The 80,780-nt window shown below is 73.5% G+C and carries 79 protein-coding genes and 1 riboswitch (1 of these 80 running past the window's edge); of the genes, 29 read left to right on the top strand and 50 right to left on the bottom strand.

All coding sequences use genetic code 11. From position 1 onward, the window contains the following. Window positions 1-101: 101 nt before the first annotated feature. The 3 genes from AC4H2S_RS18480 to AC4H2S_RS18470 form a co-directional block, all read right to left on the bottom strand. The gene (locus tag AC4H2S_RS18480) at window positions 102-1,049 is read right to left on the bottom strand and encodes a glycine betaine ABC transporter substrate-binding protein (RefSeq protein WP_491498439.1); all 948 of its coding nucleotides are present in this window, start codon (window positions 1,047-1,049) and stop codon (window positions 102-104) included. A gap of 65 nt (window positions 1,050-1,114) precedes the next feature. Continuing rightward, window positions 1,115-1,894, bottom strand: a complete 780-nt coding sequence (locus tag AC4H2S_RS18475; protein WP_491498438.1) for an ABC transporter permease — start codon at window positions 1,892-1,894, stop codon at window positions 1,115-1,117. After that, window positions 1,873-2,571 carry an ABC transporter permease gene (locus AC4H2S_RS18470; RefSeq protein ID WP_491498437.1) on the bottom strand — a complete coding sequence of 233 codons (699 nt, stop codon included), beginning with the start codon at window positions 2,569-2,571 and terminating at the stop codon, window positions 1,873-1,875. The genes AC4H2S_RS18475 and AC4H2S_RS18470 overlap by 22 nt, the downstream gene beginning before the upstream one ends. Window positions 2,572-2,574: 3 nt before the next feature. Here AC4H2S_RS18470 and AC4H2S_RS18465 point away from each other — a divergent pair, with 3 nt between their 5' ends. After that, on the top strand, window positions 2,575-3,558 hold the full coding sequence (locus tag AC4H2S_RS18465; RefSeq protein WP_491498436.1) for an ABC transporter ATP-binding protein: 984 nt from the start codon (window positions 2,575-2,577) through the stop codon (window positions 3,556-3,558). Between the two features lie 7 nt (window positions 3,559-3,565). Here the strand turns inward: AC4H2S_RS18465 and AC4H2S_RS18460 are convergent, their stop codons facing one another. From AC4H2S_RS18460 to dacB, 12 genes are all read right to left on the bottom strand, one after another. After that, complete coding sequence (locus tag AC4H2S_RS18460) at window positions 3,566-4,672, bottom strand: GNAT family N-acetyltransferase (protein WP_491498435.1); 1,107 nt, start codon at window positions 4,670-4,672, stop codon at window positions 3,566-3,568. 44 nt (window positions 4,673-4,716) lie between these two features. Further along, a complete protein-coding gene (locus AC4H2S_RS18455) occupies window positions 4,717-5,334 on the bottom strand; it encodes a hypothetical protein (protein WP_491498434.1) in 618 nt (205 codons plus the stop codon). Between the two features lie 9 nt (window positions 5,335-5,343). After that, complete coding sequence (locus AC4H2S_RS18450) at window positions 5,344-5,883, bottom strand: DUF3180 domain-containing protein (protein ID WP_491498433.1); 540 nt, start codon at window positions 5,881-5,883, stop codon at window positions 5,344-5,346. 61 nt (window positions 5,884-5,944) lie between these two features. Then, entirely contained in the window at window positions 5,945-6,514 is a 570-nt protein-coding gene (folK, locus tag AC4H2S_RS18445) for a 2-amino-4-hydroxy-6-hydroxymethyldihydropteridine diphosphokinase (protein ID WP_491498432.1), read from the bottom strand. Continuing rightward, a complete protein-coding gene (folB, locus tag AC4H2S_RS18440; RefSeq protein WP_491498431.1) occupies window positions 6,507-6,881 on the bottom strand; it encodes a dihydroneopterin aldolase in 375 nt (124 codons plus the stop codon). Before folB ends, folK begins: the two co-directional genes overlap by 8 nt. After that, window positions 6,871-7,677, bottom strand: a complete 807-nt coding sequence (gene folP / locus AC4H2S_RS18435) for a dihydropteroate synthase (protein WP_491498445.1) — start codon at window positions 7,675-7,677, stop codon at window positions 6,871-6,873. The genes folB and folP overlap by 11 nt, the downstream gene beginning before the upstream one ends. A 38-nt stretch (window positions 7,678-7,715) precedes the next feature. Next, window positions 7,716-8,336: a GTP cyclohydrolase I FolE gene (gene folE, locus AC4H2S_RS18430; RefSeq protein ID WP_491498430.1), complete on the bottom strand. Its 621-nt coding sequence runs from the start codon at window positions 8,334-8,336 to the stop codon at window positions 7,716-7,718. Then, a complete protein-coding gene (gene ftsH / locus AC4H2S_RS18425) occupies window positions 8,333-10,390 on the bottom strand; it encodes an ATP-dependent zinc metalloprotease FtsH (protein WP_491498429.1) in 2,058 nt (685 codons plus the stop codon). The genes folE and ftsH overlap by 4 nt, the downstream gene beginning before the upstream one ends. A gap of 102 nt (window positions 10,391-10,492) precedes the next feature. Continuing rightward, window positions 10,493-11,044: a hypoxanthine phosphoribosyltransferase gene (gene hpt, locus AC4H2S_RS18420; RefSeq protein WP_491498428.1), complete on the bottom strand. Its 552-nt coding sequence runs from the start codon at window positions 11,042-11,044 to the stop codon at window positions 10,493-10,495. 4 nt (window positions 11,045-11,048) lie between these two features. Next, entirely contained in the window at window positions 11,049-12,032 is a 984-nt protein-coding gene (gene tilS, locus AC4H2S_RS18415; RefSeq protein ID WP_491498427.1) for a tRNA lysidine(34) synthetase TilS, read from the bottom strand. Further along, window positions 12,029-13,045, bottom strand: a complete 1,017-nt coding sequence (locus AC4H2S_RS18410) for a zinc-dependent metalloprotease (RefSeq protein WP_491498426.1) — start codon at window positions 13,043-13,045, stop codon at window positions 12,029-12,031. Before AC4H2S_RS18410 ends, tilS begins: the two co-directional genes overlap by 4 nt. A gap of 178 nt (window positions 13,046-13,223) precedes the next feature. Further along, window positions 13,224-14,687: a D-alanyl-D-alanine carboxypeptidase/D-alanyl-D-alanine endopeptidase gene (gene dacB, locus AC4H2S_RS18405; protein WP_491498425.1), complete on the bottom strand. Its 1,464-nt coding sequence runs from the start codon at window positions 14,685-14,687 to the stop codon at window positions 13,224-13,226. 130 nt (window positions 14,688-14,817) lie between these two features. On the opposite strand from dacB, the gene AC4H2S_RS18400 reads away from it, so the two are divergent. Continuing rightward, window positions 14,818-15,354, top strand: a complete 537-nt coding sequence (locus AC4H2S_RS18400) for an inorganic diphosphatase (protein WP_491498444.1) — start codon at window positions 14,818-14,820, stop codon at window positions 15,352-15,354. 95 nt (window positions 15,355-15,449) lie between these two features. Here the strand turns inward: AC4H2S_RS18400 and lon are convergent, their stop codons facing one another. The 6 genes from lon to AC4H2S_RS18370 form a co-directional block, all read right to left on the bottom strand. Continuing rightward, window positions 15,450-17,813 carry an endopeptidase La gene (lon, locus tag AC4H2S_RS18395; protein WP_491498424.1) on the bottom strand — a complete coding sequence of 788 codons (2,364 nt, stop codon included), beginning with the start codon at window positions 17,811-17,813 and terminating at the stop codon, window positions 15,450-15,452. Window positions 17,814-17,879: 66 nt separating this feature from the next. Then, window positions 17,880-18,686, bottom strand: a complete 807-nt coding sequence (sigJ, locus tag AC4H2S_RS18390) for an RNA polymerase sigma factor SigJ (RefSeq protein WP_491498443.1) — start codon at window positions 18,684-18,686, stop codon at window positions 17,880-17,882. 53 nt (window positions 18,687-18,739) lie between these two features. After that, complete coding sequence (locus AC4H2S_RS18385) at window positions 18,740-19,333, bottom strand: carboxymuconolactone decarboxylase family protein (RefSeq protein ID WP_491498423.1); 594 nt, start codon at window positions 19,331-19,333, stop codon at window positions 18,740-18,742. Window positions 19,334-19,393: 60 nt separating this feature from the next. Then, entirely contained in the window at window positions 19,394-19,981 is a 588-nt protein-coding gene (locus tag AC4H2S_RS18380) for a hypothetical protein (protein WP_491498422.1), read from the bottom strand. Continuing rightward, entirely contained in the window at window positions 19,978-20,649 is a 672-nt protein-coding gene (locus tag AC4H2S_RS18375; RefSeq protein ID WP_491498421.1) for a class I SAM-dependent methyltransferase, read from the bottom strand. Before AC4H2S_RS18375 ends, AC4H2S_RS18380 begins: the two co-directional genes overlap by 4 nt. Window position 20,650: 1 nt before the next feature. Beyond that, a complete protein-coding gene (locus AC4H2S_RS18370) occupies window positions 20,651-22,720 on the bottom strand; it encodes an acyl-CoA dehydrogenase family protein (RefSeq protein ID WP_491498420.1) in 2,070 nt (689 codons plus the stop codon). 35 nt (window positions 22,721-22,755) lie between these two features. Here AC4H2S_RS18370 and AC4H2S_RS18365 point away from each other — a divergent pair, with 35 nt between their 5' ends. After that, complete coding sequence (locus tag AC4H2S_RS18365; RefSeq protein ID WP_491498419.1) at window positions 22,756-23,631, top strand: sulfotransferase domain-containing protein; 876 nt, start codon at window positions 22,756-22,758, stop codon at window positions 23,629-23,631. Between the two features lie 48 nt (window positions 23,632-23,679). Here AC4H2S_RS18365 and AC4H2S_RS18360 read toward each other — a convergent pair whose 3' ends face one another. The 5 genes from AC4H2S_RS18360 to AC4H2S_RS18340 form a co-directional block, all read right to left on the bottom strand. Then, window positions 23,680-25,083, bottom strand: a complete 1,404-nt coding sequence (locus AC4H2S_RS18360; RefSeq protein ID WP_491498418.1) for a C40 family peptidase — start codon at window positions 25,081-25,083, stop codon at window positions 23,680-23,682. Window positions 25,084-25,283: 200 nt separating this feature from the next. Then, the gene (locus AC4H2S_RS18355) at window positions 25,284-26,330 is read right to left on the bottom strand and encodes a phosphatase PAP2 family protein (RefSeq protein WP_491498417.1); all 1,047 of its coding nucleotides are present in this window, start codon (window positions 26,328-26,330) and stop codon (window positions 25,284-25,286) included. Between the two features lie 21 nt (window positions 26,331-26,351). Continuing rightward, the gene (locus tag AC4H2S_RS18350; protein WP_491498416.1) at window positions 26,352-27,353 is read right to left on the bottom strand and encodes an ABC transporter ATP-binding protein; all 1,002 of its coding nucleotides are present in this window, start codon (window positions 27,351-27,353) and stop codon (window positions 26,352-26,354) included. A gap of 2 nt (window positions 27,354-27,355) precedes the next feature. Next, the gene (locus AC4H2S_RS18345) at window positions 27,356-28,990 is read right to left on the bottom strand and encodes an ABC transporter permease (RefSeq protein ID WP_491498415.1); all 1,635 of its coding nucleotides are present in this window, start codon (window positions 28,988-28,990) and stop codon (window positions 27,356-27,358) included. Continuing rightward, on the bottom strand, window positions 28,987-30,069 hold the full coding sequence (locus tag AC4H2S_RS18340; RefSeq protein ID WP_491498414.1) for a thiamine ABC transporter substrate-binding protein: 1,083 nt from the start codon (window positions 30,067-30,069) through the stop codon (window positions 28,987-28,989). Before AC4H2S_RS18340 ends, AC4H2S_RS18345 begins: the two co-directional genes overlap by 4 nt. After that, window positions 30,059-30,168: riboswitch (TPP riboswitch) on the bottom strand. It overlaps the preceding gene by 11 nt. A 58-nt stretch (window positions 30,169-30,226) precedes the next feature. Between AC4H2S_RS18340 and AC4H2S_RS18335 the strand changes: the two genes are divergently transcribed. Further along, entirely contained in the window at window positions 30,227-31,126 is a 900-nt protein-coding gene (locus AC4H2S_RS18335) for an alpha/beta hydrolase (RefSeq protein ID WP_491498413.1), read from the top strand. Then, window positions 31,123-31,566 (top strand): GNAT family N-acetyltransferase, encoded by a 444-nt coding sequence (locus AC4H2S_RS18330; RefSeq protein ID WP_491498412.1) that lies wholly within the window; start codon window positions 31,123-31,125, stop codon window positions 31,564-31,566. The genes AC4H2S_RS18335 and AC4H2S_RS18330 overlap by 4 nt, the downstream gene beginning before the upstream one ends. Here AC4H2S_RS18330 and AC4H2S_RS18325 read toward each other — a convergent pair. Beyond that, window positions 31,523-32,668 carry an aldehyde dehydrogenase family protein gene (locus AC4H2S_RS18325; protein ID WP_491498411.1) on the bottom strand — a complete coding sequence of 382 codons (1,146 nt, stop codon included), beginning with the start codon at window positions 32,666-32,668 and terminating at the stop codon, window positions 31,523-31,525. The two genes, AC4H2S_RS18330 and AC4H2S_RS18325, sit on opposite strands and share 44 nt — an antisense overlap. Before the next feature lie 84 nt (window positions 32,669-32,752). Here AC4H2S_RS18325 and AC4H2S_RS18320 point away from each other — a divergent pair, with 84 nt between their 5' ends. From AC4H2S_RS18320 to icmF, 3 genes are read left to right on the top strand one after another with little or no spacing between them, the layout of a single operon-like run. Beyond that, window positions 32,753-33,496, top strand: a complete 744-nt coding sequence (locus AC4H2S_RS18320) for a helical backbone metal receptor (RefSeq protein ID WP_491498410.1) — start codon at window positions 32,753-32,755, stop codon at window positions 33,494-33,496. Then, window positions 33,493-33,981, top strand: coding sequence for a MarR family winged helix-turn-helix transcriptional regulator (locus AC4H2S_RS18315; RefSeq protein ID WP_491498409.1), 489 nt, complete (start codon window positions 33,493-33,495; stop codon window positions 33,979-33,981). Before AC4H2S_RS18320 ends, AC4H2S_RS18315 begins: the two co-directional genes overlap by 4 nt. Before the next feature lie 56 nt (window positions 33,982-34,037). After that, entirely contained in the window at window positions 34,038-37,262 is a 3,225-nt protein-coding gene (icmF, locus tag AC4H2S_RS18310; RefSeq protein WP_491498408.1) for a fused isobutyryl-CoA mutase/GTPase IcmF, read from the top strand. Between the two features lie 106 nt (window positions 37,263-37,368). On the opposite strand, the gene AC4H2S_RS18305 is transcribed toward icmF, so the two are convergent. Further along, the gene (locus AC4H2S_RS18305) at window positions 37,369-39,333 is read right to left on the bottom strand and encodes a sensor histidine kinase (RefSeq protein ID WP_491498407.1); all 1,965 of its coding nucleotides are present in this window, start codon (window positions 39,331-39,333) and stop codon (window positions 37,369-37,371) included. Between the two features lie 83 nt (window positions 39,334-39,416). Between AC4H2S_RS18305 and AC4H2S_RS18300 the strand changes: the two genes are divergently transcribed. Further along, on the top strand, window positions 39,417-39,770 hold the full coding sequence (locus AC4H2S_RS18300) for a response regulator (RefSeq protein WP_491498406.1): 354 nt from the start codon (window positions 39,417-39,419) through the stop codon (window positions 39,768-39,770). Window positions 39,771-39,778: 8 nt separating this feature from the next. Here the strand turns inward: AC4H2S_RS18300 and AC4H2S_RS18295 are convergent, their stop codons facing one another. From AC4H2S_RS18295 to AC4H2S_RS18265, 7 genes are all read right to left on the bottom strand, one after another. Then, window positions 39,779-40,846, bottom strand: coding sequence for an ABC transporter ATP-binding protein (locus AC4H2S_RS18295; RefSeq protein WP_491498405.1), 1,068 nt, complete (start codon window positions 40,844-40,846; stop codon window positions 39,779-39,781). Window positions 40,847-40,854: 8 nt separating this feature from the next. After that, the gene (locus tag AC4H2S_RS18290; RefSeq protein WP_491498404.1) at window positions 40,855-41,922 is read right to left on the bottom strand and encodes an ABC transporter ATP-binding protein; all 1,068 of its coding nucleotides are present in this window, start codon (window positions 41,920-41,922) and stop codon (window positions 40,855-40,857) included. Further along, a complete protein-coding gene (locus AC4H2S_RS18285; protein WP_491498403.1) occupies window positions 41,922-42,830 on the bottom strand; it encodes a carbohydrate ABC transporter permease in 909 nt (302 codons plus the stop codon). Before AC4H2S_RS18285 ends, AC4H2S_RS18290 begins: the two co-directional genes overlap by 1 nt. After that, on the bottom strand, window positions 42,830-43,768 hold the full coding sequence (locus AC4H2S_RS18280) for a carbohydrate ABC transporter permease (protein WP_491498402.1): 939 nt from the start codon (window positions 43,766-43,768) through the stop codon (window positions 42,830-42,832). The genes AC4H2S_RS18285 and AC4H2S_RS18280 overlap by 1 nt, the downstream gene beginning before the upstream one ends. 9 nt (window positions 43,769-43,777) lie before the next feature. Continuing rightward, window positions 43,778-45,133 carry an extracellular solute-binding protein gene (locus AC4H2S_RS18275; RefSeq protein WP_491498401.1) on the bottom strand — a complete coding sequence of 452 codons (1,356 nt, stop codon included), beginning with the start codon at window positions 45,131-45,133 and terminating at the stop codon, window positions 43,778-43,780. 210 nt (window positions 45,134-45,343) lie between these two features. Beyond that, complete coding sequence (locus AC4H2S_RS18270) at window positions 45,344-46,819, bottom strand: NAD-dependent succinate-semialdehyde dehydrogenase (RefSeq protein WP_491498400.1); 1,476 nt, start codon at window positions 46,817-46,819, stop codon at window positions 45,344-45,346. Further along, a complete protein-coding gene (locus AC4H2S_RS18265; protein ID WP_491498399.1) occupies window positions 46,816-48,084 on the bottom strand; it encodes an iron-containing alcohol dehydrogenase in 1,269 nt (422 codons plus the stop codon). The genes AC4H2S_RS18270 and AC4H2S_RS18265 overlap by 4 nt, the downstream gene beginning before the upstream one ends. A gap of 240 nt (window positions 48,085-48,324) precedes the next feature. On the opposite strand from AC4H2S_RS18265, the gene AC4H2S_RS18260 reads away from it, so the two are divergent. From AC4H2S_RS18260 to AC4H2S_RS18250, 3 genes are all read left to right on the top strand, one after another. Beyond that, complete coding sequence (locus tag AC4H2S_RS18260) at window positions 48,325-49,101, top strand: GntR family transcriptional regulator (RefSeq protein WP_491498398.1); 777 nt, start codon at window positions 48,325-48,327, stop codon at window positions 49,099-49,101. Window positions 49,102-49,191: 90 nt separating this feature from the next. Then, window positions 49,192-49,761 (top strand): DJ-1/PfpI family protein, encoded by a 570-nt coding sequence (locus AC4H2S_RS18255; protein ID WP_491498397.1) that lies wholly within the window; start codon window positions 49,192-49,194, stop codon window positions 49,759-49,761. Further along, complete coding sequence (locus tag AC4H2S_RS18250) at window positions 49,758-50,603, top strand: alpha/beta fold hydrolase (protein WP_491498396.1); 846 nt, start codon at window positions 49,758-49,760, stop codon at window positions 50,601-50,603. The genes AC4H2S_RS18255 and AC4H2S_RS18250 overlap by 4 nt, the downstream gene beginning before the upstream one ends. A 21-nt stretch (window positions 50,604-50,624) precedes the next feature. Here AC4H2S_RS18250 and AC4H2S_RS18245 read toward each other — a convergent pair whose 3' ends face one another. Genes AC4H2S_RS18245 through AC4H2S_RS18225 form a run of 5 tightly spaced genes read right to left on the bottom strand, consistent with a single transcriptional unit; the run spans window position 50,625 to window position 55,394 of the window. Next, window positions 50,625-51,416 (bottom strand): SurA N-terminal domain-containing protein, encoded by a 792-nt coding sequence (locus tag AC4H2S_RS18245; protein ID WP_491498395.1) that lies wholly within the window; start codon window positions 51,414-51,416, stop codon window positions 50,625-50,627. Window positions 51,417-51,476: 60 nt separating this feature from the next. Then, window positions 51,477-51,875, bottom strand: a complete 399-nt coding sequence (locus AC4H2S_RS18240; RefSeq protein WP_491498394.1) for a hypothetical protein — start codon at window positions 51,873-51,875, stop codon at window positions 51,477-51,479. 53 nt (window positions 51,876-51,928) lie between these two features. Continuing rightward, window positions 51,929-53,371, bottom strand: a complete 1,443-nt coding sequence (locus AC4H2S_RS18235; RefSeq protein ID WP_491498393.1) for a gamma-aminobutyraldehyde dehydrogenase — start codon at window positions 53,369-53,371, stop codon at window positions 51,929-51,931. 18 nt (window positions 53,372-53,389) lie between these two features. Next, window positions 53,390-53,728 carry a cupin domain-containing protein gene (locus AC4H2S_RS18230; protein WP_491498392.1) on the bottom strand — a complete coding sequence of 113 codons (339 nt, stop codon included), beginning with the start codon at window positions 53,726-53,728 and terminating at the stop codon, window positions 53,390-53,392. Between the two features lie 49 nt (window positions 53,729-53,777). Further along, a complete protein-coding gene (locus tag AC4H2S_RS18225; RefSeq protein WP_491498391.1) occupies window positions 53,778-55,394 on the bottom strand; it encodes a PucR family transcriptional regulator in 1,617 nt (538 codons plus the stop codon). Window positions 55,395-55,498: 104 nt separating this feature from the next. Here AC4H2S_RS18225 and AC4H2S_RS18220 point away from each other — a divergent pair, with 104 nt between their 5' ends. The 3 genes from AC4H2S_RS18220 to AC4H2S_RS18210 are packed head-to-tail and all read left to right on the top strand — an operon-like array spanning window position 55,499 to window position 59,842. Next, window positions 55,499-57,040 (top strand): CoA-acylating methylmalonate-semialdehyde dehydrogenase, encoded by a 1,542-nt coding sequence (locus AC4H2S_RS18220; protein WP_491498390.1) that lies wholly within the window; start codon window positions 55,499-55,501, stop codon window positions 57,038-57,040. Between the two features lie 22 nt (window positions 57,041-57,062). Then, window positions 57,063-58,418 (top strand): aspartate aminotransferase family protein, encoded by a 1,356-nt coding sequence (locus AC4H2S_RS18215; RefSeq protein WP_491498389.1) that lies wholly within the window; start codon window positions 57,063-57,065, stop codon window positions 58,416-58,418. 8 nt (window positions 58,419-58,426) lie between these two features. Then, window positions 58,427-59,842, top strand: coding sequence for an NAD(P)/FAD-dependent oxidoreductase (locus AC4H2S_RS18210; protein WP_491498388.1), 1,416 nt, complete (start codon window positions 58,427-58,429; stop codon window positions 59,840-59,842). A gap of 14 nt (window positions 59,843-59,856) precedes the next feature. Here the strand turns inward: AC4H2S_RS18210 and AC4H2S_RS18205 are convergent, their stop codons facing one another. Beyond that, the gene (locus AC4H2S_RS18205) at window positions 59,857-60,111 is read right to left on the bottom strand and encodes a hypothetical protein (protein ID WP_491498387.1); all 255 of its coding nucleotides are present in this window, start codon (window positions 60,109-60,111) and stop codon (window positions 59,857-59,859) included. 210 nt (window positions 60,112-60,321) lie between these two features. Here AC4H2S_RS18205 and AC4H2S_RS18200 point away from each other — a divergent pair, with 210 nt between their 5' ends. Both AC4H2S_RS18200 and AC4H2S_RS18195 read left to right on the top strand, forming a co-directional pair. Then, the gene (locus tag AC4H2S_RS18200) at window positions 60,322-60,933 is read left to right on the top strand and encodes an RNA polymerase sigma factor (protein ID WP_491498386.1); all 612 of its coding nucleotides are present in this window, start codon (window positions 60,322-60,324) and stop codon (window positions 60,931-60,933) included. Beyond that, the gene (locus AC4H2S_RS18195; RefSeq protein WP_491498385.1) at window positions 60,930-61,913 is read left to right on the top strand and encodes a CU044_5270 family protein; all 984 of its coding nucleotides are present in this window, start codon (window positions 60,930-60,932) and stop codon (window positions 61,911-61,913) included. The genes AC4H2S_RS18200 and AC4H2S_RS18195 overlap by 4 nt, the downstream gene beginning before the upstream one ends. 259 nt (window positions 61,914-62,172) lie before the next feature. Here the strand turns inward: AC4H2S_RS18195 and fgd are convergent, their stop codons facing one another. The 3 genes from fgd to AC4H2S_RS18180 all read right to left on the bottom strand — a co-directional run bounded on the left by fgd (window position 62,173) and on the right by AC4H2S_RS18180 (window position 65,329). After that, window positions 62,173-63,180, bottom strand: a complete 1,008-nt coding sequence (gene fgd / locus AC4H2S_RS18190) for a glucose-6-phosphate dehydrogenase (coenzyme-F420) (protein WP_491498442.1) — start codon at window positions 63,178-63,180, stop codon at window positions 62,173-62,175. Window positions 63,181-63,405: 225 nt separating this feature from the next. Continuing rightward, the gene (locus tag AC4H2S_RS18185; protein ID WP_491498384.1) at window positions 63,406-64,236 is read right to left on the bottom strand and encodes a SigB/SigF/SigG family RNA polymerase sigma factor; all 831 of its coding nucleotides are present in this window, start codon (window positions 64,234-64,236) and stop codon (window positions 63,406-63,408) included. A 124-nt stretch (window positions 64,237-64,360) separates the two neighbouring features. Next, window positions 64,361-65,329, bottom strand: a complete 969-nt coding sequence (locus AC4H2S_RS18180; RefSeq protein ID WP_491498383.1) for a helix-turn-helix transcriptional regulator — start codon at window positions 65,327-65,329, stop codon at window positions 64,361-64,363. 175 nt (window positions 65,330-65,504) lie between these two features. On the opposite strand from AC4H2S_RS18180, the gene AC4H2S_RS18175 reads away from it, so the two are divergent. From AC4H2S_RS18175 to AC4H2S_RS18140, 8 genes are all read left to right on the top strand, one after another. Beyond that, window positions 65,505-65,840 (top strand): ANTAR domain-containing protein, encoded by a 336-nt coding sequence (locus tag AC4H2S_RS18175; RefSeq protein ID WP_491498382.1) that lies wholly within the window; start codon window positions 65,505-65,507, stop codon window positions 65,838-65,840. A gap of 9 nt (window positions 65,841-65,849) precedes the next feature. Then, window positions 65,850-66,560 (top strand): GAF and ANTAR domain-containing protein, encoded by a 711-nt coding sequence (locus AC4H2S_RS18170; RefSeq protein WP_491498381.1) that lies wholly within the window; start codon window positions 65,850-65,852, stop codon window positions 66,558-66,560. A gap of 109 nt (window positions 66,561-66,669) precedes the next feature. Further along, a complete protein-coding gene (locus tag AC4H2S_RS18165; protein ID WP_491498380.1) occupies window positions 66,670-67,818 on the top strand; it encodes a glycosyltransferase in 1,149 nt (382 codons plus the stop codon). Beyond that, a complete protein-coding gene (locus AC4H2S_RS18160) occupies window positions 67,815-68,882 on the top strand; it encodes a glycosyltransferase (RefSeq protein ID WP_491498379.1) in 1,068 nt (355 codons plus the stop codon). Before AC4H2S_RS18165 ends, AC4H2S_RS18160 begins: the two co-directional genes overlap by 4 nt. Beyond that, on the top strand, window positions 68,879-69,919 hold the full coding sequence (locus AC4H2S_RS18155) for a glycosyltransferase (RefSeq protein ID WP_491498378.1): 1,041 nt from the start codon (window positions 68,879-68,881) through the stop codon (window positions 69,917-69,919). The genes AC4H2S_RS18160 and AC4H2S_RS18155 overlap by 4 nt, the downstream gene beginning before the upstream one ends. Then, the gene (locus tag AC4H2S_RS18150; protein ID WP_491498377.1) at window positions 69,916-71,241 is read left to right on the top strand and encodes an SRPBCC family protein; all 1,326 of its coding nucleotides are present in this window, start codon (window positions 69,916-69,918) and stop codon (window positions 71,239-71,241) included. The genes AC4H2S_RS18155 and AC4H2S_RS18150 overlap by 4 nt, the downstream gene beginning before the upstream one ends. After that, entirely contained in the window at window positions 71,238-72,878 is a 1,641-nt protein-coding gene (locus AC4H2S_RS18145; protein WP_491498376.1) for a phytoene desaturase family protein, read from the top strand. Before AC4H2S_RS18150 ends, AC4H2S_RS18145 begins: the two co-directional genes overlap by 4 nt. An 8-nt stretch (window positions 72,879-72,886) precedes the next feature. After that, a complete protein-coding gene (locus AC4H2S_RS18140; protein ID WP_491498375.1) occupies window positions 72,887-73,492 on the top strand; it encodes a methyltransferase in 606 nt (201 codons plus the stop codon). A 36-nt stretch (window positions 73,493-73,528) separates the two neighbouring features. On the opposite strand, the gene AC4H2S_RS18135 is transcribed toward AC4H2S_RS18140, so the two are convergent. From AC4H2S_RS18135 to AC4H2S_RS18125, 3 genes are read right to left on the bottom strand one after another with little or no spacing between them, the layout of a single operon-like run. After that, window positions 73,529-73,729, bottom strand: a complete 201-nt coding sequence (locus AC4H2S_RS18135; RefSeq protein ID WP_241005298.1) for a CDGSH iron-sulfur domain-containing protein — start codon at window positions 73,727-73,729, stop codon at window positions 73,529-73,531. Beyond that, window positions 73,726-74,682, bottom strand: a complete 957-nt coding sequence (locus AC4H2S_RS18130) for an iron-containing redox enzyme family protein (protein ID WP_491498374.1) — start codon at window positions 74,680-74,682, stop codon at window positions 73,726-73,728. The genes AC4H2S_RS18135 and AC4H2S_RS18130 overlap by 4 nt, the downstream gene beginning before the upstream one ends. Continuing rightward, on the bottom strand, window positions 74,679-75,860 hold the full coding sequence (locus AC4H2S_RS18125; protein WP_491498373.1) for an alcohol dehydrogenase catalytic domain-containing protein: 1,182 nt from the start codon (window positions 75,858-75,860) through the stop codon (window positions 74,679-74,681). The genes AC4H2S_RS18130 and AC4H2S_RS18125 overlap by 4 nt, the downstream gene beginning before the upstream one ends. A gap of 181 nt (window positions 75,861-76,041) precedes the next feature. On the opposite strand from AC4H2S_RS18125, the gene AC4H2S_RS18120 reads away from it, so the two are divergent. Further along, entirely contained in the window at window positions 76,042-76,560 is a 519-nt protein-coding gene (locus AC4H2S_RS18120; RefSeq protein WP_491498372.1) for a CinA family protein, read from the top strand. Between the two features lie 53 nt (window positions 76,561-76,613). Further along, on the top strand, window positions 76,614-77,075 hold the full coding sequence (locus AC4H2S_RS18115; protein ID WP_491498371.1) for a hypothetical protein: 462 nt from the start codon (window positions 76,614-76,616) through the stop codon (window positions 77,073-77,075). Between the two features lie 177 nt (window positions 77,076-77,252). Here AC4H2S_RS18115 and AC4H2S_RS18110 read toward each other — a convergent pair whose 3' ends face one another. The 3 genes from AC4H2S_RS18110 to AC4H2S_RS18100 are packed head-to-tail and all read right to left on the bottom strand — an operon-like array spanning window position 77,253 to window position 79,603. Continuing rightward, window positions 77,253-78,218, bottom strand: coding sequence for a TIGR03557 family F420-dependent LLM class oxidoreductase (locus tag AC4H2S_RS18110; RefSeq protein ID WP_491498370.1), 966 nt, complete (start codon window positions 78,216-78,218; stop codon window positions 77,253-77,255). Then, window positions 78,215-78,880 (bottom strand): helix-turn-helix transcriptional regulator, encoded by a 666-nt coding sequence (locus AC4H2S_RS18105; RefSeq protein ID WP_491498369.1) that lies wholly within the window; start codon window positions 78,878-78,880, stop codon window positions 78,215-78,217. The genes AC4H2S_RS18110 and AC4H2S_RS18105 overlap by 4 nt, the downstream gene beginning before the upstream one ends. 57 nt (window positions 78,881-78,937) lie before the next feature. Next, window positions 78,938-79,603 carry a hypothetical protein gene (locus AC4H2S_RS18100; RefSeq protein WP_491498368.1) on the bottom strand — a complete coding sequence of 222 codons (666 nt, stop codon included), beginning with the start codon at window positions 79,601-79,603 and terminating at the stop codon, window positions 78,938-78,940. 122 nt (window positions 79,604-79,725) lie between these two features. Between AC4H2S_RS18100 and AC4H2S_RS18095 the strand changes: the two genes are divergently transcribed. Together AC4H2S_RS18095 and AC4H2S_RS18090 are read left to right on the top strand one after the other, a co-directional pair. Further along, a complete protein-coding gene (locus AC4H2S_RS18095) occupies window positions 79,726-80,403 on the top strand; it encodes an HAD family hydrolase (protein ID WP_491498367.1) in 678 nt (225 codons plus the stop codon). Window positions 80,404-80,708: 305 nt separating this feature from the next. Beyond that, on the top strand, window positions 80,709-80,780 hold the 5' end (the start) of the coding sequence (locus tag AC4H2S_RS18090) for a hypothetical protein (protein ID WP_491498366.1). It continues 108 nt past the right edge of the window; the window shows 72 of its 180 coding nt (coding positions 1-72); the start codon lies at window positions 80,709-80,711; its stop codon lies beyond the right edge, outside the window.

Here is an 80,780-nt window from a genome sequence, read left to right as displayed (position 1 = left end):
AGCCACACCCCACTCGGGGGTTCTCTTCACGTCAACGGCCTGAGCCTGCAACCAAGGTCATGGCCGGGTACATCTAGTCGGTCCCACAATCAGCAGACGGATCAGATCAGGCCCTCGGACTCGAGGAACTCCGTGGCGACGTCGTCCGGCTGCTCGCGGTCGACCTGGACGCTGACCAGCAGCTCGCCGAGGGTGTCGTTGTCGAGCGCGGCCATCAGGTCGTTGAGCGCGCCCTCGACCTCGGGGTTGTCGGCCAGGAACTGCGTCGAGACGGCCGGAACGAGGTTCTGCGCGGGCTGGATGCCCAAGTCGTCCTCGAGCAGCAGCAGGCCCTGCTCCTCCAGGGTGCCGTCGAGCGTGCTGGTCTGGCCGAGCTGCGCCTCCCCGTCGAGCACCGCCTGGAACGTCTCGGTGGAGGCGTAGCCGAGCGGCTCGAGGGTGATGTCGATGCCGTAGGTGTCGACGAGGCCCTTCTCGCAGTCGGTGCGGCCCTTGCAGTCGGGGGCGGCAGCCAGGGTCACCGCCTCGCCCTCGAGGTCGGAGAGCTTGGTGACGCCCTGGTCGTCGGAGAGCTCCTGGCTGGTGAAGTAGCCGTTGGCCGAGAACGCCTCCGACGGCTCGAGCAGGGTGATGCCCTTCTCCTCGAGCAACGAGGCGCCCGCGTCGATCGTCTCCTGGGCGTCGCTGGTCGACAGCGGCTTCGCGTCGGGGCCGTTGGCGTCGGTGTTGAGCTGGTCGACGATGCCGGCGACGTACTCCGGGGCGATCTGGACCGAGTCGGGCATCTCGTTGAGGTAGATCGGGCGGGTGTCGACCAGGCGGGTCTCGACGTCGTAGCCCTGCGCCTCGAGGACCTGCTGGTACATCGCGGTGACGAGCGCGGCCTCGTCGAAGCTCTGGCTGCCGATCACGACGGAGGTGTCCTTGTCGCCGCCGGAGCCCGAGGTGGGCTCGTCGTCCTCCGCGGCGAGGTCGTCGCCGGCGCACCCGGCGAGGAGAGCGGTCAGGGCGAGAGCGGTCACCGCCAGCAGCGGACGTCGTACGTGCATGTCATTCTACCTTCTGTGTCCCGTGGCCGAGAGCCACGCGTGTCCGGTGATGCGAGCGGGTCCGCTCAGCTCCCGGCGGGAGCCTCTGCCACCGTAGTCGAGGGCACCGACGGGGCGTCGTCACGATTCGATGACGAGGCGCGCGACATCGGGTCGGCGGCACGCTGGACCCGGGCCGCGGCCAGCTCGAGCAGGAGGGCGACCACTGCGACCACGACCGCGGCCGCCATGCCCTGGGCGTAGTCGTTGCGCGCGAACCCCTCGGTGATGATGCGTCCCAGCCCGGGCCCGGCGACCAGCGCCGCGATCGTCGCGGTGGCCCACACCTGGACGAGCGCGAGCCGCACGCCGGAGGCCACCACCGGCAGCGCCAGCGGCAGCTCGACGCGCCAGAAGCGCTGCAGCTGCGACATCCCCATGCCGTCGGCGGCCTCCTTCACGTCGGAGGGCACCTCGCGCATCCCGACGTAGCCGTTGGTGATGAGGGGCGGGAGGGCGAAGAGCACGAGCGCGATGAGGGTGGCGAGCCCGGCCCGGCCGTAGGGGCCGAAGTCGGCGGAGCCGGGCCAGTCGGCCGCGACCAGGAGGGCCAGGAGCGCGAACGTCGGCACGGCGCGTCCGACGTTGGAGATGTTGACGGCCAGGAAGCCGCCCCTGCCGAGGTGGCCGAGCCACAGGGCGAGGGGCAGCCCGAGCAGGATGGCGGCGACCAGGGCCGTGGCGGTGAGCAGCAGCTGCTCCAGCAGCCGGGCGACCAGGCCGCCGGAGCCCGTCCAGCTGGCGGGGTCCAGGAGGTAGTGCCAGGTGTCGGCGAAGAGGTCCATCAGCGCGCCCCCGCCGTCCACGGCGTCAGCACGCGCTGCAGCACGACGATCACGGCGTCGAGCACGACGGCCAGCACGACGCACAGCACCGCGGCGGTCAGCAGCTCGGCGCGGAAGTCGCGCTGCACGCCGTGGGAGATCAGGTCGCCGAGCCCGCCGTAGGCGACCAGCGTGCCGACCGTGGTGAGCGCGACCGTCGACACGGCCGCCACCCGCAGGCCGGCCATCACCACGGGCAGGGCGAGGGGCATCTCGATGCGGGTGAGCATCCGCGCCCGTCCGTAGCCCAGTCCCGTGGCCGCCTCCCGCACGTCGTCGGGCACCGAGCGCAGCCCGTCGAGGAGCGCCCGGACCAGGATGGTCAGGGCGTAGAGACCGAGCCCGATCACGACCGTGGCGGCCGAGAGCCCGGTGAACGGCACCAGGAGCGGCAGCAGGGCCAGCGACGGCACGGTGTAGATGCCGGTGCTGACGCCGAGCACCAGCGACTCCAGGCGCGGCAGCCGCCGCGCGAGCAGCGCCAGCGGCAGGGCGATGACGATGCCGAGCGCGAGGGCGGCGAGCGTGATGGCGATGTGCTCGACCAGCGCGTCGGTGATCTGCGTGTGACGGTCCTCGACGTACTGCCAGCAGAACCACTCGTTGACGAAGCGGCTGTAACAGCTCGGCCCGGAATCGGCCGCGGCCAGTATGGTCACCGCATGGACGCTACACGGGGCGGCGAGTCGATGATCCGGCTCGAAGGCGTGGGCAAGACCTACCCCGACGGGACCGTGGCCGTCCACGAGCTCGACCTCGACGTGGCCCGCGGCGAGATGGTCTGCCTGGTCGGGCCGTCGGGCTGCGGCAAGTCGACGACGCTCAAGATGATCAACCGGCTCATCGAGCCGACCACCGGCCGCATCTGGCTCGACGGGCGCGACGTCACCGACGTCGACCCGGTCCAGCTGCGCCGCGGCATCGGCTACGTCATCCAGCAGATCGGCCTGTTCCCCCACCAGCGCATCGAGCAGAACGTCATGACGGTGCCGCTGCTCTACGGCGAGTCCAAGGCCACCGCCCGCGAGCGGGCCCACGAGCTGCTCGCGACCGTCGGCCTCGAGCCGGAGCAGTACGCGCGTCGCTATCCCCACGAGCTGTCCGGCGGCCAGCGCCAGCGCGTCGGCGTCGCCCGCGCGCTCGCCGCCAACCCGCCCGTGCTGCTGATGGACGAGCCGTTCGGCGCCGTCGACCCGGTGGTGCGCGGCCGCCTGCAGGACGAGTTCCGGCGGCTCCAGGCCGAGCTGGGCAAGACGGTCGTGCTGGTGACCCACGACATCGACGAGGCGATCCGGATGGGCGACCGGGTGGCCGTCTTCGCCGCGGGCGGCCGGCTCGCCCAGTACGCCACCCCCGGCGAGCTGCTGGCCCACCCGGCCGACGAGCAGGTCGCCGACTTCGTGGGCGCCGGCGGCATCCGCACCCTCACCGTCACCCGGCTCACCGTGGAGCACCTCGAGCCGATCGACGGGGTCTCGACCGGCGACCTCGGCTCGGCCATCGACATCGACTCCTCGCTCGAGGAGGCGCTCGCCGCGATGCTGCGCGACGACAAGCCGATGATCGGCGTGCGGCGCGGCGCGACGTTCGTCGGCGTGCTCACCCCGGCCGGGGTGCACCGGGCGCTGCGCCGGTCGATGCGCTGAGCGGCGCTCAGCCGGCCGTCGTGGTCGTGACGCTCCGGTGCCACGACTCCGTGACGTAGGACGTGGCCCAGCCCATCGACGTGTAGAGGCCGTCGGCGCCGGTCGGCGAGTCGGCGTCGACCTCCAGGCCGACGCGGTCGCGTCCGCGCGAGGCGGCGTCGGCGATGATCGTGCGGAGCAGGCCGGTGGCCACGCCGCGCCCGCGTGCCGACTCGAGCACGCCGAGGTAGGCGACGTAGGACCCGTCGGGGCCGGTGTCGGACTCGCTCACCGAGCCCACCAGGGCGCCGGCGGCCTCGGTGCCGCCCGCCTCGTCGGTGATCTCGGCCAGCCACCAGTGGTCCCAGCGGTGGCCCGGGTCCTCGCGGAGGCGGTGGATGAACTCGTCGAACGTCTCCTCCGTCGAGTTGAAGTGGTCGGTGAAGGCACCCTCCAGCACGTCGTGCACCGCCCGCAGGTCGGCCTCGTCGGGCATCCCGCCGGACTCCGGGCCGCCCTGGCGCTCGACGAGGCGGAAGACCACGCCCTTTCGCTCCCAGCGCGCCGGGTCGGGCACCAGCTCGGCCTCCGACGGCTCCACCGGGCGGCTCATCTGCCACCAGGTGCGGACGCGCTCGAAGCCGGCCGCGGCGAGCCAGGCGTGCTGCCGCTCGTCGTCGGCGAAGGCGCCCGTGTCGATCTGCTGCACGGGCACGCCGCGGGCCGCGCCGACCGCCTCCGCCTGGGTCTGCGCCCACGCGAACAGCACGTCGCTGCAGCGCGCGGCGACGCGCTCGTCGAGGTCGCGGGCGACGATGTGCACGAAGAGCATCCGCCCCGAGGCGCGGTCGTGGACGCTCCCCCACGACTGGATCCGGCCGTCGGGGTCGCGCAGCACGACGTTCTCCCGCATCGCCAGGCCGCGGTCGGAGACCTCGACCCGCACGGCGTTCTCGCCGGAGCTCGCCCACCCGCGACCGGCGCGCTCGTGCTCACGCAGCAGCTCGACGAGCCGCTCGATCGTGGCCGGGTCGTCGCCGTCGGGAGTCTCGGCCTGCCAGCCCGCCGGGAGCCCCGGGTCGTCGGGCAGCGCGTCGGTGGGGTCGCTCTCGAACCGGTTGTCCTCGGGGATCACGACGACCCATTCTTCCGTACGCCGTCGCGGCGGGCTCGGCTGGCTCAGGCGCTGCGGTGGTCGCGGCGCGCCGCGGCGGCGCGGAGCACGTCGAGCTCGGCGCGGAGCACGTCGATCTCGGCCTCGAGCTCGGCGACCAGCACGATCGCCTCGGCAGCGCGGCCCTCGGCGTCGTCGCGGCCCCGCTCGGCCTCGTCGCGACCGCGCTCGGCGGCGTCGGCGCGACGGGCCTCCTGGCCGCGCTTGAGCGTCTGCTCGGCGGCGTTCTTCTGCGCGCTCGACAGGGCGCGCTCGAGCACGTCGATCGCCTCCTCGCGCTCGTCGATCTTGCGGCGCATGTCCGCGGCGAACGCGGCGGACTCGGCCGTGCGGCGCTCAGTGAGCTCGCGGTACTGCTGGGCCTGCACCGCGCTGTCGCGGGCGGCGTCACGCCGGGCCTGCATCAGCTCGGTGTGCGTGATGCGGGTGGCGGCCGCGCCGGCGAGCACGGCCACGACGGCAGCGACAGCGGTCAGCGTCGCCGAGGAGGACGCGAGCGCCCCGACCACGAGGGCCGCGCCGGCGACGAGGAGGGCGACGGCCACGACGAGGCGGGTGCTGCGCTGACGGCGGCGAGCAGGCGTCCGCGACACCTGGGACTGCTGGGGCTGCTGGGAAGGCATGGCGCCACCCTAGGGCTGCGACGGGCCCCCGTCCGCGCGACACGCACGCTCGAGTGCCAGCGAGGCCACACTCACCCCCGTCGCTCCGGCAGCCGCGACCAGGGCGCGCAGCATCCAGCGGTCGGCGTACTGCGACTCGTCGCCCAGCCAGCCGACGGCGTAGCCGACGTAGCCGGCAGCCACGAGCGTGCCGGCAAGCGCGCACGCACGGGCCAGCACGAGCCGGTTGACGGCCTGCTGCGGCTCGAGCCGCTCCCCCCGCACGTGCACCGTCTGCCACGTGTGCCAGGCCAGGAACGTCATGATCGCGGCGACCATGACGAGCACCAGCGCCTGGGCCCACGACACCAGCGGCGGCCGTCCGGTCAGCGCCTCGACCAGCGGGTGCATGCCCCACCCGAGCACGAGGCCGACGACGGCGCACGCCGTCAGGGCGCCGGCGGAGGTGGGGCGCAGCGTCCCGCGCGGCTCCGGCGGGTCCCCGTCCGGGCCGTCGGGCCCGTCGGAGCCGTCGGGCCCGTCGGAGCCGTCGGGGCCGGGGGTGGTCACTCGGGGTCCCTGCGGCGTCGCGAGGGGGAGCGGAGCGGCGGAGCGGGACGCCGTGGGGTGATCACTCGACCTCGAGGGTGAGGTCCTCGCGCCTCTTCACGCCCGAGGAGTCGGAGGCGTCGAGCAGCTCGGCGATCGGGCCCCGGTCCGGGAAGACCGCGTCGGGCTCGAGGTCGTACCACGGCTGCAGCACGAAGGCGCGCTCGTGGGCGCGGGGGTGCGGCAGCCGGAGGAAGTCCTCGTTGGAGCGGCGGTCGCCGACGACGATGAGGTCGACGTCGAGGGTGCGCGCGGCGTTGGGGACGTCGCCGCGCTCGCGGCCGAACGCGTCCTCGATCGCCAGCGCCCGCTCCATCAGCCGCGCGGCCGGGAGCGTGGTGTCGGCGAGCAGGACGGCGTTGAGGAAGGGGCGCGAGCCCTCGGGGGCGTCGATCGGCTCGGTCTCGTAGACCGGCGAGACGCCCGTGACGAAGAAGTCGGGGGTGTCGGCCAGGGCGTTGACCGCGCCCTGGAGGGAGGCCAGGCGCTCTCCGAGGTTGGATCCCAGCGCAACCACCACGCGACGGATCGGGTGCATCTCGCCGGTGAGGGCGTCGGTGTCCACGATGTTGGGGTTGGGGGTCTCAGTCATGAGCGTTGCCTCGCGTTCTGGTGATCGTCAGCGCGACGTCCGAGTACGTCGCGTCGATGGGCGCATCAGGTTTGTGCAGCGTGACTCGCGCCCATTCAACACGAGAGTCCGTCAGGCACACATCGGCGATGCGTTGGGCGACGGTTTCTATCAGGTCGACCGGGTCGCGCTCGACGGCAGCCTTGACGTCGGCGGTCAGCGAGCCGTAGTCGACGGTGTCGGCGAGGGCGTCGGAGGAGGCCGCGGGGCGGGTGTCGATGCCCAGCACGAGGTCGACGACGAAGACCTGGCCCTCGCGCCTCTCGAAGTCGAAGACGCCGTGGTGGGCGAAGCACTCGATGCCCCGGACCGACAGCTCATCCGTCATGTGCGACCTCCATCGCCTCGACCACCGCGAGCGCGTCGCGGGTGGCTCGTACGTCGTGCACGCGCAGGCACTCGACCCCGCGGGCGGCCAGCAGGGCGACCAGCGCGACGTGGGCGTGCTCGCGCTCGTCGACCGGTCGCAGGCGGCCGTCCTCGGCCAGCAGCGAGCCGAGGAACGACTTGCGGCTGGCGCCGACCAGCAGCGGGCAGCCGAGCTCGTGCAGGCGCTCCAGGGCGGCCAGCAGCTCCCAGTTGTGGCGCGGCTCCTTGGCGAAGCCGAGGCCGGGGTCGAGCAGCACGCGTGAGCGGGCGATGCCGGCGGTCTCGACCGCCTCGAGCCGCTCGGCGAGCTCGCGGCGCACCGACGCCACGACCCCGTCGGGCGAGTAGTCGGTGAAGTCGCGCATCCGGTCGGAGTGGGCGCGCCAGTGCATCGCGACGTAGGAGGCGTCGCTCGCGGCGACGACCTCGAGGATCCGCGGGTCGGCCAGGCCGCCGGACACGTCGTTGACGATCCGGGCACCGGCGTCGAGGGCGGCCTCGGCGACCTCGGCGCGCATGGTGTCGACCGAGAGCAGGGCCCCGGCGTCGGCGAGCTCGCGGATCACGGGCACGACCCGGTCGAGCTCCTCGGCGACCAGCGGCCGGGTGGCGCCCGGCCGGGTCGACTCCCCGCCGATGTCGAGCAGGTCGGCCCCCTGCTCCAGCAGGAGCCGTCCGTGGGCGACCGCTGCCTCGGTGGTCGCCCACCGACCGCCGTCGGAGAAGGAGTCGGGCGTGACGTTGACGATCCCCATCACCCGGGGGACCCGGGCGGCAGGGGGTGCGCCCTGGCTCACCTGGACCCGGAGCTGATGAGCGCCATCGCCTCGGCGCGGGTGGCCTGGTGGGTCAGGAACGCGCCGCGGACCGCGGAGGTGATGGTGCGCGCACCGGCCTTCTTCACCCCACGCATGGTCATGCACAGGTGCTCGGCCTCGATCACCACGATCACGCCACGGGCCTCGAGGATCTCCATCAGCGAGTCGGCCACCTGAGTGGTCAGCCGCTCCTGCACCTGCGGGCGCTTGGCGTAGACGTCGACGAGCCGGGCGAGCTTGGACAGGCCGGTGATCTTGCCGGTCTCGGCCGGGATGTAGCCGACGTGGGCGACCCCGGTGAACGGCACGAGGTGGTGCTCGCACATCGACCACAGCTCGATGTCGCGGACCAGCACCATCTCCTCGTGGCCGATGTCGAAGGTGGTGGTCAGGACGTCGCGGGCGCTCTGGCGCAGGCCCTGCGTGAGCTCGGCGTAGGCACGCGCCACCCGCGCCGGGGTCTCGCGCAGCCCCTCACGCGCGGGGTCCTCGCCGATGGCGTGGAGCAGCTCGCGCACGGCCGCCTCGGCGCGCGCCTGGTCGAACTCGGGGACCTCCCCCGGCGCGCGCTCCTGCCCGGAGATCGGGTCGGTCACGGCGCGTCCGGGCGCGGGGGCGTGGGGGTGTCGGGGTGGATCTCAGGGATGCCGTGCACGTCGCCGCCGGCGCCGGGGGGCGTGAGGATCGCGCCGCCCTCGTCGTTCTGGGCGGCCGCGTCGGCGTGCACCCGGTCGCGGATCGCCTGCGGGATGTCGACCGGCGGGATCGACGACGGCACCCGCTCGGGCGACCCGGTCCAGGCCGGCCGGTTGGGCCGCTTGGTGAGCGCCTCGAAGATCGTGGCGATCTCGGCCTTGTCGAGGGTCTCCTTGTCGAGCAGCGCGAGCACCAGGGAGTCGAGCACGTCGCGGTTGGTCTCGAGGATCTCGAACGCCTCCTGGTGGGCGTGGTTGAGGAGGGTCTTGACCTCCTCGTCGACCGCGGCGGCCGTCTCCTCGGAGTAGTTGCGCGTGTGGCCCATGTCGCGGCCCAGGAACGGCTCGGAGTTGCTGTCGCCCAGCTTGACCGCGCCGAGACGCTCGGTCATGCCGTACTGGGTCACCATCGCGCGGGCCAGGTTGGTGGCCTTCTCGATGTCGTTGCCGGCACCGGAGGTGACGTCGTGGAAGATCAGCGCCTCCGCGGCCATGCCGCCGAGCATGTAGGCCAGCGAGTCGAGCATCTCGCTGCGCGTCTGGGAGTACTTGTCGCGGTCGGGCAGCACCATCGTGTAGCCCAGCGCGCGACCGCGCGGCAGGATCGTGACCTTGTGCACCGGGTCGGTGCCGGGGAGCGCGGCGGCGACGAGCGCGTGTCCGCCCTCGTGGTAGGCGGTGATGAGCTTCTCGCGCTCGCTCATCAGTCGCGTACGACGCTGCGGCCCGGCGATCACGCGGTCGATCGCCTCGTCGAGCGCCTCGTCGGTGATCATCTTGGCGTTGCTGCGCGCGGTGAGCAGCGCGGCCTCGTTGAGCACGTTGGCCAGGTCGGCACCGGTGAAGCCGGGCGTGCGGCGCGCCACGCTCAGCAGGTCGATGTCCTGCGCGATCGGCTTGCCGCGCGAGTGGACCTTGAGGATCTGGTGACGGCCGTTGAGGTCGGGGGCGTCGACCTGGATCTGCCGGTCGAAGCGGCCCGGGCGCAGCAGCGCGGGGTCGAGCACGTCGGGACGGTTGGTGGCCGCGATGAGGATGACCCCGCCGCGCACGTCGAAGCCGTCCATCTCGACCAGCAGCTGGTTGAGGGTCTGCTCACGCTCGTCGTGACCGCCGCCCATGCCGGCGCCGCGGTGGCGGCCGACGGCGTCGATCTCGTCGATGAACACGATGGCGGGCGGGTTCTCCTTGGCCTGCTCGAACAGGTCGCGCACGCGGCTCGCGCCCACACCGACGAACATCTCGACGAAGTCGGAGCCCGAGATCGAGTAGAACGGCACGCCCGCCTCGCCCGCGACGGCGCGGGCGAGCAGGGTCTTGCCGGTGCCGGGCGGGCCGTAGAGCAGCACGCCCTTGGGGATCTTGGCGCCGACGGCCTGGAACTTGGCCGGGTCGGTGAGGAACTCCTTGATCTCGCCGAGCTCCTCGATCGCCTCCTCGCAGCCCGCGACGTCGCTGAAGGTCGTCTTGGGCATGTCCTTGGTGATGAGCTTGGCCTTGGACTTGGCGAACTGCATGACGCCGCGGCCGCCACCGCCCTGGGCCTGGTTCATCAAGAAGATGAACAGCAAGATGATCAGCGCGAACGGCAGCAGGGTGGCCAGCAGCGAGCCGAGGAAGCTGGGCTGGGGGACGGTCGAGTTGTACTTCTCGATCGTGCCGGCGGCCTTCTGCTCCCGGACCGCGGAGAGGAGCTCCTCCTGCTCGCCGTCGATGTACTGCGCGACGACCTTGTCGCCGTCCTCGCGGGTGCCCTTGTCGAGCGTGGCCTGGATCTCGAAGTCGGCGCCGTTGAACTCGATCTCCTCGACCTTGCCGTCGTCGATGTAGGAGGCGAGGGTCGAGGTGTCGACCTCGTCGTAGCCGTCGCTGGGGGCGAGGAACTGGATCGCCAGCAGCACCGCGAAGGCGGACAGGACGATCCACACCCAGGGACCCTTGAATATGCGCTTCACAGGCAACTTTCAGCTGTTCGGAGGTGGAGAGGCGACGCTACACGCCGCCCGGGACCCCATTGTCTCAGGCGGGGTGAAGCGGGGCGAGCCGTTCGGGCCCGTTCAGGAGTAGACGTGGGGCGCGAGCGTGCCGATGTCGCGGAGGTTGCGGTAGCGCTCGCGGTAGTCGAGGCCGTAGCCGACGACGAACTCGTTGGGGATGTCCCAGCCGACGTACTTGGGCTCCACGGGCATCGAGAGGGCCTCGGGCTTGCGCAGCAGCGTGGCGATCTCGACGCTCGCGGGGTTGCGGCTGGAGAGGTTGTTGACCAGCCAGCTCAGGGTCAGCCCGGTGTCGATGATCTCGTCGACGATCAGCACGTCGCGCCCGCTGATGTCGGTGTCGAGGTCCTTGAGGATGCGCACCACGCCGCTCGACTTGGTGCCCGAGCCGTAGGAGCTCACCGCCATCCAGTCCATCTCCAGGTGCCGCGGCATCGACCGGGACAGGTCGGCCATCACCATCACCGCACCACGCAGGACGCCCACCATCAGCAGGTCGCGTCCCTCGTAGTCCTCGGTGATCTGGAGGGCCATCTCGGCCAGCCGCTGCTGGATCTGCTCCTCGGTGAAGAGGACGTTGACCAGGTCGTGCTCCACGTGGGACGAGTCCATGGCGTCAGCCTAGGGCCACGGCCTCGAGGACCAGCAGCCCGTCGCGCCGGAGCGCGCGGACGTGGCCGGGCAGGTCGATCCACTTCTGTCCGCGCCAGTCCACGAGCAGCCGGTCGACGGCGAGGACGTGCTCGCGCGTGAGCTCCGAGGGCGGGCAGCCGGCGTCGAGGGCGGCCCGGTGGACGACGCGGTGGCGGAGCGCGGGCGGCTCGGCACCGAGGACCGCGACGTCGAGGCCGCCGGCGCGGCGCGCACGCGCCAGGGCCTCCTCGGCGAGGCGGTCGAGGAGCGCGGTGTCCTCACGGAGCTGCTCGGCGGTGCGGGCGAGCGTCTCGGCGATGCCGGGCCCGAGCTCGTCCTCGAGGACCGGCAGCACCCGCCGGCGCACCCGGACCCGGGTGTAGCCGGGGTCGTCGTTGTGCGGGTCGTCCCAGACTTCGATCCCCTCGACCTGGCAGGCGGTGACGGTGTCGTCGCGGCGTACGCCGAGCAGCGGGCGCGCGAAGACCCCGAAGCCGGGCCGCATCCCCTGCAGCGATCGCCCGCCCGAGCCCCGGGCCAGGCCGAGCAGCACGGTCTCGGCCTGGTCGTCGAGGGTGTGGCCGAGCAGCACCAGGCTGGCGCCGAGGTGCTCGGCGACCTGCTCCAGGACGGCGTACCTCGCCTCGCGGGCGGCGGCCTCGGGCCCCAGCCCGGACGCGGCGTCGACGGTGACCCGGGCGGTGAGGGTCTCGTCGACACCCATCGCGGCGAGCTGCGCGACGACGCGGTCGGCCTGGGCGGCCGAGCCCTGCTGCAGGCCGTGGTCGACGGTCACCCCGACGACACGCGTGCCCAGCCGGCGGGCCTCGAACACCGTGGCCGAGGCGAGGGCGAGCGAGTCGGCTCCCCCGCTGCACGCGACCGCCACGGTCGCGGGGGCGTCGAGGCGCGCGAGGCTCGCGCGGACCGGCAGCCGGACCGCGGCGACCGAGGGGTGGAGCGTCACAGCACCCGGGCGACCCAGGCGTCCGGGTCGGCGATCTCCGCCTTGGACGGCAGCGCCTCGGGCCCGCTCCACACGGCGTTGAAGTCGTCCATGCCGACCTTGTCGACGACGTGGCGCACGAAGATCGCGCCGTCGCGGTACTGCGCCATCTTGGCGTCGAGCCCGAGCAGGCGGCGCAGCAGCTTGTCGAGCGAGCCGACGCCCTTGCGGCGCTGGTTGAACTTGCGGCGGATGTCGGCCACCGACGGGATGACGGTGGGACCGACGCCGTCCATGACCACGTCGGCGTGGCCCTCGAGCAGGGACATGACGCCGGTGACCCGGTCGATGATCTCCTTCTGCTGGGGCGAGGAGACGAGGTCGATGACGCTGCCGTCGCCGCGGCGGATCGACTCGGCGCCGCGGCGGATGCCGTCGAGTAGCGCCGTCGGCTCGATGGTGTCGGCGACCGCGTGCATCTGGGCCATCAGGTGCTCGCCGAGCCAGGGGTTGGCGGTGAACTGGACGCGGTGGGTCTCCTCGTGCAGGCACACCCAGAGCCGGAAGTCGGTGGGGTCGGCGCCGATCTCGCGCTCGACGTGGACGATGTTGGGAGCCACCAGCAGCAGCCGGCCGTGCGGGTCGTGGAACGGGTCGAACTGGCCCAGCACCTTGCTGCTCAGGAACCCGAGCATCAGCCCGACCTCGGCGCCGGTCACGCGGGTGCCGAGGGAGGCGGCGAACGCCGAGGGCGGCCCCTTCTTCTCGACCAGCTTGTCCACGACCGGGCTGAGCAGCTTGGCGAAGCCGTCGGCGTTGGCACGCAGCCAGCCCGTGCGGTCCACGACGAGGACAGGCGCGGTGCCGGACGCGGTGTGCAGCCCGGTGAAGTCACGTACGAGCGGGGTGGAGCGGGCCGCGCCCTCGCGCAGCTCGACGACGGCCGCGGCGGCCTCGTCGGGCGACACGTCCGGTCCTGGCCCGGCGACCCGGGATCCCACGGTGACGGCGAAGTCCCAGTCGACGAGGTTCATACCGCGACACTAGCCGGGGCCCCGGTATCGGCCCGCCGTCCGAGCGGGCCCGTGCGACCACGGTGGAGGCAGTTCGCGGCTCGCGGCGGCCGGCTGGGCGTACGACCGCCCGGCCGCGGTGCGAACTGCCTGCGACGTGGTCGCGGCGCCGCCACGACCGACGGAAGGCCTCAGCCGGTCAGGCCGAGCAGCGGCAGGCGGCGAGGGCGGCGGCGGCCCGGTCGAGGGCCTCCTGGGCGTCGTAGCGCTCGTCGGGCGGGGACCTGTCGGCCCCGAAGACGAACGCCAGCGGCTGCCCGTCGCGGTCCACGGCGACGCCGGCCAGGGCGTGCACGCCGGTGAGCGTCCCGGTCTTGGCGCGCACCAGGCCGAGGCCCGCCGCGGGGCCCTCGGTGAAGCGGTAGGTGAGCGAGCCGGTGAAGCCCGCGACCGGCATCCCGGTGACCAGGCTGCGCATCGCCTCGCCGCCGGTACCGGCGGCGTGCTGGATGAGGTCGATCAGCGTGGCGGTCGAGACCCGGTTGCGGCGCGAGAGGCCGGAGCCGTCGTGCACCTGCGCCCCGGAGACGTCGACCCCGACGCCGCGCAGGGTCTCCACGACCCCGGCCGCGCCGGCCTCGAACGACCCGACCCCCGTGGTGGCCAGTCCGACGTGGTGCGCCACGACCTCGGACCCCTCGTTGTCGCTGACGTCGAGGATCCGCTCGGCGAGCTGCGACAGGGGGGCGCTCTCGACCGCGGCCAGCTCCTCGGCGCCCGGCGGCGCGACGACGCGCCGCGGCTCGCCGCCCACCCGGAGACCGGCGTCGCGCAGGCCGTCGGCGAACGCCCGGGCCGCCGCCAGCGAGGGGTCGTCGTGGCGGCCGTCGCCCTCGGCCTCGCGGCCGCTGTCGACCATCAGTGCGGTGATGGGGCTGACGATGTCGTCGGGGACGTAGTCGCGGCGCCATGCGGGGTTGTCGGTCGGCCCGGTGAACAGGCTGTCGTCGAAGCGCACCCGGACGCGGCCACGGCCGCCGAGCGCATCCGCGACCTGCTGGGCGAGCGTCGTGACGTCCGCGCGGGCGGGGTAGGTCGACTCGGCCTCGGCCGGCGTGAGCGGCGTGCTGGCCAGCAGCGGGTCTCCGCCGCCGACCAGGACGACGTCGCGCGGGCCGGCGCCGCGCACGACGCGGGTGGTGAAGGTGTGGTCGGGGCCGAGCGCCTCGAGGGCGGCGCCCAGGGTGAGCAGCTTGGTGGTGGAGGCGGGGAGGTAGCGGCCGTCGCCGGTGGTCCACTCGGGCGAGCCGGGGGCGAGGGGTGCGACGGCGCCGACGACGTGGCGGCCCAGGTCGGGGTCGGCGAGGTCCTCGGCCACGGCGGCGGCGACCCGACCAGGGACGATCGCGCTCCCCGGGCCGAGGGCGGCGGCGCCGGCGCCGGGCGGCGTCCAGTCGGGAAGCTCGAGCCCCGCGGGCGGCAGCACCTGCTCGGGCTCGGTCAGCGGGTCGGCGGCGAGCCCGGGCAGGTAGCGCTGGCCCCACTCGAACCGGTAGGCGCCCAGGCCGGCCGCGAGCAGGGCGAGGACCAGCAGCGTCGGGAGCCAGTGCCGGAGGGACGGGCGGCGGGACGGGCGGCGGGAGTGGCGTAGGTCACGTCGCACTCTTTTCGGCCCCTCTCGCTTCGCACATCGGCCCCATTGTGCGCGACACTGCCCCAGAACCCATGCGTCGGGCCGGGCCCGAGTCGCGAGAGGGCCCGAAGACGTGCCGAGGAGTGTGGAGGAAGACGTGCTGACGTTCGACGTGGTGGTGGAGATCCCCAAGGGTGAGCGCAACAAGTACGAGGTCGACCACGAGACGGGCCGCATCCGCCTGGACCGCATGCTCTTCACCTCGACGGCCTACCCGGCCGACTACGGCTTCATCGAGAACACCCTCGGCCAGGACGGCGACCCCCTCGACGCGCTCGTGATCCTGCAGCAGCCGACGTTCCCGGGCTGCGTCATCGAGTGCCGCGCGATCGGCATGTTCCGGATGACCGACGAGGCCGGCGGCGACGACAAGGTGCTGTGCGTGCCGAGCCACGACCCGCGCCTGGAGCACCTGCGCGACATCAACCACGTCTCCAAGTACGACCGCCTCGAGATCCAGCACTTCTTCGAGGTCTACAAGGACCTCGAGCCCGGCAAGTCCGTCGAGGGGGCCGACTGGGTCGGCCGCACCGAGGCCGAGGCCGAGGTGCACGCGTCGTTCGAGCGCTTCACGACCGAGGGTCACGGCAACGACCTCGACAACCTGGCCGACGACAGCCTGGGCGAGAACGCCTGAGGCTGCCGTCGCGCGCGCTGTAACGCCGGGTTAGTGCTTGTTCCCACCCGGATATATCCGGGTGGGTACAGCTCGCAACCCGGCGTTACAGCCGCTCAGGCGGCCGCGCCCGACGCGCCGACCGTCGCCGCCGGCTCCAGGGCCTCGGCCAGGATGTCGGTGACCCGCCCGACCGGGCGCACGTCGAGCTCGGCGAGCAGCTCGGCCGGCACGTCGTCGAGATCCGGGCGATTGCGCTCGGGGACGAACACCGTCGCCAGCCCGGCGCGCTGGGCGGCGAGCAGCTTCTGCTTGACGCCGCCGATCGGCAGCACCCGCCCCGAGAGCGTGACCTCGCCGGTCATGCCGACGTCGGAGCGGACCGGTCGACCGGTGAGCAGGGAGACGAGGGCGGTCACCATCGTCACGCCCGCGGACGGCCCGTCCTTGGGGATCGCGCCCGCCGGGAAGTGGACGTGGATCGAGCGCTCCAGCGCCGCCGGGTCGATGCCGAGCTCGCCCGCGTGGGCGCGCACCCACGACAGCGCGATCGAGGCCGACTCCTTCATCACGTCGCCGAGCTGGCCGGTGACGGTGAGCCCCGCCTGGCCCTCGGCCACGGACGTCTCGACGTAGAGCACGTCGCCGCCCAGGCCGGTGACGGCGAGACCGGTGGCGACGCCGGGGACGTCGGTGCGCTCATGGCTGTCGGGGGTGAAGCGCGGGCGGCCGACCAGGTCCTTCAGGGACGCCTCGTCGACGTCGATCCGCTCGACCTCGCCGGTCGCGAGCCGGGTGGCGGCCTTGCGGAACGCCTTGGCCAGCAGCCGCTCGAGCTGGCGTACGCCCGCCTCGCGGGTGTAGTTGGCGGCGAGCTCGCCGAGCGCGCCCTCGGAGACGGTGACCTCGTCGGGACGCAGCGCGGCCCGCTCGAGCTGGCGCGGCACCAGGAAGTCGCGGGCGATGGCGACCTTGTCGTCCTCGGTGTAGCCGTCGATGGTGACCAGCTCCATGCGGTCGAGCAGGGCCGAGGGGATCTGCTCCACCACGTTGGCGGTGGCGATGAAGAGCACGTCGGACAGGTCGAGGTCGAGGTCGAGGTAGTGGTCGCGGAACGTGTGGTTCTGCGCCGGGTCGAGCACCTCGAGCAGCGCCGCGGCGGGGTCGCCGCGGTAGTCGGCGCCGACCTTGTCGACCTCGTCGAGGAGCACGACGGGGTTCATCGAGCCGGCCTCCTTGATCGCCCGGACGATCCGACCGGGCAGGGCGCCGACGTAGGTGCGGCGGTGGCCGCGGATCTCGGCCTCGTCGCGCACGCCGCCGAGGGCGACGCGCACGAAGCGCCGGCCCAGGGCGCGGGCGACCGACTCGCCGAGGGAGGTCTTGCCGACCCCGGGAGGACCGGCGAGCAGCACGACCGCGCCGGAGCCGCGACCGCCCACGACCTGCAGGCCGCGCTCGGCCCGGCGGGCGCGCACGGCGAGGTACTCGGTGATGCGGTCCTTGACCTCGTCGAGGCCGTGGTGGTCGGCGTCGAGCACCGCGCGGGCGGCGGCGACGTCGTGGGAGTCCTCGGTGCGCTCGCTCCACGGCAGCTCCAGCACCGTGTCGAGCCAGGTGCGGATCCAGCCGGCCTCGGGGGCCTGCTCGCTCGAGCGCTCCAGCTTGTCGACCTCGCGCAGGGCGGCGTCGCGCACCGCCTCGGGCAGGTCGGCGGCCTCGACCCGGGCCCGGTAGTCGTCCGAGCCGTCGGGCTCGCCCTCGCCGAGCTCCTTGCGGATGGCGGCGAGCTGCTGGCGCAGCACGAACTCGCGCTGGTTCTTCTCCAGGCCCTCGCGGACGTCCTGGCTGATCTTGTCGTTGACCTCGTCCTCGGTGTCGTAGGCGCGGGTCCACTCGACGAGCAGGCGCAGCCGCTCGCCCACGTCGGGCGTCTCCAGCACCTGGCGCTTCTGGTCCTCGGAGAGGTAGGGCGCGTAGCCGGAGGTGTCGGCGAGCGCGTCGGGGTCGGCGAGGCGTCGTACGGTCTCGATCACCTGCCACGCCTCGCGGCGCTCGAGGATGGAGACGACGAGCGTGCGGTACTCCTCGGCGAGCGCGCGGACCTCGTCGGTGACGGGCGTGGTGGGGACCTCCTCGGCCTCCACCCACAGCGCGGCGCCCGGGCCGGTGACCCCGGCCCCGATGGCGACGCGGCGCTCGGCGCGGAGCACCGCGGCGGGCCGGCCGCCGGCGAACCGGCCGACCCGGTCGACCACGGCGACGACGCCGTGGGTGGCGTAGCGGTCCTCGAGCCGGGGAGCGACGAGCACCCGGGTCGGCTCGTCGTCGGGGTCGGAGTCGTGGGCGAGGCGGGCGGCGTCGATGGCCGCGCCGGCCTGGTCGTCGAGCGCGATGGGCACCACCATGCCGGGGAGCACGACCGTGTCGCGGAGGAACACCACCGGGAGGGCTGCGGGGAGCGAGAGCGTCTGCGTCATGCCCGTTCCAACGTGCGGCCCGGCGTCCTCGATACCCGGCGGGGTTTCGCCCACCGCGAACGCGGCTCACCGCCGCAGCGGCACCTCCTCGACGACCCGGCCGAGCTTGTCGGGGTTGCGGACGAGGAACAGCTGCGTCACCACGCCGTCCTCCACCAGCATCGTGCCGACGCCGTCGCGGTGGCCCGCCACCACGAACTGGATCGCCGGCGAGCCGTTGAGCCACACCGGCTCGAGCTCGAGCGCCTCCGGGGCGACGGCGGTCAGGAAGCGGAAGACCTTGTCGCGCCCGTGGATCGGGTTGAGCGCGGCCTTCACCCGGCCGCCGCCGTCGGTCATCAGCACCACGTCGGGGGCCAGGACGTCCATCAGCCCCTGCAGGTCGCCGGTCTCGGTGGCGGTGCGGAACCGCTCGATCACCGCGTCGCGTTCGGCGGCGCTGACCGAGGCCCGGGGACGCCGCTCAGCGACGTGGGCCCGCGCGCGGGCGGCGATCTGGCGCACGGCCGGCTCCGACTTGTCGACGGCCTCGGCGATCTCGGCGTACGGCACGGCGAAGACCTCGCGCAGCACGAAGACGGCCCGCTCCGTCGGCGGGAGGGTCTCCAGCACGAGCAGCATGGCGGTCGACACGCTGTCGGCGAGCTCGATGTCCTGGGCGACGTCGGGCGCGGTGAGCAGCGGCTCGGGCAGCCAGGTGCCGACGTAGTCCTCGCGGCGCCGGGCGAGGGTGCGCAGCCGGTTGAGCGCGAGCCGGGTGGTCATCCGCACGAGGTAGGCCCGCGGGTCGCGCACCTCGGCGACGGGCACGTCGGACCACCGCAGCCACGCCTCCTGGAGCACGTCCTCGGCGTCGGCGGCCGAGCCGAGCATCTCGTAGGCGACGGTGAAGAGCAGGCTGCGGTGGGCGACGTAGGGATCGGCGTTCACCCGGCGATCGTCCCAGCCTCACCGGACCTCACGGCGAGCGGCAGCTCGCAGACGTCGCTGTAGCCCTGGGAGGCCAGGCCCATCGCGGCGTTGAAGCGCGAGCGCTGGTTCTCCACCGCGACCATCATCGTCAGCTCGACGACCGCGGCGTGGCCGAGGCGCTCGTCCAGGCTCGCGACCATCTCGTCGGTGACCTCCGGGGGCGTGGCGGTCATCGCCTCGGCGTACGCCATCACGTCGCGCTCGAGGTCGGTGAAGACATCCGACTCGCGCCAGCGCGGCACCTCGCGCACCTTGGCCTCGTCGAGTCCATTGGTGTGGGCCAGGAAGTAGCCGAAGTCGAGGCACCACGTGCAGCCGATCACGCCGGCGCTCGCCATCTCGGCGTAGGTCTTGAGGTGGGGGTCGAGTGCCTTCCATCCCGCGACCTTGCGCTCGAACCCGAAGACCGCCTTGGCGACCGGCCTGTTGTGCCACAGGACGTAGGCGTTGTCGGGGACCGCGCCCCACATGCGCCTGGCGACGCGGGTCAGGAGGGCTCCGTAGGCACCGTCGAGCGTCGCCTTCGGGATCCGGAACTGGCTGGGCATGTCATCTCCTCTGCATCGACTCATCGACGACCTGTCGATGGCATGGAGACACCGCCCGGCTCAGGTCTGTGACAGGTCCCGGGACAAGAACGCGTCGACGGCCCTGGCCACCTCGAGATGGATCTCGGCGGTGCGCACCGCGTCGGGCGTGGCCATGGCGTGGTCGGCGTCGGGCACCTCGAGGACCTCGCACCCCGCGTCGGCGAGCTCGCGGGCGACGGAGGCGTCCCAGAAATCGTCCTCGAGCCCGCCGACGAGCAGCTGGCGCCCGGGGTTGGCCGCGATGCCCTCGGCGACGACAGGGTCGACGAGCAGCGGGGTGAGCCAGATGCCGTCGAGGCCGCGCTCGGCGGCGTACGACGCCGCACGGGTGCCGAGCGACTTGCCGACCACCAGCACGCGGTCGGCGTCCTCCTCGTCGAGCGCGGCGACCACCTGCCGGCGCACCCACGCCTCGGCGTCCTCGTCGCCTCGGATGGTCGAGTCCCACCAGAGCTCGCGCACCGTGAGGTCGTGCTGCAGCAGCGCGCGGGTGGCGAAGGCGAGCAGCGGCGCGCTGGGCGGGTAGGCCCGGCCGGGAGCGACGACGGCGAGGCCGCGGCTCGCGCCGGCCGGCTCGTGGCGCGTGGGCAGTCCGTCGATGGTCATCGCGCGTCGTCCTTCCTGGCGCGGAAGTGGCCGACCCCGCCGTGGAGCGTGAGGTCGACGTCGCGGCAGCCGTACTGCCGCAGCCAGGCGACCGCCTCGGCCGACGTGCACATCGGGCCGAGGACGCCGGTGAGGCGGCCGACCCGGCGCAGCGGCTCGTGGCGCGGCCCGGTGTCGGTGAACAGCGAGCTGCCGGTGAGCACGGCACCGGGGGCGAGCACCCGCACCATCTCGGCGAGTGCGCGACCCGGGTCGGGGAAGCAGTGCAGCCCGGTGAAGGAGACGACCAGGTCGAAGGAGGCGTCGGCGAACGGCAGGGCGCCGACGTCGGCCCGCGTCGTGCTGACCTGGTCGGCCACCCCGAGGCGGGCCGCGGTGGCACGGGTGCGGTCGAGCATCGTCGGGGAGATGTCGGCCGCGACGTAGTCGACGCCCTGGCCCGGGCGCAGGCCGCGCAGCGCGACGCCCGACCCGGCCGGCACGTCCAGCACCCGCGCGCCGCGGGGCAGGGTGCCGATCTCGGCGGCGGCGGCGTGGAGCCGGGACAGGTCGCTGCCGACGGCGGCGCGCCAGAGCACCCGGCCGACGCGGTCGTGCTCCACGAGCCAGGGGTAGAGGTAGGACCACAGCGGGTCGTCGCTCCAGCCGCCGAGCCCGGGGAGCCGCACGTCAGGCGTCCGAGCCGGTGGGCGGGCCGAGCAGGTCGGGGCTGCGCAGCACCTCCGGCGGCACGCCGAAGGCGTCGACGAGGTCGACGGCGAGCGGCCGCACCTTGCGGCAGAGCGCGTTGATCTCGCGGCTGATCGCCTTGGAGCGGGCGCTGGAGAGCCGCCCGTGCTCCATGAACCAGGCCCGGTCGGCCTCGATGGCGCTGAGCGCGTGCAGGTCGCACAGCAGGTTGAGCGCGACCTTGAGGTCGCCGTCGGGCAGGTCGGCGGTCTTCTGCACGAACGCCTCGAGCACCAGCCGCTCGGTGTGGGCGCGGGCCGCGGCCATGACGTGGTCCTGGACGCGGGAGAAGACGGCGCCGGGGTCCATCCCGCGGTCGATCCCGCGCTTGAGGCGCCGCGCGACGCCGCCGATCATGTGCTCCTCGCGGAAGCGCAGCATGGCGAGCTGGTAGTTGGGGTCGAGCAGCCCGGCCTCCTGGTCCCACGTGTCGCCGCCGGGCAGGAGGTCGCGCACCGACTGCACCAGCTTGTGCACGGCCGTGCGCTCGACCACCGTCTCGACGGCGAGGCCGGCGACGAAGCGGGCCATGCCGAGCTGGTCCATGTCCTCGAACTCGCCGGAGTAGTCGGTGAGCAGGCCCTTGGCGACGAGCTGGAGCAGCACGTGGTTGTCGCCCTCGAAGGTGGTGAACACGTCGGTGTCGGCCTTGAGGGCGGCGAACCGGTTCTCGCTGAGGTAGCCGGCGCCGCCGCACGCCTCGCGGCACTCCTGGATGGTGCGGGTGGCGTGCCAGGTGCCGAGTGCCTTGGTGCCGGCCGCGCGCGACTCGAGCACCCGGCGGGCGTGCTCGTCGCCGCCCTCGCCCGAGAACACGTCGTGCAGCTGGGCGGCGACGACCTCCTGTGCGACGTGCAGTGCGTAGGTGCGCGCGAGCAGCGGCAGCAGGCGGCGCTGGTGCATGCCGTAGTCGAGGAGCACCTGCTCCTCGCCGGGCGAGGTGGCCTCGAACTGGCGGCGCCGAGCGCCGTAGCGCACGGCGATGGTGAGGGCCACCTTGGCGGCGTTGATGCCGGCGCCGCCGACGCACACGCGACCCTGCACCAGGGTGCCGAGCATCGTGAAGAAGCGCTTGTTGGGGTTGTCGATGGGCGAGAGGTAGCGCCCCTCGGGGGTGACCTCGGCGAACTGGTTGAGCAGCGCCGTGCGGGGCACCCGGACGCCGTCGAACCAGATGCGGCCGTTGTCGACGCCGTTGAGGCCCATCTTGGGACCGCAGTCCTCGATGCGGACGCCGTCGAGCACCCGACCGTCCTCGTCGCGGAGCGGGACGAGGAGGGCGTGCACGCCGTGGCGCTCGCCGCCGACCTCGAGCTGGGCGAACACGACGGCGAGCCGGGCGTGTGCGGCGGCGTTGCCGATGTAGTCCTTGCGGCTCGCGTCGTCGGGCGTGGTGACCACGAACTCCTGCGCCTCGGCGTCGTACGTCGCGACGGTGCCGAGCGCCTGCACGTTGGAGCCGTGCCCGGTCTCGGTCATCGCGAAGCAGCCCATGGTGCGGCCGGTGACGATGTCGGCGAGGTGGGCGTCGTGGTGGTGCTGGGTGCCGAGCTGGAGGATCGCGCCGCCGAACAGGCCGAACTGCACACCGACCTTCACGAGCACCGACAGGTCGCCGAGCGCGAGGGTCTCGAAGGCCGCCACGGACGCGCCGATGTCGCCGCCACCGCCGTACTCCTCCGGGAAGCCCATGCCGGTCTGGCCCGTGCGGGCCATCGTCAGCACGACCTCCTTGACGCGCTCGCGGAAGTCGGCCGTGGTCATCTGCTCCTGGTCGAGCAGGATCTGGGCGTGCTCGACGAGGTTGGCGCGCACCAGGTCGCGGGCCTCGCGGTGCGGGCCGTCGAGGAGCGTGCGGAGGTCGTGGACGTCGACCTCGGGCTGGCGGTAGCCCGCGTCGTCGGCGTGGACCGCGTCGTCCTCGATGTGCGCGGGCCCGGCCTCGGGCGCGGTCTCGGGCTCCACGGTGGGCAGCTCGTCGGCGAGGGGCGGAACCTGGTCGGTGGCCATTCACCAACGGTAGCCATGCAGGTAGGTTCACCGCGATGAACGTGTCGGATGCCACCCCACCGGGCGAGCCGCTCGGGTCGATGGCCTACAACTTCGCCGTCGTTGGCGTGCAGAAGGGTGGGACGTCGACGCTCGCGGTGACCCTCAACCAGCACCGCCTGGTGTGCCAGCCGCCCGAGAAGGAGCGCCACTACTTCGACGACGAGACCGTCGACTGGTCGGCGCCCGACTACGAGCGCGACTACACCGCGCCGCGTCGCGCCCGGGTGCACCGGCTGCTCGGGGACGCCTCCCCCACCTACCTCTACTGGCCGCACGCCCTCGAGCGGATGCGGGCCTACAAGCCCGACATGCCGCTGATCGCGGTCTTCCGCGACCCGCTGGAGCGACTGTTCTCCCACTGGGTGATGCTGCGCTCGCGCAACCTCGCGTGGCCCGACTGGCCCGACTTCCTCACCGAGTGGCCGCACACGTCGCTGCCCGACGCCGTGCCCGACGACGTACGCACGATGCGGTGGCGGCACATGACCGGCATCGCGCGGGGCTTCTACGGCGAGCAGCTGCAGCGCGGCTTCGAGCTCTTCGATCGGCGCCAGTGGCTGCTGCTGGAGCTGCGCTCGATGCTCGGCGACTTCGAGGCCACGGTCCACCGCACGACCGACTTCCTCGACCTGCCCCGCTTCGAGCGCGTACCGCCCCTGCAGAACTGGCACGCCGGCGCCGAGCAGGTGCCCGGCACCGCGCCGACCGCCGACGACCTGTCGCGGGTGGCGGAGGTCTACGCCCGTGACCTCGCGCTCTTCGAGGAGCTCTCCGACATCGACACCTCGGCCTGGCCGACCCGGCTCATCCTGGACGGCGAGCTCGACCCGGGCGAGCTGGCGGCGCGGTTCGCGCGCAAGGTGCGCTGAGGCCAGCTGGTCGTCGACCCCGGTCGTCGGCCGGTCCCGTTCGTCGAGTCAGGGGCGGGCGAAGAAGTTCGGTGCCCGCCAGGAGTACATCGACTCCCGGGTCACCGGGCGGCCGGTGCGCGGCGCGTGGATGATCTGCCCGTCGCCGGCGTAGATCGCGACGTGGTAGATCGAGCTGGGGTTGCTCGACGATCCCCAGAACACGAGGTCGCCCGGCGCGACCTGGCTGGCGCTGATCGTGGTCGACTGGGCGTACTGCGCGACCGAGTAGTGCGGCAACGCCGTGCCGCCCGCGGCCCACGCCCCCTGGGTCAGGCCCGAGCAGTCCCACGCGTCCGGCCCGGCGGCGCCCCACGTGTACGGCTCGCCGATCTGCGAGGTGGCGAACGCGATCGCCGCCGCGGCGCCGGTCGTCGCCGGCGGCGGGGGCGGGGTGGGCGTTGGGGTCTCGGTCGGGGTGGGCGTTGGGGTGGGGGTCTCGGTGGGGGTCTCGGTCGGGGTCTCGGTCGGGGTCTCGGTCGGGGTCTCGGTCGGGGTGGGGGTGGGCGTCTCGGTCGGGGTCGGGGTCGACTGCTCGGCCTCCTCCTGCTCCGCCTGCGCCTGCGCCTCCGCCTCGGCCTGCGCCTGCGCCTGTGCTTCGGCCTCGGCCTGGGCAGCGGCGGCCGCCGCCTCGGCAGCTGCCTGCTCGAGCGCGGACTGGCGCCTCTCGGCGAGGCGCACGCTGATCCCCTCGAGCTCGGCGAGCTCGGCGATCAGGCCGGCCTTGGTGTCCGCGACGGACTGCGCCTGTGCGGTGGCGTCCGCCTCGGCGGCGGCAGCAGCGTCGCGCGCCTGCTCGGCCTCCGCCTCGGCGTCGTCGGCCCGCTCGGAGGCCGCGGCGGCGGTGGACGCCGTCACGTCGGCGACGGCCGACGACGCGACGAAGGCGTCGTACTGGTGGTCCAGCGCGTCCGAGGTGGTGCCCATGGTCACCGTGCGGGCGAGCAGCGACTCGACGCCGTCTGCCTCGACGATCGCCGACAGGCCCTGCAGCTGGGTGCCGTCCTCGTAGGACTGCACGACGGTGGCGGCGTAGAGGTCGCGCTGCGCCTCGACGTCCTCGCGGGCATCGTCGGCGGCGGCCTGCGCCTCCTCGGCGTCGGCCCGTGCCTGCTCGGCACGCCAGCGGGCGCCGTTCCACGCCTCGGCGGCGCGAGCGGCCTGCTCGGTCGTCGCGTCGAGCGAGAGGTTGGCGCGGATCAGGTCGGCCTGGACGGCCGCGACGTCGCGCTCCTTGGCGCTGGCCCGGTCCTGGGCAGCGGCCACGTCGGCCTCGCTCGGCACCGGGTCGCCGTCCGCGTGCGCCGCGTGCCCGCCGCCCACGGCGAGGCCGGCGACCAGCACGACCGCACCGGCCCAGCGCGCGGCCGTACGGTGCGTCGGCTCGTGGTGCTGCGGTGCGGTGACGGGCACGGGGCTCCCTGGGGTCTCGGGCCCGTGCGACTTCCCCTTCGCACGGGCAACTCCCGCCACGTTAGAGAACTTTCGTCACACTGGGAACACTTTCCCCAACTTTCTCACATTCGCCCGGCGTGTCGCCTTGCAAACTACACTGTTGTAGTTCTAAGGGTCGCCCGGTCCCGCCCCGGACGGACAGCCGACGCGTACGCCGATCACTCGGCGTCGACGGGCACCTGGCTGGTCGTGGAGGTGGGATGGCTCGTCAGGCCGTGCCGATCGAACTTCTGCCCGCTCGCGAGTCCGCCGAGCCAGAAGGAGAAGAGGGCGATCACGACGCCGGCGAGGTCGTCGGCGATGTAGTGCCAGCCGAAGTAGAGGGTGGCGACGACGGTGATCGCGAAGTTGGCCCAGAACACGACGTGGAGGACCTTGTTGCGCAGGGTGTACTGCACCATCAGGGCCACGAGCAGGGTGATCGCGACGTGGAGCGACGCGAAGCCGGCGACCGACTGCACGGCGCCCTCCGCGCCGTCGCGGATGACGCCCTTGCGCCCGTAGAACAGTGACTCCATCAACGCGCTCGAGCCGGTCTCCGGCAGGTCGGCGTAGAGGTAGCTGTACTGGAAGCCGGGGCCGAGGGTCGGCAGCGCGTAGTAGGACGCGGTGCCGAGCGACCACGCCAGGCACTGCGAGGTGGCGAACCAGTAGCCGAAGGTGATGTTGCGCGACCAGACCAGCCAGGCTGCCAGCGCGAGCGGCACGAGCGGCAGGAACCACAGGTAGATCGTGGACAGGATGTGCGCGGAGAAGCCCGTGCCGAGCAGGGTGTGCAGGATCGTCGCCGGCTCGTGGCCGAACACCAGCGCGCGGTCGACGAGGTGCAGCTCGCGGTCGTACTTGTCCTCGCCCATGATGAAGGGCAGGAACGACTTGAGGTTCCGGTAGCAGACGTAGGTGATGTAGAACGACACGAGCCCGAGCACCACGAGGGTGATCCGCTCGCGGTCCCAGTGGGTGCGGATCCGCTCGCGCACGACGTCGGGCATCAGTGCCGGATTCATCCGCGACTGCCACAGCGTCCGCGGGAGCAGGTCGAGCAGGAACGCGCCGAGGATCAGCAGCGGCAGCCGGAGCCACGAGGGGCCGAGGAAGCCCTCGGGGTCGACCAGCGGCCGGTCGAGCACGATCGCGGCGGTGACGGCCAGGACGCCCATCGTGGCGGCGACTCCCACGAGGAGGGCATAGGCCGGTCTGTACACGCCCGTCAGTGTAGGGACGGATCAGGGGTCGGGTGTGATCGGCAGCACAGCGAGACGGGTCGGGTCGACGCGCAGCGACACCGGGTCACCGGGCGCCACCCGGCTGCCGAGCGGCGCGACCGCGTCGGTCGTGCCGACGCCGTCGACGGACACCACGAGGCGGACCAGCTCGGGGGTCACCCGGGCCGACTCGACCACGGCGGGCAGCGAGCCGGCCGGGTCGACGACGAGGGCCGAGCGCCGCAGCGCCACGGCGGCGGCCGCGGGCAGCCCCGCGGCGCCCAGGACCCGGCCGGCCGGCCCGTCGCGGAGCACGCGCGCGTAGCCGAGGAAGAGGGCGGTCTCCTCGTCCACGGGCTCACGCCAGACCTCGTCGATCGCGCCGTGCTGGACGACCCTCCCGTCGCGCATGACGGCGAGCCGGTCCGCGAGCGCGAACGCCTCCTCGTGGTCGTGGGTGACCAGCAGGGCGGTGGTGCCCGCGGCGCCGAGGATCTCGCGCAGGTCGCCGGCCAGCCGCTCACGCAGCGTGGTGTCGAGCGCCGACAGCGGCTCGTCGAGGAGGATCAGTCGTGGCTCGACCGCCAGCGCGCGGGCGAGCGCCACCCGCTGCCGCTCGCCGCCGGACAGCGTGGCGGGCAGCCGGTCGTCGTAGCCGGCGAGGCCCACGAGGTCGAGCAGCTCCCGCACGCGGGCGGCGACGCGGGCCGACGGCGTACGCCGCAGGCGCAGCGCGTAGGCCACGTTGCGGGCGACGGTGAGGTGGGCGAAGAGCTGGCCGTCCTGGAACATCAGGGCGAAGCCGCGCTTGTGGGTGGGCACCCCGGCGAGGTCGGCGCCGCCCCACGAGATCGACCCGGAGGCGAGCGGCTCCAGGCCGGCGACGGCGCGCAGCAGGGTGGACTTGCCGCACCCCGACGGCCCGAGCACGGCGAGCACGTGGCCGGTCGCCAGGTCGAGCGAGACGTGGTCGACGGCGACGGTGTCGCCGTAGCGGACGGTGGCGTCCTCGATCTGGAGCATCGTCAGAACGCTCCCACACCCGGCACGCGCAGCCGCTCGACGGCCAGCATCACTGCGGCGGTGGCCGCGGCGAGGACGACGGACGCGGCCAGCGCCATGCCGTAGTTCATCTCGCCGGGGTGCCCGATCAGCCGGAAGATCACGACAGGCAGGGTCGGGCTGGTGTCGCGGGCGAGGAACGACGTCGCTCCGAACTCGCCCAGCGAGGCGGCGAAGGCGAACCCGCTCGCCGCGAGCATCGGCTTCCAGACCACGGGGAGGTCGACGGTGAGCAGGGTCCGCCACGCGGACGCACCGAGCGACGCGGCGGCCTGCCGCTGCCGGTCGTCGATCCCGCCGAGCACCGGGGTGAGGGTGCGCACGACGAGCGGCAGCGCCACGAGCGCCTGCGCCATCGGCACGAGCAGCGGCGAGTCGCGCAGGTCGAGCGGCGGTGAGTCGAGGGTGATCAGGAAGCCGAAGCCGAGCGTCACGGCGCTGACCCCCAGCGGCAGCATGAAGAAGGCGTCGAGGGTGGAGCGCACGCGCCGCTCGGCGACGGAGTGGGAGCGCCGGGTGACGATGACCGAGACCGCGACCCCCACCAGCAGCGCCATCCAGGTCGCGTCGACGGCGGTGCGCAGGCTGGTGGCGAGCGCCGCCGTGACGGGCACGAGCAGCGCCTGGTTGTCCCCCGCGGTGGTGAGCGCGCGGTAGTTGTCGAGCCCCCAGCCGTCGCCGACGTCGAGCGAGCCGGCGACCAGAGTGAGGATCGGCAGCAGCATCGCCACGAGCACCAGCAGCGTCGCGACGACGACGGGCGCGTCGGAGCGGCGTACGGCCCGCGCGGGCGTCACGGCCCGCTGCGCGGTCGGGTCGGGCGTCGCGCGCAGCCGCGCGGCGAGCGCCAGCAGGCCGATGACGACCACGATCTGCAGCACCGACAGGGCGGCCGCCGCCCGGAGGTCGAAGATCGTGGTGGTGAGCAGGTAGATCTCGGTCTCGACGGTCGCGTGCCGGACCCCGCCGAGGGTGAGCACGATGCCGAACGCCGTCGCGCAGAAGAGGAAGACGATGCTCGCCGCGCCGACGATCGCCGGCCGCAGCGCCGGGAGGGTGACCGTGCGCAGCACCTGCCACGGCGAGGCGCCGAGCGCGGCCGCCGCCTGGCCCGGGCGGGGGTCGAGCGACTCCCAGGCGACGCCGACGGTGCGCACCACGACCGCGATGTTGAAGAAGACCAGGCCGCACACGATGGCGACGGGCGTGCCGTCGAGGCCCAGGAAGCCGAGCGGGCCGCCCTCGCCCAGCAGCTGGCGGAAGGCGACGCCGACCACGACGGTCGGCAGCACGAAGGGCACCAGCAGCGCCGCGCGCACCGCGGTCCGTCCGGGCAGCGCGAGCCGGTGCAGGGCGTACGCCGCCGGCAGGCCGAGCACGACCGCGAGCAGCGTGGAGACGGCCGACGTCCACACGGTGAACCAGGCGACCCGGTGCACCCGCGGGCGGGCGAGGACGTCGAGCACCGCCCCCGGCGCGAAGCGCCCGTCGACCACGAACCCCTCGGCCAGCATCCCGCCCACCGGCAGGACGAAGAGGACGCCGAGCACCAGCACCGGCCCCGCGGCCAGCGCGAGGAGCGCGGCGATGCGCCTCATCGCGAGACGACGTCGGTCCACTCGGTCAGCCACTGCTCGCGGTTGGCGACGATCTCGTCCGGGTCCACCTCGTAGGGGTCGCTCGGCTGCGGGGCGAACTCGGCCCACTCCTCCGGCACGCTCGCGCCGGGCATCACCGGGAAGACGTACATCGACTCGGGCAGCGCCGACTGGACCTCGTCGCTCAGCATCCACTCGACCAGCGCCGCGGCGCCGTCGGGGTTGTCGGCGCCGGCCAGCACGCCCACGTACTCCACCTGCCGGAAGCAGGTGTCGAGCAGGGCCGCGGTCGTCGACCTCCCGTCGCTGACGGTGAAGGCCGGGGAGGAGTCGTAGGAGACGACGATCGGCCGGGTGCCGTTGTCCGAGCCGGCGGTGAAGTCGCCGTAGTAGGCGTCCTCCCACCCGTCGACGACCTTGGCACCGTTGTCGAGGAGGTCGGTCCAGTAGTCGGGCCAGTCGTCGCCGAAGGCGGCCACGGTGGCGAGGAAGAAGGCCATGCCGGGGCTGCTGGTGGAGGCGCCCGGGGTGACCAGCAGGTCGCGGTAGTCCTCCTCGACGAGGTCCTCGAGGGTGCGCGGGGGCTCGAGGCCCGCCTTGTCGAACCAGGCGGTGTCGATATTGACGCAGACGTTGGCCGAGTCGACCGGGACCAGCCGGTCGCCGCCCTCGGGCAGGGCGTACTCCGCGGGCGGCGTGGCCGTCGTGGTGACCTCGGCGAAGGCGCCCTCGCCGAGCGGGCGGGACGCGAAGGTGTTGTCGATGCCGAAGGCGGCGTCGGCGATGGGGTTGTCGGCGGTGAGGCTGAGCTTGGTGGCCAGGGTGCCGGCGTCGCCCGCGCCGCGGACCTCGAGCTCGTAGCCGGTCTCGGCCTCGAACGCCCTGACCAGCTTCTTGGGCAGGTGGAAGGACTCGTGCGTGGCCAGGACGACGGTGCCGCCGCCGTCCGAGCCCGCTGCCGACGAGGACGACTCGGTGGCGGTGGGCCCGTCGTCGTCCGCCCCGCCGGAGAGGCTGCACCCGGCGAGCGCCAGGACGGTGGCCGCCGTGAGGGCAGGGCGGAGGATTGCGTGCTTCATCTGGACTCCCTATCGCCGGTGCTAACCGGATCAGGTTCAGAGGGTCTGCGGCTGGTCCGCACTCTCAGCACGCCTGCACGTGCTCCCCTGTCTTCGTGCCGCCCACCCTAGCGCCGCCCCGGTGCCCATGGGCACGACCCGCCCCTACGCTGCGTGCATGCCGAGCCGTCGCCACGACCTCCTCGCCCGCGTCGTGCCCGCGCTGCGCCGCTCCCGCGAGCTCGACGACGAGCCCACCGAGCGCGCCCGGGTCGAGGCGTGGCACCGCACCCTCGACCGCAGCCTGCCGACCCGCGCGGTGCCGGGCTTCGCCCGCCGCTGGGAGGTCTCGGCCGCGGACATCGGCTTCCCCTCCTACGTCCTGTCGCCGCGGGGACGCCCGGCCACCCGCACGCTCTACTACGTGCACGGCGGCGGGTTCATGGCGCCGATCGATCCCTTCCACGTGCGCTACGCGACCCGCCTGGCCGACGCGATCGGCGCGCGGGTCGTGCTGCCGGACTACCCCCTGGCCCCCGAGCACACCTGGGCCGACTCCCACGACGCGCTGGTCGAGGACTCCGCGAGGTGGGCGGCCGCGGACGGCGGCGCGGTGCTGGCCGGCGACTCCGCCGGCGGCGGGCTGGCGCTCGCCCTGGCGCTCTCGATGCGCGATCGCGGCCTGCCGCCCGCGACGTCGCTCGTGATGCACGCGCCCTGGGTCGACCTCACGACCTCGACGCCCGAGACCGTCGCCCTCGACGCGATCGACCCCTGGCTGTTCATCGGCAAGCTGCAGGCGTACGCCGCGTGGTGGGCCGGGTCGTCCGACGACCTCGCCCGGCCCGAGGTGTCCCCCGCGCTCGGCGACCTCGCGGGGCTGCCGCGCGCCCTGATGCTCTACGGCACCCGTGACCTGCTGGCCCCCGGGTGCCGCCTGCTGGCCCGCCGCGCCGCGGAGGCGGGGTGGGACCTCACGGCGGTCGAGGAGCCCGGCCTGATCCACGTCTACGGCCTGCTGCCGGCCATCCCCGAGAGCGCCCGCGCCTTCCGCCAGGTGACGGAGTTCGTCCGGTGAGGGTGCTGGTCGCCGGCACCGACGGGCTGCCCGCGCGCACGGCGTACGACGTGTGGCGGCTGCGCCAGCAGGTGTTCGTCGTCGAGCAGCACTGCCCCTACCCCGACCTCGACGGTCGCGACTTGGAGGCGAGCACCCGCCACGTGGTGCTGCTCGACGACGGCGACGAGGTGGTGGGCACCCTCCGCGTGCTCGAGGACGGGGACGCGCTGCGGATCGGCCGCGTCGTCGTCGCTGCGGCCGCCCGCGGGCGCGGGCTCGCGGCGCGGATGATGCACCAGGCGATGGCGCTGTGCGGCGACCGGGCGGTGCGCCTCGACGCCCAGACCCCGCTGACGGCGTTCTACGAGGCGTGGGGCTTCGAGGTGGCGGGCCCGGAGTTCGACGAGGACGGCATCATGCACGTCCCGATGAGGCGGGAGGCGCGGCCGCGACCATGAGCACCGGGCCGAGCACCTCCTCGCGGACCAGCCGCGAGTCGGGCGACAGCCCGCCCACGACGGTGGGCGCGAACCACCACCCGGGACGCTCGAGGGGCTGACCGCCCAGCGCGACGTCGCCGCCCTCGCTCCGGGCGAGGTCGAGGTAGCGCCGCACCCGGTCGCGGGCCACGGACGAGCGCAGCGGTCCGCAGACGGTGGCGGGGTCGGCCGGGTCGCCCACCGCGACGGCCCGCATGGTCTCGACGGCCACCTCAAGCGCCTCGGCATGGCGGTGCGCCGGCACGACCACGCTCGCCGGGAGGCGGCAGCCCTGGCCCGCGTTGGCCGCCACCGCCGACGCGGCGCGGGCCACGACGCCGGCGAGGTCGGCGTCCTCGCCGACCCGCACCGACTGGGCGCCGCCCACGTCGAGGTGCAGCCGCTTGCCCGCGCCCTGCCCGGCCTGGTGCACCCGCTCGGCCACGACGGCAGACCCGGTGAACGACACCTCGTCGACGCGGTCGTGGGTGAGCGCGATGGCGACGTCGACGTCGCGGGTGGTCACGACGTTGAGCACCCCGCGCGGCAGCACGTCGAGGCCGATGCGGCCCAGCTCGATCGCGGCGCTCGCGGCCTCGGCGGCGGGCTTGAGCACGACGGTGCCGCCCGCCGCGAGCACCCGCCCGACCTCGGCGAGCGCCACGGCCAGCGGCGAGGTGGCGGGCGTGACCACAGCGGTCACCCCGGCCGACTCGCCGCGCCGGGGCGCGGCGGCCGCCATGGTCGCGATCGCGGCGTCGAGATGGGCCTCGCGCAGGGCGACCGGCACCCCGGTCTCGGCCGCCATCAGCGCGACCAGGGCGTCGGCGTGCTCGGCCACGGCGGCGGCGAAGCGGCGTACGGCGTCGGCGCGCAGGTCGGCGTCGCTGCTCCACTGGGTCGCGTCGAAGGCGCGCCGGGCGGCGCCCACCGCCGCCCGGACGTCGACCACCCCGGCATCGGGCAGGTCCCACAGCGGCTCGCCGGTCGCGGGGCTGCGGACGGGGAAGACCCAGCCCTGGTCCGTCGGGCGCTCCGTGCCGTCGATCGGCAGCCCTCGGGCACGGGCGTGCTTGCTCATGCGGAGAACTCCATCACGGCGCGGGTGCGCCCCCACCACCCCGGTGGGGCACGCCGCAGCCGTCGGGTGGCTAGCCTCCTCACCATGCGCGACGACCTCGGGGCGGACGTTCCCCTGCAGGCCCCCGCCACCCGTATCGTCTCCCTCGTCCCGAGCCTGACCGAGGCCATCGCGGCCACGGCGCCCGACCGGCTGGTGGGGGCCACCGACTGGTGCACCCATCCCGCCGACCTCGCGGTCGCGCGGGTGCGCGGCACGAAGAACCCCGACCTCGCCGCCGTCCGGGCCCTGTCCCCCGACCTGGTCGTGGCCAACATGGAGGAGAACCGCGAGCTCGACGTGCGCCGCCTCCGCGACGCCGGCGTCGCCGTCTGGGTGACGCGCATCGAGACCGTCACGCAGTCGCTCGAGTCGATGTCGCGACTGCTCACGAGCGCGCTCGACGTGCCCGACCCCGACTGGCTGGTCGCTGCCCGGACGCTGTGGGGCACGCCGTCGCCGCGACGGCTCTCGGTCGCCGTCCCGATCTGGCGCGACCCGTGGATGGTCGTCGGGTCGCCGACCTACACCGACGACCTCCTCGCCACCGCCGGCCTGGTCAACGTCCTCGCCGACCGGGACGGGCGCTACCCCACCGTCACGCCCGACGAGATCGACCGCGCCGGCGCCGACCTCGTGCTGCTGCCCGACGAGCCCTACGTCTTCACCGCCGACGACGGACCGGAGGCCCTGCGCACCCCGACGCGGCTGGTGTCGGGTCGGCTGCTGACCTGGTACGGCCCGGCGATGGTCGAGGCGCACGCCGCGCTGGCTAACCTCCAGACATGACCCGCGACCCGATCGCCGAGGCCCACCGGCAGTGGGTGTCCCACGGCTGGGCGGAGGCGGCCGACGGGATGGCGATGGTGACCTCGCTCGTGCGCGCCCAGCAGCTGCTGATGGAGCGCATCGACGCGGTGCTGCGTCCGCGGGGGCTGACGTTCGCTCGCTACGAGGTGCTCCAGCTGCTGTCGTTCAGCCGCGGCGCGGCGATGCCGATGTCGCGGCTCGGGTCGCTGCTGCAGGTGCACCCCACCAGCGTCACCAGCGCGGTCGACCGGCTGGTGGGACAGGGCTACGTCGAGCGCGTGCGCAGCGACGAGGACAAGCGCGTCGTCCGCGCCGTGCTGACCGAGGCGGGCCGCGAGTCGGTCCAGGAGGCGACGCTCGCGCTCAACCGCGAGGTCTTCGAGGCGCCCGGGCTGCCCGCCTCCGAGGTGCGCGACCTGACCGATCGGCTGAGCGCGCTGCGGCTCGGACTCGGCGACTCCTGAGGATCCCCTCGCCGAGGTGACTTCCGAGTAATACTTGGAAGTCCTAGTATCTCCGTATGGCCGACCTGCACATCCCCACCCACCCGATCCGACTGGTGACGGCGTCCGCCCTCTTCGACGGGCACGACGCCTCCATCAACATCATGCGGCGCATCCTGATGAGCCAGGGCTGCGAGGTGATCCACCTCGGGCACAACCGCTCCGTCCAGGAGGTCGTCGACGCGGCGCTGGAGGAGGACGCCCAGGGCGTCGCCGTGTCGTCCTACCAGGGCGGCCACGTGGAGTACTTCGAGTACCTCGTGGAGTCCCTGCGCGCCGCCGGCGCCGACCACGTGCGGGTCGTCGGGGGCGGTGGCGGCGTGATCGTGCCCAAGGAGATCGCCCGCCTCCGCGAGTCCGGGGTGACCATCTTCTCGCCCGAGGACGGCCAGCGGCTCGGCCTGGTCGGGATGATCAACACCGTCGTCGCCGACTGCGACATCGACCTGTGGGGCGACCGGCAGGTCACGGCCGAGCAGGTCCTCTCCGGCGACCGCTTCGCCGTCGCCCGCGCCATCACCGGCGCCGAGGGCGGCCACCTCGACGAGGCGCTGCTCGACGAGGTCCGCAGCGCCGCCGCGCGCCGCGTCGTGCCCGTGCTGGGCATCACCGGCACCGGCGGGTCGGGCAAGTCGTCGCTGACCGACGAGATCATCCGCCGCTTCCGCACCGACCAGCAGGACAAGCTCCGCATCGCGGTCGTCGCGGTCGACCCGACCCGGCGCAAGGGCGGCGGCGCGCTGCTCGGCGACCGCATCCGGGCCAACTCCCTCGACGGCGACCGCGTGTTCTTCCGCTCGCTGGCCACCCGCGGCGCCCACGAGGTGCCCGAGCACCTCGCCGACGTGATCGCGGTGCTCAAGGCCGCCGGCAACGACCTGGTGATCGTCGAGACGCCCGGCATCGGCCAGGGCGACGCCGGCATCGTCCCGCTGGTCGACCACTCGCTCTACGTCATGACGCCGGAGTTCGGTGCCGCCTCGCAGCTGGAGAAGATCGACATGCTCGACTTCGCCGACAGCGTTGCGATCAACAAGTTCGAGCGCCGCGGCGCCAAGGACGCCCTGCGCGACGTCGGGCGCCAGCTCGTGCGCAACCGCGAGGCCTTCGGCAAGCAGCCGCACGACATGCCGGTCTTCGGCACCAGCGCCGCGACGTTCAACGACGACGGCGTCACCGCGCTCTACCAGCACCTGCGTGCCGAGCTCGCCGGCGCCGGCCTCGAGGTGCAGGAGGGCACGCTGCCGACGGTCGACGTGCGCCACTCCTCCGGCATCCGCCAGGTCGTCCCGGCCGACCGCGTGCGCTACCTCGCCGAGATCACCGAGACGGTCCGCGGCTACCACACGCGCACCGCCGAGCTCGCCGAGGCCGCCCGCCACCTGCAGCGCGTCCAGCACGTCGCCGACCAGCTCGGCGACGCCGACGCGGGCGGGGTGCCCGAGCTGCTCGAGAGCGCCCGCAAGGGCGTACCCCACGAGGTGGCCGACCAGATCGAGCGCTGGCCGGCGGTCGTGGAGTCCTACTCCGGCGACGAGCAGGTGGTCGTCGTGCGCGACAAGGAGATCCACACCAAGCTGACCCGCGAGTCCCTCAGCGGCAACAAGATCCCCCGCGTCTCGCTCCCCCGCTCCACCGACCACGGCGAGCTGGTGCGCTACTGGCGCAGCGAGAACCTCCCCGGCTACTTCCCGTTCACCGCTGGCGTCTTCCCGTTCAAGCGCGACAACGAGGACCCGGCGCGGATGTTCGCCGGCGAGGGCGACCCGGCGCGCACCAACCGCCGCTTCAAGATCCTCTCCGAGGGCCAGCCGGCGACCCGCCTCTCGACGGCGTTCGACTCCGTCACCCTCTACGGCCGCGACCCCGACCCGCGCCCCGACGTCTACGGCAAGGTCGGCACGTCCGGCGTCTCGGTCGCCACCCTCGAGGACATGAAGGCGCTCTACGACGGCTTCGACCTCGTCTCCCCGTCGACCAGCGTGAGCATGACGATCAACGGCCCGGCGCCGACGGTGCTCGCGTTCTTCCTCAACACCGCGATCGACCAGCAGGTCGACGCCTTCCGCGAGCGCGAGGGCCGCGAGCCGTCGGCCGAGGAGCGCGCCACCCTCGCGGCGTACGCCCTCGCCAACGTGCGCGGCACGGTGCAGGCCGACATCCTCAAGGAGGACCAGGGCCAGAACACCTGCCTGTTCTCCACCGAGTTCTCGCTGCGGATGATGGCCGACATCCAGGAGTGGTTCATCGCCAACGGCGTGCGCAACTTCTACTCGGTGTCGATCTCGGGCTACCACATCGCCGAGGCCGGGGCCAACCCCATCAGCCAGCTCGCGTTCACCCTCGCCAACGGCTTCACCTACGTCGAGGCCTACCTCGCGCGCGGCATGGACATCGACGACTTCGCGCCCAACCTGTCCTTCTTCTTCTCCAACGGCATGGACCCCGAGTACAGCGTGCTGGGCCGCGTGGCCCGCCGCATCTGGGCGGTGACGATGAAGGAGAAGTACGGCGCCTCGGAGCGCTCGCAGAAGCTGAAGTACCACGTGCAGACGAGCGGGCGGTCGCTGCACGCGCAGGAGATGGACTTCAACGACATCCGCACCACGCTGCAGGCGCTCATCGCGATCTACGACAACGCCAACAGCCTGCACACCAACGCCTACGACGAGGCGGTGACGACCCCGACCGAGGAGTCGGTGCGCCGCGCGCTGGCGATCCAGCTGATCATCAACCGCGAGTGGGGCCTGGCGATGAACGAGAACCCCCTCCAGGGGTCGTACGTCATCGACGACCTCACCGACCTCGTCGAGGCGGCCGTGCTCGAGGAGTTCGACCGCATCAACGAGCGCGGCGGCGTGCTCGGCGCGATGGAGACCGGCTACCAGCGCGGGCGCATCCAGGACGAGTCGATGCTCTACGAGCACCGCAAGCACGACGGCTCGCTGCCGATCATCGGCGTCAACACCTTCGTCAAGGAGTCCGCGGCCGACGCCCAGCCGCAGGAGATCGAGCTGGCCCGCGCGACCGAGGTCGAGAAGGAGTCGCAGCTCTCCCGGGTACGGGCGTTCCAGTCCGCGCACGGCGCCGAGGCCCAGGAGGCGCTGGCCCGGCTCAAGGACGCGGCGATCTCGGGCGACAACGTCTTCGCCGTCCTGATGGACGCCGCCCGGGTGTGCTCGCTCCAGCAGGTCACCGAGGCGTTCTTCGAGGTGGGCGGGCAGTACCGCCGCAACGTCTGACCCGTCTGCCGGTTCATCAAGGTATGTCGGCCAACCCGCACTTCCCACGATCAATTCAGGCCGTGAAGTGCGGGTTCGGCTGCATACCTTGATGAACCGGCGCCGGTCAGCCGGGGTCGGCGGGGCCGGCCGCCGGCAGGTCGAAGCGGAACACCGTGCCGCCCCCGGGCGGGATGGGCAGGCACTCGATGGTTCCGCCGTGGCGCTGGACGATCGTCTGGCAGATCGACAGGCCCATGCCGGTGCCACGGAAGTGGGCGCGGACGGCCCCGCTGCGGTGGAAGCGCTGGAAGATGAGCGCGCGCTCGTCGTCCTCGACCCCGACGCCGCGGTCCTCGATCTCGACGACCACGCGCGAGCCCTGCCGACGGGCGCGCACGGTGATCGAGGCCGGCTCGCCGGGCCGGGCGTACTTCACGGCGTTGCCCACGAGGTTGCCGACCAGCTGGCGCAGGGCGACGGGATCGGCGTGCACCGACGGCAGGTCGGGGTCGGCCTCGAGCACGTCGTCGGGGCCGAGCATCCCCGACACCTGGTCGAGGACCCCGCCGGGACCGGACAGCGGCACGTCGCGGGCCGCGAGCTCGCCCGACTCCGCGAGGGCGTGCTCGAGCAGGTCGCGGATCAGCTCGCCCATCTGCTCGGCCGCCCGCTCGGCCCGGCGCAGCGGCTGCAGGGCGTCGGAGCCGGGCTCGAGGTCGTCGGCGGCGAGGGAGAGCCACGACCGGACGGCCGAGAGCGGCCCGCGCAGGTCGTGGGCCGCGGTCGAGGCGAACCCGGCGAGCGGGCGCAGGCCCGAGCGGTGCTCGGTGACCTCCCGCAGCACCAGCAGCACGCCGGGGCTGCCGGTGGTACGCGAGAGCTCGGCCTGCGACACCGCGACCACGACCTCCTCGCCGCTGCGCAGGGGGATCACCACGTCGCCGACCCCGAGCTCGGCCCGAGCGGCTCCGGTGCGGGCCGGGTCGGGGTCGCGCAGCAGCGCCACCATGCCGGCGAGCGCGTCGGTGTCGCTCGCGCCCGGGCTGACCCGGTGGGCGAGGCGGCGGCTGGCACCGTTGCTGCGCTCGACACGTCCCTGCGGGTCGAGCACGACGAGCCCCTCGTCCATGCTCTCGGTCATCTCGGCGAGGAGCTCGGCCTGCTCGGCCGCCTGGGCGCGGGCGGCGGTCTCGGCCGCGTAGGACTCGTCGACCCGGTCGCCCAGCGCTCCCACGGCCAGGCCCGTGACCAGCACGGCGACCATGAACAGCTGCGACACCAGCACCTGGTCGACCAGGTCCTCGACGGCGGCGAAGGGCCCGTGACCGGTGAGGCTCAGCGCGAGCGCGATCACGCCCAGCACGAGGCAGTGCAGCGCCGCCGGGAACGTCGGGAAGCGCGCGGCGGACCACACCGCGAACGCGATGACGAGGAAGACGATGGGGTAGGGCTGCAGGAACAGCACGACGGTCAGCGCCACCGACACGACCCACAGCAGCGCCAGCTCGCCGCGGGTGCCGCCGTGGATGCGGGCCGCGATGGCCTGGGTGCGCCACTCCCACGCCAGGTGGCCCACCGCACCCACGGTGAGGACCCCGGTGATGTGGCGCGCGAACCACGCGAGGGGCGTCACCGCCGTCACCATCGAGCCGTCGAGCCACAGCCCGAGCGTCCCGACCACGGCGCCGAGGGCGCACCCGACGGACGCCGCCGCCGCGGTCACGGTCAGGTTGCGCGGCGACCGGATGCTCGCCGTCCCGCCGGTGCCCAGCATCGTGGGGCACCAGCGGCGCAGCAGCAGGCCGGTCACCCCCGTCTGCAGGACGACCGACACGGCCCCGAAGAGGCCGACCAGGGGCGAGACCCCGGTCGCGACCACGACGACGAAGTGGATGGCCAGCAGGGGGGTGAGCACTCGCGCGGCGCGGCGCGGCGACTCGGCGAGCAGCCAGAGCAGGGCCACCCCGGAGCCCGGCCAGATCAGGCTGACGACCTGGCCCTCGACCGCGGTCATCCGTCCGACGACGGTGAGCACGGCGTACGCCGCGGCGAAGGCGACCGCCCGTGCCGGCGACAGTCCCCTCGTCATGGGCAGGAGCCTACGGTCAGATCTGTCTCGGAAACGCCGAAGTCGCGCGACAGCGCCACCTCGTCGGGTCCACACTCGGTGCCATGTCCCTGCGAAGCCTCGTCGCGGACGACGAGCCCGACATCCGTGACTTCATCGGTCACGTGCTGGAGCGGGCCGGCCACGAGGTGGTCGTGGTGGACGACGGCGCCGAGGTGCTCACCCGCGCGTCCGCGGAGCGCTTCGACCTCGTCGTCATCGACCACCACATGCCGCGGATGACCGGGCTGGCGGTCGCCGCGGAGCTGCGCCGCACCAGCCCGGCCACCAAGGTGCTGATCATGTCGGGCGACCTCGACGTGGGCGCCGAGCACGCCCACTTCCTGCCCAAGCCGTTCAACCGGCGCGAGTTCATGAGCGCCGTCGACACCCTGCTCGAGGTGCCGCGGGACGCCTGAGCCCGCGCTCAGCGCCCCGTCGTGGACAGGGTGAGGCCGGTGTCGGCGTCGAAGATGTGGGCGCGGTCGAGGTCGACGCTCACCGAGACGCGCTCCCCCGGCACGCCCGTGACCGTCGGCCGGGCCTTGACCTTCACCATCTCGGCGCCGACCTTGACGTCGACGACGGTGCGGTCGCCGAGCGGCTCGAGCCCGTAGAGCTCACCGGCGAGCGTGGCGTCGCCGCGCTCCTCGACCGACACGTCCTCGGCGCGCAGGCCCAGGAGCAGCGGCCGCCCGTCCTCCGCAGTCGTCCACCGCGGGCGCGGCAGCGACCAGCCCTCGGCGCCCACGAGGCGGTCGCCCTCGGCGCGGCACGCCAGCAGGCTGATGCGCGGGCTGCCGACGAAGCCGGCCACCCACTGGTTGGCGGGCCGCTCGTAGACCTCGGTGGGCGTGCCGACCTGCTGCACCCGTCCCTCCCGGAGCACCGCGACCTGGTCGGCCATCGACAGCGCCTCGACCTGGTCGTTGGTGACGTAGACGAAGGTGCCACCGAGCGCCCGGTGGATGCGGGTGAGCTCGGTGCGCATCTCGACGCGCAGCTTGAGGTCGAGGTTGGTGAGCGGCTCGTCCATCAGGAACGCCCGCGGGCGCCTGACCAGCGCCCGGGCCAGCGCCACCCGTTGCTGCTCGCCGCCGGACATCTGCGCCGGCCGGCGCTGCAGGAGCCGCTCGATGTGCAGGAGCCCGGCCACCTGCTCGACCGCGGCCGAGATGTCGCTGGAGGACACCTTGCGCGCCCGCAGCGGCGAGGCGATGTTGTCGTACGCCGTGAGCCGCGGGTAGAGGGCGTAGCTCTGGAAGACCATCGCGAGGTCGCGGGCGGCCGGGGTGTCGGCGGTCGCGTCGCGCCCGTCGATGTGCACCGAGCCCTCGTCGAGCTTCTCCAGCCCGGCGATCGCGCGCAGCGTCGTGGTCTTGCCGGCTCCCGAGGGCCCGAGCACCACGAAGAACGAGCCGTCCGGCACGTCGAGGGTGACGCCGTCGAGGGCCTGCACGTCGCCGAACGCCTTGCGCAGCCCGTGTGCTGACACGGTTCCCATCAGGCCACCAGCTCTTCCGTGCTCGTGTCGTAGACCGGCGGGGTCCCGCCGGCGTGTCGCAGCCCGACCTGCTCGTCCGTCGCGAACCGCGCGGTCGGTGGCATCCGCACCCGCACGTCGCTCTCGCCGCCGTGGTCGACGACGTAGATGATCTCGTCGCCGAGCGCCTCGGCCGACACCACGCGGGCCGGGACCGTGCGCTCGGCACCGGGCGCCGTGACCTCGAGCGCCTCGGGGCGTACGCCGGCCACCAGCGACCGGTCGCGCGGCAGCCCCTCCGGCGGCGTGAGGACCAGGCCGCCGGGACCGCGCAGGGCGCCCTCGGACACCTCGACCTCGATCAGGTTCATCGGCGGCGAGCCGATGAACGCCGCGCAGAACAGGCTCGCGGGCCGGTCGTAGACCTCCAGCGGGGTGCCGACCTGCTCGACGCGGCCCTTGTTGAGGATCGCGATGCGGTGCCCGAGCGACATCGCCTCGACCTGGTCGTGGGTGACGTAGACCATCGTGGTGCCGAGCTCGGCCTGCAGGTGCTTGATCTCGGTGCGGACGTCGGCACGCAGCTCGGCGTCGAGGTTGGTGAGCGGCTCGTCCATCAGGAACGCCTGCGGGCGCCGGACCAGCGCGCGGGCCAGCGCGACGCGCTGCTGCTCGCCGCCCGAGAGCCGCTGCGGGCGGCGGTCGAGCAGCCGCTCGAGCTGCATCATCCGGGCGACCTCGTCGACGCGCTGCTTGACCTCCTTCTCGGGCTTGCCCTCGGCCCGCAGCGGGAACGCGAGGTTGTCGCGGGTGCGCAGGTGCGGGTAGAGCGCGTAGAACTGGAACACCATGGCGATGTCGCGCTGCGCGGGCGGCAGGTCGTTGACGAGGGTGCCGCCGATGCGGATGTCGCCCGACGTCTGCCGCTCGAGCCCGGCCATCGCCCGCAGGGTGGTGGTCTTGCCGCAGCCCGACGGGCCGAGCATCACGAAGAGCTCGCCGTCGCCGATGGACAGGTCGACGTGCTCGACCGCCACGGTCCCGTCGGGGTAGCGCTTGTGCAGGGAGGTGACCTCGATGCCGGCCATCAGCGACGCACCGCCCCGAGGGTCACGCCGGCCACGAGGTGCTTGCGGACCAGGTAGGCGAAGACGAGCACGGGCAGGGCGAACACCACGGCGGACGCGGCCACCAGGCCCCAGTCGACGGTGGTGCCGCCGATGAGCCCGGCGATGGCGGGAGGCGCGGTGCGCACCTCCTGGCTGGAGGTGAGGAAGATGGCGAACACGAACTCGTTCCAGGAGAAGATCAGGGCGAAGACCGCCGTGGCGGCGATGCCGGGCACCAGCAGGGGCAGGGTGAACTTGTGGAACGCCTGCAGCCGCGTGTAGCCGTCGAGCATGGCGGCGTCCTCGTACTCCGAGGGCACCTCGTCGACGAAGCCCTTCATCATCCAGATGGTGAACGGCACGTTGAAGGCGGCGTAGATGAGGATCAGCCCGAGCTTGCTGTCGATGAGCCCCACCTCGCGGTACATGAGGAAGATCGGGATCACGACGACCACGGGCGGCATGAAGCGGGTCGAGAGGATGAAGAAGAGCTGGTCCTTCTTCGCCTTCAGCGTGAAGCGCGAGTAGGCCCAGGCCGCGGGAACGCCGAGCACCGTGGCCAGCACGGTCGACGCACCGGCGACGATGACGGAGTTGAGGAACGACCCGGACAGGTCCGAGCGGCCCCCGCCCGGGGCGACGAACACGTCCTTGTAGTGGTCGAAGGTGATGTCGAAGCCGAAGAACTTCGCGGGCACCGCGTAGACGTCCCGGTTCTCCTTGATGGACGTCTCGAGCATCCACAGCACCGGGAAGAGCATGGCCACGGCCAGCGCGGTGAGCAGCAGGACCTCGACCACCATCCGGCCCCGGCCGCCGCTGCGCCGTGCGCGCGCCGACGGCTCCGTGACGGGCGCGGGCACGGCCTCGTCGATGGAGATGGCCATCAGCCCTCCTTCAGCTTGTTGAGGTAGCGCAGGTAGAACTGCGCGAGGACGATGACGACGAGGACCATGAGGATCCCGTACGCCGACGCGGTCCCGGTGCTGAAGCCGAGGAACGCGACCTTGTAGACGTGGAACGACAACGTCTCCGTGGAGACCCCTGGCCCGCCGCTGGTGAGGATGTAGACGAGGTCGAAGAGCCGGAACGCCTCGATGGCGCGGAACATGACGGCGATGAGGAGCAGCGGCCACACCATCGGCAGGGTGATGTGGCGGAAGCGGAACCACTCCGACGCCCGGTCGATCGACGCGGCCTCGTAGAGGTACTTCGGGACCGCGGTCAGCCCGGCGAGCGCGATCAGCATGATGAACGGCGTCCACTGCCAGGTGTCGACGACGATCAGCGAGATGAGCGCCGTGCGCTGCCGGGTGAGCCACTCGACCTGACCGATGCCGAGAGAGCCGAGCATGCTGTTGATGACGCCGAACTGGGCGTCGAGCATGAACTTCCAGAACAGCCCGACCACGACCGGCGACAGCATCATCGGCACCAGGAACATCGTGGTCAGCACGCCCCGCCCGTGCGTACGCCGCGAGATCAGGTAGGCGATCGCGAAGCCCAGCACGGTCTGCAGCGCCACCGCGCCGACGACGTAGAGCAGGGTCGTCAGGGCCCGTTGGTGGACCTGGTCGGAGGTCAGGATGTCGGTGTAGTTCTGGAACCCGATGAAGTCCGCGGGCGCGTCACGCGTCGCGGAGTAGTCGGTGAAGGACAGGTAGAGCGCCCACAGCAGCGGGAAGACCGACATCGCGAGCAGCAGCAGCAGGGCCGGCGAGATGAAGGCCACGGCCAGGCCGCGGTCGCTCAGGCGGGGGGAACCCCCCGGTGCAGGAGTCGTCGCAGACTCCTCCTGCACCGGGTGGTCCGTCGTCGTCGTCATGGGTTCAGCTCACAGCCCGCCGCCGCCCGCGGAGTCCAGCACTTCCTGCTGCTCCGAGGCGATGTCGTCGAGTGCCTGCTCCGGGTCCTTGGCCCCGTTGAGCGCGGCGTTGACGTTGGTGTTCTCGATGTCGATCAGGCGGGCGTACTCCGGCACGTTCCACATGTCACGCATGCGGGAGACCGAGTCGGCGTAGACCTGGTTGAACGGTCCGGCCTCGAGGAACTCCGAGGACTCGAGCGCGTCGGTGCGTGCGGGGACGCCACCGGCCGCGGCCCACTTCTTCTGGATGTCGGCCTGCTCGAACCACTTCATGAAGTTCAGCGCCTCCGCCTGGCGCTCCTTGGGAGCGTAGGCCGAGATGTGCATGCCCATGCCGCCGAGCGGCACGAGGTCGGTCTCCTGCGAGGGCAGCGTGGCGAAGCCGAGCTTCTTCTCGATCTCCTCGCGCGTGCCACCCAGCGTCGACTGCTCGGGGTCGAGCAGGCCACCGCTCGCGGCGATCCAGTTGAACGCGATGCAGGCCTTGCCCTGCGCGACCGCGGCGTTGACCTCGTCGATGAACCAGTTGCCCGAGCCCTTGGCGGTCAGCGGCTTCATCTCGTTGACGAGGACGTCCATGGCCTTCTGGCCGGCCTCGTCGTTGATGACGCCCTCGATCGTCTTGTCACCGGCGTTCCAGAGGTTGCCGCCGTAGACGCCGTTGACCGTGTTGTAGGTGACGGCCGCGGCGTCGGAGCCGTTGGCCTGGTGGAAGGCCAGGCCGCTGACGCCGGGGTTGTCCTCCTGGCACTGGCGGGCGACGTCGATCATCTCGTCCCAGGTCTTCGGGGGCTCGTCGCCGATGAGGTCCTTGCGGTAGATCATCGTCCAGGTGTCGCCGAGGAGCGGCAGGCCGTAGAGGCTGGCGTCCTCGTCGCGCTGCCCGGTCTCGGCCTGCGGGTACTGGCCGTAGGCCGCGAGGAGGTACGGGTCGTAGGCGTCGACCTCGATGTTCTCCTCGACGAAGTCGGTGAGGTCGAGGATGTTGCCGTTGGTCACCGCCTCGCCGATGTGCTGGGAGTCGAGGATCGGGATGTCGAAGTCGGTCTGCCGCGCCGCGAACTGCGTGAACATCGCGTCGTGCCAGTTGGCGTTGGGCACGGTGTTGACCTCGATGGTCACGTTGGGCCGCTCCTTGGTGTACTCCGCGTTGGCGAAGTCCTCCAGCGCCTGGGCGGGCGGCCACTCGAACCAGATGAAGCTGAGCGTCAGCGGGTCGTCGGTGAGCTCGGGGATGGTGGCCGGGGCAGCCGGACCGGCGGCGTCGGCCTCCGCGTCGTCGCCGTCACCGCCGCCGCCGCAGGCCGCAAGGGCCGTCGCCACGAGGATGGCTGCCGTGGCCAGGCGTGCCTGCCGTCCGGGGAGGGACCTGCGTCCCGCTCGCTGTAGGTACCGCATCTGCTTCCTGCTTCCTGCTCGGGGTGGGGTGATCGGGTGGGTGATCGGGTGGTGCTGGGACTGCGCCGAGACGGGTGGTGCGACTGGTTCTGCGACTGGTTTCTGCGACTGCGTGGTGGGATCGGGGGTGATGCGTCACCAGGACGTGGCGACGTACTGGGCCTCCATGAACTCGAGGAGGCCCTCGGTGCTGCCCTCGCGGCCGAGGCCGCTCTGCTTGGTGCCGCCGAAGGGCGCGGCGGGGTCGGAGACGAGACCGCGGTTGAGCCCGACCATGCCGCTCTCCAGGCGCTCCGCGAGGCGGAGACCGCGGGCGAGGTCGCGGGTGTAGAGGTAGCTGACCAGGCCGAGGTCGGTGTCGTTGACGACCGGCAGCAGGTCGTCCTCGCGCTCGAAGCGGACCACCGGGGCGACCGGTCCGAAGACCTCCTCGTGCAGCACCCGGGCGTCGGCGGGCACGTCGACCAGCACGGTCGGCGGGTAGAACGAGCCCGGCCCACCGGTGGGACGGCCGCCGATCATGGCGCGGGCGCCGCGGTAGACGGCGTCGCGGACGAGCAGGTCGACCTTGCGCACGGCGTGGTCGTTGATCAGCGGCCCGCACTGGGTGGCCTCGTCGGGGCCCGGGCCGACCCGGATCGCGGACATCCGGGCGATGAGGCCCTCGACGAACTCGTCGTGGACCGAGGAGTGGACGAAGAACCGGTTGGCGGCGGTGCACGCCTGGCCGCCGTTGCGCATCTTGGCGACCATCGCTCCCTCGAGCGCCGCCTCGACGTCTGCGTCGGCCAGCACCACGAACGGAGCGTTGCCCCCGAGCTCCATCGCGCACTTGAGGACGTTGTCGGCGGCCGTGCGCAGGAGCACCCGGCCGATCTCGGTCGAGCCGGTGAAGGAGACCATCCGGGTGCGCTCGTGGGTCAGCATGGCCTCGACGACGGGGCCGGGGCGGGAGGTGGTGACGACGTTGAGGACGCCGTCGGGCAGCCCGGCCTCCTGCAGCAGCGCCGCCACGGCCAGCGCCGTCAGCGGGGTCTCGGCGGCGGGCTTGAGCACGGTGGTGCATCCCGCCGCGAGCGCCGGGGCGATCTTCCGGGTGGCCATCGCGGCCGGGAAGTTCCACGGCGTGACGAGCACGCTGACCCCGACGGGCTGGTAGGTCACCAGGAGCCGGTTGGCCCCGCTTGGGGCCTGGCCCACCTGCCCGCGCAGCCGGACACCCTCCTCGGCGTACCAGCGGAAGAACTCCGCGGCGTAGGCGACCTCGCCGCGTGCGTCGGCGAGCGACTTGCCGTTCTCGAGGGCGATGAGCAGTGCCAGCTCCTCGCTGCGCTCGAGCATCAGGTGGAAGGCCCGCATCAGCAGGTCGGCGCGGAAGCGAGGCGACGTGGCGGCCCAGTCGGCGGCGGCAGCGGACGCGGCGTCGACGGCGGCCACGGCGTCGGTGGTGTCGGCGTCGGCGACCGTGGCGAGCACCGAGCCGGTCGACGGGTCGTGCACCTCCAGCCGGCTGCCGGTGCCGGCCGGGCGCCAGGCGCCGGCCACGAACAGGTCGGTCGGCACGTCGATGGCGTCGACCACCGGGCGCAGCACCTCGTCCACGACGGTCATCGCGCACCTGCCGGGGCGGTGAGGTCGGCGGACGGCAGCACGGCCTCGCGCAGGGCCGCGCGGTCGCCGGAGTGTGCGGCGCGGACGATGCGCTCGAGGCCGTCGACGTCGAGCGGACGCGGGTTGTTGGCCACGAGCCGCTCGGCGCCGCTCGCCTGCTCGGCGGTCCACCGGATCTGGTCGGCGGGCAGGCCGATCTCGGCCAGCGTCGCCGGGATGCCGACGGAGGCGAGCAGCGCGGCGACCCGGTCGATGGCCTCGTCGGCCAGGTCCTCGGCGGAGGCATCGGGCGAGGCACCCATGGCGAGCGCGATCGCCGCCATCTCGGGCACCCGGGCCGGACGGTTGTACTCCATGACGTAGGGCAGGAGGGCGCCGACGCCGATGCCGTGCGGGGTGTGGGTCAGGGCGCCCACCGGGTACTGGATGGCGTGCGCGGCCGCCGTGCCCGCGGTGCCGAGGGCGAACCCGCCGGCCGTCGCGCCGAGCATCATCGCCTCGCGCGCCTCGACGTCGTCGGGGGTCGACCAGGCGCGGTGCAGGCTGCCGGCGATCAGCCGGACCCCGAGCAGCGCGTAGGTGTCGGTCAGCTCGTTCTTGCCCACGAAGACCCGCTCGGTGGCGAGCTCGGTCGTCAGCGGGCGACGCACGGCGGTGAAGGCCTCCACGACGTGCGAGAGCGCGTCGGCGCCGGCGCTGGCCGTGAGGCCGGGCGGGCAGCCGAGCGTGAGCTCGGGGTCGCACACCGCGACCTGGGGGATCAGGTGGGGGCTGGAGATGCCCACCTTGCTGACCCGGTCGGGATCGGTGAGCACCGCCACCGGGGTCACCTCCGAGCCGGTGCCCGCGGTGGTCGGCAGTGCCACGACGGGCACCACCGGCCCGGGCACCCGCAGCTCGCCGTAGTAGTCGGACGGCGAGCCGCCGTGCGCGAGGAGCACCGCGACCGCCTTGGCCAGGTCGAGGCAGCTGCCCCCACCCATGCCGACCACGACGTCGGGCTGCGCGGCGGCCGCGAGCTCCGCGCACTGCGTCACCTGGTGCACCGGCACGTCGGGCTCGACCTCGGCGAAGGTCGTGACGTGCACCCCCGCCTGCTCGAGGACGCCCACCAGCTGGGCGAACTCCGGGGTGGCGCCGAACCGGGCGTCGGTGCAGACCAGCGCACGCGACCCGAGGGCGGCGGTCACCGTTCCGAGCGCATGGCGCTGCCCGGCTCCGAACAGGACCTGGCGAGGACCGCGCAGGACGCCGAGCAAGCTCATGGGGGCTCCGTGGTGAGAGGAGGGAATCGGGGGAGGGAATCGGGGAGATCGGTGGATCGAGTGCGCGGATCGGGTGTGACCGGGTGTGACCGTGTGGCCGGGTGTGACCGGGGCCTCGTCGCCCCGAGGCAGACGCCCGGACCCTTTTCCTATACGATCCGATCGCTGCGAGAGCATGATCCACGGAACCGGCCGCTGTCAACAGGTCCGGCCACGACACGCAAGAAGGGACCGGACGGCATGGACGAGGCGAGGACGGACGAGCCCCACGCGTCGTGGGTCGCCCCCACCGGCGAGCCCCGGCGCCTCGAGCGGCCGCGCGGGCGGCTGGCCGACGAGGTGTACGACGCGCTGCTGGGCCAGCTGATGTCGTTGCGCATCGAGCCGGGCTCCCGCGTCACCATCGACGCCCTGGCCCGCGAGCTGCGGGTCTCCCAGACGCCGATCCGCGACGCGCTCAACCGGATGGAGGCCGACGGCCTGGTCGTCCGGGTGCCGCACGCCGGCTACCGGATCCCCCCGCAGATCACCCGCGACCGCTTCGAGGACATGGTCGAGATCCGCCTCCTCCTCGAGCCGTCCGCCGCTCGCCACGCGGCGGAGCGCGCCACGACCGGCCAGGTCGACGAGATGCGCCGGATGCTCGACGACATGGCCCGGCTCGTGGAGGGCGACCGCCACGTCGCCTACGGCGCCTTCGGCCTGCGCGACGCCGCCTTCCACGACCTGGTGGCCGACAGCGCGGGCAACCAGGTCGTGCGCGAGGCCCTCGCGCGCCTGCACACCCACGTCCACCTGTTCCGGCTGCTCTACGACGCGGAGGTCACCTTCCTCGCGATGGGCGAGCACGAGGAGGTGGTCAGCGCGATCGCCGCGCGCGACCCCGACGCGGCCGCCTACGCCATGCGCCGCCACATCCTGCTGTCGAGGGACCGGTTCCGGCGCCTCTTCGACGAGTCCGAGCAGGATCTGGACGGACCACCCCTTGACGGGGCCGGGCCCGCACAGCGATCCTGAGCCGTCCGATCCGATCCGATCTGATCCCAGTCTCGGGTCGATCGGGTCCGGACTGCACGTCCTCCCGCCCCCTCTGCCAAGGAGATCCAGGTGCCCAGAGCACTGCTCATGACCGGCGACGCCGCCGAAGAGCTCGACACCATGTACCCCTACTACCGCGTGCAGGAGGGCGGGTGGGACGTCGACGTCGCCTCGCTCACGATGCGCGACATCCAGCTCGTGATCCACGAGTTCGACCCCAACAGCGACGCCTACGTCGAGAAGAACGGCCGCAAGCTGCCCGTCGACCTGACGTGGGCCGAGGTCGACCTCGAGCGCTACGACGCCCTGATCATCCCGGGCGGCAGGGCACCGGAGTGGATCCGCGTCGACGCGGACGTCCGCCGCATCACCGAGCACTTCTTCGCCCGCGACCTGCCCATCGCCCTGGTCTGCCACGGCGCCCAGGTGCCGGCGGTCTACGGGCTCCTGAAGGGACGCAGCACCGCGTGCTTCCCGCCCATCACCGGCGACATGGAGAACGCCGGGGCGACGGTCGTCGACGCCCCCGACTGCGTCGACGGCAACCTGGTCTCCTGCCGCGGCTGGCCCGACATGCCGCAGTTCGGCCGGGCCATGATGGAGGTCTTCGACAAGTCCATCGGCGGCGCGTCGGCATGAGCCGTGGCCTCCCCGCGGAGGCCACGGCGGGCAGGGCGGTGGAGCGGGTCGTCGAGGTCGCCGGCTCCCCCGTCCACGTGCACGAGACCGGGGCCGGGCACGCCGTGCTGATGCTGCACGGCTCCGGCCCCGGCACGACGGGCGCCGGCTCCTGGGCCGCGACGGCGGCGGCGCTGGCCGGCTCGCACCGCGTGGTGGCGCCCGACCAGGCCGGCTTCGGCCGCACCCCGGTGCCTGCCGGCTCGTCGGGCGGTCGCCGCACCTGGACCGAGCAGGCAGCCGGCCTGATGGACGCCCTCGGCGAGACGTCCTACGCCGTCGTCGGCCACTCGATGGGTGGCGCGGTGGCGCTCGCCCTGGCCGCCGCCCGGCCGCAGCAGGTCACCCACGTCGTGGCCGTCGGCACCATGGGCGCCCCCGGGGCGCCGCTGTCCGCCGACCTCGACGCGGTCTGGGGCGCACCCCCCACCCCCGACGGGGCGCGCGACATGACGAGCCGGCTCGTCCACGACCAGCGCCTCGTCACGCCCGAGGCGGTGGCCGCCCGCACCGCGGCGATGCAGGCGGGCGCGGCGGCGTTCGCGACGCTCTTCGAGCCGCCCCGGTCCCGGTGGGTCGACGACCTGACCCTCTCCGCCGACGAGCTGGCGGCCGTCCGGGCGCCCGTGCTGCTCGTCCACGGGGCACAGGACCGCCTCACGCCGCTCGGGACGGCGGCGCTGCCGTTGCTCGAGCACCTCGACGACGTACGCCTCCACGTCCTGGGCCGGTGCGGCCACGCGCCCGCCGTCGAGCAGCCCGCGGCCTTCCAGGAGCTGCTGGCCGGCTTCCTCGCCCGCTGAGCGGGCGAGGTCGGCTCGACCTCAGAGGTTGATCGTGATGTCCGCGTCCTTGCGCAGGTCCTTGACCAGCGCGGTCGCGACCTTGCCGACCTGCTGGGACTCGGCCTGCTCGACGAGCTGGTCGCGCACCTGGTCGAAGGGCGGGATCTCCTGCCCGCCGCCGGTCGCGGCCTGCTGCTTCTTGGCCTGCGCGTAGATCTTGCGCAGCTCCTTGTCGGTGGGCTCGAGCGGGCCGTCCTCGTCGGCGACGAGCTGCACGACCATCGCCTGGGTCTCGACCTGCTCGCGGGCCTGGTCGGCGCTCAGGCCCTGCGCCTCGACGGCCTCCAGGAGCTCGTCGGCCGACGCCATGCCGTTCTGCTCGGCCAGGTCGGCGAGCTCCTCGTCGACTGCCTCGTCGCTGACCTCGAGGCCACGCGACTCGGCCTCCTGGAGCAGCAGCTCGGTGTCGACGAGGTTGTCGGCGGTCTGCTTGCGCAGCGCCTCCTCGTCGGGCTCCTCGCCGGTCATCTGCGCCTGGGCGGCGGCCTGCTGGAAGGCGGCCTTGTAGATCGGCACGAACTCCTCCTTGGTCACCTCCTCGCCGTTGACCTCGGCGACCACGTCGGGGATCGCGTCGAGGTCGGGCTGGGGGCCCTCGGCGGCCCCGTCGGAGGCGCTCGCGGACGGCGAGGAGCTCGACGAGGAGTCCTTGGCGTCGTCGGAGGAGTCCGACCCGCCGCAGGCGGACAGCGTGAGGACGGCGGCGACCGACAGCGCGCCGATCACGGTGCGGGTGCGGGAGGTCATCAGGGAGAACACGGAGGAAGTCATCGGTGACGACGGTACGCACCGAACCTGAACGCCGTCCTCAGGGTCCTCAGGCTGGACCGGTCAGAGGTCCTCGAGGGAGTCGGGCACGGTCAGCGCATCGGGGTCCCGGCGCACCGGGAGCTGGGCGAGCGCCGTGCGCACCAGCGTGAGTCGCGCCGCGACCGCCACCTTCTGCCGCAGCCGGCCCACGCCGCTCTCGCCCAGGGTCTGCTCGACGGCGGCCGCGATCTGGGCGTCGGTGAAGGTGGGCCGGGTGCCCGCCGGCACCTCGACGTCGGGCAGGGCGAGCAGCACGGGCAGCACCTGGCTGCCGACGGCCTCGAGCAGGTGGTAGCGCTCGATCTTGCTCATCGACTCCCAGGCCGCCTCGCCCTTGGCGCGGCGCCCGACCTTGCCGCCGGCCACGATCTTGGCGGCGGCGGTGACGGCCACGGTCAGCTCGTGCTCGGTGAAGCGCATGGCTCCAGCATGCCCGACCGGCCGAGGCCGGGACGGCCCCAGGGTGGATCGGCTCAGTAGTGGGCGGTCATCACGTGCTTGACGCGCGTGTAGTCGTCGAAGCCGTAGCCCGACAGGTCCTTGCCGTAGCCCGACGCACCGAACCCGCCGTGCGGCATCTCGGAGACGAACGGGATGTGGGTGTTGACCCACACGCAGCCGAAGTCGAGCTCGCGGGTGAGCCGGTCCGCGGTGCCGACGTCGCGGGTCCACACGCTCGCGGCGAGGCCGTAGGGGACGCCGTTGGCCATCGCGAGCGCCTCGGCCTCGTCGTCGTACGACTGCACGGTCAGGACGGGGCCGAAGACCTCCTCCTGCACGATGCGGTCGTCCTGGCGTACGCCGGCCACGACGGTCGGTGCGAAGAAGTAGCCCTCCTCGCCGTGGCGGGCACCGCCCGTCCGGACGCTCGCGTGGGCGGGGAGGTCGGCGAGGAACGACTCGACCTTCGCGAGGTGACTGGCGTTGTTGAGCGGGCCGTAGTCGGCCTCGTCGTCCGACGGCGGGCCGGGGCGGGTGCCCTCGGCCTCCTTGACCAGCAGCTCGACGAGCTCGTCGTGCACGCTGCTGTGCACGATCACCCGGGTCGCGGCGGTGCAGTCCTGGCCGGCGTTGAAGTAGGCGGCCGCGGCCACCATCTCGGCGGTCCGGGCCAGGTCGGCGTCGGGCGCCACCACGACCGGCGCCTTGCCGCCGAGCTCGAGGTGGACCCGCTTGAGCGACTTCGCGGCCGACAGCGCGACCTCCGTGCCGGCGCGCACCGAGCCGGTGATCGCGACGAGCCCGGGGGTGGGGTGCTCGACGAGGTAGCGGCCGGTGGAGGCGTCGCCGTTGACCACGTTGAGCACGCCGGGCGGCAGGATCGCGCCGGCGATCTCGGCCAGCAGGACGGTCGAGCGCGGCGTCGTGTCGCTGGGCTTGAGGACGACCGTGTTGCCGGCGGCCAGCGCTGGCGCGATCTTCCAGATCGCCATCGCGAAGGGGTAGTTCCACGGGGTCACCTGGCCGACGACGCCGATCGGCTCGCGACGGATCGCCGAGGTGTGGCCCTCGAGGTACTCCCCCGACGACTTGCCCTCCAGCATCCGCGCGGCGCCGGCGAAGAAGCGGAGCTGGTCGACGCCCTGGTCGACCTCCTCGCTCGCGATGTGGCGCACCGGCTGCCCGGTGTCGCGGGCCTGCACCTCGCTGATCTCGTCGCGGCGCTCCGCGATCGCGGCCGCCAGGTCGAGCAGGTGGCCCTGGCGCGCGCCGGGGGTGAGCCGCTTCCAGGAGGCCGACGCCCGCTCGGCGGCGGCGTACGCCCGGTCGACCTCCTCGTGCGTCGAGACGGGCGAGCGCCCGTCGGGCGCGCCGGTGACGGGGTCGACCAGCTCGATGAACTCGGTGGTCGCCGACGCGACGAGCTCGCCGTCGATGAAGTTGGGGATCGTCTGGTCGGTCGGCTGGTCGGTCATGGCTCTCCTCGGCAGGCGTCAGGCGACGTAGATCTTGCGGATGGTCTCGTGGACGACCCAGGTCGTGTGCTCGCCGGCGCGCAGGCGTACGACGCTGCCCGGGCGCAGCTCGACCTGCTCGCCGTCGTCGTCGAAGGTCACGGTCGCGGCGCCCGAGAGCACCACGAACACCTCGTCGACCTCGACGTCGGTGGCGGTGCCCGGGGTCATCTCCCACACCCCCACCTCGACACCGGACACCGCGGCCAGCGCGCGCGAGCCCGCCGCCGGGGTGCCGTCGAGGACCGTGCCCGGGTCGAGCGGCGCGGTCGGCACGGACGCGGCGGTGTCGAGGACGCGGGTCGCGACGGAGCTCATGGCTGCATCGTCTCCAGCAGGGCGCGACGCGGCGACCGACGATCTGTCGTCACTTCGCCCCTCCGCCCAACAGTTCGTCCGCCACGAGGGCGACGTGCAGCGAGACCCGGACGTCCGGGTCGTCGAGGTCGGCGCCGAGGATCGACTCGATCCGGGCCAGCCGGTCGTAGAAGGCGGCGCGGGACAGGTGCAGGCTCGCGGCCGCCTCGGTCTTGCTGGCCGGGTGCAGCACGAGCGCGCGCAGCGCCGCCACCAGCTCGGTGCGCGCCCCGTCGGCCCGGTCGTGCTGCAGCAGCGGCCCGAGCTCGCGCTCGACGAAGAGGCGCACGCGGTCGTCCTCGCCCAGCAGCGCCAGCAGCCCGCGCAGGTGCAGGTCGGCGAGCCGGTGCACGCCCGGGTCGTGCTCGCGCCTCACCGTGGGAGCGGCGTCGGCGACCTGCCCGGCCTCGGCCACCGTGCGGGCGACCCCGGCCGGGCCGGGCACGGGGCGACCGGCAGCCACCAGGACGTCGTGATGGGCGAGCACCCGCGCGGCCAGGCGATCGACCAGGTCGTCGGCCGACGACGCGGGGGCGCTCGAGACCAGCACCCGCAGGTCTCGCTCGACCTCGCAGACCAGGACGGGCAGGCGCAGCGCGTGGGCGGCGCGCACGACGGTCGCGGCCACCTCGTCGGGGTCGGCGGCGGGCGTGGCGCCGACGCGCGGGCGGACCACCACGCCGGTGAGGGTGCGGCGGCCCACCGGGAAGCCGGCCAGCTCGCACCGGCGCCGTACGTCGTCGGAGCCGGGGTCCTCGGTCAGGCCCGTGAGCAGCTCGAGGTGCGTGCGGCGCATGAGCGTGCCGCGGTCGCGGTCGTGCAGGCGATGCAGCGCGAGGGCGGACGCGGCCCGTTCGGCCACGGCCACGAGCCGCTGCGACGGCGACTCGGGCGAGCCGATCACCAGCCGTCCCCACGCCCGGTCGGTCGTGCCGAGCCGGGTGACGAGCCACCCGTTGGCGGCGTCCCAGCCGGTGCGGCCCGTGACCTCGACGCGGCGGGAGCGGGCCGGCCAGCCGTCGAGGAAGCCGCCCCCGTCGTCCGGGCCGGCGAAGTAGTCGAGCGGGCGGTGCTGGGCGTTCTCCACGACCACCGGCGCGTCGGCCAGGCGCTGCACCGCACGCAGGATCTCGGCCGGGCTCGCCAGGTCGTAGCCCAGCTCGGTGAACGTCTCGTGCACGCGCTGGGCCTCGCGCAGCTCGGCCAGCTGGCGGTCGACCACCCGCTCGCCGATCTCCTGGGCGAGCGCGGCGAACCGGGTCTCGCGCGCCAGCACGACGAGCGGGAGCCCGTGCTCCTCGCAGGCGGCGACGAGCGGGTCCGGCAGCGTCGAGGCCCACCGCCGACCGAGCTCGACCACCACGCCCGCGCTGCCGACGTCGACGAGTGCGTCGACGAAGGCCGCGAGCCCGGCGGCGTCGTCGTCGTCCGGGAGGCCGGTGCCCATCGTGAGCAGCAGGTCACCGGCACGCAGCAGCTCGCCGACGTCGAGGCGCTCGGTGGCGTGCACCCACCGGATCGGCCGGTCGGTCCCGCTCGCACCGGCGACCACCTCCGGCGCCGCGCGGCGCAGCGTCGGCAGCTCCAGCGCCTCGCGCAGCGTCACCCCCGGCGTCACGTCGACCACGACCGCAGCCTACGGCCGGCGGGGTGACGATGTGTCCGGCAGCCGGCGGCCATACCGACGATCCGACACCCGCGCGCGGGGCGTACGACGAGCAGGATGAGCCCATGAGCACCCCGAACCCGCAGGACGTCGTGCACTGGGCCGACGGCGCGCCGCTGACCGGCTCCCCCCTCGGCTGGGCCGACGTGACCAACCCCGCCACCGGCCGGGTGACCGGCCGCGTCGCGCTGGCCAGCGAGGAGGACGCCGCCGCCGTGATCGCCGCCGCGTCGCGTGCCGCAGCGCAGTGGGCCGCCACCTCGCTCGCCCGGCGCACGCAGGTCCTCTTCTCCTTCCGCGAGCTGCTCAACAGCCGCAAGGACGAGCTCGCCGCGATCATCACCAGCGAGCACGGCAAGGTGCACTCCGACGCGATGGGCGAGATCGCCCGCGGCCTCGAGGTCGTGGAGTTCGCGTGCGGCATCTCCCACCTGCTCAAGGGCGGGCACAGCGAGAGCGCCTCGACCGGCATCGACGTGCACTCCAAGCGGGTGCCCCTGGGCGTGGTGGGCATCATCAGCCCGTTCAACTTCCCCGCCATGGTCCCGATGTGGTTCTTCCCGATCGCGATCGCGGCCGGCAACACCGTCGTGCTCAAGCCGAGCGAGAAGGACCCGAGCGCGGCCAACTGGATCGCCGCGCTCTGGCAGGAGGCCGGCCTGCCCGACGGCGTCTTCAACGTGCTGCACGGCGACAAGACCGCGGTCGACGCGCTGCTCACCTCGCCCGACGTGCAGGCGATCAGCTTCGTCGGCTCGACCCCGATCGCGGAGTACGTCTACGAGACCGCGAGCCGCCACGGCAAGCGCGTCCAGGCGCTCGGCGGCGCGAAGAACCACATGGTCGTCCTGCCCGACGCCGACCTCGACCTGGCCGCCGACTCCGCCGTCAACGCCGGCTACGGCAGCGCCGGCGAGCGCTGCATGGCGATCAGCGTCCTCGTCGCGGTCGACCCGATCGGCGACGAGCTCGTCGCCCGGATCGCCGACCGCACCCGCACGCTGCTCATCGGCGACGGTGGCGCCGACGCCACCGCGGCAGGCGGCGACAAGGAGGCCGACATGGGTCCGCTCGTCACCCGGGCCCACCGCGACAAGGTCAGCTCGTTCATCGACTCGGGCGAGGCGGCCGGGGCCAAGGTCGTCGTCGACGGCCGCGACGTCGCGGCCCGCGGCGGCGAGGAGGGGTTCTGGCTCGGGCCCACCCTCTTCGACGACGTCACCCCCGACATGGACATCTACCGCGAGGAGATCTTCGGCCCGGTGCTCTCGGTCGTGCGCGTCGGCAGCTACGACGAGGCGGTCGCGCTGGTCAACGCCAACGAGTACGGCAACGGCACGGCCGTCTTCACCAACGACGGCGGCGCCGCCCGCCGCTTCGAGGCCGACGTGACCGTCGGGATGATCGGCGTCAACGTCCCCGTCCCGGTGCCGGTCGCCTACTACTCCTTCGGCGGCTGGAAGCGCTCGCTGTTCGGCGACACCCACGCCCACGGCACCGAGGGCGTGCACTTCTTCACCCGCGGCAAGGTCGTCACCACACGGTGGATCGACCCCGCCAACCGCCCCGAGGGCGGCCTCGAGCTGGGATTCCCGCGCAATGACTGACACGACGATGACTGACACGACGATGACTGACACGACGGTCGCGTCCGACCTGGCCGGCACCCACGACGCCGCCCGGGCCTACGAGCTCGACCGCGCCCACGTCTTCCACTCCTGGTCGGCGCAGGCCGAGATCAGCCCGATGGTCGTCACCCGCGCCGAGGGCAGCCACGTGTGGGACGGCGAGGGCAGGCGCTACCTCGACTTCTCCTCCCAGCTGGTCTTCACCAACCTGGGCCACCAGCACCCGCGCATCGTGGCCGCCATCCGCGAGCAGGCCGCGCACCTGTGCACCATCGCCCCGGCGGTCGCCAACGGCACCCGCTCGGAGGCCGCCCGGCTGGTCGCGAGCCACACCCCCGGCGACCTCGACCACGTCTTCTTCACCAACGGCGGCGCCGACGCCAACGAGCACGCCGTACGCATGGCACGGCTGCACACCGGCCGGCACAAGGTGCTCACCACCTACCGCAGCTACCACGGTGGCACGCACCTCGCGGTCAACATGACCGGCGACCCGCGCCGGTGGGCCAGCGACCAGGGGTCGACCGGCACGGTGCACTTCTTCGGCCCGTTCCTCTACCGCAGCCCCTTCCACGCCACCACCGAGGCCGAGGAGTGCCAGCGCGCCCTCGAGCACCTCGAGCAGGTCGTGGCGCTCGAGGGCCCGGCGACGGTCGCGGCGATCGTGCTCGAGGCCATCCCCGGCACCGCGGGGATCATGGTCCCGCCGCCGGGCTACCTGGCCGGCGTGCGCGAGATCTGCGACCGGCACGGCATTGTGCTGATCGCCGACGAGGTGATGTCGGGCTTCGGGCGCAGCGGTCGGTGGTTCGCCGTCGAGCACGGCGAGACCGTGCCGGACCTGCTGACCTTCGCCAAGGGCGTCAACTCCGGCTACGTCCCCCTCGGCGGGGTCGCGATCAGCGACGCCATCCACGCCACGTTCGCCCACCGCGCCTACCCCGGCGGCCTCACCTACTCCGGGCACCCGCTGGCGTGCGCCGCCGCGGTCGCGACGATCCGCGCGATGGAGGACGACGACGTCGTCGGTCGCGCCGAGCGGCTCGGCGCCGAGGTCCTCGGCCCCGGCCTGCGCGAGCTGGCGGACCGGCACGAGTGGATCGGCGAGGTGCGCGGCACCGGCGCCTTCTGGGCCGTCGAGCTCGTCAGCGACCGCGAGACGCGCGCCCCGCTGGCGCCCTACGGCGGCTCCAGCCCCGAGATGGCCGCCATCGTGACGGGCTGCCAGGAGCGCGGGATGCTGCCGTTCAGCAACTACAACCGCATCCACGTCGTGCCGCCGCTGACGAGCAGCGACGAGGAGGCGCGCGAGGGCCTCGCGATCCTCGACGCGGCGCTGACCGCGGCCGCCGGCTGACCGACGACGTGCCCCGCCCCCACCGGCACGCCACGGCGTACGAGCGGCACGCGCCCGACCCGCGGCTCGTCGAGCGGTCGCTGGCCGGCAGCCGGCTCGGCGCGTTCTGGCTCGACGACGTGGGCGCGACGCCGGCCCACGAGCCGCTGACCGCCTCCACGCGCGCCGACCTGACGGTCGTCGGCGGGGGCTACCTCGGCCTGTGGGCGGCGGTGCACGCCAAGCGCCGCGACCCCGGCCGCCGGGTGGTGCTGCTCGAGTCGCAGACCATCGGGTGGGCGGCCTCGGGACGCAACGGCGGCTTCTGCGAGGCGTCGCTGACCCACGGCGAGGACAACGGGCGCTCGCGCTGGCCCGAGGAGTACGACGTCCTGGAGCGGCTGGGCACGGCCAACCTCGACGCGTTCGAGGCCGACGTGCGCGACCTCGACCTGGCCTGCGAGTGGGAGCGCACGGGTGCGCTGTCGGTCGCGGTGGAGGAGCACCAGGTGGAGTGGGTGCGCGACTCCGCGCACTTCCTCGACCGCGCACAGGTGCGCGCCGCGATCGACAGCCCGCTCTTCCTCGCGGGCGAGCGCGAGGCCGGCACCGCGCTCGTCCACCCCGCCCGGCTCGCCGTCGGCCTGGCCCGGGCGGCCGCCGACCTCGGCGTCGAGGTGCACGAGCACTCGGTCGTGACCGGCGTACGCCGCTCAGGCGCTGCCGTCGAGGTGGCGACCGACCGCGCCACGGTCACGTCCGACCACGTCGTGCTCGCCACCGGCGTCTTCCCCGGCCTGCTGCGCCGCAACCGGCTGATGACCGTGCCGGTCTACGACTACGTGCTCGTGAGCGAGCCGCTCACCGCCGACCAGCGCGCGTCGATCGGCTGGGCCGGGCGCGAGGGTCTCGGTGACCTCGCCAACCAGTTCCACTACGCCCGCCTGACGGCCGACGACCGCATCCTGTGGGGCGGCTACGACGCGATCTACCCGGCCGGCGGCCGCCTCCACGTACGCCACGAGGACCGGCCCGGGAGCCACGCGCGGCTGGCCTCGCACTTCCTGGCGACCTTCCCCCAGCTCGAGGGCATCCGGTTCACCCACCGCTGGGCCGGCGCCATCGACACCTCCACGCAGTTCGCGGCGTTCTACGGCACGACCCACGGCGGCCGGGTGGCCCACGCGGCCGGCTTCACCGGCCTCGGCGTCGGCGCCACCCGCTGGGCCGCCGAGGTGCTCCTCGACCTCCTCGCCGGCCGGCCGACCGAGCGCACCCGGCTGCGGATGGTGCGCGAGCGCCCCCTCCCCTTCCCGCCCGAGCCCCTCGCCTCGGCGGGGATCAACCTCACCCGCTGGTCCCTCGACCGCGCCGACCACCGCGGCGGCCGGCGCAACGCGTTCCTGCGCGCGCTGGACCGGGTGGGACTGGGGTTCGACTCCTGACCTGGCTCCGCCAGTCAGGACCGGACGAGCCCCATGCGCCGGGCCCGCGCGAGTGCGTCGGGCACCGTCACCCTGCTCACCTGGCCCGTGCGCTTGTCGACCAGACGGGGCCCGTTGGCCACTGGCCCGGGCTCGCCACGGCCACCACTGGTGTCGAGGACCAGCAGCAGGTAGGAGGTCTCGTCCTCCTGCGCCCGCCTGCGGTCGACGCGCAGGTGGGAGGAGTCCAGCGTCGCCTCGACGGCCTCGATGGCCTCGTCCAGATCCATGTGGCCGCCTTCCGGAGGAGTGAGGACACAACCCTGGCCAGGCGGCTGGAATTCCTCCTCCATCGGGATGAGGTCGACGCCGGGCGCTGCGTCGAGGATCGTCCCTCGCCCTGCGGATGCATCCGGCAGGCCGACAGGTCGCTCGGGCGGGTCCAGTGGACAATCGACCCGGCTCGGGAACTCCTCGACCCCCGCGGACAGGAGTGAGGTGTGAGCACAGGACACCGTGACCTCCGCCGGAGGCTGCGCCAGGGGGACCGGGCGGCGTTCGACGCCGTGTACGCCGAGCACGTGGACGGCGTCTTCACGCTGGCGCACCGCCTGACGGGCAACTGGGCGACGGCCGAGGACGTCACCTCGGAGACGTTCCTCGCGGCGTGGCGCACCCGGGAGCTGATCGCCGACGACGAACGGCCCCTGCGGCCGTGGCTGTGGGGGATCGCGACCAACCAGGCGATGAACGCACGCCGCAGCCGACGGCGGTTGACGAGCTTCCTGGCGCGTCGTCCGGGCGAGGAGTCGGTGCCGGACCTCGCCGAGGAGGTGGTCCAGCGCCTCGACGACGCCGACGTGCTGGCACACGCCGCCCGGGTGATCGGGTCCTTGCGCCGGCCGGAGGCGGAGGTCATCGCGTTGTGCGTGTGGTCCGGACTGACCTACGCCGAGGCCGCGGAGTCGCTCGGCGTGCCGATCGGCACCGTGCGGTCCCGGCTGTCACGCGCCCGCGCCCGGCTGCGCGAGCTCGTCGCCGAGCCCGACCCCGCAGCCGTCCCGCACCCCACCCCCGACCCCGAACGACCCGTCCGAGGAGGACGACCATGACCCACGACCTCGACGAGCTCCGTCGCAGCCACCCCGCGCCCCACGACATCACCCTGTCCCCCCTCCACCGCGCCCGTCTCGGGTCGCGCGTGGACCTGGCGATCGACCGGCACGAGGCCCGGCGCAGGGTCGTGCGTGGCATCGCCGGGCCGGCCACCGTGCTCGCCTGCGCGACGGCTGTGGCGACGGTCGCCGTGCTCGCCCTGACCGGCGACTCGCCCGCACCCCGTCCCGAGGCGACGCGCGCGGTCATGACGTCGGTGGCAGCGACCCGGGTGCTCGACGGTGCGGCCGACCGGGCACTGGCCTCACCGGCGCCGACGGTCCGCGAGGACCAGTTCGTCTACACGCGCAGCGCGGTGATCACCAACGAGGGCAGGCTCGGCGAGGGCGTCGTGCTGGGACCGGTCCACGAGCGGGAGACCTGGCTGGGCCAGGACCCGGGACCGTTCGGCTGGCAGGACGACGTGATCCGCGAGCTCGGACAGGACTGGCCGCTCGAGTCGGGCGGGCCGTCGCCCGCCGGCGCGCGCCGCCCGACGTACGCCTGGCTGGCGCAGCTGCCCACCGACCCGGACGCGCTCCTCGACGTCCTCGACCGAGCGGCGGCGCCCGTCGACGGCCAGGAGCAGCAGCAGGCGACGTTCGAGCTCATCGGGTCCCTGGTCTCGGAGCAGCTGGTGCCGCCCGACACGGCCGCGGCGCTCTTCCGCGCCGCCACCCGCATCGACGGGATCGAGGTCGAGCGCGGCGCCACCGACGCACTGGGACGCCGAGGGATCGGCATCACCCGCAGCGACGCGCGCTTCCACACCCGCACCACGTGGATCTTCGACGCGAGCACCTACGAGCTGCGCGGCACGCGGTGGTTCTTCACCCACGCCGACGGATCGCCCGACACCCTCTTCGGCGCCACCGCCGTGCTCGAGACCGCCGTGGTCGACCGAGCCGGGCAGGTCCCCGGCTCACAGGCCGGCTGACCACTCGACACGTCCCGTCCCCGCTAGGACACCCGGATCCGGGCCGTTGAGCGGGGACGTCCCCGCTCAACCCGGCGCGACGCGCGCGGCCGCACCCGCGGCGGCCAGGGCCGGTGGGACGAAGCTCCATCGGGTCGGACCGGCCACTGGACACGTCCCGTCCCCGCTAGGACACCCGGATCCGGGCCGTTGAGCGGGGACGTCTCCGCTCAACCCCCACGCGACGCGCGGCCGTACACCCCGGGGCCGGGGGCGGGGGTCAGCGCCCGAGCTCGCGCACCGCCGGCACGACCTGCTCGCCGAGGTCGGCGAGGAAGCGGTGCTGGTCGTGGCCGGGGCCGTGGAAGACCAGGTGGTCGAAGCCGGCCTCGACGTAGGGGCGGACGGCGTCGACGACCTCCTCGGGAGTCGTGGCGACGATCCAGCGCGAGGCGACCTGCTCGATGGGCAGCTCGTCGGCGGCGGCGGCCATCTCGACCGGGTCGTGGAGCCGGTGCTTGTCCTCCGCGCTGAGCGAGAGGGGCGCCCAGAAGCGGGTGTTCTCCATCGCCTCCTCACGGGTCGCGGCGTAGGACAGCTTGATCTCGATCATCCGGGCCAGGTCGCCCGACGAACGCCCGGACGCGGCGAGGCCCTCGTCCACGGCCGGCAGCAGCTTGTCGGTGTAGAGGTCCATGCCCTTGCCGCTCGTGCAGATGAAGCCGTCGCCCACGCGCCCGGCGTACTTCGCCATCTGCGGCCCACCGGCGGCGACGTAGATGGGGACGCCGCCCTCGGGCCGGTCGTAGATCGTGGCGTCGACGGTGCGGTAGTGGTCGCCCTCGAAGGTGACCCGCTCGCCGGCCCACAGCTCGCGCATGAGGCGTACGGCCTCGCGCAGCCGAGCCCAGCGCTCCTTGAAGTCGGGCCACTCGGCCAACCCGACGGAGATCTCGTTGAGCGCCTCGCCGGTGCCCACTCCGAGCACCACCCGGCCGGGGCTCAGCAGCGCCAGCGTCGCGAACTGCTGGGCGAGCACGGCGGGGTTGTAGCGGAAGGTCGGGGTCAGCACGCTCGTCCCGAGCACGACGCGCTCGGTGCGCTCGCCCATGGCCGCGAGGGCGACGAGGGCGCTGGGTCCGTGACCGCCCTCGTGGCGCCAGGGCTGGAGGTGGTCACTGACCCAGACGCTGTCGAGGCCGACCTCCTCGGCGCGTACGCCGAGCTCGACGAGCTCGCGCGGTCCGAACTGCTCGCTCGAGGCCTTGTAGCCCACGGCCAGGGGCACGGAGGTCGTCGTCATCGCGCCATCGTGGCACGGACGTGGCAGCGTGCGGCAGCACCCGCGGCGGTCAGGGTCCCGGGACGAAGCTCCGACAGGTCCGGCCGGCCACTGGACACGTCCCGTCCCCGCTAGGACACCCGGATCCGGGCCGTTGAGCGGGGACGTCCCCGCTTAACCCCGCGCGACGACGGGCCGGCGGCCGGCGACGCGCCGGCCGGGTGCGACGGGTCAGGCCGCGGACGTACGACCGAGCAGGTTGGCCCGGAGGTCGGCCAAGATCCGCGCGAGCACGCGCGACACCTGGGCCTGGGTCAGCCCGACGGCGTCGGCGATCTCCTGCTGCGTCTGCTCCTGGAAGTAGCGCAGTCGGACGATGCGCCGATCACGCGCGGAGAGGGTGCGCATCAGCGGCTCGAGCGTCATCTTGGCCTCGGCCCGCGCGAGCGCACGGTCCTCCTCGCCCAGCAGGTCGCCGAGCGTGGAGGAGCCTTCGGCCACGGTGGCGTCCAGCGAGGTGGGGGTGAAGCAGCCGTCGGCGGCCAGCGCCTCCACGACGTTGTCCGGGTCCTCGCCGAGGTGCGCGGCGATCTCACTGGGGCGCGGCGAGCGGCCGAGGCGGGACTCCAGCTCCTCCTGCGCGCCCGCGATGCGGGTCTGCAGGTCCTGGATCCGGCGTGGCGGCCGGACCATCCAGCCCGAGTCACGGAAGTGACGGCGCAGCTCGCCACGGATGGTCGGGACCGCGAACGACAGGAAGTCGTGCCCGGCGCCGGGGTCGAAGCGCTGCGCGGCCTTGGTCAGCCCGAGCAGGGCGACCTGCTCGAGGTCGTCGAGGTCGATGCCACGGTTGCGGTACCGGGAGGCCATGCTGCGGGCGACCGCGGCATTGGTCTCGATGAGCTGACGGGTCAGCTCCCGGGCGTCTGCGTCCCCGCGAGTGCCGCGGAGGTCGGAGACGATGGCGTCGGTGCGGCGGGCGCGGGCCCTGCCCTCGAGGGGCTGGACGGAACGGGACTGGACCGGGATGAACCCAGCGGGAGCTTCAAGAGCGATCGACATGGTGACCACGTGCTCGCTTCCTGGTGTGGATGGTGCTTGCCGTGGTCTCCAGCAAGGACGATCCGGTCCAGAGTCGCATGGTCTGGACCACCACGACAGCCGGAAAGCGAAAGCTCTTCACCCGTCAGGATGTGTGGCGCGCCAATGTCTGTCCAGGGTTCTCGCCGAAGACCTGGCGGTACTCCGCGGCGAACCGCCCGGGGTTGAAGAAGCCGAACCGCGCGGCGGCGTCGCCGACGTTGGTCACCGACCCGTTGCGCAGGGCCTGGTGGACCAGGTCGAGCCGGACCTGGCGCAGGTAGGCGTGCGGCGTGCAGTCGAGGTGGCGCCGGAAGGCGTACTGCAGGGAGCGCGGTGTCACCGAGCAGGCGCGCGCGATGTCGGAGAGGGTGAGGTCGCCGTGGGCGCGCTCCTCGATGAGGCGCTGCGCGCGGCGGACCGTGGCCTGGGTGGCGTCGCCGACGTCACGCACTGCCATCGCGTCGGCCACCAGGTTGTTCTCGAACGTGTGGAGCAGGCTGTTGGCCAACAGTCGCGACGACTCGACCTGGGCCAGGGAGTCGACCGGCGCGGACAGGGGGAGGCTGAGCCGGTCGACGACGGCGCGCCACTGCGCCGCCGCGGCGGGCGAGCGGGGCACGTAGCTGGCGAAGGTGAGGTCGGCTGCCGTCTTGTCGGGCTCGATGTCGGCGATCGCGGAGTCGAGTGCCTCGGCCGACACGCTGATGTTGCGCACGTCGTAGCCGTTTCCCCTGCCGCTGAACGGCATGTCCCAGCCGGCGGCGAGCACGGTGTCGCCCTCCCGTCCCTGGTCGGTGACCGAGTCGCGGGTGTACTCGAGCTCGCCGGCGAACACGTCGACCACGACCAGCGTCGGGATGGGCTCGGCGTCGAAGCGGACGGGGGCGTCGATCTGGAGGCGGTCGAACGACACGCTGCCCCGGGTCCGCCGCTGGTGGTGCACGGTGCCCATCTGGCCGCCCAGCCCGAGCGAGGCGCCGTAGGCCGTGTCGAGCCACTCGCGGGCCTGCTCGCCGTCGCCCTCGAAGTCGAAGGCGTCGGGAGACCCTCGTCGGATGCCTTGACCCGGCACGGGCACCTCCAGCACTGGACGTGCGATCGACCCGTGGCTTGAGTCCTCGTCGAGACTAGCCCACGATCCCTCGCCTGCCCACCAAGGGCGCTGGACCCCGTTCTGTACAGTGGTGGTCGATCAAGTGGTTGAACTCCGCCCTGTGTCCGCGGACCTACGTCATGTGAAGGTGACGATGTCTGGGACACCCCTACCCGAGGGCGGGTCGACGCCCCCCGCCGACGCTCTGCGCGACGAGGTCGCGCACCTGCACGAGGCCGTGAAGTCGCAGCGCGACATCGGCATGGCCATCGGCCTGCTGTCCTCGCGCTTCGCCTGCAGCACCGAGCAGGCGTGGCGCACGATCCTGCGCGTCTCGCAGGACAGCAACACCAAGGTGCGCACGGTGGCGCGGGTCCTGGTGGCCACCCACGACGGCACCGCGTCCGCCGAGGAGCGCGAGGTGCTGGCGGGCTTCGTGGCGCACCTGCCCTCGTCGGGATGGCCGGAAGGGCAGCCGCCCGGGGAATAATCCCCTCCCATGAACATCGACGACGCCGCGCTGGCCGACAGCCTGCGCCGGCTCTCCCAGCCGCGCGAGGACGACGGGAGCATCGTGTCGGCGCTGCAGGTCGTCGTCGCCGCGTGCGTGGACCTCTTCGGCGTGGACGGCGCCGGGATCCTCATCGCCGACGAGCAGGACATCCTGGTCTACGCCGCCGCCAGCGACGGTCCCGGCCGGCTGCTCGAGCAGACCGAGGCCGAGGCCGGCGAGGGGCCGTGCACCGAGGCGTTCGTCCAGGGCGCGGTGGTCAGCAGCCGCGACGTGACCGCGGAGGTCGAGCGGTGGCCCGTGCTCGCCCGGGCGATGGCCGCGCAGCCGGTGCGCGCGGTGCTCGGCACGCCGGTGCGGATCGGCGGGGTGCCGGTCGGCACCCTGGACGTCTACCGCAGCCACCCCCACGACTGGGACGACAGCGAGGCGGCCGCGCTCGGCCGCTATGCCGAGATCGTCTCCACCACCCTCGCCGCCGCCCTGCAGGCCCACACGGCGGGCGAGCTCGCCCGGCAGCTGCAGTACGCCCTCGACTACCGGGTGATGATCGAGCGCGCCGTGGGCTACCTGATGGCCAAGCTGTCGCTCGATGCCGTCGGCGCCTTCAACGCCCTGCGCCACGCCGCCCGCAGCAGCCGCACCAAGATCGGCGTCGTGTCGCAGCACGTCCTGGAGACCGGCTCGCTCCCCGACTGACGGCCCGGGCCGGACGGCCCGAGGCGCGGGCCCCCTCCGTGGGGATGGACCCGGGCCAGATCGCACCGGCGATGGTGCATGACACCTCCGCGCTCGGGTACGGCTGCGCGTGACCACCTCCGACCTGACGACGGACGCGCCCGCGCCCGCCGCCGCACCCGTGCCGTGTCCCCGCACCGGGCGCCTCGTCGTCGCCTCGGTGCCCGCCAACCACGTCTACGTCCGCCACCTCGCTCCCGAGGACGGCTCGGGGCCGGTGCGCCTGCCCGACCCGCGTCCCGCCGGTGCGGCGGCGACGCAGCAGTGGTGGCCGCCGGTCATGCTCGACCCCGCGTGGGTCGAGGACCACGACTTCGACGTCTTCCACCTCCACTTCGGCTTCGACGCCCGCAGCCCTGCCGACCTCGAGGAGCTCGTCGCCGCGCTGCGCAGGCGCGGCAAGCCCCTGGTGTTCACCGTCCACGACCTGCGCAACCCCCACCACCTCGACCGCGAGGCCCACGACCGCCACCTCGACGTCCTGGTGCCCGCGGCCGACGCCCTCATCACCCTCACCGCCGGAGCGGCCGCCGAGATCCGCGAGCGCTGGGGCCGCGACGCGGTCGTGGTGCCGCACCCGCACGTCGTGCCGTTCGAGACGATGCGGCGCGCCGCCGCGATGCGCGAGGTGCGCCGCCGCGGGCCGCGGACCCGGGAGTTCCGCGTCGGCATGCACGTCAAGAGCCTGCGCGCCGGGATGAACCCGCACGCGCTGCTGCCCGTCCTCGTCGAGACCGTCCGCGACCTCCCCGGCGGAGTGCTGCAGGTCAACGGCCACCGCGACGTGCTGCTCCCCGGCGGGGCGCGGTACGACGCCGCGCTGGCCGAGGCGCTGCACGACCACGCCGCGCGCGGCGAGGTCGACCTGCGGGTCCACGACTTCCTCGACGACGACGCGCTCTGGGCCTACCTCGCCTCGCTCGACGTCTCGGTCCTGCCCTACCGGTTCGGCACCCACAGCGGGTGGCTCGAGGCGTGCCGCGACCTCGGCACCGCCGTCGTGGCGTCCTCGTGCGGCTACTTCGCCGAGCAGGGCCCCGTGCTGACCTACGGCCACGACGAGGCGCACGTCGACGCCGCCAGCCTCGCCGCCGCGCTGCGGGACGCCCACGCCGGGCGCGCCAACGCCCCGGTCGAGGTGGAGGAGCGCCGTCGCCAGCGCGCGGCGATCGCCGTCGCGCACGCGGCCGTGTACGACGCGGTGGTGGGTCAGCGGTGAGGATCTGCCTCATCGCCTCGAGCCGCTACCCCATCCGCGAGCCCTTCGCCGGGGGGCTGGAGTCGATGACCTGGACGACCGCGCGCGGCCTGGCCGAGCGCGGGCACGACGTCACGCTGTTCGCCGGCCCCGGCTCGGACACCTCCCTGCCGGTGCGCCTGCTGCCCTTGGCGTCGGTCGAGGTCAGCCCCGCCGCGATGGCCGACAAGTTCGCCCCCGGCCACGGCTGGCTGGCCGAGCACCACGCCTACCTCGCCCTGATGCTGACCCTCGCGCGCACCGGCGCCGAGGACTACGACGTGGTGCACAACAACAGCCTCCACCACCTGCCCATCGCGATGGCGCCGGCGGTCGACGTGCCGATGCTCACCACCCTCCACACCCCGCCGCTGCCGATGATCGAGTCGGCCCTGGCGCTGTGCACCCGCCCGCCGCGCTTCGTCTCGGTGAGCGAGTGGACCGCCACCTCCTGGCGCCACGCCGTCGACAGCGACGTGGTGCTCAACGGGCTCGACCTGCGCGACTGGCCGGCCGGACCGGGCGGGGGCCCGGCCGTGTGGTCGGGCCGCATCGTGCCCGAGAAGGCGCCGCACCTGGCGATCGCGGCCTGCCGCCTCGCCGGCGTACCCCTCGTGGTCGCCGGGCCCGTGCAGGACCCGGCCTACTTCGAGCGCGCCGTCGCGCCCCTGCTCGGCGACGACGCCCGCTACGCCGGGCACCTCGCGCAGCGCGAGCTCTCCGAGCTGCTCCGGCAGGCGTCGGTGGCCGTGGTGACGCCGATGTGGGACGAGCCCTACGGCCTGGTCGCCGCGGAGGCGATGGCCAGCGGCACGCCGGTCGCGACCTTCGCCCGCGGCGGGCTGGGCCAGGTCGTGTCTCCCCAGGGCGGCGTGCTGGCGGCCCCCGGGGACGTCACCGCCCTGGCCGAGGCCGTCGTGGCGGCGGCCCGGCTGGACCGGCACGCGGTCCGCGCCCACGCCGAGTCCACGTGCAGCGCCGACGCGATGGTGGAGGGCTACCTCGGCCTCTACGCCGAGCTCACCCGCCGGGACGACGCGGCGTGAGCGGGCCGAGGGCAACGATCGGCTACTACGTCCACCACGTGGGTAGCGGACACCGGCACCGCGCGCAGGTCCTCGCCGCGCGGCTGCGTCGCGAGGGCGTCGCGGTCACCGGCCTGTCCTCGCTCGAGCGCCCGGCCTCGTGGGTGGGCGACTGGATCCACCTCCCCCGCGACGACGACGCCAGCCCCAGCGACGTCACCGCCAACGGCCACCTGCACTGGGCCCCGCTGCTGCACGACGGCACCCGCTCCCGCGCCGCAGCAGTCTCCGCCTGGCTCGAGGAGGCACGTCCCGACCTCGTCGTCGTCGACGTGTCCGTCGAGGTGCTGCTGCTCGCCCGGCTGCACGGGGTCCCCGCCATCGCCGTGGTGCTGCCCGGACGCCGTGACGACCCGGCCCACCTGCTCGGCCTCGGCGTCGCCGAGGTGCTGGTCGGCTTCTGGCCGCGAGCCGCGCGCGACATGACCCCGGGCCTGCCGGACGAGCTGCGCGAGCGGCTGGTGCCGGTCGGCGCGCTCTCGCGTCACCCGGTGCGCCCCGCACTGCCCAACCTGCCGCACCCCGGAGAGCGCACCGTCGCCCTGATGCTCGGCTCGGGCGGCCACGACGTCAGCGTCGACGACGTACGCTCCGCCCGCCTCGCCACGCCCCGCTGGCGCTGGCACGTGATGGGCGCCGATCGCGGCACCTGGGTGGAGGACCCCTCGGCCGTGCTGGCCGGCGCCGACGTCGTCGTCACCCACGCGGGCCAGAACGCGCTCGCCGAGACAGCGGCGGCCCGCCGTCCGGCCGTCGTGCTCCCGCAGCAGCGTCCCCACGACGAGCAGCGCACCACCGGCGCCGTGCTCACCCAGGGCTGGCCGGTCGTGGTGCGCACGGCCTGGCCGCAGGCCGAGGAGTGGACGTCCGTCCTCGACCACGCGGCGGCGCTCGACCCGCGGCGCTGGACGCAGTGGTGCGACGGGTGGGCCGCGGACCGGTTCGCCGGCGTCGTGCTCGCCACTCGCGACGACGTGCGCACGAGGACCTCGTCGTGACCCGCGTCGCCGTCGTCACCATCGCCCACGGCCGCCACGCACACCTCGCCGCGCAGCACCGCTCCCTCGCCGGCGGCACCGTGCGACCCGACACCTACCTCGCCGTCGCCATGGCCGACACCGGGATCGCCGACGAGCGGGTGGACGGCCTCGCCCTGGACGTCGTCCGCATCGACCGCGGTCCCGGCGGCCGCCTGCCGCTGGCCGCCGCGCGCAACCTCGGCGTCCGCACCGCGATCGCCGACGGCGCCGACGTCGTGGTGCTGCTCGACGTCGACTGCCTCGCCGGCCACGACCTCGTGGCGTCGTACGCCGACGTGGTGACCAGCCGGCCCGGCTCGGTCTGGTCCGGGCCGGTGACCTACCTGCCTCCCCCGCCGCCCGGCGGCTATCCCGCCGACCCGGTGGACCTCGCCGCCTGGGACGACCCGCACGCGGCCAGGCCTCGCCCGGCGCCGGGCGAGCTGGTCGAGCACCTCGAGCCCGACCTGTTCTGGTCGTTGTCCTTCGCCGTGGCCGCGCCGACGTGGGAGCGGCTCGGCGGCTTCTGCGAGGACTACACCGGCTACGGCGGCGAGGACACCGACCTGGCCCGCTCGGCCCGCGCCCGCGGCATCGGCCTCGGCTGCGTGGGCGGCGCCCGCGCCTACCACCAGCACCACCCGGTCAGCAGCCCGCCGGTCGAGCACCTCGATGACATCCTGCGCAACGGCCGGCTGTTCCACGAGCGGTGGGGCGAGTGGCCGATGACTGGTTGGCTGGAGGAGTTCGAGCGGCGAGGACTGGTGTGCCGCGAGGATGGGCACTGGACCCGGAACACCCCCCGATCACACCGCAGATCGCACCGGAGATCACCCAGCAGATCACCCAGCGAAGGAGACCGCATGAGCACGACGACCCGGACCGTGGCCGCGACCCCCGAGCAGGTGTGGGAGGTGCTGTCCGACGGCTGGCTCTACCCCCTCTTCGTCGTCGGCGCCTCCCGCATGCGGGACGTCGACGAGTCGTGGCCGTCCCCCGGCTCCGAGCTGCACCACAGCGTCGGCACGTGGCCGCTGCTCATCGACGACACCACCGAGGTGGTCGAGGCCGAGGAGGGCGAGCGGCTGCTGCTGCTGGCCCGCGGCTGGCCCGCCGGGCAGGCGCACGTCGAGTTCCTGCTGCAGCCCGACGGCGACTCGACGGTCGTCACCATCAACGAGGACGCCACGGCAGGGCCGGCTCTCCTGATGCCCAAGCCGCTGCGCGACGTCCAGCTCCACTGGCGCAACGTCGAGACCCTGCGGCGGCTCGCGTTCGTGGTGGAGGGCCGGACGCAGTGAGCGACGGCCCGACCGGCACCTGGGACGCCGTCGTCGTCGGCGCCGGGCCCAACGGGCTCGTCGCGGCCAACCTGCTGGTGGACGCCGGCTGGCGGGTGCTGGTGCTCGAGGCGCAGCCCACGCCGGGCGGCGCGGTGCGCAGCGACCGCGAGGTCCACCCCGACTTCGTCCACGACACGTTCAGCGCCTTCTACCCGCTGGCCGTGGCCTCGCGGGCGATCGCCGACCTGCGGCTCGAGGAGCACGGCCTGGTGTGGGAGCACGCGCCCGCCGTGCTCGGCCACCCCTTCGGCGAGGACAGCTGGGCGGTGCTGCACCGCGACCGCCACGTCACCGCGGCCGGTCTCGACGAGCTCCGCGCCGGCGACGGCGACGCGTGGCTGGAGCTGTGCGCCACCTGGGACCGCATCGGACCCGCGCTGGTCGACGGACTCACCTCGCCGTTCCCGCCGGTGCGCGCCGGTGCCCGCCTCGTCCCCGCCATCGCCCGCGCCGGCGGCCTCGACACGGTGCGCCGGCTGGCCACCCCGGTCTCCTCGCTGGGGCGCGAGCTCTTCGCCGGCCCCGCCGCCGCGCTGCTCCTCGCCGGCAACGCCGGCCACGCCGACTTTCCGCTCGCCTCGCCCGGGTCGGGGGTCTTCGGCGTGCTGATGACCATGCTCGGCCAGACGGTCGGCTTCCCCGTCCCGCGCGGCGGCGCGCAGCAGCTCGCCGACGCGCTCGTCGCCCGCTGCACCAGCCGCGGCGCGGAGCTGGTCACCAGCACCGAGGTCACCGCCGTCGACGTCCGCGGCGGCCGGGTGGTCGGCGTACGCACCCGCGACGGCCAGTCCTACGCCACCCGCGCGGTGCTCGCCGACGTCTCCGCCACCCGCCTCTTCGGCGGTCTGGTCGCCGAGGAGCACCTGCCCGACCGGCTGGTGCGCGGCATGCGCGACTTCGAGCTCGACCCCGGCACCGTCAAGGTCGACTGGGCGCTCTCCGGCCCGGTGCCGTGGCGCAACCCGCCGGTGCACGCGCCGGGCACGGTCCACGTCGCCGACTCGGTGGAGGAGATGACGCAGACGCTCGCCCAGGTCTCGTCGGGGGTCGTGCCCGACCGGCCGTTCCTGCTCACCGGCCAGATGACCACCAGCGACCCCACCCGCTCGCCCGCCGGCACCGAGTCGTTCTGGGCCTACACGCACGTCCCCCAGCCCGGCCGCACCCGCAGCGACGCCGGCGGGGAGGTCACCGGAGCGTGGGACCACGACGACGCGCAGCGCTTCGCCGACCGCATGCAGGCGCGCATCGAGGCGGTCGCGCCGGGCTTCGGCGACGTCGTGCTCGAGCGTCGCGTGCTCGGCCCGCACGAGCTCGAGGCGCGCGACGCCAACCTCGTCGGCGGCGCCGTCAACGGCGGCACGTCGCAGCTGCACCAGGAGCTCGTCTTCCGCCCCGTGCCGGCCATGCGGGGACGCGCCACCACCGGACTGCCGGGCCTCTACCTCGCCTCGGCGTCGGCGCACCCCGGCGGTGGCGTGCACGGTGCCGCCGGCGCCAACGCCGCGCGCGCCGCGCTCTGGCACCGGCGCACCCGGCGGCTGCCCGGCCGCCCGTCCTCGTCCCCCTCGACCTCACCCGGAGGCCCGCGTTGACCGACCACATGACCTTCGGGTCGCTGACCATCTCCTTCGACGACCGGGTGCTGCGGCCGCGGGAGTGGACGGCCGCGCAGTCCGACTGGGTGGCCGAGCTCGCCGACGCCGCCCCCGGCGGGACGGTGCTCGAGCTCTGCGCCGGCGCCGGGCACATCGGGCTGCTGGCGGTGGCGTCGTCGGGACGTCGCCTGCTGTGCGTCGACGCCAACCCGGTCGCCTGCGACTACGCCCGCGCCAACGCCGTCGCTGCCGGCATGGCCGACCGGGTGGAGGTCCGCGAGGGACGCCTGGAGGAGGCGCTGGAGCCCGGGGAGAGCTTCCCGTTGATCATCGCCGACCCGCCGTGGGTGCCGCGCGAGCAGACCAGCCGCTACCCCGAGGACCCGATCACCGCGATCGACGGCGGCGACGACGGCCTCGACGTGGCCCGCGCCTGCCTGACGGTCGTCGACGAGCACCTCGCTCCCGGCGGCTCCGCCGTGCTGCAGGTCGGCACCAAGGCCCAGACCGACGTGCTGCGGCAGGAGCCGTGCTTCACCGAGGGCCGGCTCGCGATGGTCGAGGTGCGCCAGCAGGTGCGCGGGGTGCTGGCCCGGGTCGACCGCGCCTGAGCCGAGGGCTCAGGCCGACGCCTTCCCGCCCGGGGCTCAGGGGCGCGGGATGACCTTGTGCGTCCCGTCGCACCAGGGCAGGCGGCTCGACTTCTCGCAGCGGCACAGCGCCACGACGGGCCGGTCGACGGCGTGGACGGTGCCGTCGAGGTCCTGCACCGACTCCGCGCCGCGCAGCAGCATCGGCCCGTGCGGCACCAGCACCACGTCGGGGTGGTCGAAATCGCGCGCGGTCACCGGCCCACGCCCCAGGAGGTCAGCATCGCGGTGGCGAAGCGGGCCTCGACGTCGAGGCAGGTGAACGCGCCGAAGAGGATCTCGGGGAGCTGGTCGGGCTCGTCCTCGGCGAGGGTGCCGCAGATGTCGCGGGCCGCGAGGTGCTCGTGGATCGCGTCGGCCTCGACGTGCTCGTCGTAGTAGGCCGACATCGGCCCGTCGAGCTCGAGCCGCTCGAGGCCCTGCACCATCTTGCGCGAGGGCAGCGAGCTGGTCATCTCGAACGCCGCGAGGTGACCCATCGCCGCACCGCGCAGGCGGCGGTGCAGGCCGAACATCGAGCCGGCGTTGTTCATCTCGAGGTTCTCGGTGATCGCGTCGTCGACGTAGGCGCCGTACTCGGCGCGCAGACCGATGGCCTCGAGACCGCGCGCGAAGAGGTGGGAGTGCAGCCGGTTGGGGTCACCGTCGCCGTACTCGTCGAACTGCAGCGCCATCAGCGCCGCCTTGGCCCGCACGGGCAGCCGGGGGACGACGAAGGCCGACGGGTCGGACTCCTTGAGGTGGTAGACCGAGCGCTGTCGCAGCAGCTCGAGCACCTGCTCGCGGTCGGCGTGCCGCCGGACGTGGTCGGCCAGCGACGGCCCGTCGTCGGCCGAGACGAGGTCCTCGAGCGCGGTCGGCACGTCGGCGGGGGCCGGCGGGGCGGAGACGGAGGCCTCGGCCCACCGCGCCCGCAGCCGCTCCTCGAGGGCGGTCTCCAGGTCGCGGCGCACGGCGAGCAGCTCGGGGTCCCACTCGGCGTGGTCGTCGGCGTCCTCGAAGCCGCGGAAGGACAGCTCGTGCAGCGTCCACAGCGAGATCGCCTCGTCGTCGCGCGAGTCGGCCTCGGGTGCCGTGCGCCCGAGGCCCGGCTCGGCGAGCCGGGCGACGAGCCACTCGCTCAGCACGCCGCGTGGCTTGGGCAACCTCACGGCCGGAACACCACCTTGACCATGCCGTCCTCCTTGTCGCGGAACGTGCGGTAGGCCTCGGGGGCGGCGTCGAGGTCGAGGTGGTGGGTGGCGAAGGACTCGACGCCGAGGACGTCGTCCTCCTGCTGGAGCAGGGCGAGGATGTCGTCGCTCCACCGGCGGACGTTGGCCTGACCCATTCGCACCTGGACCTGCTTGTCGAAGAGCTGGAACATCGGCAGCGGGTCGGTGGGGGCGCCGTAGACGCCCGAGATGCTGATGGTGCCGCCGCGGCGCACGCTGTCGATGCAGCTCATCAGCGCGGCGAGGCGGTCGACGCCGAAGTTGAGCATGACCTTCTCCTGCACCTTCTTGGGCAGGAGACCGAGGGCCTTCTGGGCGGTCTCGGCGACCGGCGAGCCGTGCGCCTCCATGCCGACCGCGTCGATGACGCCGTCGGCTCCGCGACCGTCGGTCAGCCGGCGTACGGCGTCGCCCACGCCGTCGACCTCGGTGAAGTCGATGGTCTCGGCGCCACGGCCGTGGACGCGGGCCAGCCGCTCGCGGACGGAGTCGACGACGATGACCCGCAGGCCACGGTGCAGGCCGATGCGCGCCGCCATGTCGCCGATCGGGCCGGCGCCAACGACGAGTAGCGTGCCGCCGGGCTCGACCCCGGCGTACTCCACGGCCTGCCACGCGGTGGGCAGCACGTCGGAGAGGAAGAGGAAGCGGTCGTCGGGCGGGCCGTGCGGCACCTTGATCGGCAGCGTGTCGCCGAACGGCACCCGCAGGAGCTCGGCCTGGCCGCCGGGCACCTGGCCGTAGAGCTTGCTGTAGCCGAAGAGGCTGGCGCCGGTGCCGGTGTCGGTGTTCTGGGTGGTCTCGCACTGGCTCTGCAGGCCGCGGCTGCACATCCAGCACGTGCCGCAGCTGATGTTGAACGGCACGACGACGCGGTCGCCCGGGGTCAGGCTGGTCACGGCCGACCCGACGTCGCGGACGATGCCCATCGGCTCGTGGCCGACGATGTCGCCCGGCGCCATGAAGGGCGCCAGCGGGTCGTAGAGGTGCAGGTCGGAGCCGCACAGCGCGGTCGAGGTGATCTCGACGACGATGTCGGTGCGCTCCTCGATCGCTGCGTCGGGGACCTCCTTGACCTGCATGTCCTGCTTGCCCTGCCAGGTGACTGCCTTCATCGAGCAAAGACCTCCTCGGTCCGTCGTGGCCTCGTGCGCGGTGGTCGCGCACCCGGTCGAGTTCCCCAGTGCCCCGGACGGCGCCGTCCATGCGTGGCGCTGCTCACCCGTGCATGGGTCGGCGGGCGCCGGGGAACCAGTGGAGCCGACCCCGCAGACCGACCGAACGAGAGGTGCCCCCGTGCCCGGCGACCGCGAGCCGACCGACCAGCCGACCGAGCCGACCGACGAGGAGCGCGCCCAGCGGATCGCGGACCTCGCGACCTCACGCGGCCTGCGGGTCGCCGCCGCGGAGTCGCTCACTGCGGGCCGGATCTCGTCCTTCCTCGGCCGGGGCGAGGCCGCCAGCGAGTGGTACCGGGGCGCGGTCGTCGCGTACGACGAGGAGGTCAAGTTCGAGGTGCTGGGGGTGGCCCGCGGGCCCGTCGTGACGGCCCGCTGCGCGCGGGAGATGGCGGCCGGCGTGCGCCGGCTGCTCGGCGCCGACGTCGCGCTGGGCATCACCGGCGTGGGCGGGCCGGGTCCGCAGGAGGACCAGCCGGCCGGCACCGTGCACCTCGCGATCGCCACCGGCGAGGGCACCCGCGAGCTCCTCGCCCGGCTCGACGGCGACCCCTCCGAGGTGGTCGCCGCAGCGACGAGCCTCGCCCTCGACGAGCTCGCCGCCGAGCTGGCGCGCGTACCGTCCGGCGACTCCTGACCCGCCCATTGGCAGGTGGCGGCGGGGCCGGGCGGTCTGTGAACCTCGGTGGCATGGACGACACGCCCTCCCCCGAGCACCGACGGCCCGACGGCGTCACCGACGAGACCGTGGAGGCGGTGGGCAAGCTGTCCGCCGCCCTCGACCACGTCGAGGACGCCCGCGGGCACCTCTACGCCTTCCATCGCCTGATGGGCAGCGCCGAGACGACGATGGAGGAGGCGACCGCGCTGGTGCGCGAGGCCGGCCACGACGAGCTCGCCGACGCCCTCGACCGCGACCTCCTGGGCCAGAACCCACTGCCTGGCATGTGGTCGTTCCAGATGGTCGAGGCCTTCGACGACGGGTTCTACGCCCGCACGAAGGGCCTGCACCAGCGCATCCTCGACGAGCTCATGAACGGCCAGCGCCACGTCTTCGAGGCGGAGATGAAGGAGCTGCGGCGCACCCGCGGCAACGAGGGCCACGAGGCGCGCCCCGCCGACGTCGAGGACCACCCGGAGTTCGACGACTGAGCTGCAGCGGCGGGCGGGCGTCGGGCGGGCGTACGCGCGATCCGGCCAACTTGGCGGGGAAGTCTGACACCTGGAGGGGGTTGCAACCCCCTCCAAGTGACGAAGTCCCCGCTCGAGCGGGGACTTCGACGACCAACGCGCGGCGAGCGGGGACTTCGACGGCCAACGCTCGGAAGGTCAGGGCTGGGCGCGGAGCTGGGGGAGGACGTCGGAGCCGTAGGCGGCGAGCATGTCGGCGTAGTGGGGGCCCATGTTGGCGACGTAGACCTCGGTGAAGCCGGCGTCGACGAAGGGGGCGTAGGCCGCCACGTGCTCAGCCACGTCGGGGCCGAAGGCACCCTGCTCGGCGAACGCCTCGCGGGTGACCAGCTCGCTGGCCTGCTCGAAGTGCTGCGGGCTGGGCAGCACCTGGCTGAGCTCTCCGGGCACGCCGGAGTTGGGCCACAGCTCGTAGGCCGCGTCGATCGCGGCGTCGCGGGAGGGGCCCCAGGCCACCTTGAAGCCGGCCTGCGTGGGGGCGTCGGCGCCCTTGGCCGCGCGGAAGGCCTCCACCGACTCACCGTCGGGCTGCGTGGTGATGAACCCGTCGGCGATGCGGCAGGCCACGTCGAGGGCCTTCGGGCCGAAGGCGCTCATGAAGATCGGCGGCGGCCGGTCGGGGAGCGTGTAGATGCGAGCGGTGTCGACGGTGTAGTGGCGGCCCTCGCGGGAGACCACCTCACCGGTCCACAGCTCGCGGATCACGTCGACGGCCTCCTCGAGCATCTCGAGGCGCTGCTCGGCGTGGGGCCAGCGGTCGCCGAGCACGTGCTCGTTGAGCGCCTCACCCGTGCCGACGCCGAGCGTGAACCGTCCCTCGCCGAGCAGCACGGCCGACGTCGCCGCCGCCTGGGCGACGATCGCCGGGTGCGTGCGCACGGTGGGGCAGGTGACGGCGGTGGTGACCGGCAGGTCGCAGACCTGGGCGATCGCGCCGATCATCGACCAGACGAACGGCGACTGCCCCTGGGCGTTGGTCCACGGGTGGAAGTGGTCGCTGATCCACAGGCTGTCGAAGCCGGCCCGCTCGGCCAGGCGCGCCTGCTCGAGCAGCTCCTCGGGGGCGTACTCCTCACAGGAGAGGAAGTAGCCGAACCGGGTCATCGCGCCGCGTTGGCGACGAGCCGCGGCCGCGCGACCTCACGCTCGGGCGCCATCAGCAGTCCGTGCTGGATCGCCCACAGGACGGCCTGCGAGCGCGAGGTGACCTCGATCTTGGAGTAGGCCCCGCGGATGTAGGACTTCACCGAGTTGATGCTGAGGTTGGTCTCCTCGGCGATCTCGCGGTTGGCCTTGCCGGCGGCGATCATCGAGAGCACCTCGGTCTCGCGCTGGGTGAGCGGCCACTTCTCGGCCGCCACCTTCTCGGCCTCGGCCTGGCCGGTCCACGCGTCGACCACGACCCGGCCGTCGGCGATCTGGAGCAGGTTCCACACGAGGCGGCGCGCCGGCAGCCACTTGCTGACGAAGCCCGCGGCACCGCGCGACATCTCGGTGGACACGGCCTCGGGGCTGCAGTCCCAGCCGAAGGCGACCATCCGGGTCGGGAAGCGCTGGGGGGCGGGGCGGACGCCGGCGGTGCGACGGTGGGGTTCGTAGAGGGTCAGGTCGCACAGCGGTGCGGGACCGTCGACCCGGTGGGACACCACGGTGACCAGTGCGGAGTGGGGCTCGAGCATGGCGCGGAGGCCGTGCACGACGAGCTCGCTCTCCTCCATGATCGCCACCTTGACGTGGCGCGTGACGGGGGCGTTGGGTCGTTGCATGTCCGGCTAGTACCCCGAAGGGCGTGGCGCATGCACGCCGAGCTCGTTCCGGTCCGGCTAGGTCAGCAGCGCGCGGGCGACGCGGGCCGCCTCGGTCTCGGTGACGCCGGCCTCGGCGGCCGCATCGCCCAGCATCCGGGCCGCGACGTCGGTGGTCACCGCCATCCGGGCCGCGACCAGGCCCACGGCCACGTCGACCAGCCGCTGCTCGCGCAGCCGCTCCGGGGCCAGCTCGGCCCGCCGGAGGCTGTCGAAGCCCAGGTCGGCGTTGGTCACCGCGCCGGCCTGCCACACGCCGAGGGCCTCGACGAGCCCGTCGATGCGGTCGCGGAACGCGTAGGCCGTGGAGGCGTAGAGGTCGATGTTGAGCACGGCCCGGCCGTGCTCGACCACCGGGAGGGACACGGTGCTGGCGATCCCGTCGAACGCCCGCTCGCGGGCCATGTCGGCCCAGTCGACCTCGTCGAGCGGGTGTGAGGGGCCCGGCGGTCCGGGCCCGGGGCCGGCCCGGCCGTGGTCGCCGTGGTGGGCGACACCGGTCGCGGCGCTGTCGACGAGGGTGAAGGTGAGGTCCTCGTCGAGCAGGGTGACGCTCAGCGCGACGCAGTCGGGCACCGCTCGCAACGCCCAGCCCTCGATGATCCGCAGCAGGCCCTCCATGTCGTCGACCGACAAGGTGACGTACTCGTCCAACGCCTCCCGGCTCTGCGGCAGCAACTCCACGGCGATCCCCTCGACACATCGGTGGTGGCTGAACCATCGATGCTGCCCCTACGCCCATGGCCTCACCACACCCGCTGGGGCGATGATGCATGCCCACTCCCCGACCGGGGTACGACGCGCGGGTGAGCTCGGAGACCCACCAACAGCCCGTCGTCGTCCTCGACCTGGACGGCACCCTGGTCGACTCGGTCTACCAGCACGTCGTCGCGTGGCACGGCGCGTTCCGCGATGTCGGCCTGCACGTCAGCTCGGTCCGCATCCACGAGGCCATCGGGATGGGCGGAGACCGGCTCGTGGGGCACGTCGCCGGGGACCCCGCCGAGGCCGCCGTCGGCGACGACGTGCGCAAGCTGCACGACGACTACTTCGCGGCGGCGCTCCGCACCGTGTGTGCCCTCGACGGCGCCGCCGACCTCGTCGAGTCGCTCGCCGGCCACGGCCACCGGGTCGTGCTGGCCAGCTCGTCGGAGGCCGACCTGGTCGACGAGATGCTCGACATCGTCGGCATCCGGCGCCACCTCGCCGCGGTCGTGACCGGGTCGGACGGCGCGGCGACCAAGCCGGCGCCCGACATGGTCGCGCTCTCCGTCGAGAAGGCGGGCGGGGGCACGTCCGCGGTCGTCGTGGGCGACGCCGTGTGGGACGTGCTGTCCGCCGAGGCCGCCGGGCACGCGTCCATCGGGCTGCGCAGCGGCGGCATCAGCGCCGACCGGCTGACGTCCGCCGGCGCGGCGCGGGTCTACGACGGCCCGCGCGACCTGCTGACCCGCCTCGAGGGCGGCCCGCTCCAGATGCACTGACGCGTCCCGTCCGCCCGGCACCGCGCGGACGGCGTCATGGGCGGCTGCCCCGGCCGACTGCGCCGGCCCGGACGTGTACGAAGCCCGCCGGAGTCACCTCGCACGGCGTACGGGAGGTAGAGACCGGCGGGCCTCGCGCCTGGCCGCCGCGATCGCGACGACCGCGGCGTGTGGTCGATGTACCCCCTGGGGTAGGGGTTCATGCACCCCCTGCACCGATTTTTCCGCAAACGAGCGCCGGGAGGACTACTCGCCGGGGGCGGGGGTACCGCTTCCACGTGCCCGACCCCACCCCAGGAGACCAGATGAGTCCGTCCGACGACCGGTCGCACGAGCCGTGGACCGACCCGCAGACCCACCTCGACACCGACCCGGTG

Source organism: Nocardioides sp. Z13_37, from assembly GCF_058355585.1.
The sequence above is the reverse complement of the archived record's forward strand: the minus strand, read 5'-3'. Positions and strand labels throughout refer to the sequence as shown.

What these genes read in the sequence shown, in the direction of transcription:
- AC4H2S_RS18480 (WP_491498439.1), bottom strand. Translation starts at nt 1,049, where the DNA reads ATGCACGTACGACGTCCGCTGCTGGCGGTGACCGCTCTCGCCCTGACC.
- AC4H2S_RS18465 (WP_491498436.1), top strand. Translation starts at nt 2,575, where the DNA reads ATGGACGCTACACGGGGCGGCGAGTCGATGATCCGGCTCGAAGGCGTG.
- AC4H2S_RS18455 (WP_491498434.1), bottom strand. Translation starts at nt 5,334, where the DNA reads ATGCCTTCCCAGCAGCCCCAGCAGTCCCAGGTGTCGCGGACGCCTGCT.
- folK (WP_491498432.1), bottom strand. Translation starts at nt 6,514, where the DNA reads ATGACTGAGACCCCCAACCCCAACATCGTGGACACCGACGCCCTCACC.
- folB (WP_491498431.1), bottom strand. Translation starts at nt 6,881, where the DNA reads ATGACGGATGAGCTGTCGGTCCGGGGCATCGAGTGCTTCGCCCACCAC.
- folP (WP_491498445.1), bottom strand. Translation starts at nt 7,677, where the DNA reads ATGGGGATCGTCAACGTCACGCCCGACTCCTTCTCCGACGGCGGTCGG.
- hpt (WP_491498428.1), bottom strand. Translation starts at nt 11,044, where the DNA reads ATGGACTCGTCCCACGTGGAGCACGACCTGGTCAACGTCCTCTTCACC.
- AC4H2S_RS18410 (WP_491498426.1), bottom strand. Translation starts at nt 13,045, where the DNA reads ATGAACCTCGTCGACTGGGACTTCGCCGTCACCGTGGGATCCCGGGTC.
- lon (WP_491498424.1), bottom strand. Translation starts at nt 17,813, where the DNA reads ATGACGCAGACGCTCTCGCTCCCCGCAGCCCTCCCGGTGGTGTTCCTC.
- sigJ (WP_491498443.1), bottom strand. Translation starts at nt 18,686, where the DNA reads ATGCTCGGCTCGGCCGCCGACGCCGAGGACGTGCTCCAGGAGGCGTGG.
- AC4H2S_RS18385 (WP_491498423.1), bottom strand. Translation starts at nt 19,333, where the DNA reads ATGCCCAGCCAGTTCCGGATCCCGAAGGCGACGCTCGACGGTGCCTAC.
- AC4H2S_RS18380 (WP_491498422.1), bottom strand. Translation starts at nt 19,981, where the DNA reads ATGACCATCGACGGACTGCCCACGCGCCACGAGCCGGCCGGCGCGAGC.
- AC4H2S_RS18370 (WP_491498420.1), bottom strand. Translation starts at nt 22,720, where the DNA reads ATGGCCACCGACCAGGTTCCGCCCCTCGCCGACGAGCTGCCCACCGTG.
- AC4H2S_RS18365 (WP_491498419.1), top strand. Translation starts at nt 22,756, where the DNA reads ATGAACGTGTCGGATGCCACCCCACCGGGCGAGCCGCTCGGGTCGATG.
- AC4H2S_RS18350 (WP_491498416.1), bottom strand. Translation starts at nt 27,353, where the DNA reads ATGCTCCAGATCGAGGACGCCACCGTCCGCTACGGCGACACCGTCGCC.
- AC4H2S_RS18345 (WP_491498415.1), bottom strand. Translation starts at nt 28,990, where the DNA reads ATGAGGCGCATCGCCGCGCTCCTCGCGCTGGCCGCGGGGCCGGTGCTG.
- AC4H2S_RS18340 (WP_491498414.1), bottom strand. Translation starts at nt 30,069, where the DNA reads ATGAAGCACGCAATCCTCCGCCCTGCCCTCACGGCGGCCACCGTCCTG.
- AC4H2S_RS18335 (WP_491498413.1), top strand. Translation starts at nt 30,227, where the DNA reads ATGCCGAGCCGTCGCCACGACCTCCTCGCCCGCGTCGTGCCCGCGCTG.
- AC4H2S_RS18325 (WP_491498411.1), bottom strand. Translation starts at nt 32,668, where the DNA reads ATGAGCAAGCACGCCCGTGCCCGAGGGCTGCCGATCGACGGCACGGAG.
- AC4H2S_RS18320 (WP_491498410.1), top strand. Translation starts at nt 32,753, where the DNA reads ATGCGCGACGACCTCGGGGCGGACGTTCCCCTGCAGGCCCCCGCCACC.
- AC4H2S_RS18315 (WP_491498409.1), top strand. Translation starts at nt 33,493, where the DNA reads ATGACCCGCGACCCGATCGCCGAGGCCCACCGGCAGTGGGTGTCCCAC.
- icmF (WP_491498408.1), top strand. Translation starts at nt 34,038, where the DNA reads ATGGCCGACCTGCACATCCCCACCCACCCGATCCGACTGGTGACGGCG.
- AC4H2S_RS18305 (WP_491498407.1), bottom strand. Translation starts at nt 39,333, where the DNA reads ATGACGAGGGGACTGTCGCCGGCACGGGCGGTCGCCTTCGCCGCGGCG.
- AC4H2S_RS18300 (WP_491498406.1), top strand. Translation starts at nt 39,417, where the DNA reads ATGTCCCTGCGAAGCCTCGTCGCGGACGACGAGCCCGACATCCGTGAC.
- AC4H2S_RS18290 (WP_491498404.1), bottom strand. Translation starts at nt 41,922, where the DNA reads ATGGCCGGCATCGAGGTCACCTCCCTGCACAAGCGCTACCCCGACGGG.
- AC4H2S_RS18285 (WP_491498403.1), bottom strand. Translation starts at nt 42,830, where the DNA reads ATGGCCATCTCCATCGACGAGGCCGTGCCCGCGCCCGTCACGGAGCCG.
- AC4H2S_RS18280 (WP_491498402.1), bottom strand. Translation starts at nt 43,768, where the DNA reads ATGACGACGACGACGGACCACCCGGTGCAGGAGGAGTCTGCGACGACT.
- AC4H2S_RS18270 (WP_491498400.1), bottom strand. Translation starts at nt 46,819, where the DNA reads ATGACCGTCGTGGACGAGGTGCTGCGCCCGGTGGTCGACGCCATCGAC.
- AC4H2S_RS18265 (WP_491498399.1), bottom strand. Translation starts at nt 48,084, where the DNA reads ATGAGCTTGCTCGGCGTCCTGCGCGGTCCTCGCCAGGTCCTGTTCGGA.
- AC4H2S_RS18260 (WP_491498398.1), top strand. Translation starts at nt 48,325, where the DNA reads ATGGACGAGGCGAGGACGGACGAGCCCCACGCGTCGTGGGTCGCCCCC.
- AC4H2S_RS18250 (WP_491498396.1), top strand. Translation starts at nt 49,758, where the DNA reads ATGAGCCGTGGCCTCCCCGCGGAGGCCACGGCGGGCAGGGCGGTGGAG.
- AC4H2S_RS18245 (WP_491498395.1), bottom strand. Translation starts at nt 51,416, where the DNA reads ATGACTTCCTCCGTGTTCTCCCTGATGACCTCCCGCACCCGCACCGTG.
- AC4H2S_RS18240 (WP_491498394.1), bottom strand. Translation starts at nt 51,875, where the DNA reads ATGCGCTTCACCGAGCACGAGCTGACCGTGGCCGTCACCGCCGCCGCC.
- AC4H2S_RS18235 (WP_491498393.1), bottom strand. Translation starts at nt 53,371, where the DNA reads ATGACCGACCAGCCGACCGACCAGACGATCCCCAACTTCATCGACGGC.
- AC4H2S_RS18230 (WP_491498392.1), bottom strand. Translation starts at nt 53,728, where the DNA reads ATGAGCTCCGTCGCGACCCGCGTCCTCGACACCGCCGCGTCCGTGCCG.
- AC4H2S_RS18220 (WP_491498390.1), top strand. Translation starts at nt 55,499, where the DNA reads ATGAGCACCCCGAACCCGCAGGACGTCGTGCACTGGGCCGACGGCGCG.
- AC4H2S_RS18215 (WP_491498389.1), top strand. Translation starts at nt 57,063, where the DNA reads ATGACTGACACGACGGTCGCGTCCGACCTGGCCGGCACCCACGACGCC.
- AC4H2S_RS18205 (WP_491498387.1), bottom strand. Translation starts at nt 60,111, where the DNA reads ATGGATCTGGACGAGGCCATCGAGGCCGTCGAGGCGACGCTGGACTCC.
- AC4H2S_RS18195 (WP_491498385.1), top strand. Translation starts at nt 60,930, where the DNA reads ATGACCCACGACCTCGACGAGCTCCGTCGCAGCCACCCCGCGCCCCAC.
- AC4H2S_RS18185 (WP_491498384.1), bottom strand. Translation starts at nt 64,236, where the DNA reads ATGTCGATCGCTCTTGAAGCTCCCGCTGGGTTCATCCCGGTCCAGTCC.
- AC4H2S_RS18175 (WP_491498382.1), top strand. Translation starts at nt 65,505, where the DNA reads ATGTCTGGGACACCCCTACCCGAGGGCGGGTCGACGCCCCCCGCCGAC.
- AC4H2S_RS18170 (WP_491498381.1), top strand. Translation starts at nt 65,850, where the DNA reads ATGAACATCGACGACGCCGCGCTGGCCGACAGCCTGCGCCGGCTCTCC.
- AC4H2S_RS18140 (WP_491498375.1), top strand. Translation starts at nt 72,887, where the DNA reads ATGACCTTCGGGTCGCTGACCATCTCCTTCGACGACCGGGTGCTGCGG.
- AC4H2S_RS18125 (WP_491498373.1), bottom strand. Translation starts at nt 75,860, where the DNA reads ATGAAGGCAGTCACCTGGCAGGGCAAGCAGGACATGCAGGTCAAGGAG.
- AC4H2S_RS18115 (WP_491498371.1), top strand. Translation starts at nt 76,614, where the DNA reads ATGGACGACACGCCCTCCCCCGAGCACCGACGGCCCGACGGCGTCACC.
- AC4H2S_RS18110 (WP_491498370.1), bottom strand. Translation starts at nt 78,218, where the DNA reads ATGACCCGGTTCGGCTACTTCCTCTCCTGTGAGGAGTACGCCCCCGAG.
- AC4H2S_RS18105 (WP_491498369.1), bottom strand. Translation starts at nt 78,880, where the DNA reads ATGCAACGACCCAACGCCCCCGTCACGCGCCACGTCAAGGTGGCGATC.